The sequence below is a fragment of the Paenibacillus hamazuiensis genome (assembly GCF_023276405.1).
Classification (GTDB): Bacteria; Bacillota; Bacilli; order Paenibacillales; family NBRC-103111; genus Paenibacillus_AF; species Paenibacillus_AF hamazuiensis.
Genome location: NZ_JALRMO010000001.1, coordinates 1326445 through 1441787, shown reverse-complemented (window position 1 = coordinate 1441787; position 115343 = coordinate 1326445). Strand labels below are relative to the sequence as shown.

Below are 115343 nucleotides of genomic sequence, written 5' to 3'. Positions count from 1 at the left end.
ATCAGCAGCGAAATCAGCAGGACGATCAGGAAAAAAATAACCGACGCCGCGGAAGCGTAGCCGGCGTTGCGGAATTGAAAGCCCTGCTGGTAAATGAACAGAGCGAGCGTTCGCGTCGAATTCTCCGGCCCGCCGTTCGTCATAATAAACGGCTGGGTGAACAGCTTGACGGCCTGAATCGTCGTGATCATCAGCACGAATACGATAACGTTGTACAAGCTCGGAAGCGTAATGTAGCGCAGCTGCTGAAGTTTGCCCGCGCCGTCGATCGCCGATGCTTCGTACATGTCTCTGGAAATGCCCTGCAGCCCCGCCAGAAAGATCATCATCTGATAACCGGCCGCCTGCCAAACCGACATGAAAATAATCGAATTCATCGCCTGGCTTTTATCGCGGAGAAAAGGCTGCTTCGGAATACCGAGCGCATCCAGCAAGGAATTGATCAGCCCTTCATTCGGATTGTACAGATAAATCCACAAAATGGCGATTACCGTCATCGAGGTAACGACCGGGCTGAAGTAAGCGATCCGGAACATATTTCGGAACGGCAGCGCATTGTTTACGAGCAGCGCCAAGATGAGCGCGACGCCGCACTGGACCGGAACGACGATGACGGTGAAGTACATCGTGTTGAAGAGCGATTTATAAAACAGCTTATCCTGAAAAATATCCAGGTAGTTCCGCAGGCCGATAAACGAAATATCCTCCGGGCGCAGCAGATTGAACTTCGTAAAGCCGAGCGCGATCGCAAGCAGGAAAGGCACCAGCAAAAACACGATCAAGAGCACCACGGCCGGAAAAACAAAGGCGTAGCCGGTTAAAGATTCCTTCCGTTTGCCGCTTCTCAGGCTGGCCGCCGGCTTGCTGCCGTGCTCCGCCCGGGCAGGATGGGATACGATCTCCATGCGCTTCTCAACCCTTTCAGCCGGTGCGGCATTACTTCGCATAATTCTTTTTGTATTCCGAATCGTAAGCGTCTGCGACATTGTCCAGCGACTTCTTCACGTCGCCGCCCATCATGATGTCCGTCAGCGCTTCGGCGAATTTTTGCGTCAGCAAGGGGTACGCGGGAGTTACCGGCCGGGCGTGCGAAACGGTGGTGACCTGCTCTTTAATGATTTTTAAAGGCAATTCGTTGTATTCCGGCATTTTCTCGTACGCGCTCTTGCGGCTTGCCGGCATGCTGACCGCTTTGGCGATTCCGACGGACGATTCCGTGTTCGTCATCCATTTGACGAATTCCGCCGCCTCCTTCGGGTATTTGCTGTCGGCGCTTATCCCGATCGCCCAGCTGCCCGAAGGCGCCGTAAGCGTGCCGCCCGCTTTTTTCGGAAAATACGTGATGCCCCACTCCAGGTTTGGATAATCCTTAAAGCCCGGGATGTTCCACGGTCCTCCCAGCTTGGTTGCCGCCTTGCCCTCCTCGAATTCCGTCGGCTTCGGATCAATGTTGAAAAGCTTCTCTTTGGAAAGCTTTTGCAGAAATTGCGCCGCTTCGATCCCTTTAGGTCCGTTTACGTAACCCGAAGCCGTCTTGCCGTCCTTGCTGACGATATCGGTGCCGCCCGAAATCCACATCTGTTCAAACGCATACGTCATCCATTCGCCTTTATCGTTGATCATATTCGTTCCGAATACGCCGTCCTTGGCCGTCTTCTTCATCACATCGTACCACTCGTCCCAAGTCCAGGCTTTATCCATGCTGGTCGGCGGCTCAATGCCGTGCTCCTTCATCATCTTCTTGTTGTAGAACAGCACGACCGAAGACTCCTGCATGCCTACCGCATAAAATTTGCCCTCGTAGGTGCCCTGCTGAATAATCGACGGAACAAAATCGTTCATATCGTCTTTCGTAAAATAAGAGTCGAGCGGAACCAAAATTTTCGAGGATGCATAATTCGCCACATTCGGGCCGTCCAGGGCAATGACATCCGGGAGCGTATGGGAAGCGACCGCCGCATTCACCTTGTCCTCATAAGCGAAGGAGTTGCCCCTTGTGACCGCTTCCATCTTGACGTTGATTTTTCCTTCGTATGCCTTGTTGAAGGCTTCCACTCTGTTTTTGTAAAAGTCGTCCTCCGGCCCGCTCGCCTGCGGCCGCCAATAAGTGAGCTGCACCGCGCCTTTGGCCGATGCATCCGCATTGCCTCCCGCATCCGTTTTGCCGGCTTCGCCGCTGCACCCGGCCACTAAGGATACGCCAATTGCGACGGGAATAATCATTTTTAATTTTTTCAAAGCGATGACCCTCCTAGAAACAGGTAGTTTTTTGTTTACGCTTTCATCATAATATTCCCGCGCTTTCGTTCCCACTGTAAAAATCAACTATTGGTGGACTTCGTTACGTTTTTATCCGTATACGGCAGCACGATCGTAACCTTCGTTCCCGCTCCGGGGGCAGACTCGAGGTTTACGCCGTACTCAGCGCCGTACAAAAGTTTGATCCGTTTGTCCACATTTTCAATGCCGATCGAATGATGTCCCCGGCCGCTGCTGTTTGTATCGCGGTCTTTAAGCAGATTTTGCAAAACTTCCGGCTCTATCCCCTTGCCGTTATCGGCAACCGTGAAAATCAGCCTGTCGTTTGACCGTTTGCCGGATATCTCGATCACCCCGTCCGCTTCCCGCTCTTCCAAACCGTGAATCAGTGCGTTTTCCACAAACGGCTGCAGAAGAAATTTGGGCACATCAGCCTCGAGCAGCATCGGATCGATATCGTAACGAACCTGAAATTTTTCCTGAAACCGGAGTTTCATGATGGACACATAATTCTGCAAATAGCGGTAATCCTCGCGAAATGGCACAAGCCCGGGCCCCTTGGCGGTATAAGAAAGCATCTCCGAAAGCTCCACCAGGAAATGGCTGATGACGGGCTGTTCATTTTCGATTGCCAAATAATTAAGCGTATTTAATGTATTGTACAGAAAATGCGGGTTGAACTGAAAATTGAGCGCTTTAAGTTCCGCCTCCATCTCCTTGATCCGCACTTGATAGTTTTCGTCGATAAGCAGCTGTATTTTATCGTTCATCTGGTTGAATTTATGGATCAGCGTCACAAGCTCCCCCGAGCCGGCCGCTTCGATTTTCGAGTTGAAATGGCCTTCCCCCATCCGCTTGATGCCGATCATCAGCTTCTTGACAGGCCGTACAATGCGCCCGGATGTAATGGAGGCGAAGAAAACGGACAGCAGCATCGCCACACCCGTGGAATAGATCGTAAACGTGACCATGTTCGGAACGGTGGAGAGCAGGTTGTCGTACGGAATAAATACGGCGGACAACCAGCCCGTTGTGGCAATTTTGTCAAAACATACGACCATCTTTTTCCCGTTGATCCGCACGATTTCCGTACCGCTGCCCGCTTCTGACGCTCTGCGGGTCCACTCCCGGTCGGGCGATGATTTCGGATCTCCGCCTACATTGCCCGAGTGGGACACCACTTCGTTGCCGGGAGTGAGCACGTAGTAATAAGAGCCTTTGATCGCCAAGCTTTCCGCGAACGCCTTCTTGAGCATATCCTCCTGAAAATTGACGATCAGCACCGGCTTATCGGCATTTTCGTTTAAACATTGCAGCAAATGATTTTTGGAGGTGCACAAATTAATCAGTCTCGTTGCGGTAAACACGTATTGGTCTTTCGATTCGGCATGCCGGGAAATCGCATAATATTTTCTCAGCAGGTTGTAAGTAGGAATCCAGGTCGTACGTTCGGTAGACTGAAGACCCGCATGATAAATGTCGGAATCCGACATATTGGTTTTCGGGATCCAGAAATTCGGGTTGTCCCCGTATATATATTTGGCGGTAACCAAATTGACCGAATATAAATCTTCGGACATCGGGAAATATTTTTGCAAAATACGGGAGATGCTGCGATCGTCTTCGTAAGCGTACCCGTGGCTTTGGCTAGCCTTTTCGTTGAAAAAACGGTACAGCTCATCGTCCAGATGCATGTTGACGGCAATTTTCTCTACACTGCTGAACTTGTCGTCCAGCGACTGGTTCCCCTTCTTCACGATGCTTAAGATCGTTTGGCTTGCGTTTTCCAGCACAACCTCGGAGCTTTTGTAATAATAACCGATCCCGAGAATGCCTATGGATACGGTTATCAGCACAATGTAAGACACCAGCAGCCGGGATCGCAGCGAAAGGCTGCTCATTCTCTTGAACATAGTCCGGACACTCCTTGAACGCGAAAAGGTAAACCTATTATAACGGCATTCCGGAATGCTGGCTACCTGTTGCGCCGCAAGCTTGGGCCGGGTTCCTTTCATCATCCCCCCGTCTTCCGATTGACGGCTTCCTTCAGATAATTTCCGGTAATGGAGCCGCTGCAATCGACGATGTCCCGGGGAACGCCTTCGAACATCAGCCTTCCTCCCTCAGCGCCGGCGCCGGGGCCCAGGTCGACGATCCAGTCCGCTTGGCAAACCACCTCCATATTGTGCTCGATCACGATCACCGTATTTCCTCTGTCGGCGAGCCGGTTCAAAATGCCGATCAGCCGGTCGACATCCGACATATGAAGTCCTGTGGTCGGCTCATCCAGCACGTACACATTGCCGCTGCCTTCCAGTTCGGCCGCCAGCTTGACCCGCTGCAGTTCGCCGCCCGACAACGTGCTGAGCGGCTGACCCAAGGGCACATAACCGATCCCTGTCTCCTGCAGCCTCAAGAGCGTCTGCGTAACTTCATTTTCCTGAAAAAATAACAAAGCCTCCTCAACGGACATGGCAAGAATTTCGCTAATATTTTTGCCGCGAAGCGGATATGCGAGCACCTCATCGGTGAAACGTCTGCCGCGGCACGCTTCACACACGGACTCCACCGTGTCCATAAAGGCGAAATCGGTATAGACCTTCCCCAATCCTTTGCAAGTCTGGCAAGCTCCTTGCGAGTTAAAGCTGAACAGCGAAGGGCTGACCCCATTTTTCTTCGCAAAAAGCTCCCTGATCGCATCGAATATTCCGGTATACGTGGCTATGTTGGAACGGTTCGAAGCTCCGATCGCCCTCTGATCGATGACAATTGCTTCGGGATACCGCCTCGCAAACGATTGGTGCACCAAAGTGCTTTTGCCCGAACCCGCCACGCCGGTAATGACCGTCATCACCCCGGTCGGGATACGAACGCTGATCTCTTTCAGGTTATTGTCGTTGGCACGGTTGATCTCCAGCCAACCGGAAGGCTGCCGGACTTCGTCTTTAAAGGAAAGCGTGCGCTTCAAAAATCGGGCCGTCAACGTTTCCGCCGACAACAGACCGTGCAAGTCTCCTTCATAGACGACCGTTCCGCCTTTCGACCCGGCGCCCGGTCCGATTTCCACAATATGATCGGCAAGCCGGATTACGTCGGGGTCGTGCTCCACGATCAGAACGGTGTTTCCTTTATCCCGGAGTTCCCGCAGCAGCCGATTGATTCTGCCGACATCGTGGGGATGCAGGCCGATGCTTGGCTCGTCCAAAATATAAGCCAGATCGGTCAGGCTGTTGCCGAGCTGGCGAACCAGCTTGATCCGCTGAGACTCGCCTCCCGACAGGCTGGATGATTCGCGGTTCAAGCTTAAATACCCGAGCCCGATCTCTATCAGATGGGTAAGCTGCTTGACGATCGCATCCGTAACCATCCGTGCCTGCGGTTCGCGGATCGACCGGATAAATTCGATCAATTCGCTGATCTGCATATTCGAGCAGTCGGCAATGCTTTTTCCGTCAATTTGGCATGAGAGCACGGCTTTGTTCAGTCTTCCGCCCCGGCATGCCGGACAAGTTTCCTCGGCTGCAATCCGGTCGATCTCCTCTTTGTAACGCTCGGCGTCGCGGGAGGAGTCCTTATGCAGGAAAGTTCGCTTGATTCGGGGGACGACGCCTTCGTAGAACGAGGTCGGCGGCCAACCCTCGGTCGGATTCGGCGGCTTGAACCCCGCCTTGTACAGCAGCGTGTCCATTTCCTCTTCGGTAAACAGCTTCAGTTTTTTGTCGTTATCGAACAGGCCGGTGCAGACGTACCGTTTCCACCGTACCTCGCCGGGTCTGAACGTGGGAAACAGGATCGCCCCCTCGTTAAGCGATTTTTCCTTGTCGATCAGACGGTCGACAAGGATCGCCTTCGTTTTGCCCAAGCCTTCACAATCCGGGCACATGCCTTGCGGATTGTTGAAGGAAAATACGTCGGAATAGCCGACGAACGGGGTCCCGAACCGGGAATACAGCAGACGCAGCAAAGCATAGATGTCCGTGGCCGTCCCGACGGTCGATCTGGCGTTACCGCCGAACCGCTTCTGATTGATCACGATAGACGCCGGCAAATTTGCAATGGCATCCGCCTCGGGTTTTCCGTAATGGGGCAGCCTGTTTCGGACGAAGCTGGAATACGTTTCGTTCAGCTGCCGCTGCGATTCGGCCGCAATCGTATCGAACACGAGCGCCGATTTCCCGGAGCCGGATACGCCGGCAAATACCGTAATCCGCTTTTTCGGAATGGCGATATGAATGGCTTTCAGATTTTTTTCCCTGGCACCGCTGACTTGAATGGAATCGTATTTTTGCATGGTGCTTTTCCCTCCTCGTATCGTTTATAATGAAAATAAACTAAAACCATGACAAAACCTGTCATGGTTTGAAATACAGGAGGATTCGGATGTCGAAGGCAAAGCTTTTGTTCGATCTGATCGCATACGTCAATATGAAGCGCAGCTTTACTGCGCAGGAGGTTGCCGATGAGTTCCGAATATCCGTCCGGACCGCCCACCGGTATTTGGCGGACCTGAGCGAGATGGGCGTTCCGCTTTACACGGAAACGGGCCGAAGCGGAGGTTACCGGCTGCTGCGCAGCAGAATGCTGCCGCCGATCATGTTCGACGAAGACGAGGCATTCGCCGTTTTTTTCGCCTTTCAAGCGCTGAAGTATTATCCGTCGCTGCCGTTTGATATCAACGTGAACTCCGTCTCCGGAAAGCTTTATGCCCATCTTCCCGGCGATGCGAAGAGAAAAGTGGACCGTTTGGAGACGGTCATCTCCTTCTGGAATCAAAAAAGAACCGTCCCGTCTCCCTTTTTGAAGGAAATTATCGAGGCGGCCGCAGAACGGCAAGTATTGAAAATCGAGTACGTGTCGAAAACGAAAAATACGGAGAGAGCGGTTGCGCCGATCGGGGTATATGCTCACGACGGCTTCTGGTACATGCCCGCCATCGACCTGGAAAGCGGCGAAATTCGCCTGTTTCGGACGGACCGGATCTCGGCCTTGGAAAAAACAGGGCAAAAGCTCGAGCCGCCCATCGACCTGCCCACATGGTTGGACCGGCTTTCCCGCCAACCCCCGCAACTGCCGGTACGTCTTTATGTGGAGTTAACCAGAGAAGGCATGAGGCAGTGCCGCAGCCAGCCGTGGCTGGAGCCGCATATCGTGGCAACCGGTCCGGAACGCGGCTGTATCGATACCGTGATCGACAAAAGCGAGACGGAATTCGCGGCCATGTATTTTTTCCAGCTTGGCTCCGATGCCAAAGTGTTGGAACCGCGGGAAATCGTCGACCGGATCGGCGAGCGGGCGCAAGATCTCCTCCGTCATTACGGCTTCGATTCGAACGACTGACTGCCGTCATCAAGCTTTGATGGTACGATTTCGCGGATGCTCGGAAAGAACGGATCCCACCAAACTTTTCACAGCCGTGTGATTCGACGATAAAAGCTGCGATTTATCGTCCATCCGTTCAACGATTTCGCCTTTTTCCATAAAAGCCAGTGAATCGGAAATGGAGTAAGCCGCTTTAATGTCATGAGTAATAAAAAGATAAGAAAGGCCGAAGCTCGACTTTAATTCCTTTAATAAGCTCAATATATGCGCCTGCGTCACCATATCCAAACTGCTGACCGCCTCATCCAAAACAATCAGCTTCGGTTTAAGTGCAATCGCTCTCGCAATATTGATCCTTTGCAGCTGTCCGCCGCTGAATTGATGGGGATAATTCCTCGAATGATCCGGATTTAGCCCGACTCTTTCGAGCAGTTCCCCAATCGTTCGTTTCAGCTCCTGCGTGGATAAGATCTCATAGTTTTGCAGCGGCTCCGCGATAATTTGTTCCACCGTCATGCGAGGGTTTACAGAGGAATAGCAATCTTGAAATACGACTTGAAGATCGCGGCGAAGCCGTTTGCGGACGGCGGTGTCCGCATGGTAAAGATCGATTCCTTGAAACAGGACCTGTCCTTTCTGCGGCTTTTCCAATCCGAGGATCACTTTGCCCAGCGTGCTTTTGCCCGCTCCGCTCGTGCCGAGCAGCCCCAGACATTGTCCCGGTTCAATCGAGAGGGAAACGCCGGAAAGCACCGCCGTTTGCCGCTGCATCCGCCGGAACAAACGGGAAGGCGCATAAGCATGAGTAATGTCAACCACCTGCAGCAAGCTCACTTCGTCACCCCCTCCTTTTTTGCCTGCATCAGAATAAGCAGAAAAGCTGCCGCCCCGATGACCATACAGCCGGAAAACATGACCTCGTAAGAATACGAGTTTGCAACCAGACTTAACCCCAGAGTGCCTACCGATGTTCCGAAGTCGGCGGCGGCGATGAACAGCCCTATCCCTCTGCCTCTGAACCGTTCCGGCACGATAAACGAAACATGCGTCAGCAGAGTCGGATACAGCATCGACAAAGCAATCCCGTTGCAAACCGCTGCAAGCAGTAATAAGGGCAGGGATTCAGCTATCCGAACCAAACCTGCGGCAGTCGTCATAAGAAAAATAAGGACGGCGACGATAAGAACCGGAAAACGGCCGCCTGTCGGAATCATTTTTCGGCCGAAGAAGCGCAGTACGATAAGTACCGCCGTTTCAGTCAAAAAATACGTTCCGGCAAAAGGCAATCCGCGCTTCTCCAGATAAAGCGGAAGAAAGGCCGCTATCGTACCGATCATGGCCGAAGCCATAAGCATAATGACCGATGGAAGCAGCAGGTTCCGCTCTTTCCATCCTCTGTAAGGCTCGCTGCTGTATGGATTTGCCGCTTGTGACTGCCCATGCTTTTGAAGATCCGGTAACCGGAGGGTCATGCCGACGAAAAGTGTCGTCAAACTTAGCGCGATCAAGGCCAAAAAGATATAGGATATAGGCACTTTATCCGCAAAATAAAGTACGAGAAAAGGACCGTACGTATAGGGTAGCATCGATGATAGAGAAAAAAGCGACAGTCCTTGCCCACGCGTTTTATCCGGTAATACCCGGATGATCATGAGATGCGAGACCATGGAAAAAAAGGAAAGAATGACCCCCTGCAGCATGCGGAGCAGAGCGAACACCCAAAGCTCATGGATGAGATACATGGAGATGACGACCACATTCATCACAAGCGCTGCGGCAAATATTCGTTTCGTGCCAAGCTTGTCGACCATTTTACCGGCTGTAGGCCTTAAGAACATGGAAGTAAACATATATGCGCCCATAATCAGACCGATCTGGGCGGGGCTCGCCCCAAGCGCATGCGATTCCAGAGGAAGCAAAATCAAAAGGACATGGCTCGTGGTGTAAAATAATATCGATACAAGGTAAATCCGGATCGCCTTCGAACCAAACGGACGCTCCTGCGGAACAATAACCTGCGGCTGCACGGCATTCATGACAATACAAGCTCCTCGGCCGGCTGATGAATCGGCAGCGTCAGTCTGGCATCGAGCAGCATTTTCGTATACGCATGCTGCGGGTGATCGAACAGCTCGAAGACGTCCGCTTTCTCTACGATCCGTCCCTGCTGCATAACGGCCACCTCGTCCGCCATTTCCGATATGACCCCCAAATCGTGGGATATCAAAAGAATCGCCGTGCCGTAATCCGAGCGAATGCGCTCAAGCTGGCGAAGCACCTGCAGTTGGTTGGCCGCATCAAGCGCTGTCGTCGGCTCATCGGCGATGAGCACCGACGGCTGCAGGCACATCGCATTGGCGATCATCACCCGCTGCAGCATTCCTCCGCTCAGCTCAAACGGGTATCGCCTCATCAATGCGGCCGGATCCGGCAAATTCACATCATGCAAAGCGTCAGCCGCCAATTCGGCCGCCTGCTTTTTGCCGAATCCGGTATGCGTGCGGATCGTTTCCACAAACTGATCGCCTATTGTAAACACAGGAGAGAAGGCATTCATTGGATTTTGCATAATAAGAGCGATCTCTTTCCCGCGTATGCGCCTCATCTCTTCGGCATGAAGCCCGTTCAGCTCACGGCCGTTTAACTGGATACTGCCTTCCACAACGGTTGATTTCCGATCAAGCAGCTGCAAAATGGACAAGCTGGTGACCGATTTGCCGCTTCCGCTTTCTCCGACAAAACCGAGCACACGGCCAGGCTTCAGAGCGAACTCAACACCCTTGACAAGGGAAAGATGTCCATGCGCCGTTTTAACCTTTACGTGAAGGCAGCTTACCTGCAATACATGGCCTTGTTTATCACTCAATGCTCTCATTCCTTTTCCAAAAGTCGCTTGACGCCAAACCGTTCCGACAAAGCTTCACCCAGCAAATTGAACGAAACGACGACGAGAAGAATCATGATTCCCGGGTATAACATTAATTCCGGATTGCTGCGTATGAACGATTTTCCTTCGTGAATCATCGCCCCCCATTCCGGCGCAGGCGGCTGAATGCCAAGTCCAAGAAAGGAGAGCGCGGAAATATCCATAATCGCCCAGCCCATTTCCAGAGTTCCCATAACGACGATTGGGGGGAGCACATTGGGAATGATGTGCCGCCTAATAATTTTCCACTGCGAGGATCCGCTTATTTGGGCGGCGATGACGAAATTTTGCTCCTTTAAGCTGAGAACCATGCCCCGGAACATCCGGGCGTAATATACCCATTGTACGAGCATCATCGCCAAAACGACCTGCGGCATTCCCGGTCCGAAGATCCCGACCAATCCCAGAATGAGCACAAGATTCGGAAACGCCATCACCCCTTCGCAGAGCCGCATCAGAACATAATCGACCGGCCCGCCTTTATAGCCGGCAATGGCTCCGACGAACAGGCCGATCCCCAAAGAGGAGATGAAGATCAGAGACGCGAAACCTAATGAAATCCGGGCGCCATGCAAAAGACGGGATAAAATGCAGCGTCCCAAATGATCGGTGCCCAGCGGATAGTCCAATGAAGGCGGCTGCAGCTTTAACGTCAAATTGACCTGAATCGGATCATGCGGAGAAATCCAGGGAGCCAGGATGGTAAGAATAAAGAGAACAAGCAAAAAAACTATGCATGCCTGAGCCGTCTTCCGGCTTCTGAGGCCGGTTAGTATACTGGCGATCATAATCCGGTTCTTCCTTTGCGTGAAATTCGCGGGTCCATTGCCATCTGGAGAAGATCCACGATCAGGTTGCACACGATAAACAGACAAGCTGCAAGAAGCACATAACATTGAATGACCGGGATATCCCTGTTTAAAATCGAGTCGACAAAATAACGGCCAAAGCCTGGCCAAGAAAAGACAACCTCGACAATAATCGTGCCGGAAAGCAGCTTTCCCAGGTTCATGCCCAGGCCGGTAATCATCGGCGATATCGCGATTTTCAGCACATGTTTTCCCATGATGACCTTCTCTTTGATGCCTCTGGCTCTGGCGTACAGCACATACGGCTCCTGCATCTGCTCCAGCACGCTGGTACGCAGCAGACGGCTGTAGATTGCAATCAGCCCGAGTGCCAGCGTAAACGAAGGCAGCACCAGATGCGCCCATGTCCCTCTTCCCTGAACCGGCAACAAATCCAGCTTGACGGACAAGAAATAAACCAATAAGTACCCGAGCCAAAACTGCGGGATGGAAGCGCCGATGAAAGCAAGCAGCCGGGTAACATGGTCGATGATGCCGTTTTTATAAACCGCCGATAAAAAGCCGATCGGCACGCTGATCAGCACAGCCAATATAATGCTGCTGAAGGCAAGCTGGAGTGTTGCCGGCATCCGCTGCGCAACCTCCCGCCAAACCGGCTCCTTCGTAATATAAGACGTGCCGAAATCAAGTCGGCTTATTTTTATAAGCGAGTTCACATATTGAACAAACAGCGGGCGGTCCAGACCGAATTCATGCCTGACCTCGGCAAGCAGCTCTTCCGTCGGATGAATGTGGGCAGCCGTAAGATATACTTCCGCCGGATCGACAGGCGAAAGGTGAATCATTGCGAATGAAAGAAAGGCGGCAAAAAGAAAAATGGGAATGATGGCAAGGATCCGTTTCCCGATATAGCTTAGCAACTCATAACCTCCCTGCCGTTTACTTATTCGCCTTATCGAGTCCGAGGAACGGGTTGTCATCCCGATTGGACGGGAATACAAAGCCCTTTACATCTTTTTGATAAACAGCCGTTTTCTTAAGGTACGAGATCGGCAAAAATGTTGCCTGTTCCTGCAGCGTCTTTAAAATGGAACTGTACAGCTGTTGGCGCTTGCTCTCGTCGGTCGTGAGGAAGGCTTCGTTTATTTGCTGATCCAGCTCTTTTTTCATAGGCAGGTTCGCGAGCGACTCCGAGATCCCGTAGCTATTCGTCGCTGCGATATTGATGAAAGAGTGCGGATCGTACGGTGCCCCGTAGTTGCTCCAGAAATACAAATCAAAATCCGCCGCCCGCAAACGTTTCACATGTTCGGTAATTTCCAGGCTTTTGATGTTCAGCTTGACGCCGATAGCTCCCCATTCGGCTTGCAGCGTTTCCGCCATCGGTTTTTGAACCTGATCGGATTTTTCGTACAGCAGCTCCAGCTCCAGCGGCTTTCCGTCTTTCTCGCGAACGGTCTTGCCGGCAGGAAGCTTCCAACCCGCTTCTTCCAAGTAAGCTTTTGCTTTGTCTACATTGTATTCAAGCGGCTTTACGTCAATATTCGTGTACGGCAAGTTTTTGGATAAGATGTTATCCGCTTTCTCCTCCAGGCCTGACGTAATCCCGTCCACCATCGCTTGCTTGTTAAAACCGTGATGCAAGGCGAGACGCACCCGCAAATCCGAAAGTATATCTTTGGAGGTATTCATTAATACTTCTCTGGTTGCAATGGGTTCGGAAAGACTTGTGTCGTATTTGCCGGATGCTTTCAGCTGCTTAAACGCATCCATGCTGATAACGCCTTCTCCGTAGATCAGATCAAGCTCTTTTTTCTCAAAAGCAAGGACGCGCGTTTCGCCGTCCGGAATAACTTTGATGACCAATTTATTGATTTTCGGCTTATCTCCCCAGTAGTTCGGGTTAGGAATAAATTCCGCATATTCGTCTTTCTTATATTCCGACAGCATCCACGGTCCGGTGCCGACCGGCTTCTTCACGACCTTGGAGGTATCTCCGTCATCCGGAAACCCGGCTTCGCCGAGAAACCGCACCGGACGGACGACCGACAGCTCCTGAACGGTCGGGTAATAGGGCTGCTTCAGCGTCATTTTGAACGTATGCTCATCTACAGCCTCTGTCTTATCGAGCACATTAAGAAAACCGAGCCAGGAATGATTTTTAATATTTTTCATGATTGCATCGAAGTTCTTTTTCACAACTGCGGCATTAAAGTCCGTTCCATCGGAAAACTTGACATTTTTGCGGAGCTTGAAAGTGTATTCTTTCCCGTCTTTCGATATATCCCACGATTCCGCCAGATGAGGCTCAAGCTTGCCTCCCTCTTTATAGCTGACGAGCGGTTCATATATCATCGATTGTGCGATTAATTGCGAAGGGTTGTAAACATGAGGGTTCATCGTACCTATATCTCTTGGCCACGATACCGTGATCGTTTTATCCGTTTGCACCGATCCCGCTGCGGTGCCTTGTGCGGCATTATCTTTGGAGCAGCCTGCAAGTGCGGTTGCTATGATAAGCGCCATAATAAGCAGCGACTTGCCCTTTGAAACAAACATTTGAATGTTTTCCCCTCTCGGTCTATATTGATGATAATGATTATCACTATCGATTGAATGTTACAGGATATATTTCCATGTGTCAAGATAGTCGCCACAGGAAGGGAATTTGCAAAAATGAGGACTGCGCGTCCGTTATCCGCGGGTTTTATTCGAATCTACTTGCAGGGGCATTATTATTGGGCATGCTGCAAACGGCGGGGCCGCTCTTGTACTTGTCGGCCATTTGCAACGGTGTTGCCGTCGCCTTGATTTATCCGACGCTGCTCACCTATCTCACATTCGTTTTGTCGGAAAAGTCCCGTCATATATTGCTGGGGTTATTCATTTCCTCTTATGATCTCGGCTTTTCGCTTGGCGGATTGATGATGGGGCCGCTCGCGGAACGGTTCTCCTATTCCCTGATGTACACTTGCTGTGCTTGACTCAGCATTGCCGCTCTCGTGATCGTCATCTGGAACAAAAGCAGGATGACCGGACCGGGTAATCGAAACCGTATAAGCAACATATAAAAAGCCCTCCTGGTTATCCGGAGGGTTTATCATTAATAATATAACGGTTCGCTAATTCCGCAGCGGACATTAGTATCAAGATCGGCTCAGCAAAATTACGATCGAAATAATCGCTAACGGCAGCAGAAGAGTTGCCGCCAAAACAAACCAACTTCCCGGCCTGGCGAAATTAAGCGTCCAACCGACGCCGTATCTCTTTGCTACGAACAATGCCGGGTCGTCGACGTTGTAATAAAACACTCCGCCGCGCCAATGTCGATCGTCCTGCATGTTGAAACCGGCGGGTTCATCAAGACCTTTCTTGTTCATGTAAACGATAAAACCAAGGATGCCTCCCAGTAAAATCAAGGGCAATAGGACCGAAAAGACTTCCGCGCCCGACCATTGATACAGCATCGACGCCTGAACATAGCCGAAAAAAGCAACGATAACAAACGACAAAATGTATGAAAAGATCGACGATGCCCGCCTGGACTTCAGCTGCTGTTCGAGCGAAACTTCCGGCCGGTTCGGGTCCAGCTGCTGTTTGCTTTTACGTATAACAGTATTTATGAACGCAAACAATCCGACCAGAAACAGCTGTATGATATTGAGGCTAAAAACGATGCCGAACGATTTCGCTGAGTAACGGTCCGGCTTGCCGTCGAAGCCATAATGCGTGATGAGCGGATCGGGAATGCGATCCCACAGCAATACGGCGGCTCCGGCACATGCGGCGACAAAAAGCAATTGAAGCACGTACCAGCGATTTCGAAGCACGGCCTGCTTCTGACGGAACCTCAAATCGGCCACTCTGCGCACGTCCGCCGGGACCTTCCATTTTCGGTCCGCCTTCAGCCGGAGCGCTGAGCGGCGGCTTATGATGAAAGCGGCAAGCGCTCCGAGATGCTGAACGATAAGCCCGGCCGCCAGTACGGGAATGGGCCGGCCATCCGTTACGGCGTATACGGATGCAGCCACCGCTATGCCCAGTGCTGCCAGTAGAGCAAAAATAACGGCAAATTTTCGCCGGATTGCTCGAACCTCCGGATAATTGCGGTCGCTTTCAGGCACGTAAACACCAAACAGCAGCGCGCGGGGCCCGAGAAGCGGCAGCAACAACAGCGGCACGACCGCGATCAATTCGATCATACACATTATGAGCAAACTCCACCAGTTTGTCATTTTCAATCCCCTCCTTCATGCTTTTGGCGCTGCCTGTAGACGGCGGCGCACATCTCCACAAACTCCGCTTCCGTCATCCCGCGCACTTTCGCTTCAGCTGCGAGCGGCCTGAGCTGGCGCTTCAATTTTTCGCGGAAAGCGGCCGTTACCCCCGGCATCCCGTCCGGTTGAACGACGACCCCTTGCTTGCGGTGAACCTGCAAAAACCCTTCCTGCTTCAGCAGCTGATAAGCTTTGTTCACCGTGTGCAAATTAATGCTGAGATCGGCCGCAAGACTGCGCACGGAAGGCAGCGGATCGCCCGGCTTTAACTGTCCTGAGGCGATGCCTTCGACCAATTGGTCGGCAAGCTGCGCATAAAGCGGAATTTCCGACTGTAAGTCAAGTTCCACCAACACGATAAACCCTCCTTTCGCAGGACACCTACATTGCCTATCTGTTATACATAGTATATAACAGATACATCAAATAATGCAACATCATACAAAAAAAGCTCATAATATCGCGCGAGTGCGAATTATGAGCCAATTTTCCGGATAGAAGCTGCAGATTGGTTTTAGTTTTGCCCATACATTTTGATCATGGAACCGATTTTTAGTCTAACATAGTCTACTGCTTCCGCAGGCTCCAGTATTTTCGCCTTCTCCCCAAGCGTCCATACCAAATCCGCAAAGAAGTGCAGTTTTTGAGCGGGGATCCGGATTCGCGCCGTGCCGCCTCCGTCTTCGTGTACTTCGATATGAGGCCCGAACCAGACATTGGATTCAAATGCCCGCACCCCCTCCGGGGTCAGCTTTACGACCAACGCAATCTGCCCAAACCGGGACATATCGGGCGTAATCCAGTCGAATACGGATCTTTGATCATGAACCTCCTGATAAGCAATCGTTTCGTTCAGACAAGCGGAGGCGATTCGGTCTGCACGGAAAAGTCTGTACGTTTGGCGCAGGAAGCAAAAGGCCGGACAATACCAATAACCTTCGCTGGCACACAGTCCGACAGGTTGGATATCCCGCTCCGTTAAGCCTTCATTGGACTTGTATGCAATGGTTACGGCCCTTTTGTTCATGATCGCATGCAGCAGAGTTTGCAGGCAGGATGAGGACATGGCACGATACGGATTCCAGATCACCACTTTGTTTCTGAGCCGGTCGATTTGCTCCTTCACGTCGGCCGGCAAATAATGATAGAACTTATGAATGACGGAAGCCGCGCTCTCGTCGAAAGGAACCGAGCCGAAGTACTGCAAAGACTGGCAGGCGAAAAAAACGGCGGCCGCTTCGCTTTCGGAGAAAGCGATCGGCGGCAGCATTCTTTCATGAAGCAGCCGGTAGCCGCCGCCCCGTCCCTGCACTGCATAAATCGAGAAGCCAACTTCGCTCAATTCCTGCAAATCCCGGGTTATCGTACGCGGTGATAATCCGAACTCGTCGGCGAGTTCTCTCACCGTAACCGCTTTTTTTGCATTGATCACCATCATCAGACGAATCAGCCGCTGCGATTTCATCAAGTTCACTCCCTGCCCGCACTTTTTTTTATTTTAACAAAATAAATAAGCCAGAATGTGACTTATTTACATGGTAAAGTCTTTTTGAAAGCAACCTATCAAGTTTGGAGGATGATTGTCAATGAACGAAAATATTTCCCACATCCGAGACCGGCTGTTTGATGAAATGGAACTTGCGCTCACAACGAGCTGCGTATTGTTTGCTAAAATTCAGCCGGATCAATGGGATGTACGTCCCCACGAAAACATGCGGAGTTTAAGCGAACTGACTCAGCATCTGGCTATCGTTCCCGCCATGGAGCTGGCGATTTTGCAGGAGCGGCCCATGGAGGAGACCAGAAAAATCGCCGTTTCGGCCGTGCATTTGCGTGATGCCGATTCGTTGTCGGAAGTGATGCGCAGCGGGGTACAAGCCTTAACAAGGTATATGGCTTCCTTGGACGAAGGCGATTTTCTGTACAAAGGAACTGCCCCTTTTTTTGCCAAAAACCATCCCGTAACGCAAGTGAAATGGCTGATCGAAATTACGACCCATCTTTACCATCACCGGGGGCAGCTGTATACATATATGAAGCAGTTCGGACTGCCCGTGTCCATGCGCGACTTGTACGGTCCGGCAGCGGATTCTTGGACGCTCTAGAGTCAAACCAAGCCAAAGCGATGGCCCGCTATAAGCGGGTTCATCGCATTTTGGCGTCTGGCGGGAGGCAGATTCACCATCCGTTTAAGCAAGTTCGAGTCTGAAAATACGGTCGACCCAACCCTTATAAAAATTTTCCTCGTGGGATACGAGCAGCACGCTCCCTGTAAAGTGCTCCAAAGCGTTTTGCAGCGCCTTTTTCGTTTCCGCATCCAAGTGATTCGTCGGTTCGTCCATAATCAGAAAATTGCAAGGTGACAGCAGCAGCCTGCATAATTTCACCTTCGATTGTTCGCCGCCGCTTAAGGTGCCGATCGCTTGCGAAGCATGGCTTCCCCTCACCCCGCACAATGCCAGATGACGCCGTATTTCTTTCGTATTTAATCCGGGAAACCATTCCGAAATAATCTCGATCGGCGTCAATGCATCGTCGTCCCATGTCAATTCCTGCTCGTAATACCCGACTGCGACTTGCTCCGAAAACCGGAACGAGCCGGAAATGGCCGGAAGACGTCCGACCAGCGTATTCAGCAGGGTGGACTTTCCGATTCCATTGAAGCCCGTAATGACAAGCTTTTCTCCACCGGCAACGGAAAATTCAACTTAGGCAGCAGGGAAGAACGGTATCCGACTTCCAGATCGCGAACTGTAAGAGCATTTTGCGCAGAAAGCGGCAATTCGTGAAAACGGATCGACGGTTGATGGGTAAAAGCCGGCGGAGTCAGCCTCTCCATCCTTTCGAGCTGTTTTCTGCGCCCTTGGGCGATTTTGGAATTGACGCCGGCAATATTTTTCCGGATATATTCCTCCGTTTTTTCAATCTGTTTTTGCTGGGCCTCGTAGCGGCGGACGTACTCCTGCCGCAAGTGCTCTTTTTGCCGGAGAAAGTCCGAATATTTGCCATAATATTTTCGGATCGTTCCGAACTCGATATCGCATATGCAGGAAGAGATCTTGTCCAGAAAGTCGTAGTCGTGCGAAACGACAATAAAAGCGCCGTCAAAGTTCGTTAAGAAGACGGCCAACCATTCCACATGGTCTTTATCGAGAAAGTTGGTCGGCTCATCCAATAACAAAACGTTCGGTTTTTCGGCCAGCAGCTTCGCCAAAATTACTTTCGCCCGCTGCCCGCCGCTCAATTCATGAATGGGACGATCCATTCCAATCGCGTCAATGCCCAGACCGGCGGCAATTTTGCCGATCTGGCTTTCGACCGAGTAGAAATCCTGGTCTTCGAGCTGATCCTGATACGCCGCTGCTTGCAGCAATTGCGTCTCATCGCCGGTAACTGCGCTTTCCTCATAAAGACGGTTCATCTTCTTTTCGATTTCGTACAAATGCGCAAACGCCTTTTTGAGATATTCCGAAACGGTCAACGTACCATTTATTTCGGCATACTGGTCCAGATGGCCGATTTTCATGTTGGATTGCCAATGAACCGTGCCTTGGTCCGGAACGACTTCCCCGATCAATATTTTGATCAGCGTGCTTTTTCCGGTGCCGTTTTGACCGACAATCCCCATATGTTCGCCTTTATATAATTCGAAGGAGGCTCCTTCGTACAGTTTTTTGTCCGCAAAGCTGTGAGACAAATTTTCGACCTTAAGTAAACTCATTTGCGATTCCTCTTTTCCTGAAAAAAATTAAAAGCAGAGGGTTAAGCGTCTTGACGACGCCGGCCCTCTGCTTAGCGCAAATTCAACCGATTTCAATTGGCGTTAACCCGCCCGAAATCGAAGCACGCAAAAAAGGCCGCCGACAATGCGCTGTCGACGGCCCTTACCGCTTCGTACCGGCAAAATAGTCATATTTAAATAAGCATAGGAATCTATGCTTTTTTAAAGACTATTCAGCCGATGAATACAGGAAGCTTTATGCCCCCTGATTAGGCTCCGCACAACGCTTCATCGCGTTCGATTGTACGGAGCGAACTTTTCGCACAAGTTTAACGTACCGGATATATAGCACGTTCAGCACCCTTCCTTAATCTCATCAAATCGTAACACACGCTGTCTCTTGGGTCAATTCCCAAGGAAAAAAACGAATTAATCGAACGGTGAGCGGACTCCAGGCTATGTATAGGGAAGATCTTTTCCCTCCACTAAAGCTTTTAAATTGGCCAACGACTCATCGAAGCCCTCCATGTTAGCCGAAACTTTGGTTCCGCCGTTTTCCTTTTCTATAACAAAGGATATGAGAATTTGCTGCGCGTCTACATAAAACGAAAATTCCCGAAACGGGATGCCACCCTAAGAATAACATTTGCTCCCGATAAACATTTCTTCTTAATTGCTCAAAATCATTTTCGACGTCGGCGAATGGTCCGATGCGTTTCGCCAAAGAAGTTGCACAAAGAAGTGCGATTGCTTTAAAAAATACGTCGTGCTAAAATGAATGAACTAACCAACCGGACTTAAAAAGGGGAATCGACAGCACATGCTCCTCACTGGTCGTTCTGAAGAGTAAGCTTAACCGCATACGAAGCAAGAATCCGCACATAGGTCTCCATGGTTCTGTCCGACAGGCAGAGCTTTGATTCGTCGCGCGGCTTTCCTGCTTCTCCTCTTCAGAACATCAGAACAACAAGCAGCCCTTCGGTAAAAATGGCCGCGCCGTATTGGTGGCGTGTACCCGTGCCGAAACTCCAAGCTTCCGTGGATCTGAGTTCCATGGAAGCTTTTTTTGCTGCATAAAAAGGAGAAATCGCCATGTGCCGTTCAATTCGATTACCTTATTTTTTCTTTACCCTGCAAGGAATTTCCATGATGGGAAGCCGCATGACCTCCATTGCAATCGGTATCCGATTGTTTCATGAAACGGGTCAAGCGACTCCGCTGCTGCTTCTGCCGCTATTCAATGAACTTCCCCTTTTATTCTTCGGCAGTTGGATAGGTATAGCGGCGGACAGGTTGAAGCGCAAAACGGCCATTATCGCCGGCGATACAGGCCAAGCGGTATGTACGGCTTTGCTTGTTTTTTGTCTTGTCAGCGAACATTTCCCGCTATGGCCCATCTATGGAATCGCCGCTCTGCAAGGATTGTTTATGGCGCTGCAAAGCTCGGCAACGTCGGCGGTGATCCCGCTTATGGTGCGGGATGACGAGCTCGATCGGGTTAATTCGATGAAGGAGTTGCTCTTCCCGCTTGCGGGGGTCATCGCCCCTTCGTTGACCGGTATGCTGTACGAACCCTACGGGATTGCCGGAATCTTGGTTGTGGATCTGACCACATTCCTAATAGGAACGGGGGTCATCGCTTTTCTTCCGCTTCCCGAAATGAAGCGCGACGAGCCGCAGCAGGAAGAAAATCGCCTGTGGAGCGAGGCCGTCCAAGGCTACCGGTTCCTCTGGAAGCAGAAACCGCTGCTACACCTGTTTCTTTATTTCGGGTGGTGGAATTTTATATTAAATGGGCCGTTGGAGCTGGCCATCCCTTACTTTCTCCAACGGACGGGGGGCACCGATACGCTGTCCGTACTTCTCGCAGCCATGAATGCCGGGGCGTTAACAGGGGCCGCGGCGGCCGTATGGTGGGGGCATTTCCGATACAAAATCAGGTTCATCTTTGCCGGATCCATACTTACCTCCTCGATGTTTGTACTTCTCGGAATGAGCCGGCATACCGGAATGATGGGGGCCGCCTTGTTCCTGCTGATGCTTCCGCTCGCGATGACGGGAGCTTTGTTTCACTCCATTTTACAGCGCAAAACGCCGCTTGCCCTTCAGGGGAGGGTGTTCGCGGCCTATGGCCAGCTGTGTGCCGTGATGGCTCCCTTATCGTTTCTCGTGACGGGGCCTCTTGCGGACCGGTGGCTTGAAACGCCCCTGCCAATGGAGAAGCAGCCGTGGCTTCGCATGCTTATCGGTTATGGTGCAGGGTCCTGGATCGGCTTCATCTTTGTCGTTAGCGGTTTTTTGCTGCTAGCGGGGGCCCTCTGGACGTTATCCTCCCGTGAGGTACGTCGGCTCGATGCGGAAACTGCAGAAATAAACTCCTAAAAAACGAAATCCCGTATTGAGCGCCTCCACTTCCCGCGAAAAAGGATGTTGAAAAAACGACGCCGGCTAAATGCCGCGTCGTTTTTTGCTTCCGCGTCCCCGCTCTCGCGCATCGTTGCGATCACCGTATAACCTTGTATCCAGCATATCCGAAATGAATGGCGCCATCTTACGTCATCTTGCGCTCTTTTTTTGTAACCCTGCTAACTTATAGCGATTGGAACGAGCGAAATTTAAACTAAAAATAATATATTATACTAATTTAGTACAAATTAGTTTACTTAGTAACCATTTTGTTTTATACTTGTGATGAAAATGTAACAAGAAAGAAGGCGAACATATGACGATGAAGGATAACGGTTTTGCAGCTATTGGCAGGACGGCCGTCAAGGCCAGGTGGTGGATTGTTGCCGGCATGATCTTGTTTATTGTTTTGGGAGGCTTTTGGGGAGTAGGCGTATTCGGTTCGCTTACCGGAGGAGCGGGGTTTGACGATCCCACCAGCGAGTCATCACTTGCCGATGAATTCCTTCAGGGACCGCTCGGGCGTCAAGTAACCGATGTCGTTGTTCTATACGAACACAAGGAACTTACCGTTGACGACCCCGCTTTCAATGGGCCGATTCAGCAAGCTTTGGAAAAACTGCCTCGCGATTCAATCAGCCGTCTCGACTCTTATTGGATCAATAAGGATGAGGCATTCGTATCCAAGGACCGTCACGCGACGTATGTAGGAATACAGCTTGCCTCCGGAGATGACCGCGAACGTGTCAAGCAGTTGGGTGCGATCAAGGACGACTTGATTGTACCCGGAATGACCGTGCGGTTCGGCGGATTGACCCCGATGACCGAACAGGTTAATTCCCAGATCGGACGGGATATCGCCAGAGCGGAGACGTTGTCGATACCGATACTTCTCATTTTGCTCGTTTTCATTTTCCGCAGTGCGGTGGCGGCCGCCCTTCCCCTTATTCTCGGAGTGATGGTGGCGGTCGGCTCTCTTGTCGTCCTGCGGGGAGTGACCTTTTTCGCCGATATATCGACATTTGCCATTAATGTGGTCACCATATTGGGACTCGGACTCGCAATCGACTACGCGCTTTTTATCGTAAACCGGTTTCGAGAGGAGCTGGCTGATGGCCATACTACAGATGAGGCCGTAATAAGAACGATGGCGACAGCCGGGCGCACGGTCGCCTTCTCCGGACTGACCGTGGCCGTATCGCTCGCCTGTCTGATCGTCTTCCCTTCCCGTATCATGCTGTCGATGGGATACGCGGGCGTTGCGACCGTTTTGTTCGCGGTTCTCAGTTCGCTGTCGGTGCTGCCGGCTCTGCTGCGGATCGTCGGTAAACGGGTAAACGCTCTCCGGGTCCCCTTTCCGCGATTGCGCAGGAAACGCGCGGAAAGCTCGGAGTTTAACGAGCGGCAAGGACGGTGGTACCGGGTGGCCCGCGCCGTCATGCGCAGACCGCTGACGGCAACGGTCGGGATCGTCGTCCTGCTCGTCGCATTAGGACTGCCTTTTCTCGGTGTAAACTGGGCGCGTCCCGGAGATTGGGTTCTTCCTGTCGGAGCGGATGCCCGTATGGTCACCCAAGAAATGGCGAGCCGGTTTTCCGCCGATCCGGCCAAAATCGTTACTTCCGTCGTGGAATTTCAAGGAACAGCCGATTCTGCGCAAGCGAAAACGGCATTGCAAGATTATGTGCAAAGGTTGGCACGCATCGAAGGCGTAACCGGCGCTAAAATTACCGGCACGCATGAAAACTTGGCGCGGTTGACACTCAGCTACAAAATCGATCCGATGTCCCGGGAAGCAAGGCAAATGGTCGAGGAGCTGCGAAGAGAAACCCCTCCGCAAGGTGCTCAAGCCTTTTTCACCGGCATGCCTGCATCCAGAGTCGACATCGTCGATATGATCATTTCCAGAATGCCCTGGATGGCCTTGTTTGTCGTTGTGGTTTCGTTCGTCGTTATGTTTCTCGCCTTCGGTTCCGTCATTCTGCCCTTGAAATCCATCGTTTTAAATTTGTTGTCTCTATCGGCATCGTTTGGTGCGATCAAGCTGATCTTCCAGGACGGCTACCTTGACGAACTTTTGAATTTCGTACCGGTCGGCGCCGTGGATATCAACTTTCCCGTTCTCATCGTGGCCGTTGCTTTCGGGCTCGCTATGGATTATGAAGTGTTTCTGCTCTCCCGCATACGCGAGGAATGGGTCCGCTCGGGAGATCCCGTCGAATCGGTTGCGCTTGGCGTTCAGCGAACAGCAAAAATCATAACGAGCGCCGCTTTGCTCCTTATCGTGGTGGTCGGCGGGTTTGTACTTTCGAGCGTGACGTTAATGAAAATGATCGGCGTTGGCCTGGTGATCGCAATCGTAGTTGATGCGACCATCGTGCGTGGGCTCCTGGTACCGGCAACAATGAAGCTGCTCGGCCGAAAAGCTTAGTGGTCTCCCAAACCTCTTGCAAACTGGTGGGATAAATTCGGCTTCAAAGAACATCATAACTCATCCGATCGACCGTCGATCATATAAATTGAACGAAGGGGGATTCCCGATGAGAAAAGAAAAACAACATTTGAACCCCGTCATCCGGGCTGTTGTGGCAGATCCGGAGACACCCGGCATCTTTGTTATCGACGAAGTTGAAGCGCCCGTTGCAGCCGACTCGGAAGCGGTTGTCAAAGTGAAAACATTCTCGCTGAACGGCGGAGAAGTACGCAATGCCTTTCTCTCCGGCAAAAAACTGCGGCCAGGCTGGGATTTTGCCGGTGTCGTGGAGAAGGCGGCTGCCGACGGCTCAGGTCCTCCGCCGGGTGCAAGGGTTGTCGGACTTGTCCCTTCCGGAGCATGGTCGGAGCGCGTTGCCGCTCCTACCGCTTTCCTGACCGAGCTTCCGGACTCCGTTTCGTTTGCCGAAGCAGCCTGCCTTCCCGTTGCAGGATTAACCGCTTTATACGGCATTGAGAAAGGCGGGGCATTGCAAGGCAAATCCGTGCTAGTGACAGGCGCTTCCGGCGGAGTAGGCCGGTTCGCCTGCCAATTGGCCGTTCGAGCGGGCGCGAGCGTAACCGCGCGGATCAGAAAACCCGACACCATCGAATCCTTACGCTCTGAGGGAGTGAAAAACGTTGTAGTTGGAGACGATCCCGAACCAGCGTCTTCTTACGGTCCATTCGATCTTATTTTGGAATCGGTAGGAGGAAGTTCGCTTTCCTCCTCCTTAAGCCTGCTCGCGACCGGCGGTACATGCGTACTTTGCGGCAACGCCTCCAATCAACCGACCGTGTTCGAAGCAAGGGAATTTTATACGAAGGGAAACACTCATTTATACGGCTTATTTCTGTACGACGAACTGCGGCATCATCCGGTTTCGTCCGACCTGAGGCGGCTTGCCGAGCTTGTTGCGGAAGGCTCTCTCCGCCCGCCTATTCATCTGGAGGCTGCATGGTCGAACATTTCCGACATTGCCAGGCGTTTAATGGAGCGCAGCATATGGGGCAAAGCCGTTATGCACCTCGAATATGAAAGCCCGCAACAGGAGCGTGACGACGATGGTTCGCCAGAGGAATCTGGGTAAAGGAATTGATTAGGTACAAAAAATTAGATCCGGTGATCCCCAGCCGCCAATAACCTTGTAAAATCAAGGCTTTCGGCGGTTTTTTTTTTGCGTCTATATTCAAGCCACCGCAAATTCTTGCCCGTTCTTATTGAGCATAGCTGCCAGTTAACGTAATGGAGGCTGCCGATCGCCGGCAGCCTCATTTGTTCTGTATGAGCGATAGTGCGCTGCCAGCTGTGCTGCATTATTTCCCATTTAAATGATAGATTAGTTGCACAACGCCAGAGGAGAACGTTCTTGTATGAACCATTTTTAAATTCAACCTCTGTTTTATATCAATAAACAACGGTTTTCCTTCTCCCAAAATAACAGGATGAACAGATAATCTAAATTCATCTACAAGCCCTAAATGGATAAAAGTTGTAATAAGATTTGCTCCACCATATAGCCAGATGTCTTTACCGGGCTTATTCTTTAATTTATTTACTTCTTCAAGAATATTATCATTTATGAATATTGCTTGGTTATCAGTCCCTTTTTGCGTCCTGGAAAACACATATTTCTCTTTACTATGAAATAATTCCCAAAGTTCTTTATCATTATCCGTTTGTTCAATTTCTGGAGTAAATTGTCCCCATAAATCATAGCTTTTTCTTCCATAAAAAATAATATCAATTTGTTTTAAGAAATCAATAAACCCCATCTCAGAGTCCATTATGCACCAATCGACTTCCCCATTTCTCCCTTCAATAAAACCATCCAAAGTAACTGCTAAATCTAAAATGATTTTCCGTTTCAAGATTCGTTACTCCTTTCGTTGATCTATCTATCACTCATTATAGACCTTATATATGTCACCTTGTGTCATATTAATAACAGGAGGGGTACTTGTCAAAGTGTTGGCTCACGGGGGAAACCGGAACCGTTTCGTTTTCATCCGCCGCACGATTATGACAGAAGATGTCATAATAATACTTGTATACTGATCCGTGTATGAACTACGCGAAAAGGTGTTGACTGTATGGATCAGAATTGCATCGTCATCAAGGGCGCGAGAGAAAACAACTTGAAGGATATTACGCTTCGCATCCCGAAGCGGAAGCTGACGGTTTTCACCGGGGTATCCGGCTCCGGCAAGTCGTCGATTGTTTTTGACACGATCGGCGCCGAGGCGCAGCGGGAGCTGAACGAAACGTTCAGCGCATTCATCCGCAACCGGCTCCCGAAATTCAGCCCGCCCGAAGCGGACGCGATCGAACATTTGTCCCCCGCTATCGTCGTCGACCAGAAACGGCTCGGCGGCAACTCTCGGTCGACCGTCGGCACGATCACGGATATCTACGCGCTGCTGCGGCTTCTGTTCTCGCGCGTCGGGCAGCCATTCGTCGGCAATTCGAACGCGTTCTCATTTAACGATCCGGCCGGGATGTGCCCGGAATGCCACGGCGTTGGCAAGATTGTTTCGGCAGACGTCAGCAAGCTGTTGGACCGGACAAAGTCGCTGAATGAAGGCGGCATTGCTTTTCCGACGTTCCGCGTCGGCACGTGGTACTGGAAGTTATACGTGATGTCGAGACTTTTCGACAATGATAAGAAATTGGAAGATTACTCGGACGAAGAATGGAACTTATTACTTTACGGCATCGGCGGGAAGGAAGCGAAAATCTCGTTCGATACGCCAACCGGCCCGATGGACGCGAGCTACGAAGGTGTTGTCACGAAATTCGAACGGCTTTACATCAAGCGGGATTCGGAGGAAATGGCCGAAGCGACATTGAGCCGCGCCCAGCCGTACATGATGTTCGCCCCTTGTCCGCTCTGCCGCAGGACGCGGCTCAATCAAGCGGCGCTTAACTGCCGTATCGGCAGTTTGAACATCGCGGAGATGGCCGCCATGGAGGTCGGCGAGCTCATATATGTCGTGCGCAGCATCCGGGAGTCGGTTGCGGAGACGGTAACATCCGCGCTAGCCGAGCGGCTCCAACAACTGATCGACATCGGACTCGATTACCTTAGCCTCGACCGGGAAACGGCGTCACTGTCCGGCGGCGAATCGCAGCGAATCAAGATGGTGCGCCACCTTGGCAGCAGCCTGACCGACATGCTGTACATTTTCGACGAACCCAGCGCCGGACTGCACCCGAGGGACGTTATTCGGTTAAACCGGCTGCTCCGTCAGCTGTGCGACAAGGGAAACACGGTGATAGTCGTCGAGCACGACCGCGACGTCATCACGGCCGCCGATCATATCGTAGACGTCGGCCCACACGCCGGCGTTCACGGCGGGCGGATCGTCTATGAAGGGGACGTTGAAGGACTGCTGTATGCCGACACCTTGACGGGCCGGTACTTGCGGCACGAGCTGACGCTGCGCAAGGACGTCCGCAAGCCGACAGGCTCCTACCCGATCGTCGATGCGGCGCTTCATAACTTAAAGCGGGTATCGGTCGACATCCCGGCAGGCGTGCTGACGGTCGTGACCGGCGTAGCCGGCTCCGGCAAAAGCTCGCTGATCAACGGCGAGTTTCTGGCGCGCTATCCCGAGGCGATTGCGACGAACCAGTCGGCAGTCGGGGCGTCGGTCCGCTCGAACCCTGCGACGTATACGGGCATTATGGATGAACTGCGCAAGTTGTTCGCAAAGGCGAACTTCGTCAACGCCTCTCTGTTCAGCTTCAATTCGTCGGGGGCATGCGAGACGTGCCAGGGGCTCGGCGTCCTCTATACGGACCTCGCCTTCATGGAGGGCATCCGCACAGTCTGCGAAACGTGCGGCGGCCGCAGGTTCAAAGAGGAAGTGCTGCAATACCGGTACCGAGGCCGATCCATATCGGACGTACTGGCGTTGACGACCGAGGAGGCCCTGGCCGTATTCGACAAGCATCCGTCCATCCGCCGACGTCTGCAGGCGGTCGCGGACGTCGGGCTCGGCTACGTGACGCTCGGGCAGCCGCTGAGCACCTTGTCGGGCGGCGAGCGCCAGAGGCTGAAGCTCGCCTGTGAGCTGCACAAGGCGGGCAGCATTTACGTCATGGACGAGCCGACGACCGGCCTCCACATGTCCGATGTCGGGCTACTGCTCGACATCATGAACCGCTTGGTCGACGCCGGCAACACGGTCGTCGTCATCGAGCATCACCCGGACATAATCCGGAGTGCGGACTGGATCATCGACATGGGCCCGGAAAGCGGCGCCCGGGGCGGCATGGTCATATTCCAAGGGACACCGCAGCAGCTCGTCGAAGGGCAAGGTGCCGCGGCGCGCTCGATCACCGGCAAATATTTGCGTGGCGAGCTGCCATTTTGGCATTAGACTTGGAAACGTGATATGAGACTCGGGGAATTATCTTAGCCATAAAACAAATCAGCCCTTCAGACTGATTCTGAAGGGCTGATTTCAACTATTATGCGGTCGAGAGGACTCGAACCTCCACGGCTGTTACACCACTAGAACCTGAATCTAGCGCGTCTGCCAATTCCGCCACGACCGCAAGGACAACATGAATTATTATAATCAGTATCGCACCAAAAGTAAAGTGTACAACATACACCGAAACCAAAACTTTTTCCAGCCCGGCTGCGTCTGTATCAGTAAGATGTTTCGCGGGGAGGATTCCGGCTTGCGTATTTTCAGGTACATTTTGGTAATGTGGACATCGTTTGCCCTTCTGTTCAGCCTCTCCATCCTTGTACTGGAGCTGATGGAAGGAAGCAAAATTACAACAACCGAATATTACGGACTTCGCAACATAGGAATCGTTTTCATAGGTATGATCGGCCTTACGGCCAGCCTTATTTACCCTGCTACCTTGATGCCGCTGTCTTGGCTCCTTCGAACACGGGTAATGTCTGCTGCCGCCCGAATTACTCTGTATACCTTTTTGGGCGGCATATGCGGGGTAATCATTTTCGACTGGATGTATGACGACTACTTTGTTAAAGACTACGACTTAAAGGTCAGCAGCGCAGTGATAATCTTCAGCGCATTCGGTCTGCTTTACGCCCTGGCCGATCAGTTCTCAATTTTGCGGGCCGTTGAAAAATGATTTGTAATGCAATTGCTTAGAGTGCAATTGTGTCTTTTCTTTCGGACAAAACTGCCGAAGCAGAGAATGCCTCCTGTTTAGCGGATTGTTTGTTATCAAAATACAGGCGTCTCCGTCTGTCGTTTTCAAAAGTTATAAAAATACACAAACTGCCTACAGCTATCAAAGCAAATGAAACCACCGCAAATAAAGCTTCCATGTGTATCCCCCATGAACAATAATGATAATGAGAATTGTTATCATTATATCGCCTCAAACCTTTGGGGTCAATAAAAAAACAAACAAGTGTAGGAGCCCGTACACTTGTTTGTCTGTAATTTGATCCGTTCCGTTCATCTCTAGCCGCGCAGCAGCCGCAAGCCGTTCAAGATGACAAGGATAGTGCTTCCTTCATGCCCGATTACTCCGAGAGGAAGCGCGATACCCGTTATAAAGTTTGCCGCAATCAAACATGCAATAACCGAAACGGCAATGACCATATTTTGCTTGACAATCTTTATCGTACGTTTGCCGAGCGCTATGGCGGCAGCGATGTTTTCGATGCCGTCGTTCATGAGAACCAGATCGGCCGTTTCCAGAGCGGCATCGCTTCCCGCTCCGCCCATCGCAATGCCGACGGTCGCCATGGCTAATGCGGGCGTGTCGTTTATACCGTCACCGACCATCGCAACTTGGCCGTAAGTTCGCTTCAGCTCCTTAATATGATTGACCTTATCTTCAGGCAGCAATTCCGCGTATACCAATCCAATTCCGGCTTCTTGGGCAATCGTTTGAGCCGTTCTTTTCTGATCCCCGGTTAACATGGCGACTTCGACGCCGAGTTTCTTTATTTCGGCGATTGCCCGCTTCGCCTGCTCCCGGATCCCGTCCTGCAGCGCGATCACGCCGACAACATTATGGGAGTTGTGTAGCACCGTTACGGTTTTACCCTGCTGCTCCAGCCGGCGGATCACAGATTCCAGTTCTCCCGTCATCATCCCGCCGCCGAGCAAGGTCGGTTTTCCTATTTTCCAGCTCTCGCCTCTCCATTCCGCCTGTACTCCCCAACCCGTCAAAGCTTGGAATTCCGTCGGCCGTTCAAGCGGGATTCCTTGTTCTTTTGCTTTAAGCACGATGGCTTTGGCAAGCGGATGTTCGGACAAACTCTCGATGGACGCGGCAGCTTGCAGCATTTCGGTTTCCGTCATCCCCCCGCAGGCAATAAGATCGGTTACTTCGGGACGGCCGTTCGTCAGCGTCCCCGTCTTGTCGAAGGCTACGACTTTTACCCGGGCCAGGTTTTCGAGATGCGCCCCTCCTTTAAAGAGAAGCCCTTTTCTGGCGCTGTTGGAAATGGCGGACAGCATAGCCGGCATAATCGATGCCACCAAAGCACACGGGGAAGCGACAACGAGAAACACCATCGCTTTATACAGCGCATCTTTCCACGTCCAATCGAAAAGCAGCGGCGGAATAAGAATCAGCAAAAGTGTCATCATAATAATGGTTCTCGCATAGATGCGTTCAAAACGCTCGATGAACATTTGGGAGGCCGGCTTCTCGCTTTGCGCTTCCTGAACCAATCGAATGATTTTGGCAAACAACGTTGATTCGCTGGATTGTGTCACTTCAACGAACAGCGCTCCTTGACCGTTCAGCGTGCCTGCGAATACATCGTCCCCGGCCGTTTTGTCCACCGGAACGGATTCCCCTGTGATGGAGGCTTGATTGACGGCGGATGTTCCTTCCTTTACGGTGCCGTCAGCAGGGATGCGTTCGCCGGGTTTCACCAAAACAACGTCGCCCACCTCTATTTGTTCGATAGCGACAACGGTTTCCACCCCGTCCCGATAAAGAGTGGCCGTCTCCGGCTTCAAATCCATCAGAGAGGAAATATCCCGCCGGCTGCGATCCATCGTATAACTTTCCAAAGCTCCGCTGACTGAAAAAATGAAAATCAGCATGGCGCCTTCCGTCCAATAACCGATACTGGCAGCGCCGATAGCCGCCACTATCATCAGCAAATTAACGTCGAGATCGCGTTCCGCAACGAGCGTATGCAGGCCTTCCTTCGCTTTCACAAATCCGCCGACCACAAAGGCAAGCACGTAAACGGCGACGGACCATCCATGGGAAGCATGGCCAATCCCCCAGGCCGCAGCAAGCAAAACTCCGCTTGCCAAAGCGGCGATGCCCTCGCCGTACCGTTCCATCCAAATATATGCTTGTTTCCTGGCGGTAGAAGGATAAATAGAAGCCTGCTCATGCGCTAGACCGTCTGCAGCGCCGATAGAAGATGATTTCATTTGGAGTTCGCTCCTTCTCATTGAGAATGATTTGCATTTTTATTCCCCTTAAAACGACACATGCTGCTCCTGATAAGGAGCAGCATGCAGAACGAGAACACTCTCGCATTTGCTTTATTCAATTCATTTGTTTTGATGCAACTTTATAATAATTATTTTAATAAAGGAATCAAAAAAAGTAAAGAATGATTTTTAACTTGAAGCGGTAAAGCGTTCGACGATGCCTCGCCGTGCAAAGATATTAACGGCTGGCTTCCAGTACTTTTTTTAAACTTTCCAGATCGTATTCAATGATCTCCGCACCGGCTGCAAATTGCTCGTCTGACATAAAGGGAAGCCGGAACATCGTTAAAATCACTTCGCTTCCGGTACCGTTAGGAAAAGCCCTCATCGGAAAATAAATCTCCATACCCGGGGCAGGAACGACATAGTAATCCAGCACACCCAGCGCGTTCTTTTCCACAAATCGAATGTCCAAGCTGCCGTTTGCCGTCTTCATCGTCCATCCATGGCCCGCTTTAATAACATCTGTGCAATCTTTTACCCAAGAAGGCAGGTTTGCTCCGTCATAGACAAATGCGTACACCTCCTCCGGGTCTCGTTCAATGGAAATACCGAATGTTCGAGCAGGGGAAAAAACAGCCATTTTTACGCCTCCTTTTTTTGATTGACTCAATCAGTTGATATTAGAGTAACGCATTTTTTCGGCAGCTGTCAATTTCTTTCCGTGTGCCGCTCTTGGTTCTCCAAAAAAGCAGGGATTCGAACTCGATCTGCCACACGATCCGCTCGTCCGTGGCGAGCTCCAGAAATTTCCCCTTTGTCGAATTCGCCCCTTGAGGCGATTCAGCTCGTCTGCCAAAGATCCAACGATGACAAAACGCTGTTCAAGGAAGGCATCGATAAGGAAAAGGCGCAAAACATCATTATATGGACGATAAACGGCCTTCTCGACAGTCAGTTCCGATATGGCGATGACTTCGATGCCTATAAGTCGCATGCTGATGAATTGATAAACGGGCTTGAAGAGTATTTGCAAATTCTTCGTAAAATCCTGTATCGATAAAAGGAGCCGATTAAATATGTTCATTCATGTTGCAAACTTAAAGAAAACTTATACAACAGGCGTGGTCAGAACGGAAGTTTTAAAAGGAGTCAGCATGCAGCTTAATAAGGGGGAAATCGGCATTATTCTCGGGCCGTCCGGTTCCGGACAAAATCCACACTGATGAATATTCTCGCCCGTGACGATCAATCCGCTTTACATCGGAATCGGGTTTGTTGTTGTCATGCTTTCCTACGAGTTGTCGAAGCTGCTTAGCAAGAGAAAAGTCAATGCCGTTTCCATGAGTGAAGCCTTAAAAGCAGGAACGGAGTAGAGGAAGCGACGAAAGAACGCGGGTCATTCCGAGCATACAAAAAGGCTCATCAATCACATTTGCGTGATTAATGAGCCTTTCGTTCGTAAACGATGCGGTCGAGAGGACTCGAACCTCCACGGCTGTTACACCACTAGAACCTGAATCTAGCGCGTCTGCCAATTCCGCCACGACCGCATGAAATGAATCGCGTATTCATGATATTACCACGCTGGAACGGACAAGTCAATACCCGGTTTTCTGGACAAAGCACCCTTTTATTCGCTAAAATGAATAGGCGGGCCCATCCAAGGGACTACTAACATCAAAACACGACGGAATGAAAGTAAGGAGTGATGAACGATGCGCAAGTGGGCTATTTTGTTGACTGCCGCCATGCTGATGATCGGTGCCGGTTGCTCTGCAGCTCCAAAGCAGCAGCAGCAACAACAGGAAGTAACGATTACGAAAGCGGAATTCGACAGCATTAACCCGGATGCTTCGTACGAGGACGTGCAAAAGGCTGTCGGAGGTCCGGGGCAGATTGTTTCCGAAACCGGCGATAAAAATCTCCCCGATTATACCGTTACCTATCAGTATAAAGGCGATAAGCCGAATTCATCGGCAAAGATTACTTTCCGCGGCAACAAAATGATCAGCAAATCGCAATCCAATCTCGAATAACATTTTTTAAACATGCTAAAGATCTTCATTCGCATACGATGTGAAAGAAGGTCTTTTTATTTGAAAATAAGCCAGGCCAAAAAACCCCAAAATGGAAGCGTAAACAAAATGCCGTAAACCGTTCCTTTCAGCGCAGAGCCTTCCTTAGCCATAACTTCTCCTCCCGCTTATGTGCCTGGTTGGATTATCAGTATATGACGAACCGTTCAGAATATACATGCAGTAAGACGCAAAAACGAAAAAGGAGATGAACCGGATGATCATCGTCCAATTGCTGTTCGGCGTTTTGCTCGCCTGCATTTTGTGGGGACTGTTCAGACTGACGTTTCAGCTGCTGTTATGGGGTTTCATCGCGGCTTTTGCGCTGCTGCTCATCTTTCCCGGAGGACTTTTGCTGCTGGGGGGGATCGGTTTTGTCATGCTGTCCCTGGTGAGCACGCTTGGCCTGCTGTTTCTGATCTCCTTGTTTACGGGAGCCAGGTGAGAGCGGTCCGGTTAGCCTTCGCGGTAAGCCTTGAGCGCCTGAAAAGCCAATTCCTGAAGCTGCTCCGGGCTTTTCTGCGCGGGAACGTCAAACAGATGAGTCGCGTCAAGCGGGTCCTGCCTGCGGTCTGCAGGCAGCATCACGACCTCGCCTTTCCACTGTCCGTCCGGCTGCTTTTTAGCAATGACTACATGAAATTCATCCAAAGGAATGTAATTCATTAACCTCACCTCTTCCCTTAGGATATCCCGCAGCCGCGGATCAAATACCGAGCCCTTCCGTGCTCCTCGGCTCGCTGTAAGGCTGGTACCGGTAGCTCCTTTTCAGCTTTACCATATTTTTATTCCGCTTGCGGATAACCACATGCTCGTCATCCCAAGCCACGACAATCCCCCGCACATCGTTGTCCGGGTTTGCATCGCGAATAACCCGAAGCAGCGTTCCGTCCAGCCGGTATTGATCCAATTGTTCATCGCTAATCATTTTTCCAAACCTCCTTATCGCTGATTAAAAAAAGACCCGGCTTCCGGTGATCCGGTCTGCGCAGGTCCCTATATGACAGTTGATTATTCAGCCGACATGTTCCTTGGAATCGTTCGTTTCAAACCAGTAATCGAGCACTCTGCTGGACATGACGCGTTTCTTGATATACTCCGTTTGCTGGGCGGAAAATTGCCCCTCCCACTCCACGTTCAATTGGTCACAGAGCTTTACGATCGTCAAGAGTTCGGACCACGCCACGTACCTTTTGTACCAAAAAAATTGAGGATGCTCAATCATATAAGGATAAAGGTCGTCGAACTCGGTATGTTTGCAATCCAGGGCACGTTCGAAATGGGTCTTCGCCTCAGACAGCTTTGTCAACAGGAAATCAGCCGGAATTACAGTCTCACCCATAGTTATGCCTCCTCTCTCACTTAAGGTACATTATAAAGGAAAAACGTTTGAGAGGGAAGGTACTTCAATTTTGAAAATAATTCTTCATTTTCATTATTCGAACATGATTTGCCCGTTCTCCATCGAGGCGATTTTAACGAGGGACTCCACTTCAATGCCTGCCTCGCGAATGGAGCGACCGCCGGATTGGAACGACTTTTCCACAGCGATGCCCATCCCGGCTACGACTGCCCCGGCCCGGCGAATGACGCGAATTAATCCTCTTGCCGCATCCCCGTTGGCAATCATATCGTCAATGATCAATACCCGTTCTCCCTCTTTCAAAAACTCCTTGGATACCACGATATCGGTTACGATCCCTTTGGTAAAAGAAGGAACGCGCTCGCTCCAGTTTTCCTCGTCGGTTGTCAGCGTCTTTTTGCGGCGCGCAAATACGAGCGGCACCTTCAGCTGAAGTGCGGTTGCGAATGCGATCGGAATACCCGACGACTCAATCGTAATCACTTTATCGATTCCGGCCTCCCCGAACCGGGAGGCAAATGCTTTGCCCATCTCCATCGTCAGCTCCGGATCGACCTGGTGATTCAGGATCGCATCAAGCTTGATCACGTCCTTGGACAACAGGACGCCGACTTCCAATATTTTTTTCTTCAATAAGTCCATACGTTACCTCCACCGACATACTTGCAGTTAAACTTATCATACCGCAAAAGTGAGTTTCAAGTACTATCTTTGCAAAACATTTGAAAAGAAGCGCAACTTTTTTAAAGGAAATGATGTCTATAATAGTAAAGCGTATGAAAAATGTACCTTGGCCATGAAATTCGCTTTCAGAAAATAAAAACGGCCCGTTTTCATAAAATTCGGCTGAAAATCCCCCATTTTCGCCCTTTGTCGCGAGGCGCTGCACAGAGTATGATTAGTGATGTTGCCAATGAAAGTAAATCCATGAAAGCAAGCCCATGAAAGCAAGCCCATGAAAGGATGATTGCCCGTGAATTATAAATATCGTTTCATTTCGGTAGCCGCTATTCCTTTCATCCTTATGATGCTCATCACCGGGTGCAAACAAACGGAATCGGCGGAACGGGCTGCGGGAGCCGTAAATACACCCGAGCCGATAACCGTCGTCCCGGCCCATCAAGATATAACGCCTGCAGTTCAGGCACCTTCTGCGGTTAATGCGGCGCAGCTTGCCGGCCAACCGGAGGAAGCCCATCCCGGAGACAAGGTGACGTTGTCGAGTGCAGAGCAAAGCGGAGCCGCACAGGAGAAGACGGCGGAGCCTAACAAACCGGCTTCCTCCCCAGCACCCACTCCCAAGCCGAAGGTGGAGGTACAGGAATCGTACAGCCAAGCCAAGCCGTCGCTGATGGGCCTTACGATGAAAACTTCTCCCGAGACGGTCATCGCCAAATTCGGCGAGCCGAAGGAGCAATTTACGATGGATGACGATACCGACCCGCTTACGGTGTTCGATTACACCGATTTTACGGTCGGCTTTAATAAACAAAAGCAGCTTCAGTTCGTCGACGTGCGCAGCGCGGAAGTCGACCCCGGACTGAACGGTCTCACGCTCGGCCAAACCGTAGAAGACGCCTACAATGCGTTAGGCAAGCCGGATTCCAACACAAGTTACGTGTTATCGTACAAATCGGAAGGCACGGTGCTCAAGCTGGATGTCGACCCCAAGTCGGGACAAATCACTTCGATCAAGCTGTTCTCCGGCAAATAAACGCTTCCGACCCGGCAAAAATAAAAGCTCCTTTCGCGCGTTACGCGGAGAGGAGCTTTTATTTTGTTACGAGACTTTGTTACGAGACCGCTTTTTTTCTACGGCGAATGTACCAATAAACGACGATGCCCAGTATAACAAGCAAAACGGCAATGCTTATGCCCATATATTTATGGATCAAGTTCAGCAGGGCCGGCGCGTTTTCCCCGATCAGGTGACCGAGTGTCAAAAAGCTGAACACCCAGATCAGCGCCCCTGTTCCGGCATAAAGCAAATAACGCCAAAAGCCGACGCCGCTGACTCCCGCCAAATAACAGGTGAAATGGCGAACCCCCGGCACGTAATATCCGAAAGCGACGGTCCACAGACCGTATTTATGAAACCAGCCCTCCGCTTTCTCCAGGCGGCTCGGTGAGAGCTTCACCCATTTGCCAACACGGTAAAGCACCGGCTTCCCCACTTTTCGGCCGAGCGTGTAGCTGACGATCATTCCGGTCATCGCTCCGAGATAACATACGACAAATGACATGGAATAGGAAAGAACCCCCATCGAGGCTAACGACCCCACGGTCGTCATCAAAATCTCGTCGGGCACCGGTAAACCGACAATTCCCAGCGCGAGCAGCCCGAATAGAGCGACATATCCGTATTGCGCGATCATATCCAATAGTTGTTCCTGCACGCCCACACGCTCCGTATTGAAAAATATTGCTATCCTATTCTAGCAGAAAAATGATCAATTGGCGAACAAGAGGGTCCCGACCCCTAAGTCCCCTTTGAAGGGGCCCCGGGATTCGAAGCCGGCTTTGCTCCAAAGCACTCAAGGCGCTCGGCTCGGGCAATGTTATCAGGTTAACGCTTTCGATGGATCGAGGTCCATATCTGATAGGACTTGCTTCTAAAAATAAGCAGCTTATTAAAATAGCGGAATACACGTTCGCTATTCTCGAAAAAATAGCTGCATCGGAAAAATAAAGGAACTGGGATGCGCTAAATCAATGGAAAATGGCATTTTGTATCGGACGAACAGGCAAATAGAGCACCTGAGTTCCGCTAATTTCCAAAAATATCTGAAAAGGATCGATTTAGCGCACCATAGTTCCGTTATGGTCGCGCTGAACTTGACAACTTTGCGCTCGGGTGCCCCGGACCCGCTCAAGCTCTACCATTCGCGAACATTACTATAAGAAAAGCCCCCGCCTCGATTGCTCCTATCCCCCGCCATAGTCCGTTCATTTCCAGTTAATTGACTTCTCCTATCTCAAGAAAGCAAAACAAAGGCATGCCGGGCTTGCTGCGTACATACCTTGTACTAAACAGGTTGTACAAAGGCGGAGGCGCGGTATTTATGAAAAAAATAGCCACTATCCTGCAAATCAGCTTTACGTATACCGGGACCGTCGTCGGGGCCGGGTTCGCGACGGGACAGGAAATCGTCCAGTTTTTCACCAAATACGGTTGGATGGCTACGTTTACGATCGCCGTCGCAAGCACCTTGTTCGTATGGCTCGGCATCAAGCTGATGCTGCTGGCAAGCCAGGTCGGCGCCAAATCGTATGAAGATATGAATGCGTATTTGTTCGGCCCGAAGCTGAGCAATTGGATCAGCCTGTTTACGATGGTCGTTTTGTTCGGAGTCACAACGGTGATGCTGGCCGGAGGCGGTTCGGTTTTTGCCGAACAGCTTCACGGGTCCTATCAGACGGGGCTCATCGTAACGGTCATCCTCGCCTATGTCGTTCTGACCCGCGGCATGAAGGCGATTTTGACTGTTAATTCGATCGTGGTGCCGATGATGCTGTTTTTCAGCGGCGTCATCGTTTGGCATACGTGGGATTCCCCCAGTTCGGGGAACTGGCTCCGGATGACGTCCGACTATCCGCTGGAAACGATCTGGGCCGCACCGTTCCTGTATTCGGCGTTTAATCTGGCGATGGCTCAAGCCGTGCTCGTCCCGCTCGGAGCCCAGACTAAGGATCGCTCAGTCCTGTTTTGGGGCGGCATTTGGGGCGGGGTCGGCATCGGGATTATGCTGCTGGCCGGCCATTTTGCACTGTCCGCGCATATGCCCGGCATCGCCCAGTTCGACATTCCGATGGGCGGCATCATTGAGCGGCTCGGCGGGGTTTTGCAGGCGATGTTTATCCTGGTCATTTACGGAGAAATTTTTACGACGTTCGTCGGCGATATTTACGGGCTGTCGCTGCAAATCGAGCAGCGCTTCTCCATCCCGAACCGTGCGGTTATTGCCGCGGTGCTCGCACTAAGCTATGTAGTCAGCCAATTCGGCTTCAAAACGCTGCTTTCCACGCTGTACCCGCTATTCGGGCTGGTCAGCATCGCCTGGATGGTTATGATGATTTGGCGCACGCAAGCTCCCGGAACGAACCATTGATAATACTAACGCAAGGCGAACCACCATAAACAACATGCCCAGAAACGTAAAGACGAAGCCGCACAGCAAGTAACCGTAATGATACAGCGGGTAACTTTCGCGGTCCCGTATGACCGCAAGCGCATCGGTAAACAAAAACAACGACCCGATCAGAAATAATATGATCAGAGCATAATCGAACGAGGTCCATTTGAGCAGCACCGGCGGCTCGTAGGCGGAAGTTTCGGGCTGCTTCCTATGCTGAAGGTAAAGCCATGCCATGAAAACGGCGGCACCGGTGACGAACAAACCGATGAGGCCGCCGAATAAAGCCAATAAAAAATTCATGAGTTCCTCCTATGCCGTTCTGATGAGAATATAAACCAACGTTAGACAAACGAAAAAGCTGACCGCCGGCAGCGTCCACAGCACGTAGGGCAGCAAGCGTTCAGATACCGTCGGAACAGGACGAAACAAATAACGATTCAAAAACAAATGGACGGTTTCAATCCGCGTGCGCGGGAGCTCATCGGGCTTCCCACGCCCCTGCTCGGTCCCGTCCTGCGATTCATGGCGAATTTTCCCCCGCTTCCAGCCGACCTGATAAGTAATTTCGCGGTTCGGTTTTTTTTCCGTATCCACGGACGGACCTCCGTTTCATGAAGATTTTGGCTCTTATCTTCATAGTAGTCCATCTGCGCCGGACTGGCAATGGCAAGCTTATTCAGAGGCAGCCAGATTGGCGCGCTAAACGGGCCGAGAGCGGCTTTTTCCGCCTTTCCGGCGGCGACGCTGCGCGATTGCTCGGCTGAGAGCCGGTTTTTCCGGCTCTCAGCTCGCTCGGTAGCCGACTTCGGCGCGCTAAGCGGGCCGAGAGCGGGTTTTTCCGCCTTTCCGGCGCCGGCGCTGCGCGGTTCCTCGGCTGAGAGCCGGTTTTTCCGGCTCTCGGCTCGCTCGGTAGCCGATTTCAGTGCGCTTTGCAGGCCGAGAGCGGCTTTTTCCGCCTTTCCGGCGTCGGCGCTGCGCGGTTCCGCGGCTGAGAGCCGGTTTTTCCGGCTCTCAGCTCGCTCGGTAGCCGACTTCGGCGCGCTAAGCGGGCCGAGAGCGGGTTTTTCCGCCTTTCCGGCGCCGGCGCTGCGCGGTTCCGCGGCTGAGAGCCGGTTTTTCCGGCTCTCGGCTCGCTCGGTAGCCGATTTCGGCGCGCTAAGCGGGCCGAGAGCGGCTTTTTCCGTCTTTCCGGCGTCGGCAGTGCGCGATTGCTCGGCCGAGAGCCGGTTTTTCCGGCTCTCAGCTCGCTCGGTAGCCGATTTCGGCGCGCTTTGCAGGCCGAGAGCGGCTTTTTCCGCCTTTCCGGCGTCGGCGGTGCGCGGTTCCGCGGCTGAGAGCCGGTTTTTCCGGCTCTCGGCTCGCTCGGTAGCCGACTTCGGCACGCTTAGCAGGCCGAGAGAGGGTTTTTCTGCCTTTCCGGCGCCGGCGGTGCGCGATTGCTCGGCTGAGAGCCGGCTTTTCCGGCTCTCAGCTCGCTCGGTAGCCGATTTCGGCGCGCTAAGCAGGCCGAGAGAAGGTTTTTCCGCCTTTCCGGCGGCGGCGCTGCGCGGTTGCTCGGCCGAGAGCCGGTTTTTCCGCCTCTCGGCTCGCCTGGATGCCGATTTCGGCGCGCTATGCAGGCCGAGAGCGGCTTTTTCCGCCTTTCCGGCGCCGGCGCTGCGCGGTTCCGCGGCTGAGAGCCGGTTTTTCCGCCTCTCGGCTCGCACGGTTGCTGGTTCCGGCGCACTAAGCAGGCCGAGAGCGGCTTTTTCCGCCTTTCCGGAGTCGGCGGTGCGCGATTCCTCGGCCGAGAGCCGGTTTTTCCGCCTCTCGGCTCGCCTGGATGCCGATTTCGGCGCGCTATGCAGGCCGAGAGCGGCTTTTTCCCTACCGCTCGATCGTATTGCTCGCAGGAAGCCCTTCCCGATATAGCTATATTTTGTAGTATAATGGTTTAAATAAAAGCACTTCCAACTCCGACGAAAGAAAGGCGGTCATTCGGATGAGCAACGAACACGTGCAAATGTCGCCCAAAGTCGCGATTATAACCGGCGGCGCTCAAGGGATCGGAAGAGCCGTCGCGCTGCGGTTCGCATCCTCCGGCTACAAAGTATCCGTCGCCGATGTCGATAAAGAGGCCGGACTGGAGCTGGTGAAGCTTATAGGCAAGGCCGGCGGTGAAGCGATGTTCCTGAAGGTCGACGTTGCCGAGCAGCAGGAAGTGGAGCGCTGGATTCGGGTTACCGTGCAGGAGCTCGGACGCATCGACGTGTTGGTCAACAACGCCGGAATCGGCAAAAACGGCCCCGTGCTCGAGCTGCCGCTCGAGGCGTTTGATAGGGTTATCGGCGTCAACCTGCGAGGCACGTTCATCTGCTCCCAGCTCGCCGCCCGGGAAATGCGCAAGCTCGGCAAAGGGGCGATCGTCAACATCGCTTCAACGAGAGCGCTTATGTCCGAGCCGAATACGGAAGCTTATTCCGCTTCGAAAGGCGGAATTTTGGCGCTCACTCACGCGATGGCGGTAAGCTTGGGGGGGTTCGGCATACGAGTTAACGCGATCAGCCCCGGCTGGATAGAAACAGGCGACTGGCAAAAATCTTCGAGAGCGTCCGTACCGGTTCACAGCGAGCGCGATAAGCTGCAGCACCCTGTCGGGAGAGTCGGCAAACCGGACGATATTGCCGCGGCGTGTCTTTATTTGGCCGAGGACAGCGCTTCGTTCATCACCGGGCAAAATCTCGTCATCGACGGTGGCATGACCGTGAAAATGATTTATGAATGACATCATGGGAGAGTAGGGGTACATTCATCATGTGGTTACTTTACGCATCGGCATCGGCGGTCTGCTTTGGCCTCCGAGGCATTTTATACCAGTGGACGTCGAAAAAACCGATCGATCGCAACATGCTGCTTTTAGGGGTATATGTATCGGGCACGCTGGTTGCGCTCATCGCAAACGGTTTTATCCGCCAGCCCTGGACCACGGGCGCCTGGATCGGCATCTTGATGGGGCTGTTTTCGTTTGCCTCCAACGCCTCGATGTATAAAGGCTTTGCCGTCGGCAAAGCCTCACTTGTTGCGATATTGACCGCGCTTCCTCCGGTTGTCGTGGTCGGTATCGCCTTTTTGCTGTGGGGAGAAAAATTGAATGCGTGGCAGACGTTCTCCTTCGCGGTGATCGTCGCCGGCATCTTGATGGTAAGGTATTCGAACGACATTTCGCTGAAAAATTTGCAAGGCGCGCATTGGGGCATCCTCGCGATGCTCATGTTCGGTTTCACCGACTTGGCGTCCAAACAATCGACGCTGCTTGGCGGACAAACGCTGCCGACGCTGACGGTCATGTATGCGACCGGATCGCTATTGTTTCTGCTGTCGGGCGCGGCCGCGCGGATGCGGGAGCGCCAACGAGGCACACGACATGCTTCCGATGCTAAAGCACGGGCCGAAACGGCAGCGGGCCGTGAAGCCGTCGCTTCAAAAACCGCCCCGGAAACACTGACTCCGGTACCGGCGCCGCAATGGCCCCTTGTGCGCACGCTGCTGTGGGGAATGGTCGTCGGACTGACCAACATTTCCGGCATGATGCTCGTGCTTCCCGCCTTCCGTCTCGGGGTGACCGGCCTTGTTTCGGCCGTGATTGCCGCCAATGTGCTGCTTATTTTGCTGTACGCGCGCTTCGTGCTGAAAGAAAAATTCAGCCGCCTCGAAATCGGCGGCATGGTGCTCGCCATCGCCGGCATACTGATATTACGGGTAACCGGCTAGCCCTGCCCCTCAAGCTCGATCACATGCAATCCCGGAACGATCCGCTGCGCTTCCTCCCTCATGTGATCATGGCACGTAAACAGCAGAACCTGGTGGTCGCGGGAAATTTCGCTTAAGAGCGTCAGGCTTCGGCTCATCCGCTCCTTGTCGAAATTGACCAAAATATCGTCCAATATAAGCGGAAGCCGCACATGATTGGCATATTCGTCCACCAAGGCGAACCTCATCGCCAAAAACAGCTGCTCCGCCGTCCCCCGGCTCAGCTCCGACGTTTCCAGCATGCCACCTTCGCTTCGTTCCGCCAAAAGCCGCTGCTCCTCGAACGGAGCGACGACGCGAACATACCTGCCCCCGGTCAATCGGCTGAAATAAGCCGATGCCCGCTGCAGCACAGCCGGCTGCCGTTCCTTCTCGTACACCCGCTTGGCGCCGGCAAACAGCTGAGAGCAAACCGACAGCGTTGCCCAGCGGGAAACCAGCTGCAGCAGCTCCGCTTTCTGCTCCTCGAATTGCTGCAGCTTGCGTCCATGGTCCGCATCGTTCTTCAGCCTTTCGATTTCATGCAAAAGCCGCCCCCGGCGGTCTCTTGCCGCATCAAGCTCAGCTTCCAGCTCGGCAAGCTGCCTCTCGGCCTGACCGATCGCCAGCCGCAATTCCGCTTCATCCGAACGCATCAGCAGGTCGATCAGACGATTCGCGCCATCCTCCGTCCGCCAGCCGGCGAACATCGCTTCCAGCTGCCGTTTCTCCTGCAGCAGCCGCTCTCGCTCCTCCTGCTCTTTGGCGATGACGCGCAGCTGCTCGGCGTTCGCCGCACCGGCCTGCTCCAGCAGCCGGCCGAGACGGTGCTCCACGCGCTGCAGCTGCTCCTGAAGCAGCGCGGACTGCTCGTCCGCCTCGCGAAGCTGCGCTTCGAGCAGCCGCCGGGCCGCGAGCGTTTGCTCCGCCGCTTCGGCCCGCTCCTGCCAGCGCTTCAGCGCGAGCACCGGCTCCTCAAGCGCCGCCGGGCCGAGCAGCCGCGCAGCGTCCTCCGCGAAGCGGCTGCGCTCGGCCGCCAGCGCCGCGAGCCGCGCGGCCGCTTTGTCGCGGCGCCGCGCGATGTGGCCCGCCTGCTCGGCGAGCTGCGCCGCCTCCAGCGCGGCCTCGGGCGTGCAGCCGGCTGCGAGCCCGGCTGCGGCGAGCCACTCGCGCCAGCGGCTGCACAGCTCGCCGGCGGCCGTCTCGCGCTGGCGGCGCTGCGCTTCCGCGGCGCGCTGCCGCTCGCGGAGCTGCTGCTCTCGCTCATGCAGCTCCGCGAGCCGGCCGGCGAGCCGCCGTACCTCGGCGGCGGCTTCCTCATGCTGCTGAAGCGCCTGCTGCAGCAGCTCAAGCCACGCTCCCGCCGGCTCGGGATCCTCCCCGAGCGGTAGGAGCGCAGCGCTTGCGGCGGCCGCCTCGGGCATGGCGGGCAGCATGCGAAGCTGCTGCCCGAAGCGTTCGCGCAGCTCCGCCTCCCGGCGGCGAAGCTGCGAATCGGCGCCGCCGTCGCCGGAGGCGGCGGGCATGCGCCCGCGGCGCGGGCGGGCCGGGCCGCGCAGCCACGGCACCGCGGCGCTGGCCGCGGCAACGGCGAGCGCCGCGAAGCCGAGCGCAGCCTCAAGCGCGCGGCCCGCCGCGAGCAGCGCCGCCGGCACGGCGAGCGCTAGCAGAGCGAGCGTGACGGCGAGGCGGCGCGCCGAAGCCGCCGCCTCGCGGCGCAGCCGCTCGTCCGCTTCGCGCAGCGCCTCCTGCCCGGCCCGCTCTGCGGCTTCGCGCTCTTCGGCGTAGCGCCGCTCCTGCTGCGCCTGCCGCCAATCGGCAGCCAGCCGGCTGAGCGAGGGCAGCTCGCGCTTCCATGCCTGCGCCGCCGCTTCGTCGAAAGCGGCGAGCGGACCGGCGTACCGCTGCCTGAAGTCGCGCAGCCGCTCCGCCTGCTTCGCGCTGGCGGCCGCCGCCTCCTGGACGTCCCGCAGAAGCGCCGCGGCTTCCGCCTCCGCAGCGGCGTTCTGCTCCGCCAGCCGGGCGAAGGCAGCCTGAAAGCCGCGCAGCTGTTCGCGGGCCGCGACGGTTTGCGGGAAAGCGGCCAAAGCCGCTTCATTCCACGAAGGGTCGATGCGGCTCAAAAGCTGCTCCAGCTCGACCTGATCGCGCTCCAGCTCCGTTTGCAGCTGGATGATATCGCGCTGCATCTCATCGTAATAACCGGCCCGGCTGAGCAAATGCCTTAGCCGCTCCTCCGCTTCCTGCGGCAAACGATCCGGAACTGCAGTCTCCTGCAGCTCCTTCTCCCACGTCTGCCGTTTGAGACCGATGCGATCCAGATCCGTCAGAAGCCGTTCCCGTTCGCCTTCCAGCTGCTCCAGCCTGTGGGCCGCCTCCTCCGGGAAGGCGTCCCGCTCCGGCAGTTCCTCCAGCCTCGCGCGCACAATCTGCAGCCGCTGCCACGGATCGAGCAGACGAAGTCCGCTGCGCAGCAGCTGGAGCAGCCGCTCGAGATCGCCTCTGCGGCTCGCGAGTCCGGCGATATGACCGTCGCCGTCGGCCAGCTTGCTCCGCAGGCTGTCATATTGCATCGCCGCTTCCATGCTCGCGCGCAGCTCCGCTTCGATCTCGCTCAGCCGCGCAGCCGCCTGATTCAGCGGCTGTGCCTTGCCGCGCGGCTTATAAAGCTGCTCCATTTGTCCGGCGAGCCGTTTCTCCGCCTCGCGAATCCGGCTCACGCCGGCCCCGAGCCCGGCGCTGTATAGATAACTTCCGACTTCGTCCGTTTGCAGCGTCCGCAGCTCCTGCAGCTCGGTCAGACCGAAGGCGAACACGCTGCGGAACAGCTCCGGCGTAACGCCGCCGAGCAATTCGGCGAGTTCTTTGTCTCCTCCGCCCGTCCCATCATCGTAGGTGAGCTTCACCGCACCGGCGGCCGGCACTCTTCCTTTGGCGCCGGCCGTCCGTTCGACGCGCACTCTTCGGCCGGCTTCGTCCAGCATCATCAAAGCGCCTTCTCCGCCTTGGCCGCGGGAAGCAAAGCCGAACAAAACGGCGCGTATAAACTGCATCAAGGTGCTTTTTCCCGCCTCGTTATGTCCGTACACGAGCGTAAACGAAGCATCCGTCTGCAGCCGGACATCGCGCAAGCCGCCGTATTGGCGCAAATCGACGCCAGTCAGCCTCATCCTCCGCCCTCCTTAACAGTCCGCCGCAAAACCGGCAATGCCGGCTTATGGCAGCATCTCTTCTCCATATGCCTCAACCCGCTTCCTCGTCCGCGAGCAGGTCGATCGCAAGCTGCTCCGCCGATTTGTGCCATTCCTCGCGCTCACATGACGAAATTCCGGCGAGCAGCTTGCGAAGTGCCGAATGGCCCATCAGCGGAGCGAGCGCTTCGCCGTATAAAGCTTCCAGTGCGGCCGGTTCCTGCGCCGAAGCTCTCGATAAACGAAGCAAATCTCCAAGAAAGCTGGCCTGCTCCATAAGATGGTCCGCGTCGATATCCGCTCCGGTTTTGTCGACAACCGATTCGATCCAGACGAACGGGAAATGCGGCGAGCTCTCCGCTGCATTCGCTTCCTTCGCGCGCAGCAGACCTGTGAGCTCGTCCAGGTAAAAGCGTTCATGCAGCAAGCCGTGCAGCGGCCCCCTGCCCGCCAGCTCCAGCCTGGCAACGGCAGCTCTTCCGTCCGAAGCTTCGCGCAGCCGCTCCGTTTCATCCTCCAGCAGCTCCTTGAGCTGCTGCTCCGTTTCCAGTCCGGCGATGGAAAGCCGGACATCGTACCATCTCACCGAATCGAGCGGATGGAATGCGAGCCTCGACTCGCCCCGCTCATCGACATCGACAAGGTAGCAGCCCTTTTCTCCGCACTCCCGAATATGTCTGCCTTGAATGTTTCCGGGGTATACGATAAGCGGTTTTTCATCCCGGATCACCTGCCTCGTATGTACATGGCCAAGGGCCCAATAATCGATCGGCTTGTCCGCCAGCTCCCGCGACCGGCAAGGGGCGTAATTGTCGTGGGCAGGATCTCCGTCCACATTGGCGTGAAGCAGGCCGATCCGGTACTGTGCGGTATCCGACGGGTCGAAGCGCGCCGCCAAATTGTCGGTAACGGACGCCGAGCCGTAGGAGACGCCATAGACATACGCTATGGTACCCCGGTCCTTTGTCACGACGGGAAAACCCTCCACCGCATCGGCTCCGAAAAACTTTACCGACTGCGGGTATGCAAGCTTGGCTGCTCTCCCGTCCAGCGGATCGTGATTTCCATGCACGACAAAGGCGGGTATGCCCGCCCCCGCCCATGTTTCCAACGCTTGTTGAAAGCGGATTTGCGCGCGCAGCGAACGATCGGCTGCGTCATAAACGTCCCCGGCGATGACGACGAAATCCGCACGCTCTTCCATCGCCAGCCTGACCAGCCTATCCAGCGCGGCGAAGGTCGATTCGCGCATCCGCTCGCGGATCGCCGCGGGAAGCCCGGACAGCCCGCGAAACGGACTGTCCAGATGCAAATCCGCGACATGAATGAAACGAAACGGCTTCATGTCGTTCATTCCTTCCGATAAGAACGGTATACCGCTCTCAGCTGCTGGATGACGCGCGAGAGCGAATACGTGTTTTTCGCTTTATCCCAGGCAACCCGGGCCAAGTTGTAGCGGTACTGCGGGTCGATGATCACTTTTTCCAGAGCGCCGGCCAGCGCCTGAACGTCGTCGACAGGCACGAGCAGCCCGTTTTTGCCGTGTTCGATTTGCTCCGGAATCCCCCCTACCTGCGTCCCGATCACGGTTAATCCGCACAGCGCGGCTTCTGCGAATACGGAGCCGAACGCCTCGGCCCGGGAAGGCAGCACAAACACGTCGAAGAACGGCATGAAATCTTCCGGATGGAGCATATAACCGTAAAAAATGATTTCCTCGTAGATGTTCAGATCCATCGCCATATCTTCCAGCTCCTGGCGAATCGGACCGTCTCCGATCAGATGGAGCACGAACGAATGCCCGCGCTGCTTCAGCTCCGCGCACGCCTGAAGCAATATGTCGAGCCCTTTCGCCGGGACGAGGCGGCATACGGTAATCAGCTGCGGAATTTTATTTTCGTGCGGAACGGGACGAAATCTTTTCTCGTCGAAGCCGTTCGGAATGACGCCGACCCGCTCCGGTTCCTGGATATAATCGGATAAATAATGCTTGAATGAATTGGAAACGGTGATCAGTTGATCGAGCCGGTCTTCCAGCTCGCGGTAAATCGACGTTAAAAACGCGTGCTCCGGACCGTTTTCCTTGATCTTTCCGTTCAATATGAGCTCGCGCTCATAACTGGAGTGAATCGTCATGATGACCGGCGTATCCGGAAAAAGCTGCTTCATCACCAGTGCGGCGATCGGATGATGCGCATGAATGAGATCGTACGTTTTATGGAGCCGCAGCTTCGTCCACCAAACGTAATCCTTGTACGTTTGAATGTATTTGTCGACGACGGGGTTCCCAGCATAACGCTGCCAGTCGAATGTGGAAAATGCGACTTCTTCGGTTCCTTTTTGCCTTACGCGTTTGGGCAAGGAAAAAAGCTCCATACTCCAGCCTCTTTTGTTGAACCTGTCTAAAATATAGGGAACCATGGAGGAAACGCCCCCCGGTTGCTCCGGCGGAAAAAATAATGCTTGCAGTATGTTCATGGTACCCCTCCCGAGATGTTCCGTTCATTTTCAAGTCCGAAGTCTTCTGCCCAGCATGAACGGCTCGATTCTATTTTACCTGCTAAAGGCTCCCGCGAAAAGAGAACAAGGCGAAGCATCCGGAAAAGAACTTCCGCAAATCTTGCATATTTTTACCGGTTAGTCCCTGCGATTCATTGCCAAAATGGCCCGGCGCACAGTATCATTACATATATATGCTTTACGGCGTTAACTATTTATTTTTCTCACGGGGGCTTCCATGACATTTACCGAGCTGCTGTTTGGTCCTCAAGGCTCTGTGCTATCGTATACGATCATCCTGACGATCCTCGTGCTGATGCTCGTCATCTCGCTGCGCCTGCTGCTCAGCCGCAGAAAAAAAGCTTATTTATCCATGATGCTTTCCGTCATTGCCCTGATTGTCCAGTATGTTTTAATGCTTCGTTCCCCCGGTGCGGCTGACCTCGGACTGGAAGATTACAGTCTGCTGCTTCTGAAGATCTGTTCGTTTTTGCTGCTGAACTTGGGCGTTTTTCAGCTGTATAACGCGACAAGGCTGCGTCACCATCTGCTGTTTTATTCGTTTTTGCTCATTACGGTTGCGGTTTCGTCCACCTATTTTCTCACCGAAGGCCTCGTAGAGGCGACCGGCTTTCAGCTTGTGCTGCTGCAGCGTTTATGGATGGAACTGTATTTGTATGTGCTTATCTTTTTAAGCTTCACGATGATTACGCCGAAAATCGGACAAGCCGGCAAATACCAGGCCGGTCTGACGATATATTTTTGCGGCCATACGGCGCATATGGTCAATACATATATGTTTCTGGGCAAGCAGCCCTTTTACACGGCGCTGGAAAACATGCTGCCCATCGCGTTTTATATCATTCTGTTTTTGCTGCTGTTCGATCGGGTGATCGAACTGATGCAGGCGATTTATACGTCGTCCATTACGGACGGGCTGACGCGACTTTATAACCGCAAATACTTCGATAACCGGGTGAATCAATGCGTGCTCAGGCAGGAGCCGGTATCGGTCATTTTCAGCGATATCGACAATTTCAAAAAGCTGAACGATACGAAAGGCCATGATATGGGCGACAAGGTGCTGAAGCACGTGGCCGAAATTATGAAAGAGGAAGCGGAAGAATACGGCATTTGCGGCCGGTACGGCGGCGAAGAGATGCTTGTGCTGATTACGGACGGCGACGTCGATCCCGGCGAGCTCGCCGAACGCATCCGCAGCCGGGTTGAGGCGGAAACGATTGCAACGGTCAGCGTCGGCTACAGCAGCTACAAGAAGGGCATGACCGCTCACGATTTGGTCAAGCAGGCCGACGAGGCCATGTACAGCGCGAAACAGACCGGCAAAAACAAAGTCGTCAAATTCGGCAAATCGATGCCGAAGGCGGCGCTTTAGCGGCATTTCTCATTTCACAACGACACCAAAGGGAGTTCATATGCGCATGCGCAAAGCACCGGCTATTTTCAGCTTATTGATTTCATGTTCCATTGCGGTCACGACGTTCCCCGTTTCGGCGCAGGCCGCGGATCCTCCGATCGCCGTGAAGATTGACGGGCAGCTGCAGAGCTACGAACAGCCTCCCCTTATTTTGCAAGGCTCAACGCTCGTACCGATGCGCCCCATCTTCGAAGCGCTCGGAGCGAACGTCATTTGGGACGATAAGGCAAAGGCGGCCATCGCAACCAAATACGGCCAAAAGATGGTCATACCGATCGGCAGCAAGACGGCGCTCGTGAACGGGCAAACGCAAACGCTCGAGCAGGAGGCTACGATCGTAGACAATTTCACGATGGTGCCGGCAAGATTCATCAGCGAATCGCTTGGCGCCCAGGTGCAGTGGGACGCTTCCACCCGCACCGTTTCGATCGTCACACCGGCCAGCGTGCAGCCGCAATCGGTTCCTTCGATCGAAGAGATGCTGGCGCCTTCATTTACGGAGCTGCCCAAGCTATCGCCCCCAAGCATTCCGCCGAAACCGCAAAAGGCCGAGTCGGTACCTCACGTCTTCAAGATGAAACGCGAGTGGAAAACGTTCAACACGAAATATTTCCAAATCTATTACTACGGAAACGAAAACGATATCTTTACGTTGTCCCAGCATTTCGACCCGCTGTATGAGCAGCTTTCCGAACGGTTCGGCAACAAATTGACGTTTCTCGTCCCTGTATATTTTTTGAGTCCGGCCGATTATGTAGGTGCGATCGAGCCGGACTGGTCCTCTGCTTCGTGGAGCCCGAAGGAGCAAGAGATGTTCATCCGTACCCCGGACAAGAAGGAATCGCTGGAAGATCTGATCATTACGTTCAAGCATGAGCTCACCCACGCTTTGACGGTATCCAGCCTCGAATCGAGGCGCAGCCAAATACCGACCTGGTTTGCCGAAGGTGCGGCTACATATTATGAGCAGGAAGCTCCGTATTACGAAATTTATCGCCATCAAATTATTTATGACGCTTATAAAAAACGGACCCTGCTGCCGTGGAAACAGTTCGAAACCAGCAACAAAAACTGGAAAAAGGAAGATTTAAGCAAAATTTACGCCCAAGCCCAGTCTATCTACGGATACCTCGTGGAAACGTATGGGGAAGCAAAAATAAACGGCTTGTTTTTCTCCGTCCGCCCGTTTGCGGAAGAGCTCACGCGCATTACAGGCAAATCGAAAGCCCGTCTTGAGAACGATTGGAACATTTGGCTGGCCGGCAAAATGTCTCAGGATGCGGTATATCCCGGCATTCTGTATTACGGCGAAGGCACGCGTTATGTCGGAGAGATCAGACACGGCACGTCAAACGGCAATGGCAAGCTGTTCCGCAGCTATAAGCTCGAGTACGCCGGCGAATTCAAGGAAAGCCAATTCGACGGAACCGGCATTTACAACTATTCAACCGGCGGCAAATACGAGGGGCAGTTCGTCATGGGCAAGATGACGGGGAAAGGCCGAATGTACGATAAGGACGGCAGGCTGTTTTATGAAGGAGAGCTGAAGGACGGCCATTACTCCGGGATCGGAATCGCTTATTTCAAAGACGGAACCCGGTACGAAGGCGAATTCGAGAACGACAAGCCGTCAGGAGCGGGCAAGCTGTACGACAGCAGCGGCAAGATCATCCGCGAATATTCCCGATAATTTTTGTATGTGCAGGTATATTCCTCAAAATGCCGGGGAAAATAACCCTACATTGGCAGACAAAAGCCAATGAACACATACATCAGGAGGGATTCAGGTATGGGAAGAGGTCAAAGTCGTTCCAGCAATCAACTGGTGGTTCAGCAAGCATCGTCTGCATTGGAGCAATTGAAGTTTGAAGTAGCACAGGAACTCGGCATCCAGGTTCCTCAGGACGGTTACTACGGCTTCATGGCTACTCGTGACACAGGTGCAATCGGTGGCCACATCACTCGCCGTCTGGTACAAATCGCCGAACAGCAATTGGCTCAACGGTTCTAATGAACAACAACCGATCTGAACAAAATCAAGGTTCCTTTCTCGAAGAGACGGCGGAATCCGTAACCAACATGGCGCAATCGACGGCAGACTTCGTGCAAAACGCATGGAAAAACACCGCCGAAGCCGTCGGGAATGCCGCCGAACAAGCTAAGGATGCCGTGCAAAATTTTACAAATGACGCAATGAACAATAAAGAAAATGAAAACCGTTAGGCGAAAAAGTCCCTACTGGCATTGAAGCCGGTAGGGACTTGCCGTTGTTTTCGCTGCTCCGCCGGACCCGTCCTTCCATCGGTTTAATTACTGTGCCGACGGCAACCGGTTTCTCTTCGTTTCAGTCGAGTTCAAGCTCGCGGTGCTGATGCAGTCCCGGTAAGAGTACGGCTGCCCGCTGCCGTCATAACCGTAGATCACGCCGACAGCCGCCGAAATCGTAAACGAATGGAAAGTTTTCGGCGCCGATAACCGTTCGATCATGCCCTGAATCTCCTGGTGGCTTCTTTGTGTAATAATGACGAACTCGTCGCCGCCGTAACGGCACACGTAGTCTTGATCCTCTGCAACCTCCTTGAGCAGGCCGGAGAAATGGATCAGCAGATCGTCGCCGGTCGCATGACCGTACTTCTTGTTCACAGTGCCAAAATCGTTCAAATCGATGAACAGCAGATAAAACGGGATTCCTTGACCGACCAGATATTCATGGATGTACTCTATGTATTTGGAACGGTACAGATTAGTCAAAGGATCGATATAATTGCCGATCGTGCTTTTTAATGTCTCTCTGGTGATAAGGCCTTCCACTTTATTGCCTTCTTTTACGATGAGCCGTTCCACTTTATGCTGCTCCATCGTATGCAGTGCATTGCCGATGAACTCCGATTTGGAAACGGCGATCGGATCAGGTGTCATCGCATCGGCAACGATTCGATTCGGGTGGGCCGAACGAATGTCCTTCGATGTAATGATCCCTATGACTTCTCCTTCGTCGACGACGACAAGCGAGCCGATTCCCAGCTCGTTCATAAGATCTGCCGCATATCTTACGCTTTTTCCGGAAGAGATGCTGCATACTTGATTCGACATGACCTCCTCCACCTTCACTGAAGCTCCACCTCTCGCTGCAGGGAGACCGTGATTTTCATCTCCGCCCTTAATACCATCGATTCGTTAATGAGCCTGTCCGCTTCCTCCAAAATAATTTCCAGCAGCAGCTGCTTATCGAGCATCTCGAGCAAAGAATTGCGTATTAATACCCCTTCAACCTTGGGATGATCGATCTTCAAAATCGAGAACTGATCGGGAGATAACGCTTCAGCCATTCTTCTGACCGCCTCCGGCCCGATCGGCGCTCTTTTGCCGATGATCAGCAAATCCTGCATCGGCGGCATCTCAAATTCCGTCATCTTCATGGTTAAGCTTGCTCTGCGAGTATAATTCAATTGATTCCCCATCATAAACTTCCTTTACAAGTTAGGATTAATAATTATGAGTTCTTCCAACGGCAGCGGCTTGGAAAATAAATAGCCCTGCCCGTATACTACGCCCATTTGTTCCAATATGTGAAATTGCGCTTCGTTTTCGATCCCTTCGACAATCAATTTGGAGGAGCCGCCGCCGCAAAAGTCGACCAGCGCCCGAATAATACGCTGCTTGTTTGATGAGTGCTCTATGCCGTTTGTGAAATATTTGGACAGCTTGATATAATCAGGTTCAAAGTCGACGAGCTGCTTCAAGGAAATCGCTCCTTCCCCGACATCGTCGAAAGCTATCAAGATCGCTTTTTTATGTAAAAGCTTCAAAATGCCCCGGTCCAGCAGCTCGTTCCAATTGCCGAACTCCTCGATCGCTTCGTTAATTTCAAATACAATATCCAGATCGGTTCTGGATTTTTGAAGGACCAACTCTTCCAAAAACGAATGAAATTGTTCATGAAGCAGCGTCGACGGATATATATTAACAAACAGCTGTTTTTTATGGTTTCCCGGCATCAATTGATTGCACCGGCCGACGGCCTGCAGAACGGATTTCGTGTCCAAATCGAATAGACCGTCTTCCCGTCGCGCTTTCTCAAACAACTGCTCCGGATTGCCTATACCGCTTCTGATCAGAGCCTCGAATCCCAGTATTTTCCGGTCTCCCATATGGACGATAGGCTGATAGGCATGAGAAAAAGAACAACTTGTTTTTACTGAAGGCATTGTCAATATTCCTTTCTTCCTAACTAAGGATTCATATTGATGCGGTCTATTTCTAAATTTTCCTAACAATATACTAATTTTATATGATATTCCTGTCTAAATCTACCTTTCACTACGCATACATCGACAAATATTTGACAATTGCCGGGTTTTCAGACCAAATATGACAAAATTCTACGAATTTCGCCTAGTTCCTAATGACTAAAGGAAGATGGGGCCGATTTGAGGCAGATGAGGTTTTCGGAGTCCGGATAAACAATTAAGCCGCAGCCTCCGGTGGCGGAGCTGCGGCTTTCGGTTATGCGTATTCGACGATGATATGGCTCAGCGAGCCGTATTGGTAGCTTTGATGAAGCAGCGTCGCTTGCTTCTTGCGGTCTCCGCTCCCCATGGCAATGAACAAAGGCAGAAAGTGCTCGTAATCCGGCGTCGCTTCTTTGGCGTATGGAGCAAGACGAGCATAATCGAACAGCTCCGCCGTGTTCCACACCTCCATCCGCCCGATCAACCAATCGTCAAACTCCTTGGCCCACTCGTCCACCCGCTCAGGATCCCGCAAATTCATCATGCGGAAATTATGAACGGTCGCCCCGCTGCCGATGATCACGATATTGCGGTCCTTCAAGGAGGAAAGCGCCGCGCCGATTTTATATTGCTGATCCGGAGGCAAGGTCGGATTTACCGAAACATTGATCACCGGAATATCGGCTTTCGGGAACATATGGCGCAAAATGACCCATGCGCCGTGGTCGAGTCCCCGGGACGTATTCGCGGCGGCGTCCAAACCGGCCGACCGGAAAAGCTCGATCATTTCTCTGGCAAGATCGACCGAGCCGCGCGCGTTATATTTGAGCGTATACATCTCGTCCGGAAAACCGCCGAAATCATAGATCGTTTCATACACATCGTGCGTGGAAGTGACCGTCACCGGTCTTGCGATCCAATGCGCGGAAAAAACGATCACCGCTTCGGGCGAGCCGAGCCGATCTCCAAGCCGCTTCAATTCGCGCGTGTACTCGTTGTCTTGTATGGCGAGCATGGGGCTGCCGTGAGCTATAAAAAACGATTTTGCCATCGCTAGTCATCCCCTTTTCATAAGAAATGTTATAGACTAACTTTTTGTTAGTCACACTTGAAATATACCACCATGCGGGTTGACCGTCAACATAAATATTTATGAAACAAAATATAAATTTATAAAGCAAATATAAACAAAAAGATATGCTACCGTTTCGTCAGCTGAATCGTTTCCTCCTTATCATTCCATTTCATGCGTAAAGTAAAACCTGCCTCCTCCTTATAAGGCGCATCGAGATTAGACTTTCCGCCTATCTTTAAACTTGTCGATTGCGGTTTGCTTTCGCCCTTGGCTCGGAAATTATGACTGCTTTCAAACGAGTAACTGACCGTGTCAATGTTTTGGCCGGCATCGCCAATATAACGGATGACATACGACTTTTCGTTGGCGGAAGGATGAATGGAGCATTCAACACTCCATGACATGCTTTCTCCACTGTATTCTACCGCCTTGGAACAACCTAACAAACCGAACAAACCAAGTACGCTGCAAATGAAAAAGCCAGCTGCCCACTTTCTCATTACTACCCTCCTCTAATCGAATGAAGTTTTCTTGCGTTTATTTCCACGTATCCCATAATAGACCTCAGATCTTAACAAAATGGAAGCATAGTTCCTAAAGTTTTCTTAATTTCAGCATGAAAATACAAAAAAAGCAGGTTGAGCCTCCTTCGCCCGCCTGCAGTTTGATCACGTATCAATTTTTCCCTCGATGATTGTCGCTGTAGCTGACGATCAGGATCGCCGCGGGTTCGTCTCCAATGTTTTGCACCCAATGCGGCACGAAGGCGTACCACGAAAACGTATCTCCTTCCTCGACCGTACACTCGTCTTCCCCTTGGCCGACGAGCAGCTTTCCTTTTAACACGTAGTGTATTTCGATGCCCTCATGTTCGTTCACCGTTCTATCCAACGGGTTGCCCGGCGGAATTTCACTGATGTACATCCGCATGCCGCCGATTTCGCCGAGATGCTCGATTTTATGCTTATCACGAAACATGCTGAACGTCCGCTCATTTCGGCGCACCACGTTCATTCTCTCCTCATGCTTGAGCAGCAAATAAGCCATCGGTACGCCGAGATAACCTGCAATCGATTCCAGCGTCGCGAGGGACGGGGACGTCTTGTTATTTTCCACGAGGCTCAAAAAGCCTTGAGACAGCCCGGTTCCTTCGCACAATTGCCCTATCGTGATGCCCCGTTTTTGTCTAATCGTCCGAATCGTCGTTCCAATATCCATAGGTTGTCGTTCTCCATATAAGTTGTGATATGTATCAATCATACCAGAAAAAAAACTTGAGCCAAAGCGAGTATATCGCGGCTATTTCTGCTATGATGAAAGAAACGATCATTTCGGCTCATGGGCCCGTCTATTCAAGCCGGAACAGCTCGTCGACCTGTTTTTCCAAAATATCGCTCAGCTTTTTGGCGGTGGACGGGCCTACGGATTTGACGGAACGTTCAAGCAGGCTGATGTACGAGTGGCTTAAGCCCGAAAGCCTGGCCAAATCGCGCTGGGACAACCCTTTCCAAACTCTCGCTTTCACGAATTCCTGCGTTTTCGCTTTAATCCTCACAATCTACCGCCCCCAAACCTTCAAGTTATTTCCATTATATCCACTAGAATTTACTTTTGCAACTATTTTTGTTTACATTTGTATGAAAAATATTCAATGATTAATCGATTGATCGATTTACCGTTTACTGGTATTATATCTTTGTTAACATTTGTTTACTTTTGATGGCAGGAGTCCTATGAATATGGATTTTTACGGAAAATTGCGAGATATGCGCAAGCTGAAAGGATATACGATCCGCGAGCTTTCGGACAGGTCGGGTGTGTCGGCGGCCTATATTTCCCAGCTTGAAAACGGCAACCGCGGCGTCCCTTCTCCCGAAGTGCTCCAGAAGCTGTCGGAGGGGCTGAACACTCCGTATGACGAATTGATGCGGCTGGCAGGTTATCTGGACAGGGACCGCGAGGCGGACGGTAACGACGGGGTTGCAAAAACACCGGTCAATTTACGAAGATTTTTGCGGGAGAACGATCTCGTGTTTGACGGGATCGAGTTGACCGAGCAGGATAAAGAATGGATCGAGCGGATATTGACGGCCTTGTTCTGGAAAGACAAGCAGCGGCATCTGCAAACGGAAAAGCCCGACGCCTACTCCTGAGGAGAGATGCCGGGCTATTTTTAACGGCTTGCCTCTGAAAAAAATATATCACGCGTAGGGGATCGGATCGGTCAGCCCCGCTTCGGCAAAACCTTTGAGCCGCAGACGACAGCTGTCGCAAACGCCACACGCTTGCTCCCTGCCGTTGTAACACGAGGTCGTCAAGTGATACGGCACGCCGAGCCGGCTCCCTTCGCGGATAATATCCGCCTTGGTCATGTTGATGAGCGGCGTGGCGATGCGAATAGGTCCGCCTTCGACGCCGACCTTGGTCGCCAGAGCGATTGTCTCCTCCACTTTGCGGATAAATTCCGGACGGCAGTCCGGGTAACCGCTGTAGTCGAGCGCGTTGACGCCGATATAAATCGCCTCGGAGCCGGTCACTTCCGCGTAAGACGTGGCGATCGACAAAAAGAGCAGGTTGCGCCCCGGCACATAAGTGACCGGAATTTCCCCTTCGGCGGGCTCCCCGCCCGTCGTGTCCGGCACCTCGATGCGGTCGTCGGTCAGCGCGCTGCCGCCAAAATCTCGCAGAAAGCCGAGCGTTATCATTTTATGGCGATGCGAAACGCCGTAATATTCCGCGACTTGCTTTGCGTTTTCGATCTCTCCGCGATGCCTCTGTCCATAATCGAACGTAATCGGGTATAAGTCGAAGCCTTCCGCCTTCGCCATTCCCATGCACGTTGTGCTGTCCAGTCCGCCGCTCAAAATAACGACGGCTTTTTTTGCTGTCATATATACAAACCGCCTCTCCTTGAAAAATTACACGCCGCGCATGGCCGGGTCCCAGATGATCTTATGCAGCTGCATGTTCAGCTTCACGTGGGACAAGCCGCGGGACAACATCAGCTCGACCAGCCTTGCCGGCGGCATCGTTTCCCAAACCGGGCTGAACAGCGGCAGCGCCTTGGTCGGAAATTCGTCCAGGACGCGGCACGCCGTTTCAAAATCGGTTTCGCTGCCGATCACGAATTTCAGCTCGTCCTGCCGGCGCAGCAAAGATAAGTTGCTTGTGATCATTTTGTCCATTTCCCCGGAATCCGGCAGCTTGAAGTCCATAATATACCGCACCTTGGGCGATTGTATGGCCGCCAAAAACGGAGCCAAATCGATGGCTCCGTTCGTCTCGATGTGAATATCGGTCAGACGTTCGATGCGGGCCAGTTCCTCCACCAGTGCCTGCGAGCGTTCCCCGTACAGCAGCGGCTCCCCGCCGGTAAGACACAGATGCGTCGATCGGTACTTCATCACCTCATCGACGATTTCTCCTATGGAAAGCACCATCTCCGCTTCTTCCGGAGGGTAGCTGTACTTCGTATCGCACCAGGTGCATCGCAGATTGCAGCCGAACAGCCGCACGAAGACGGTCGGAAACCCGGCCCGCGTGCCTTCGCCCTCTACCGTTTCAAAAATTTCCACCATCGGCAGCCTGATCTCTTTCGGCATTTTCTCTATCATCGGGCTTCTGAAATCCTCCCATCCCCAAATTATCCCTATATTATAGCACGCCGGGGCATTTTCCTACAATGCGAACCGCTCCTTCAACTGACGGCAATTCAGGCAATAACCGGCAGGCTCGTAAATCGCGAATCGTTCATTTATAATATAGAAACTGGAAACGGAATGATTGCGAAAAAAGGAGTTTACGCGATGCAGCAGCTGCCTGAAGCTTATAGGAACCAAATGAAAACGATGCTGGGCGACGAATACCCGGAGTTTATCGAAAGTTATAACGCCCCGCGCACGCAGGGCCTCAGGCTGAATCCGCTCAAGCTGCCGGCGGGGGAGCCGTTTGCGGAAACCGTGAAGGCGCAGTTCCGGCTGGAGCCGGTTCCCTGGTGCGATACCGGCTATTATTATGAGGGCGACCTGCGGCCCGGCAAACATCCGTTTCATGCCGCAGGCCTTTATTACATCCAGGAGCCGTCCGCCATGTCTTCGGTTGAGCTGCTGGGGCCGGAGCCCGGCGATGTCGTGCTCGATCTGGCTGCCGCGCCGGGCGGCAAGTCGACGCAGATCGCCGGCAAGCTGCGCGGCGAAGGACTGCTTGTCGCCAACGAGATTCATCCCGCGCGGGCTAAAATATTATCCGAAAATATCGAGCGGATGGGGGTCGCGAATGCGGTGGTCACCTGCGAGCCCCCGGACCGGCTGGCCGCGAAGTTTCCGCAGTTTTTCGATAAGATCATGCTCGATGCGCCTTGTTCGGGCGAAGGAATGTTCCGCAAAGACCCGGACGCGATTGCCGAATGGTCTCCGGCGCATGTCGCCATGTGCGCGTCCCGGCAAGCGGACATTTTGCGCGAGGCGGCGCGTATGCTGAAGCCGGGCGGCACGCTGGCTTACTCGACGTGCACGTTCAACCGCGAGGAAAACGAGCGGGTGCTGGACGCCTTCGTGAGCGAGCACCCGATGTTCGAGGTGGCGCGCACGGAGCGGATTTGGCCTCACCGGGACCGCGGTGAGGGCCATTTCGTCGCGGTGCTGCGCCACCGCGGAGAGGCCGGCGGCGGCTCAGCAGCTGCCGCCGCCGGCAAAGCAGCCGCCGGGGGCCGCGGGCCCCGGCGCGACCCGGCCGCCGGCGCGCTGCGCGATGCGCTGGCGCTGTGGGAGCCGCTCCGGCGCGAAGCGGCGCCGGAGCTGGAGCTGGCCGCCGGAGAGCCGCTGCTCTTCGGCGACCAGCTGTACTGGCTGCCCGTCCCGGCGGGCAGCGCATTCGGCCAGGCCCGGCTTGCGGGCCTGAAGGTGCTGCGCCCCGGCCTCCATTTGGCCGGGGTGAAGAAGGGCCGCGCGGAGCCGGCGCACGCGCTGGCGCTGGCCCTGCCGCGGCGCGAGGACTCGCGCGGCGTCTGGTCCGTGGCCGCCGGCTCGGCGGAGGCGGCCGCTTATTTGCGCGGCGAGACGCTCGCCGCGGCGGATGTCCACGGCTGGCTTGCCGTCGCCGTGGACGGCTTCCCGCTCGGCTGGGGCAAAGCCAGCGGCGGGCAGATCAAAAATCACTACCCGAAAGGCCTGCGCTGGATGACGTGAAGCTCCCGAAAAAACATGAAAAGCGCCGTTCTCGTCCCAGGAGGAGAACGGCGTTTTTCGCCTGGATGCCCTTAATGAATATGCTCCGACTCGAACAAAATTTCCTCAATCGGTTCATTGCGGTGCAGCAGCGTCAAGTTGATCGTCTCATATTCCTTCTCCTTGTCCAGCTCACGCATGAGCAAGGTGGCAATTTGTTCCCTGTCGTCCTCGCTGCCCGGTTCGCGGAAATCGATAAAGCCGGTCAATTGGCGCTGACTGATATCGATTGTCGCGGTCCCGATCGGAAGCCCGCCGCGGGATTGCTGGTAAATTTCATAGGTCAGCATATCCCCGTCGTCTCTGGCGAGCACAACGGTATATTCATCTTCGGCCGCCTTCCACCGCTCCCCGGCAGCGTTATCGCCGGCTTCCCAAGCCGCATCGACTTCGTCCAGCAAATCTTCATGGGCGAGTTCGATCGTTTCCACGATATCATCTTCGTACATCATATTGATAACGAACGTATCGACTTCATTTTCGTCAAAATCCGATACGATCAAATCCGCCACATGTTCGATACCGTCCTCGTCCGGCTCGACCATCCAGCGGACCGTCCCCATAACGTCCCGGTCGTCGATCGTGAAAAAAGCTTCGGCCAACCAGTTTTGGTCTCGGTCATATACGTGATATTCCACGCTGTTATGGTTTTCGCCAACGGCGACAAGCTCGTAGTAAACCGCTTCGTCCGCGGCGGGCCCGGCTTTGCGCTTTGGCAGGTTTACCGTCCTTCTGTGAACGGCCATGCTCACCTCGTCTTGCCCGGCATAATCCGGGTCTGCCAGTCCCGAATCGTCTATCCACTCCGTATCGAAGTCGCGGTCGTCTTCCGTATCGTAATACTCGTTATCCCCGACCGAAATCGCTCCGTATTCGTTTTTGTCGGCAATAATTCGGTCATACGGGCTATGTGTGACGACGACATCGCATTCCAGCGCGCCAAGCGCATCGACAAGCGATTGGACGTAATCCTGCAAGACTTCGACCACCTGTTCCTTGTCCCGCGCATGAAGACTCGCATCTTCCAGTTGGATGGCGCCGGATATGCGGTCCGCCTCCCGGTACACAAGCGTGATCGTCCCTACAAAACGGTCCTTCCATAAAATGTCGCTAACTTCACCGCCCGATGTTTTCAAATCGGGCCTAATCACACAATAGGTCATACGATCTCGCCTCCAAAAGGAAATGGTGGGTAATCATACGGCGCAAAGTCCGTTTGTTTCTAGATTGCCCTTCCTTCGCCCAAAATATATGGGCACAGGCATCTGTCCAATCCAATCGGATAGGTAAACATATAGTAAAGTAGACCGATGTACGCAGTATATTCGCCGGCATGGAAAACAAATCCCCGAAAGCTGCGGTATCGGTTCGAAAATAACGACCAAAAAGGAGGAATTTACGATGTCTGCACTTTACGGCGGTCTCTACGCAACTACGGGTATCATTCTTGTATTATTCATCCTGCTGGTTATCGTTTCCCGCGCATTTGTCATTTAATGATCCCGTACCTCGAATAATTTCCGATACGAGAACGAATCCCCCTAAAGTGAAGTGAACCTTTGCAGCCTATTCCAACTACTTTTGGGGGAACTCCGGTTACCCACAATAATTAGCCATGCATAATTTCTTGAGCAGCAAAAAAAGGTTAGTGCGAGAGCGCTAACCTTTTTTTGCATGCTCCGATTATTTTTTCCCTTCATGATCTTGAAGCAATCCGGCCAGCTCCGCCTCCGTCAGCTCCCGATACTGTCCGGCCGCCAAATATTCGTCAAGCAGCAAACTGCCCATGGACATTCGCTTCAAGAAAACGACTTTTTTTCCGACAGCCTGAAACATTCGCTTGACTTGATGAAATTTGCCTTCCATGATGGTCAGCTCGATTTTCGAAGGCTTCCCTAAAGCCGGATCTCCTGCCGCCAAAATAACCAGCTTCGCCGGCATCGTCTCGTAGCCGTCGTCCAGCGTGACACCGGCTGCAAATGCGCGGATATCGCTTTCATCCACGATGCCTTCCACTTCGGCGTAATACGTCTTCGGGACGTGTTTTCGCGGAGAAAGCAGGTTATGGGCCAGCTTGCCGTCATTCGTAAGCAGCAGAAGCCCTTCGGTATCCTTGTCGAGACGACCGACCGGAAACGGCTGAAAATGCCGGTATTCGTCGTCCAGCAAATCAAGCACCGTACGGTCGCGCGTATCCTCCGTCGCCGATACGACCCCTTGCGGTTTGTTGAGCATTATATAGATGAACTCCCGGTAAACGACCCGTTCTCCATGAACCGTAATCACATCCTGCCCGGGGTCCACCTGCAATCCGCTATCCTTGACGGCTTTGCCTCCTACGGCGACCGCCCCTATCTTCACAAGCTTTTTAATTTCGCTGCGGGTGCCGAAGCCGGCATGCGCCAGCAGCTTATCCAAACGCTGCGTTGTTTTCATAGCTCAAGTCCACCTCCATCCGGGCGGATATTCGTTTTTTAAGATGTCCTGCACCCATTTGCCCCATCCCGCAGTAAACCCGTCTATACAGACGAGACAGTGCCCTTTGGCCGTCAGTCCGTCTGCGTATTCAATCCGTTCCTGGGGCAGCTCGAGCGTTTCACCCTTCAGGTAACGGATCGCTTCGGCCGAATCCGAGGAAAGCGAAACGGTTCGCGCAAATTCCGCCGGTTTCAGCCCCATCGCCAGCGCGTGCGACGGCTCGAAACGCTGTTTATGTATCGCTCCCAAATACCAGCCCGGCCGGATCACACGAATACCGCTCAAATCCGGCAAGTCCGGAGGAGCGGCGTACAGATGATCGCCGAATGCGGCGATGCGCCCGGGTACCGGCAACCGCACGTGTTCGCGCCAAAAAGCATACATCGGTTCCATATCCGGCCCGGTTTTCCGTTTTGGCTCCGGTGCGGTTTTACGGGTTGCTTTGCCGCGGGTAACCGATTTACCGTCCGGACGAATCCCGGCGGTCGCCCTGTCAGCTCGGACGTATAACCTTTCCGGCTCGGCGGGTCGCGCCTCATTATAACTTTCGTCCTTGGGCGAAGAAGTTTTTCTTAAGGCCGCCACAAAGTGTCCTTCGCCTCTCAGGTGATGCGGCCACAAGCGAGCCGTGCCGGCTGCCGCTTGAATCGACGATGCGGACAACCGCTCCGCCGGCGCCCCGGTAAGCTGACCGTTCTGCTCCGCCAAACCCGCCAGCCAGTCCGGACGTCCCCGCTGCAAGCCATGCTCCGGCGGGATCGGTTCGACGGCAAAATGCGGATGACCGTCTATAAATTCTGCAATAATCGCTTCATTTTCCTCCGGAGAAAACGTGCATGTGGAATAGACAAGCCGCCCGCCCGGCTTCAGCATCGAGGCTGCCTGGGCGATCAGCTCGCGCTGCATCGAAGCGTATCTGCGCACATCGTCCGGTTCCCACTCCTTGGCCATGTCCTCTTCTTTGCGAAACATGCCTTCCCCCGAACATGGAGCATCCACCAATATTTTGTCGAAATAACCGGCGAAAGGGCCGGTCAGCTTTTCCGGCTGTTCATTCAGCACCACCGCATTGCGCACTCCCGCCAGCTCCAAATTTTTCACCAACGCCTTGACGCGATCCGGGTGAATGTCATTCACGACGAGAACGCCTTGACCCTCGAGCTTGGCGGCAATTTGCGTCGATTTGCCGCCCGGGGCGGCGCACAGGTCGAGAACGCGGTCGCCCGGTTGCACACCCAGCAGCTCCGCAGGCGCCATCGCGCTCGGCTCCTGAATGTAGTACAAGCCGGCATGATAGTAGGGATGCTTGCCAGGCCGGTCCTTTTCCTCATAGTAAAACCCCGTTTCCGTCCACGGAATCGGGGTAAGCTCAAACGGACTAAGTTTCAGAAACTCGGCCGCCTGCACCTTTAGTGTATTTACGCGCAAGCCGTACCAGCGCGGGTCGTCATACGACGCAAGAAAACCGGCGAACTCCGGCCCCAGCAATCGTTTCATTTTTTCCACAAAAGGAGCCGGCAAATGATTTACCATTCTGATCCTACCTTCGTCATCCATTATGTTTCTTCTTCAGCTGCAGCATTTTTCCCATGAAACTACATAATCTGAAAGAAATAAATTTTGTCCCCGTCCGGCAGCGATTGGTACCTTGTCAGCCAGCGGCCGCTTAACCATGCGAATTTGCGGTTGTCCCAATTGTATTTTTTGTAGCTTAACGCAGATACCACCAAATCCGGTCTCGTGAAAGAGCTGATAAAAACCCGCTTGCTCGGCTCATCCTCGTAGATAACCGTATCCTCCTCAGGCATCAGGTTAACCTCCTGCGTATTCCACCGGGTCATATAATAAGTGCCGTCCGGCATATTGATAAATGCCTGGACTTTGCCGCTGTCCGCATAAGCGTCCACCGTCGTTTGGGCAAAGGCGATGTCTTTGCGGTCCCAGCCGTCCGGCACATCGTTTTTTATGAGTTCGGTCATTTTACCGGTATTCATATCGCCAAGCAGCCAGCCTGTCGTTTTTTTGTACAGCCGTCCGCCGCTGCTTTCGGAAACCGTATATTTGTGCAAAATGACGGCATTTTTCTCCTCGGCGTATCCGCCGTATTCGAGATATTCTTTGCTGCCCGTCCCAAGTATGAACCGCTTCAGCGGAGCGCCTCCCGTATCCGTCAGCTGCACGCCTTGCGGCAAAAGCATCGTTCGCTTGTCCCCCTGGACCAAATGCGCAGGACTGCGGTCATTCGTAAAGTTATAATACACCATTTTCCCTTTCGCCGCCAAACCGGGTTCGATCCAGCCGGGCTCTGCGGCGAAAGGTTTTTTCGTTTCCCCGCTGTTAAGCTGGATCAGGACGCCGTCCGCAGCATAGGGACGGGACGAAGCATAGGCGATTCCCGCCTGATCGGACACCCAAAAAGCGCCGTTTGCCCCGCCTGCCGCGGCGAGTGTTTGCGGATTTCCTCCGGCTTTCAGATCGTAGAAAAAAACCGCATTTTGCCCGTCGCGGATATATACTTTATTTTTATCCGGCGAAAGCCAAGCGCTTTGAATCGCCGGTTTGCCTGCATCGTTTGTTTTCAATTGGCCGAACTTCAAAAGCGGTTTCACCATATTGTTTTGCATCTGATAGATGCCGATAAAATACGTCAAATCTTCTCCGTCGTTGCGGACGCTTGTAAATACAAAATCATCGCTGCTGAGAAAACCTGCGATTTTGGTGGCATCCGCCGCCGCTTGCCGCCAGGGGCCATAAACGAGCGCCAGCGCCTCATGGGAAAACGACTGCGTATGAGGATCGGCGACGAGCGAATCGAGCTCGGTCCACTCCTTGCCGTCCGCACTCTCGGTTCGCTGAACGATGCAAACGGATTTCGTGCCGTCCGGCGTCGCTTTCTGGTCGATTACGCGAGCACCTTTTACGGCAATCTGCCAGCCTTTCGGGATTTTACCGGGCACCACGTTTAATGCGGGAAAATCGAAAGCCGGTAACTTGTCGCTTTGCGCCTTATAGTTATCCCGCACGTTATAATCCGCTTCCGAGTTAAGGAGGCGCACGTCCTCGTCTTTTTTGGCAGCGGCCGTCGCCCCCTGCTGCGCCACTTCATGAATGACGGCAAAAAAACCGGCCAACAGAAAAAAAGCGGCTGCGTATACGATGTAAGGATTTATCTTTTTGCGTAATATTTGCAATGATTTCCGCCCCTTTTTCTAGTTCAAATCAGGCCGCCGTCATGTACAATTCCACAAGGATTGTTGAAAATCCTTCAAATTTTACGCAACGGAAAACAGGAATCGGATGCCAGAAGAGCGAATATATTGTAAATTCATATTCCAACGGAAGAGAGGATCTTGATGAAAAAGCTTGTTATTTATTTATCCGTTATCGTCGTTCTGTTCGGGGCACTCTATATCGTCAACCAGCAATCGAACAAGGCCAAGTATGGCGATGCCCGGAACAACGTCTACGGCATACCGCCCGAGAAGCTGAATCCGGAAACTTTAAAGCAGCTGAACGATCCGAACTATCAAAATATCATTTTGCCGGACGAGCTTAACAAAAAGCTGAGCAACAAAGAGGATTTCTTCCTCTACTATTTCGCATCCACCTGCCCCCACTGCAAAAAGACGACTCCGGTGCTGGCCCCGCTCGCGAAAGACCTTGGCGTCGACGTCAAGCAGTTCAATCTCGAGGAATTTAAAAACGGCTGGCAGCAGTACAACATCCAATACACGCCCACGCTCATTTATTATAAGGGCGGCCAGGAAGTGGAGCGTATCGAAGGCGGCATCTCCGAACCCGGACAGCCGGGCAATACGGCGGACACTTTTAAGGCGTTTTTGATGAAATATAAAAAGTAAGGGGGAGCGGCTCCCCCCTGCCCCTCGGTCGTCACCCCCTAAATCCCCCTAAAGGGGGACCCCAGGCGCTCAGGCGCCCTGGACCCGCCCGCAGTACGGGAGTGCTCGCTTCTAGTTCGCGTATGTCGGGAATGGAATTTTTGCTCTTAGGCAAAAATTTGCATTCCCGACACGCTGTACGTTGGACGTGGTGTCCAAAATAAAACCAGAGCGCAAACAGGCGCTCTGGTTTTGCTGCTTAAGCCCTCAATGCTCTTCTTCCGCCTGCGGCGGATGAAGGCGCAGCTCTTCAACGAGCTGCGCAAGATCAGGGTCGACGATCTCGATGTCGAGATCGTAAGGATCGAAAGGATGCGACGCCAGCCGGTGCAGCTTCGCGAGATAATCCCGGCTGTCCGCGAGCAGCTTGCCGAGCCGAATGCCGTGGGTCACGTCGGGGTATGCCTGCAGTTTGTCCACCGCCGCGGTAAACAGCTTGACGGAGCCGTTCGGATTGCCGTTGAGATGGTGGTACAAGCCGACCGCAACCTGCAGCAAACCTTGATACAGCGGATTGCGGCCTTCCTCCAGCCAAAGCTCCTCCATCACTTCATGACACTCGAAATAATCTCTTTCAATATTGAAATAATATACAAACAGCACATACAGCCGGTCGTAGATCATGGCTCGATTCCTCTCTCGCAGATCAGTAACGCGGGCAGGTTACTCTTTTTCCTTTTTCGCCCGGGCCACCGCCTGCTCGATTTCTTTCGACAGCTCCTTCAAATGCCAGCCGTCCTCCATCTCCCACAGCTCGTTAAACCGCAGTTGAAATTGGGCCGCTTCCCTTACCCGATGGTAGAAATAAAGCTCCTGAATGCCGTTCAGCACACGATTTACGATGTTCGATTTATCTTCAAACAGCTTCTGCGCTTCCATAATTTCGTCGCGGATGCTGCTCATTTCCTGATCCAGCTTATAGGCTGCCTCTGCGGCGCGGCTCAGCCGGCTTCGTACGTCCTCCGGGAGCGCCTCCTTATACTTATAGTTCAGCGAGTGCTCGATCGTCGCCCAAAAATTCATCGCCAGCGTGCGGATTTGCACCTCCGCCAGCACTCTCTTCATGCCTAGCGCCGTTTGTACCGGGTACTCGACGATGATGTGGTAGCTGCGGTAACCGCTCGGCTTTTTATTGCGCACGTAGTCCTTTTCGTACTGCACGGTCATGTCCTCGCGAGCGCGGATAAGTTCGGCGATCCGCTCGATATCTTCGACGAACTGGCACATGATGCGGATGCCTGCGATGTCCTCGATGCCTTTTTCCAGCTGATCCATAGGGACATTCAGCCGTTTCGCCTTTTCCAGAACGCTCGATATTTTTTTCACGCGGCCGGTCACGAATTCGATCGGTGCGTATTCCTCCCTGCTTTTCAGCTCGGTGCGCAGCGTCTTGAACTTGACCTTTAGCTCCTCCACCGCCTGCTCATATGGCATTAAAAAACGTCTCCAATCCCGTCCATCCATGGAATTTCCTCCTTCAATTGCCCCGATGTGCCGCTCCTATAGCTTGCGAGATGTGGGTGTACCCGTCCCGGCGCATAAGCTCTCTCAAGCCATTGTTGATGCTTTGCAGGAGACCCGGGCCTTCATAAATGAGTGCCGTATACACTTCGACCAGACTGGCTCCGGCCCGTATTTTTTCATATGCGTCCTGCGCGGAAAAAATCCCTCCCGACCCGATGATCGGCAATTTTCCTTGCGTCGCTTTGTATATTTGATAAATAAGCCGCGTGGAGCGTTCGGTGAGCGGTCGTCCGCTTAGCCCCCCGGTTTCGCCTTTGTTCGGGTGTGTGAGCCCTTCCCGGCTGATCGTCGTATTCGATGCAATAACCCCGGAGACCCCGCTATTTTGAATCGTATGGATCGTATAAGCGACTTCGTCGTCGTTCAAATCCGGTGCGATCTTCACCAAAATCGGCTTTGCCGCCGCCGAGTGCTTCGCCTGCTGGGCAGCCATCTCCTCCGTTACGGCGGCCAGCAGACGGGACAAGTCGTCGCCATGCTGCAAGTTCCGCAAATCCGGCGTATTCGGCGAGCTGATATTGACCACGAAAAAATCGCCATATTCATAGAGCGCGCGAATGCACGCACGGTAATCGTCCTCCGCCTTTTCATTAGGCGTCGTTTTATTTTTGCCGATGTTGATGGCAAGCGGGATGCGGCGTTTTCCGGTCTGGCGCAGGTTTTCCACCATCCCGTCGATACCGACATTGTTGAAGCCCATCCGGTTGATCAGCGCCAGATCGGGAGGAAGGCGGAACAGCCTGGGCAGCTCATTGCCTGCCTGCGGCTTTGGCGTCACCGTGCCGACCTCCATAAAGCCGAAGCCGATGCTAGAAAATCCGGTCACCGCTTTGGCATTTTTATCAAGCCCTGCCGCCAGTCCGATCGGGTTCGGAAAATGTATGCCCCATAGCTCCATGGCGAGTTCCTTCGACTCAGCAACTCCGTACATTCCGCGAAGCAGTGCCATCGCCCCCGGGATGCGGGCCGCCGTGCTCAAGCCGTCGATCGTCAAATGGTGCGCCTTCTCGGGGTCCATGCGAAACAGCACCGGCTTCGCGATAGTTTTATACAACATCTTGTCCACTCCTCTGTCCTAAAACCACTTCTGTCTATGAAATCCCTAACTGTCAGTTTAGCTGTTTCCGGTTCAAAAATAAAGTGGCAATCTGCCCTGCAAAAGGAAAAGAGGAGTGCTCTCACTCCCCCTGCCCATAACGTCCGCAATATGTTAATATGAAAATATATTCGCAAGAGAGGTGTTCATAGGTGCAGCAAAAACGGAAGCCGGCTCCGCTTAAAACCAAACAAAAAGAAGAATTGAACAAAAAGCTGCTTATCGGTCTGGCCGCGGGATTTGCCGTTGTCGTCATCGCCATGGCCGTACTCCTGATCGTTCAGCAGTAAGCCACGAAACGTTTGGAAAGCGCTTCAATCCAGCCACTTGTATACTTTTCCAGGGTTTGTCTCTTCGCTAAACAGCGGCATCTGAAACGGGGTGCCGCTTCTTTCAATGTCAGGGGGCAGCAGCCCTTTGCCGATCGTCACTTTGGTGCCGAGCGGCACCATGTCGAACAGCTCCTCCACATCCTGCTGCAGCATGCGGATGCAGCCGTGGGATTCGTCCTTGCCGATGCTGGCCGGCTTGTTGGTGCCATGAATCGCATAAAGCGTATCCCCGAGCGTCATCCCGCGGCTGCCGAACTCGCCATTCGATTTGCCGTTCGGATTTCTTACCTTCTCCGAAATTACAAATTCCGCTTCCGGCGTCTTCGCCCCTCCCAGTCCTACCGGATAGCTGCGGAGAATAATGCTGCCGCTGACCAGCGCCAAACGGTGCGCCGTCTTGTCGATGACGATTTGCAGCGGTTCCGTAAGCGGTTTGGCGAACGTTTGCTGCGTTTTCGGGACGGCTGCGGAGTCCGCGGCCGGCGCTGTCGCGAGCTTCACCGCCTCCGATCCGAGCAAATCTTTTTCCTTCCGATATTTTTCTTCCATATAAGGAGTTACCCCCGGCAGCAAGTTGTCCGGGTACGGCCTGCTCAGCTCCGGAAGATCCGCAGGAAGCCTGCCGTTGATGCGGTAAAAAGCAGCCAGCGCTGAGCGCAATATGAGCTCCTGCTCCTGCTGAGCCGCCCATGGTGCAAAAATAGCGAGCGGCTTCACCGGTTCCGTGGGCTGACAGTCGCAGCTTGCCGCATCATGGTATTCGATTTGCAGCTGTGCGGAATCGGCTTTCCCTTCGACGGAAAGCAGCACCTGAGGTTTTTTCAGCCACCAAATCCATTTATTATCGGGGCTCGGTTGTCCTTGCACCAGGATCGAATAGTTGGTCAGCTTCTCTTTGACAATGATTTCCTGCAGCGCCGCGCCTACGTTTTCTTTCGTTTTTTCCTTGGCGATATAATATACTTTCGTTTGCTGCACTTCTGCCGGAGGGATGCTTGCCGGCATGCTCTCTCCTTCCCGTTCGTAAGCCGGAGACGGTATGTAAAAAAGCAGCAGCGCCGCCAGCATCACAAAAATGATTCGTCTCGTCCAAGGCAAGAAACCTTTACGCCGCATTTGCTTTTGCTGCAAAGGGTCGTCCTTGCTCTCTTCCTCAATGACCGGGGCCGCCTGCTCCTCAAACGCTTCGTACACTTCTCCGGCCTTCGTAAAACAGTATAGCGCCTTGCCCTGTTTTCCCTGTGCGGCATACTCCCTTCCGAGCAAGTACCAGGCCATTTTATTGTCGGGATGCTCCTTGACGTATCTTTTCAAATAAAGGGGATCATTGTCCGGATGATGCTTGAAAAATTCGCGCAACTGCTCCTCGTGATCCTTCGTTTTCACGGATGTATCACTTCTTTCGCCAATTCGGTGTTTACTCCCTAATATCGGTTTTTTTATCCATATTTTGTAGATGAAAAAAGGCACTCCGCCCGGAATAGGGCGAAGTGCCTATATATATTCAACCAAGCTGCAGCGCCGCATAAAGCAAAATCAGGTGAAACGTTTGATCGTAAACGACTTTGAGCCACCACGTTTTCGGATCGGTGCACCGCGTAACCCGCTTGTACCACCAAGCGATAAACGATCCTCGGTCGAGTACGATATGCCCCGCGAATACGAGCAAAATCCCGTATACCGAAAGCGGCTGATCGAGCAAAGCGAACGAAGCTGCGGCGATCGCAATCGTGTATACGGCACTATGCACGAGCAGCGGAAGCCACCGCTTCTGCTTGTTGAAGGCCATCCACTCGTTTTGCAGCAAAAAATCGCCGATCAAATGCGCAAGCAATAATATATCGAAAGAATTGATCCCTTTCACTCGTTCACCTCGCTGTAAACGGAACTTGATGACGAAATCATGAACCGCCTCTCCTTCATGACACTTTCAAACGCGTCGACCACCCGAGGGTCAAAATGTGTTCCCTTGCAGCGGACCAACTCTTTGATGCCTTCCTGAAAGCTGCGGCCTTTTGCATATGGCCGGTCGGTCGTCATTGCGTCAAACGCGTCCGCAACCGCGACAATTCTCGCATAAAACGGGATTCTGTCGCCGACCAGCCGTTCCGGATACCCCGACCCGTCCATCTTCTCGTGGTGATACTTGGCTACCTCCGTAGCCTGGATCATTCTTCCCTCAGGCTCCATCTTCGAAAGAATCCGCGCACCGATGACCGTATGCGAGGCCATGACGGCAAACTCTTCCTCATTCAAACTGTCTGCCTTCAGCAGAATTCGATCCGGCACGCCGATTTTGCCGATATCGTGCATTAACGCGGCCCTGTGAAAATGCTTGCACTCCTCTTCGTCAACGCCCAGCTTTCTGGCTATCCATAAGGAATAAAGCGCGACTCTGGAGGAATGGCCCGCCGTATACGGATCCCGGGAGTCGAGCGCCAATACGAGGGACTGGATCACATTGATCGAGAAAGGGTGATCGGTCAGAGACGCTTTATTCAGTTCGTGGGTAGACTCGACCAGCAACGTGAGTTCTCTGTTTTTCGCTTCCAGCTGCCTTATTCTCTCATGTAGCTCCTGCACGTCGGACACCGGGTTCCCCCCAAACTTTGCTGTTTTAGCTATTATCATAAACGAAACGGCCTGCCCTGTGAAGAAAACTGAGTTTCCTTCGTACAGAACAGGCCGGGCGCGTTATTCTTTCACAAACGTTTTGCCGCGAAGGATAGCCGTTCTCGTTTCATTATTCCATTGAACGTCGAGCCCGATCTCTTCCGCAAAAAACCGGACAGGCACGTAGGTGCGGTCCTGTTTAATATAAGGAGCAACATCGGTTGCCTTGAAGATATCGTCCTTGCCGGCTTCCTTCCGCTTGATGCCGGTCTTATCGATGTACAGCTCGATGGTGACATTGCCCTTGGAAAGCTGAACGCTTCGGCCTTCATCGCTGTAAGTCACCTTATACCCGAGGGTTTCGGTAATCGCCCGGACCGGTACCATCGTGCGGTCGTTTACGATTTCCGGCTGGGCATCGAATTCGATCCACTTGGAGCCGTATGCAACTTTGACGCTGTCGTCCTTCGGCAGATTGGCCGGCAAACTGTACAGATCAAGGCGGCGGACTTTATTGTTATACGCGTCGGCGACGAAGATGTTGCCATCGGCCGATACGGCTACGTCCGTCGGATTTTTGAATTCGGCGTATCGGTCGATGCCGTCGGTTTCTCCGGACTTCCTCAGCGCGGAACCGGCAAGCGTCGTCACCTTGCCTCCGTATAAATAGCGGATCGAATGATTCAAGCTGTCCGCTATGACCAGGCCGCCCTCCGAGGTAAGCGCAATGCCCATCGGAAAATTAAACAGCGCTTCCGAAGCGTTGCCGTCGGCAAAATCGCCGGTAGCATATAATTCGGACTTTTCGTAAAGGGAGCTCTTGTTTTCCGCCATGCTGGCACCGGCCACCGTCGTGACTTGCCCTTGAGCGAAATCGATATAACGGATCCGTTGATTGCCCGAATCGCTTACATACAAATTCCCCTTGCTGTCGATCGCCAGTCCCGACGGCTCGTTAAACAAGGCGGAGGCGAGATTCCCGTCCTTGTAATCCCCTGCGGGGACATACTGTCCCGGAGCCACTTGAACGACGCGCTCCGACTGACCGTTCAGCGTCGTAACTTTTCCCGCCGGACTTATGCTGCGGATCAAATGATTTAAGGAATCCGCTACATAGACGGTGCCGTCCGCGGCTACCGCAACGTCCATTGGATGATAAAATGTAGCTTCAGCACCCGAACCGTCTTTATTCCCTTGAACGCCGTTGCCGGCAATCGTCGTTACATCGCCGGACACGCTGATTTTACGAATCGCATTGTTAGCCGCATCGGCTACATAAATATTGCCGCTCGCGTCAGCAGCGAGTCCCGCCGGCTCCTGGAAAACGGATTTGTCGGCTTTTCCGTCCATCCTGCCGCCGACCGGAAACCCTTTGCCGTCTTTTTGGATGATCACTCCGGCAAAGTTCGATACATCGCCTCCGGATACTTTCCGGAGCAGGTGGTTTTTCATATCGGATACGATCAACGATCCGTCGCTTAAAGCTAATAGACCGGCCGTATTGCGGAACGATGAAAACAGACGTACCGTGTTGAACGATCCGAAGTCTCCTACTCCCGCGTAAGTAGAGACGTCCGTTAAGATCTGACCTTCTCCTCCGGTAACGCCTTTGGAAATGTCGGCTCCCCATGCGGCGTTACCGCCGATTAATGCTGCTGCCATCACCGAAGTGACGAACACTGTGCCCAGTTTTTTCATATGGCTCTCCTTAAATTAACCGTTATTTACAGGAACGGAAATTTCAATCGGATCTTTGGACTCCTTAACGACATTGCCATCTTTGTCCACGATTTTATAATAAATCAGCTTGACCGGTATGGCTGCCGTATCGCTCGATTTGATGGCAAGCGGAATGGTAACCAACTGCTTCTCGCCTTTGACTTCGATATTTTGGCTCGGCGCTCCGCCCGTCAGCTCATAATTGGTGGCCGCGTAAATAAGCTCGGTTTCCGTTTTAGCTGTGTTTGTATGTTCCGTTAATGTTTCCGCGCTTTGGGACAAGCCGAACACATTTGTGGAAACCTTGGCAACCGTACCGCTTCCCTCGTATTTCAGCTTATCGGAGTAAAGCAGATGCGCTTCAATGGCGTACAGCTGCTTAGAACCCGTGAAATCTTTCAACGATAAAATAACGTTCGCCGTCGATCCTTGCACGGTTCCCGGCTTAAACAGCAGGCTTGGCTCCGAAACAGTGTTTCCAGACGCCACCGTTATGGCCGGGATTGGGACGGTCTCGCTCGCTGCGCTGCCGATATAGGCACGCGCGGTCAAATTGTACGTTCCCGGGTTCAAGCTTCCCAGCGAAATGACGACCTCCGTATCTCCGGCTCCTGTGCCTCTTCCCATTTCGGTTTCATTATTATAAATTATAACGGTTGCTCCGGACTGGGCCTTCACAGTCACCGAAACCGGATTGTTAACCGTTACGGGTTGCGTCGGACTTACTATCGTAGGCGCATTCGGAGCGGTATTCTCAGATACCACCGTAATGGCCGGAATCGTTACGCTGGAACTTCCGTCGCTTCCCGAGAAGGCACGCGCGGTAAAATTATATGTACCGGGAGCCAGGTTGCCGAGCAAGATTTCTGTCGGCGTGCCACCGTTCCCCGTACCGCTGGCGATTTCGGTTCCGTTGTTATAAATTCGGATGGTTGACCCTGCCTTTGCCGTCAACGCTACCTTAACCGGATTCGTCACCGTGGCAGGTCCGGTTGGACTTGTTACGACCGGAGGATTCGGTTTGTTGTTAGATCCTCCGCTGCTGCCGCTGCTATTACTTCCTCCGCCGCCATTGCCGTTATTCGAAGGTGTGCCCGTCTGCTGCTGAGCTTTCTCCGCCGCCTTCTGATTATTTTGTTTTTCGACCGCTTTATTCGTCTCTTCCAGCTTTTGGCGATCTTGAAGAATTTGCTGCAACAGGCTTGCTAAATTTTGCTGTGCTTCAATTAAACGCCGCTGCTCTTCCGCTGCCGGATCGTTATTTTGCGCTTGAATCGATTTCAGCAGCTCATCTCGAAGCCTTTGCTCCTCCGGATCTATTCCGGCGGAATTGTCAAGCCCGGTTCTTTCGAGGTCAATCTTTCTGTTCGGATCCGGAATGGTTTTGTTCGTATCGGTGATGACCTGCTCTTGGATTTTTTTCTCGTCAATCGCCTGTTTCGCGATCGCATTGATGAAATTGTTCAGGTTGCCCTCAACCTTCGACAAGTCCTCCGTTGACTTCAGTCTCAGGATGGAGTTGTCATCCTTGAATTCCGTTCCTTGCCCGAGCAATTGCTTCTGCTTATCGATAAATTGGCTGTTTTCCAGATCGATGGAAGGCTTATCCTTAATCAGAGCCTCGAGTACCTTAGGAGAAGCTTGTTTGACGATCTCCGCCGGATTAATCAGCGACACCTTCAGTCTCAAATCCGGTACTTCCGTCCTGGAATCGAGGTTGATCTGCTGGGCCGGGTACAAGTAGACCACTTTATTTTCCTGGATCGATTTTTTCGTTTCTTCGTTTTCCGTTGCGGTAACCGACGAGACGCGAATGAAGCCGCCGAAAACCGCTGCCGTAGTCTCGCCGGTTATCGGAGAAACACCCGCGTAATAATGGGTGCCGCGGACGCCCATCACCGCTGTCGGCGTTTCGACCTCGAACTCGTCCTCCGAGCTTACAAGGCTTTTCACTTTCACCCACATCGAGCCGGCCCACATTTTGAATTTGGAAGTAGAGCCATCTCCCTGGTTCGCCAAATCGGAAATGTAAAAATCAGAGTTTTCGCCGAGCGTAATCTCGTCCTGACGGTCCGATACACGAAGCACAACGGAAGAGCCTGCGCCGGTAGATATGTAATCGCCTTGATTCAAGCTCATGTCCACATAAGCGGAATAGGACTTGGAGCCGCCGGCTTTTTTCACGGTAACGGTTCCGTTCACTTCGGCAACGATCGCCGCCCTTGCCGACGATTTTGCCTGGACCGGCTTGGCCAAAACCGACGATAATAGCCCGAAAATGAGCGAAAACACTAAAATCATTGCCAAAAAGGACCTGCCGTTCATTCGTAAAGCCATGTAATTCCCCACTATAAATCTCCTCTCGCTACTAAGACTTTTTGCCTATCCCTCTCGTACAGCATTCAACTTCATTTTAAGGGGCCGAGTGCAAATTGACAATGATTCTTTCGGCGTTTTTGATATTTTTGTAGACTTATGTAATGAATTTCACAAAATGAGCCCTCCCCCGGCAATGGGAAAGAGGGCCGATATCACTAGGACGCGTGGCCGGATGCATTCTCCCTGCGTTCTGCAGCATCGGAAGGTGCGCCTTTCAGGCCGGTCACTTCAAACAGTTTAAGCGGAACGCTTTTTCCTTTCATCAGCTTTTCTCCGGCAAAATTGTACTCAAAATAATCTTTCGTCAGTTCGTAAGTGACTTCGGAAACCAAAATTTGATTCGGGCTCGTATTGGACTCGATCCGCGCAGCGGTGTTGACATTGTCGCCGATCGCCGTATAGTCTACGCGCAAGTACGAACCGATATTGCCGACGACCACTTCGCCGGTGTTGATCCCGATACCGACGCTGATCGTCACTCCGTATTTCTCCAAAACGTCGGCGCGCACTTTCTCCATCCCCTTCTGGATATCGTATGCGGTTTTTACCGCGTAATAAGGATGGTTCGGAACGTCCAGCGGAGCATTATACAAAATCATCGCGGCATCCCCGATAAATTTGTCGATCGTCCCGTGGTTAACCAGCGCTCTTTCGGTGATCAAGTCGAACATCATGTTCAGGAATCCGACGACTTCTTCCGGCTTCAGTTTCTCGGACAAGGGCGTAAACCCGCGCACGTCGAGGAACAAAATCGTCAGCTCCTTGCTGATGCCGCCGAGCTTGATTTCCTGGTCGCTGCTGGCAATCTCCTTGACCAGGTCAGGGGATATATAGCGGCCGAACTGTTTCGTAATGTAGTTTTTTTGCTTTGTCTCAAAGTAAGTTTTCATCGCGATATTGCCCAAATAAGTAACCAGTCCGCATGTCACGACACCGACCATATCCACCACGGTGGAAGAAGATTTAAAGATGAAAAATTGCAATACGAGCAGACCGACCGTCGTGGCCAGCGTCAAGACGACGCTGGCAATCGCCTTGAGCCTCCATGTGAGGAATCCGATAACGGCAATCACGATAACGGCCAGCAGCAAAGGAATCCAGCTGTTTGCAAACGTCACCTTATCCCCTTTTAAAATTTGGCTGGCGATGTTGGCGTGGGCGTAAACCATATGTATACGTTTCTCAATCGGCGTAGTCCCCTCGTCGGAGCCCGGAGCCGTGTATCCGATAAAGACGATCCGGTCTTTAAAGGCGCTTTCGGGCACTCCGCCGTTCAATACTTTAATGAATGGAATCGTTTCGAAATCGTATTCGCTCGCTTCCCAGTTGATCGCGATTTCCGACTTTGGATGATTCGGCAGTGTAGGCAGCTCCAGATACGGCTTAATGTCAGCGCCGGCCAATTCCGCGGCTTTGAGGCCCATGGTGAGAAATATGCCGTCCGGCGTGTTGATTTGCAGCCAGTTATTCCGAACTATGCCGTCGTTGTCAAAGGTTGCGTTGATGTGCGCTTTCTGAGCCGACTTTGCAAAGATCGGAATCGGGTGTACGATGCTATCCGCCGTGACGAGTTCGCCCTTTTTCACCTTGGTTGAACGGGAAAGATCTCCTTCCAGATCGGCATGGGACGGGATAATGATGTTCTTGTACTTCGCAAGCTCGTCGGCCAGCGCTTTATCGCTCTCCGGTTTGTTGCTTTCCGTGTAAAGCTCAATATCGAAGGCGATTACTTTGGCTCCCGCTTTTTCCAGCAAATTGATAAGCTGCGCGTACACCTTGCGATCCCACGGGTAAGGTCCGACCGCTTTGATCGAATCGGTATCGATTCCGACCACGACGATGTCTTCGTGCGGTTCGTGCGACATCGTGTTTTTCATGTTGAAGTCGTAAACCGCGTTCGATAAAACCCCCAATGCCCCAGAAGCAAACAGTATAAGACAAATGAAGACGACCAGCACGTTCCCCGCGGCAATCACGGTCGATTTTTTGACGGCGGATTTCATATAAGCCCCCTTGATCAAACTGTAGATTCGTTAAATATATTAACATAAAATGCATGCTTGTAATGTAAAGAATTTTCCGTCCCCCTAAATCCCCCCCACCGGGGGGACCCCAGGCGCTCGGCGCCCTGGACCCGCCCGCTGTGCGTGACTGCTCGCTTCTAATTTGCGTCTGCCCGGCATGGATTTTTGGGCTGCGCACCAAAATTCCGATGCCGGGCACGCTTTACTTTTGGAGCGGTCCCGGGGGAGTTCTTGCGTGCCTTGGGCTCGCGTTTGTCTGCCACGGTTTTGCTGGCGCAAAACCTGCGGCGGACACGCTTCACTTTTGGAGTGGTGCCGGCGCAGTCAGCAGCGCCCGACATTAAAAAAGCCTTCTCCCGATCAGGGAAAAGGCTTGTCATTTCTATAATTATAAATTACTTGCCGAACGGAGCGTCTGCGACTTTAATGGAGTCGGTCGGGCAGCCGTCTTGAGCGTCCTGCAGATCATCGTAAAGATCTTCCGGAATTTCGGTGTTGCCTGTGTTGCCGTCTCCGTCGTAAATAACTTCCGCCAAACCTTCATCGTCGTAGTCGTAAATGTCCGGAGCGGTTGCACCGCAGGCGCCGCAAGCGATGCAGGTTTCTTTATCCACCCAAGTGTATTTTGCCATCTCTAAAATTCCTCCCTCAATTATAACCTCATACTAAAATATAATATAAAACGGTGGAAAGTTCAAATAAAAAACTGCTTCTGCCGACCTACTACATTGTTTCCTTGCGGGCTGCAATCCATTCGGCAATGCCGGCGGCATCGTCCAAATGAAAAACGGGAACTCCCGGATCCATGATGGGAACAGCGGAAACGATCGCTTCCGGCAATTCAGGTAAATGCTCCAAAATGGCTGCATGCTCCGGGAGACGAATGACGGCTACTTTCGGATGCCGCTCCGTTTTAAATCCTTCCACCATCACGACGTCATAATGGGACATGCCTTGAATCGCATCCGGCAGGATCACGCGTCGCCGTTCCATTTTCACGTAGCCGTTCGGGGAGAGTGCCATGACACCTGCCGCCCCCGCTTCGATATAACGGCTCGTATCGGTTCCTTCGGCTTCCTTGTAATGGCCATGACCGTCGTGTTTGATCACCGCCACCGATTTGCCGCGGGCCTGAATGAGCGGAATAAGCTTCGCGATCAGCGTTGTCTTGCCGCTGCCCGAAAATCCGGCAAATCCGATGACGATGGTCATAGCGATTCCTCCTAAAGGTATTGCGTCTAATCGTCACTCAAAGGCCGCTGCTTCAGATGGTCCATCTGCAGCGACGTACCGCGGGCCCGATGGTCGCGGATAAGCGTCGACGGGTCGTCGCCCAGCATTCCGGCCGTCAGAATCGCATGCTCTCCGAATTTATCGCGGATGGCGTCCATCGCTTGCGTAAGCCGTTCCTTCACAGGCTCTTTCTCGTAGCTGAACAAATCGAGCTGAATGGCCGCCTCTTCCTTGGCCTGAAGATTTTGCAGCGTTATGCCAAGCAGCCTAACGGGCTTCGGAAGCTGCCAGTGCCGCTTAAACAACGCGCACGCTTGTTTGTAAATGTCGTCCATCTGTTCGGTCGGACGTTCCAAAGTAACGGAACGCGTGATCGTTTTCATATCCGGATCGCGTATCGTGATCTGCACCGTTTCCGCTACCAGCTTTTGCCTGCGGAGCCGCCTGGCCACCTGGTCGGCCAAGTTGAGAAATACCCGCTGCACATCGTCCCATTCCGTATAGTTGTAGGGCAGGGTCGTCGTATGGCCGATTGATTTGCTCTGCTCATGCTCGGGATTGACCGGCGAATGGTCTTCGCCGTTCGCCGCCTGCTTCAGCCAATGTCCAAGCACGCCAAAAGCTTCGACCAGCTTCGTTTCATCCGCCCCGGCCAATTGTCCGAGCGTATGTATGCGCATGCGCGCCAGTTTGTCGGCGGTCTTTTTGCCGATACCGAATAAATGCGAACAGGGCTTATCCCACAATATCGCAGGAACGTCCCTTTTGCGCAGCACGGTCAAGCCGTTCGGTTTTTTCATATCCGACGCCATCTTCGCCAGCAGTTTGTTCGGGGCAACGCCGATCGAGCATGGCAGCCCCAGCTCTTCGCGCACCCTCGTTTGAATCGTCTGGGCGATTTCGAGCGGGGTGCCGAATTGCTTGGAACCGGTTATATCCACGTAACACTCGTCGATGGACATCGTTTCGACCAGCGGCGAATAGTCGTAGGCAATTTTCATAAACCGCCGGGAAAACTGCCGATAAAGCTCAAAATCCGGCTTGATCAGAATGAGTCCCGGACAAAGCTTGAGCGCTTCGCGCACCTGCATGCCGGTGCGCACTCCTTTGCCGCGGGCGGCATAGGAGCACGTCACGATGATGCCCTTGCGCTGCTCGACGCTGCCGGAAACGGCGATCGCCTTTCCTTTATATTTCTCCGGTTCGACCGCTTCATGCACCGAGCAGTAAAAGGCGTTCATGTCGATATGCAGAATGACTCTGCCCGACTTGGGATAGCTGTCACTGACCGGCTTCATATTCCGCCCGAACGGTTGTGTAAATACCGCCTCTGACGTTAAACTTTCCGATAACTTGAAGTTTTTTCGGCTGAATGAACTGCACGAAATCTTTCAAAATCCGATTCGTGACGTCTTCATGAAAATGCCCTTCATCGCGGAAGCTCCACAAATACAGCTTCAGAGATTTCAGCTCGACAATGGACGGACCAGGAATATATTTAAACGAAATGGTGGCAAAATCCGGCTGGCCGGTCACCGGGCATAGCGCCGTAAATTCCGGACATTCGATCTCCACCTCGTAATCGCGATCCGGATGCGGATTCGGCACGGGTTGCATCGTTTTTGACGGTTTCGTAGACATGTTGTACACCTCCAATAATATAAATAGAATATGTTTGAACCAATACCAGCATACAATCGTTGCCGCGTCCGGTCAAGGTCTGCGCATCGCTGCAAATTCGCGAAAAACATATCAATACGCTATACGGTTATGATATAATAAGAAATTATCGCTTTGTTCTTAAGCTTGCGGAATCAGGAGGACATTTCATGGCAAAAACGGTAAAAATTTTCGACACCACGTTAAGAGACGGCACGCAAGGCGAAGGCATCAGCCTTTCCGTGGAAGACAAGCTGAAAATCGCTCAAAAGCTCGATGCGCTGGGCGTTACATATATTGAAGGCGGTTGGCCGGGGAGCAACAACAAAGACATCGAGTTTTTCACCCGGGCCAAGGACCTGAAGCTGTCCCATGCTAAAATTACGGCGTTCGGCAGCACGCGGAGAAAAGATACGCTTCCGGAGGAAGACGCCAACTTGAACCGCATCCTGGAAGTAGGCGTCTCGGTGGCTACGATCTTCGGCAAGTCCTGGGACTTCCACGTTCACAAGGCCATTCAAACGACTCTTGAAGAAAACTTGGCGATGATTTACGATTCGGTCAAATATTTGAAAAGCAAAGGGCTTGAAGTCATTTATGACGGGGAGCACTTTTTCGACGGGTATAAAAACAATCCGGAATACGCGCTGCAAACGATCAAAAAAGCCGAGGAGGCCGGCGCCGATTGGATCGTATTGTGCGATACGAACGGCGGTACGATGCCGCACGAAATTTCGGACATCGTCGCGCGCGTCTGCAAGGAAATCACCCGCTGCCCGATCGGCATTCACGCGCATAACGACTGCGAGCTCGGCGTGGCCAACAGCATAGCCGCCGTTATGGCCGGCGCCACCCAGGTGCAGGGCACGATCAACGGCTACGGCGAGCGCTGCGGCAATGCCAACCTTTGTTCGATCATCCCTAACCTTCAACTGAAGCTGAAGTACGATGTGATCAGCGAGGAGCAGATGCAAAGCTTGACGAGCATCGCCCGCTACGTCAGCGAAATCGCCAATACGCATATGCCGGTCAACCAACCGTTCGTAGGCAGCGCGGCGTTCGCACACAAGGGCGGCATTCACGTTTCCGCCATTTTGCGCAACTCCAGCACGTATGAGCATATTCAGCCTGAGCTTGTAGGCAACAAGCAGCGCGTGCTTGTATCCGAGCTCGCCGGCCAAAGCAACCTCGTGTTTAAAGCGCAGGAGCTCGGCCTCGATTTCAGCAACGACAATGCGAATACGAAACTTCTTATTGAAAAGATCAAGAAGATGGAGCATGAGGGCTACCAATTCGAAGGCGCCGACGCCTCTTTGGAGCTGCTTATCCGTGACGCCTACGGCAAAACCGAGGAAGTCTTTACGCTCGAATCTTTTAAAATTCTCGTGGAAAAAAGCGCGAACAATCCGGTCGTATCGGAAGCAATCGTCAAGGTTAAAGTTCACGGCGAGACTGTATACAATGCCGCCGAAGGCAACGGCCCGGTCAACGCGCTCGATAACGCGCTCCGCAAATGCCTTCTGCAGTTTTACCCTGCGATCGAGCAAATTCATCTGTCGGACTACAAGGTCCGCGTACTTGACGAAAAAGACGCCACCGCGGCGAAGGTTCGCGTGCTGATCGAGTCCACCGACTTCAACAACTCCTGGAATACCGTCGGCGTTTCGGGGAACGTCATCGAAGCGAGCTGGGAAGCGCTGGCGGACAGCATCCGGTATGCGCTGCTGGGGAAACAAAGGCTCGCTCCCGCCGAGGAGCATAAGGAACGGCTTGGGCTGCTTAACCATTAATGGGAGGTACCCCCTAAATCGTGGGAGGCACCCCCTAATTCCCCCTTATAGGGGGACCCCAGGCGCTCAGGCGCCCTGGACCCGCCCGTACGGAGAGACTGCTCGCTGCTAGTTCGCGTTTGCCCGGCATAGATTTATTGCTTTTGGCAATAAATCCTATGCCGGACACGCTGCACTTTTGGAGCGGTGCCTTTGGTGGGGGGATGTGCTTCTTGCCCGCGTTTGTCAGACACAGGTTTGCTCTGCGCAAACCTGTGTCTGACACGCTTCACTACGTTGAGATACGACTACAAAAGCTGCATACCTTCGAGTACCGACTCGGAGTGCGCAGCTTTTTACTGCTCTTTACTGCCTTTATAGCATTCCTGCCTTCTCACCCTATTCACTTTACCCCTTCAACAAAAGGTCCAGCTTCTTTTCCCACAGATCCGGAGGCATGACATGGACTACTTCTCTGATTATGCCTTTTTTGTCGATCAGGAAGCTGGTCGGGACAAACAATACCCGGTATTGGCCGGAAACGGAGCCGTCCATGTCAAGAAGAACCGGCATGTTGAACCCGTATTGCTGAGCAAACTGCCTGGCATTTTTCAAGGTATCTCCCTTGGTTATATTGACGGCGTAGAAATCGATGTCTTTTTGGTAGCGTTCCGACAGCTTTTTCAGGTCGGGGGCTTCCTCGTGACAAGGACCGCACCAGGAGGCCCAAAAATTGAGCACCAGCGGTTTTTCGCGCGGGCCCCTAAGCCCGTATTCGGCGCCGTCCAGCGCTTTCAAATGAAATGCAGGAGCCGCTTTCCTGATGCCTTGTGCTGCCGGTTCGTCCGTCTCGTAAGCGGCGGCATCGGCTGGGAAAGCCCCTATATGCCGGTAAACGGCAAACCCGGCTAAGCCAAGCGCCATCAAGCTTATGATCAGAAAACGTCTGCTCATACTCATCTCCCTTTTGCCATTCGGCACATTTTCACTTCCTCCTAGTATCGCCCAAAAAGGATAAAATCCTACCTCTGCGGCATGGAATAAGTCGGGTGTATGAGCTATCCAACGCACGGGCACATTATGCTTACATTGTGCTTACGTGCTACTACTACACCGGAGGAGTGCCGCGGACCGATGCAGAAAACCAAAAAGAACTGGAACATCGTTTTTGAAAGCGACATGGAGCGGGAAGTTGTCTTCGAACCTTCAGCCGCGAAAAAAACAAAGGAAACAGGAAAAGCCGAAACCAAGGGCCGCATTTGGGAATTTATCGCGCTCGCTACCATTCCGCTTGTACTTGTTCTGGGCAATTCCATGTTAGTGCCGATTTTGCCCGATATGGAACAAAAGATGGGTATTTCCAAATTTCAAAGCAGTCTCGTTATTACATTATTTTCCGTAACGGCGGGACTGGTCATTCCGGTTGCAGGTTATTTGTCCGACCGCTTCGGTCGAAAAGCCATCATCATTCCTGCGCTTATTATTTACGGTTCGGCGGGCGTTTTGGCCGGTTTCGGGGCTATTTGGAACTCTTACACGATCGTTATCGTCGCAAGGGCGATTCAGGGGTTGGGAGCTGCCGGAACGGCTCCGATCGCCATGGCGCTGGCGGGAGATTTGTACAGCGGTGGCACGGAGAGCAAAGCATTGGGGCTGACCGAAGCATCCAACGGAACGGGTAAAGTGGTAAGCCCGATTTTGGGTTCGCTGCTCGCCTTAATCGTGTGGTATGCGGCATTTTTCGCATTTCCGATCTTTTGTCTCATCTCCATTCTGGCCACGATATTTCTGCTGAAGGAACCGAAAAAAGACAGCAAACCGCCCGAACTCGGCAAGTACTTGCATACGATCGGCGGAATCCTGAAGAAAAAAGGTCGCTGGCTGATCACCTCTTTTTTTGCCGGATCGATCGCTTTGTTCGTTTTGTTTGGAGTTTTGTTTTATTTGTCGCAAATATTGGAAAAGCCGCCTTTTAATATCGATGGAGTGCAAAAAGGGCTCGTGCTGGCCATTCCGCTGCTCGGAATGGTGGTCACCTCGTATACGACCGGTGCGCTGATCAAGAAAAACGGAACCTTGATGCGGTGGCTGATGAATATCGGGCTTTTCATGATGACGGCGGCGCTTGCGCTGTGCATTTGGTTCAACCGGCAAAACCTGTATTTGTTTATCGGTCTGCTCACCGTCAGCAGCATCGGAACCGGCCTCGTGCTGCCTTGTCTGAATACGATGATCACCGGCTCCGTACAAAAGCAGCAGCGCGGCATGATCACTTCCATTTACAGCAGCCTGCGCTTTTTGGGAGTGGCTTTCGGACCTCCGATTTTCAGCTTTCTTATGGACAAATCGGATCAAATGGTTTTCATTACGGTATCGGCTTTGGCACTGCTGACGCTGGCGTCGGTGTTTTTCTTGATTAAGCCGGAGGGCAAAATCAGCTAACCAACTCAAAAAAGGCAGTGCACATAAGTGCATTGCCTTTAGTCGTACTTACGTATAAGCTATTTGGTAAAGCGTGTCCGGCACCAATTCGGCGAGAGCCGAATCGTGCCGAACAAACGCGAGGTCGAGGCACGAAGTCGCTCCCAGCATCACCACTCTAAAAATAAAGCGTGTCTGGCATAGGATTTTTTTACCCGAAGGCAAAAAATCCATGCCAGACAAACGCGACCTAGAAGCAAGCATGAACTCCCGGCGGGCGGGTCCAGGGCGCCTGAGCGCCTTAAGGGCTTTGCGTAGCAAAGCCGGCTTCGGAAGCCTGGGGTCCCCCGGTGGGGGGATTTAGGGGGGACTTCTCCGATTTGGGGGGCTTCAGGGGCAATCAATGATGGCTCAAATGCGAGTATAAATCACCAAGGGTTGCGATGTCCCGGGATTGAATTTCAATCATAAACTTCGACCATAGGCGGGCTGTCATGACCGCATCTTCAAGTGCATGATGGCGCTGCGTTATTTTTATGCCGTATAACTCCAGCAAATAGTCAAGGTCATAGCTTTTCAGGTTAGGTTTCAACCATTTGGCAATCATCATCGTATCGAGGATGCGGTGCGACAGCTGGACACGCGACGTTTTCCATAAGGCGGAATTCAGAAAATGCTTGTCATGCCCGGTCCCGTGAGCGACCAATATTTTATTCTGGACGAACTCCAAAAAGCCGCGAAGCGCGTGAATAAGCTCCGGAGCATCTTCCGCCATCCGGTTGGTAATGCCGGTCAGCTTCTCGATCTCGGGCGGAATGTTCCGTTTCGGGTTGACCAGGCTGTAAAATTGCCGGTCTTCCTTAAGATCCCCGCCATGCACCTCCACAGCGCCGAACGAAATGATTTCATCCCCGTTGTACGGGGAAAAGCCGGTCGTTTCCAAATCGAAAACGACCAGCTCCACGCTGTCCAGAGGAATGTCGTATAATGAATTTTTTCGCTGCTCCTTCATGATAGACCGAATGAAAGCCATCTGCTGGGCGTTTTGCGCGTCAAACATGGAAGCGATCGCAGGTGTCAGCCCGCCCATTTTGTACAAGTGCAAAAACCGGCCCGCAGGCCGCATGTCTTTCATAATTCCCCACCCCGTATAAAGATGCCGAAATAATCTACACCGTATCCGAAAATATCCAACCTTTTTCTATCTGAAAACGCACCGCTACCCTTTTTGAAGCTTGACCTTGTTCTGCACATACTTCTGCAAATCTTTGCCGATCCGCAGGCAAAATTTAAGCTGATTGGTCCGTTCCTTCGTCAGCATGTCTGCGGGCAGCTTGCCGCGGGTTGTATATTGGCCGTCCTGAATTTGGAACGGCGTTTCCGCGCGCAATTTCATCACAAGGGACAGCGCCTCCAGCCAGTCATGGCCCAGCTCTTCCTCCACATGATTGTCCGCGATCAGCCGTTCGATCCGTTCCTGGGTGGAGGTGCAGCGGATTCCCGCCTCCACGGCCAAAAGCCGAACTCCGTTCACTATCGGGATATATGCGCCATATTTGATATCGACTCCGCCCGCATCCTCGCCGTACCGCTCCTTGATCAATTGGCCGAAAACGCCGAGCGAAATTTTATGGTGCAGCGTATTTTGCAGCATATGGTACAGAAGCTCGCGGTGCTCTTCGACATATTCGTAAAAGTCGTCCTTCAGCTTCTCAGCGAGCATTTCGCTGCCATATACGCAGCGCATATCGGCCATGATGAGCAAATAACGGACATGCTCCCAATTCGGTTCCACGAGCCATTCGCGCAGCATGCTGCGGTAAGCGCTGAGCGGTTTCCTCCATTGAGGATTGGCGCAAATAACGTCCCCGCTGCAAGGCGGATAGCCGACAATTGCCATGCCCCACTCAATGCAGTCGACCAGCTCTTTAAAATAGGAAGAAACTTGCTCGACGTCGCGTTCCTCCGGATCATCAAATAAAATCCCGTTATCCTGATCGCTCCACAGCGTTTGTTCCTTGCGCCCGCCGCTGCCGTAGAGGATAAACGAGTAGGGCACCGGAGGTTCCCCTTTTCCCTGCTCGTTCATCTCCTGTTCCGAAATATGAACGATACGGCTTATCATCGCATCATGGATTTCGTTCAAACGTTTATTCTCGTCCAAGGAATGAGGAAAAAGGAGATCCTTATGGAAGTCCTCGTGAATGCGGTCACGAATCTCACGCAGTTCCTCAAACCTTTCTGCTTGAAATATTCGTTCCAACATCCGTTCCATCGAGAGTCGTTCCATACGGGAATCCCCTTTGCCCTTTTTGCCTCATTATACTACAACGCTTGTGTACCTTGTGCCAATTTCTTCATTTGCTCCGGATAACCGTAGGAACCGTGCTCGGAAAGGTCGAGACCGACGATTTCTTCTTCCTCCGTTACGCGAAGACCGACCGTGACTTTAATGAGTGCCAAAATAATATAAGAAAGAACAAGTACGAAGACGAATGCGCCGAACACGCCGAGAGCTTGCACGCCCAATTGCTCGAACCCGCCGCCGTAGAACAAACCCGCTTTACCGACGCCCACTTTCCCGGCAAGCTCCGGAGTGGCGAACAAACCGGTGGAAAGCGTGCCCCAAATACCGGCGATACCGTGAACGGAAAAAGCATAAACCGGATCGTCAACCCCTGCTTTTTCAAACCATTGAGCCGTAAAGAAAGTAACGATGCCGGAGATTGCCCCGATGATGATAGCGGCGCCCGGAGTTACGAATGCGCAAGCTGCCGTGATGGCGACAAGAGCCGCGAGAACGCCGTTAAGCATGCTGGGAATATCCGCCTTGCCGAAGTACATCCAGGACACGGTCAGTGCGGCTACCGCGCCGGCTGCTGCCGCCAGGTTCGTTGTCAACGCGATGTAACCGAAGAAGCCGTCGTTCATAGCGCTGAGCGTACTGCCTGGGTTAAAGCCGAACCAGCCGATCCAGAGAATGATAACGCCAAGTACGGAGTACACTTGGTTATGACCGGGAATCAAATTAGGCGTCTTGTCTTTATTGAATTTACCGATACGCGGTTTCAGCAAAAGTGTAGCAACCAAAGCCGCCGTTGCGCCTTGCAAGTGAACGACCGTCGAACCGGCAAAGTCCTGCATGCCGAGTTTGGACAACCAGCCGCCGCCCCATACCCAGTGAGCTACGATAGGATAGATAATGACCGAGAACAAAGTACCGAAGATGAAGTAAACCGCAAGCTTGCCTCTTTCTGCAAATCCGCCCCAAGCGATCGCCAGCGATACGCCCGCAAATGCCAGTTGGAACAGGAACTTGATGCTGATCGGCACATCGGAAGCGCTGAGGGAAGAAAAGGCCGCTTGCGCTTGCTCTTCCGTACCGTCTACGAAAAATCCTGTCGTACCGAAGAAACCGTTGCCGCCGTCGTCACCGAAGGCGAAGCCGAAACCGATGGCCCAGAAGGCGATGGCACAGATGCCGAACGTCAAAACCGTTTTACCGGCGACGTGACCGGCGTTTTTCATTCGAGTCGACCCTGCTTCGAGCAGCGCAAACCCCGCCTGCATGAAAATGACGAGAATAGCTGCCAGCATGACCCACACGGCGTCAATTGCGCTTTGCAGCTGTTCCGGCTTCGGAGCGTCCGCCGCGAAAGCAAGCGCGGTTGGGAACAACGCCGAGACAATACCGAGACTTAACAAGAACTTCTTCAACATTGCGACCACATCCTTAATGTAAGTTTTTATAACATTATGTGAAATTCTTAATGTCATTATATACACCTTCTACGGGTTTGACAATATGTTTTTGCGCAAAAAAACAAAAAAAACGAAAAATAACCTCACATTTAACATTCATAATTCGGATTTTTCCGCATTTTTTCATAGAGTAGTCAACAAAGATAACACAGAAAATCGATTGCAGGCATAAAAACCGGGCGATTATACCCCGTCAAAAGCATAACGTTTGACTGTATGGTTTGAATTCAGTATCATAAAATTGGTAGATAGGAGTGTATTTATATATAAAGAAGCGAGGTGAATTCCGGGATGGAGGCAAAACTGTACCGTATTGGCGAATTATCCAGATTATCCGAAGTCAGCCCGAGGACGATCGACTATTACACCAAGCTTGGACTTATCGAACCGGAAGCAAGATCGGGCACCAATTATCGTTTGTACAGCGATGAAACCTTAACCCGCCTGAAACGTATTGAAATAATGAAAAGGGAGAAGTATACCTTAGAGGAAATTAGACAAAGCCTGGCTACATGGAGCAAAGTCAGCCACGACGAATTTATGGCAAGTAAACTTACATCCTTGCAAATTCATCTTCAGAAGCTGGAGAAGGAAGCCAAGGAAATCAGCCCGCTCTTGGAACAACTCAAGCCGGCCCAGGCCAAACGTTTCCACAAGCTGCTGACCCCGCAGACGGCGGCTTGCATCGAGGCTTTGCTGTTACTTCTAGGTAAAGGTCCCTTAGGATAAAATTGAAACGGAGGAAAAGCATATGTTTTTTCATCCCCTGGACATCCCGATCTTAATTGCCTTCGGCCTTTCCCTATGGGCGTCTTTCCGGGTAAGAGGAACGTTTAACAAATGGGCGCAAGTGCCGGTCGGTTCCGGCATGACCGGTTACGAAGCGGCACGCCACATGCTCGACGCAAACGGACTGTACGACGTGCCGATCGAGCCGGTGCAAGGCCATCTCAGCGATCACTACGATCCGATCCACCGCGTAGTCAGACTTTCCGAACCGGTATATTACGAAAGCTCAATTGCTGCCGTTTCGGTAGCATGCCACGAGGTCGGCCACGCAATTCAGCATAAAGTGCATTATCCGATGCTCGTCATGCGACATAACATGTTCCCAGTCGTCAACTTCACATCCGGCATAGCGCCGCTGATGATATTGGCCGGTCTTATTTTCCAGCAGTTCAACTTCCTGCTCGGTCTCGGCATCATCTTCTTCTCCGCGGCCGTGCTGTTCCAGCTCGTGACGCTGCCTGTTGAGTTTAACGCCAGCAACCGGGCCCGCGATTTGATGGTCGCCGAAGGCTACATCAGCAACATCGAGGAACGGGGAGTCGCCAAGGTTCTTAACGCCGCAGCGCTCACTTATGTGGCTGCAGCCCTCATCTCCGTGCTGGAGCTCGTCAAGTACATCATGATTTTCAATAACCGCAATGAAGAGTAATAAAACCTGGGCCTAGAAACAAATCCCCTCGGATCCACAAAAATTAACGTCGCGTAATTTTCTAAACATCAAAAAAAACAGGAGCCGTATCCGTAAGTCAGTCGACTTAGGTACAGCCCCTGTTTTTTTATTTAGTTTGCAAAAAATGAAACGCCTTCTCCAGAGAGCGGGCCTCCTCCGGCTTACCTCCCGAGGTCACCCAGATCAATTCGGATTCCCCCCGCTCCTTGATCGCACCGGCTTCCCCCAGCACCTGCTGCAGACGTTTGATTGTGCCGAAGCTGCCGTCCATCACTTCGACATGACCTGGGATCAGCTTGCGAAAGTGTTCGCGGTAAAACGGAAAATGCGTGCAGCCAAGCACGAGAGATCCGTACTGCCGCATGTCGTAAGGGGCCAGCTTTTGCTCCAAATAAGGCAAAATAACCTCATCGTCAAATTGCAGCTCCTCGCAAAACTGAACCAGCTCCGGCAGCGGCAGCGAGTCGACGAGGTGCTCCTCGTCCACCTTGGCCACCAGCTCCTGAAACTTCGCTTCGCGCAGCGTCAGCGGCGTAGCGGTAACGAGCACCCGTTTGTGGGCGCTTGCCGCTTTGGCCACTGCAGGTTTGACCGCCGGCTCCATCCCGACGATCGGAAAACCGTAAGCCGCACGCAGATCCTCCACCGCAATGCTCGTCGCCGTGTTGCAGGCAATGACGAGCGCCTTGATATCATAAGCGAGCAGCGTCTCCACCGCCCGGAAAATATACTGTTTAACCTCTTCCTTCGGTTTGGTGCCGTACGGCACATGCAGCGTATCCGCGAAATAAACGAACCTCTCGTGAGGCAGCCGGTCCATCGCTTCCTTCAGCACTGTCAAACCGCCAAGGCCGGAGTCCAAAAAAGCAATTCGCATATCATCACCTTACATGTATTGTTCGTTCAGCCACGAGGCCGCCGTATCCTGAAGCTCCCGATGCAAGGAGATGGGAACGCCGATCGCCCGGAACAGCCCGATCGCATTATCATAACCTCTTTCGATATGCTCCACACCTGTAATCGTCGTGATTCCTTCCGCCGCCATGCCGGCGAGAATGAGCGATGTTCCCGCGCGCACATCGGTCGCATGCACCCGCGTACCTTGCAGTGGGCGGCCTCCCTTAATAAACGCGCTTTCCTTTCGCAGCTCGATGTCAGCCCCCATTTTGACCAGTTGATGAACATGATTGAACCGCTTCGGAAACACCTTGTCGGTGACGATGCTTTTCCCGGGAGCTTGCGTCAGCAAAGAGGTAACGGGCTGCTGCAGATCGGTGGCAAATCCCGGATACATCCCGGTTCTGACCCGCGTCGCCCGCAGCTTCCCTTGGCCGTAGGCCGTAATGCTCATTTCCCCCGATTCAATATGCAGGCCGATTTCCTTCAGCTTCGCGATGCACGAAGCGAGATGCTCGGGAATGACGTCCAGAACCGTCACACGTCCTCCGGCTATGCCAGGAGCCATAAGGAACGCTCCGGCGATCAGCCGGTCCGGTATGACCTGATACCGCGCCCCTCGCAAATAAGGCACGCCGTCGATGCGGATCGTTTCCGTTCCCGCACCGGAAATTTTCGCTCCCATCTGGTTCAAAAAATTAGCGGTATCGACGACTTCCGGGTCACGCGCCGCCCCCCGCAAATACGTGCGGCCGCGCGCTTTAACGGCAGCCAGCATGCTGTTGATCGTTCCTCCGGACGTAATCGTATCGAAATAAATGTCGGCGCCGGCAAGCTCATTCGCTTCCACAACATAGTAGTCGCCGTGGAAGCTGAACTTTGCTCCGAGAGCGCTAAGCGCCTTGACGTGCTGGTCGATCGGGCGTGAGACGAAATCGTCCCCGCCGGGAAATCCGACCGTCACCTTGCCGAACTTGGCGAGCAAGGCGCCGACAAAGTAATAGGAAGCCCGGTAAGACGACGCTTTGCCGGGATCGATCGTCGAGCTGTGAATGTATCGCGGATCGATAAAGATGTCACCGGAAGGTTCGCGGCGCATGCTGAGGCCGATATCTTTGCCGATTTGCTGAATGACCCGGAAATCGTATATATCGGGAATGCCTTCCAGCACAATGGCGGAGTCTGCCAGGCACGTCGCCGCCAGCAAGGCGAGCGAGCTGTTTTTGGAGCCCGGAATACGCACGGAACCGTCCAGCGGCCCGGTTTGTTCGACCTGGATATATGCTGCGTTCATCACGTTTTCCTCAGTCCTTTTCCAAAATATAACCGCTGCCGCGCACGGCGCTGATAATAAAGGAATGCTTGCCGTATTTTTTGCGAATACGGTACACCAATGCGTTCAGCTCGTCGATGCTGACATCGGGCACGCCGTCCGGACCGGGGCTGCGCTCCGGCCATACCGTTTTCTTGAGCTCTTCAATGGAAACAAGATGATTGGCGTTATCGTGCAAAACTTTCATCAGGCTGCATTCCTTTTCCGACATCGCAATGCGTTTGCCGTCGATGATGCATTCCCGTTTCTCCCAATGAATGACGACAGGCTGTTCGAGCGCATGCAGCTGCTGCGTATTCATGATCGGTTCGAACTCCAGCGTCTGATCGGCGAAAATATAAGAAAAATGAATGACGATCATGCCTCTGGCCAGCTTGATGATATCCGACGACTGCAGCACGTACGGCGTATGCGGATCGATCCGATCCCCGTTGATCTCCGTGCCGTGGCGGCTGCCGAGATCGTACAGCACCGCGCGTTCGTTTTCCCTGCGAATCATAAAATGCTTGCGCGAAATAAACGCGTTGGTAAACGAAACATCCGGCGAGACGTCGCCGGCCGATCGGCCGACCACCGTTTCCTCGGCCGACAAATTAATGCATGTGCCCGGGCGAAAAGGTTCACCGCGGATCAAATATAAACAAGCGAACGTATCCACGTTATCCCTCCAAACCGTTACCTCCTCATAATACCTCATCCTAACGATTTGGAAAATACATGGCCGGTAACAAACGGCTGACAGCACGCTGACGCGTTATTTTTTGGAATGAAAGAAATTGAGCAAAAAGCTCTGGAACACCTCGGCCACAAGCGGGAGCTTCTCCCCTTTGCGATGAATCAGCCCGATGCTCCGCGTCACCTGCGGTTCGATGACCCGCACCTTGGCCGGCTGGAGCTGGCTGATCTCCGTCAGCGCCATATCCGGCAGCAGGCTGACGCCCATTCCGGCAGCCACCAGTCCGCGGATCGTATCGGTTTCCTCCCCTTCGAAGCCGATTTTCGGCACAAAGCCGGCCTGCGCGCAGGCGTCAAGCACGATCGCCCGCAGCGAATACTCTTCGCTGAACATAACAAACGGTTCGTCCTTCAGCTGAATGAGCCGAATAACATCTTCCCCTGCCAAAACATGGCCTTCCGGAAGAATCGCATACATCTCTTCCTGCAGCAGCAGTTCGCCGGAGACATGCTCATGATTTTCCGGAAACGGCGAAATAAAAGCGAGATCGATTTCGCCTTTGACGACGTCGCGAATCAAGCTGTTAAATGTACCCTGACGCAGCCGGAACTTGACGTTGGGGTGATCCCTGCGGAAGGAGGCCACCACCGTCGGCAGCAAATGGATGCCCAGGCTGTGCGGGAAGCCGATGCGAATTTCCCCGGCCTCGGGATCGAGAAATTCGTGAATTTCGCTCACCGCCCGCTCCAGCGAAGCGAGCACCTCCTCCATCCGGCTTAAAAAAAGCCGCCCCACCGGGGTAAGCTGCAGATTGCGCCCTTTTTGCACAAAAAGCTGCACGCCAAGCTCCTGCTCCAGCTGGTGAATTTGCCGGCTGATGGCCGACTGGGCGATGTGCAGCTCCTCGGCCGCCTGGGTCACATGCTGCTTTTTCGCTACCGTTACAAAATATTGAAGCTGTCGCAATTCCAATGTTTATGCCTCCAACCGGCTATTTAGATGCGGGATTTCATGATTCGAAACAGCAGGAGTCCGGCTGCAAATCCGCCCAAATGCCCGATGAAATTGATTTGCGGCATCACCAGCGAATAAACGACGCCGAGGCCGACTACTGTATAAATCGTTTTTCGGGACGCTTCGTCCAAAAGATGTCTGCGGAACACACCGAGGTAGATAAACGCGGCGTAAATGCCATAGATCGCCCCGGAAGCTCCCGCAGACATATGAACATCGGACGATAGCAGCGCGCTCGCCGCATTGCCCGCAAATCCGCATCCCAGATAAAAAACCAGATACTGCGTTTTGCCAAGCAACCTTTCCAGAGGCGGCGCAAATACGAAGATGGAAAAGCAGTTGAACAGCAGATGATCGAAGCCAATATGCAAAAAACACGCGGCGATGTAGCGCCAATAGTCGGAAATGTAAGGCGCTTCATTAACCATCGCGCCGAATTTCAGCAGCGTCGCCTGATTCTGCGAGCCTCCCTGCAGGGCCATCGCGATAAACAATCCTATATTTATGCATAAAATCAGTACGGTGATTGGGTAAAGCCGCAAATATTGCTTGAAATTTTCATACCGCAAAAACAACATGAAGCCATTCTCCTTCACCCGAACGTATTGATTGGACAAGTTCCTTTTCAACAGTTTATAATAAGTTGTGGTGAAATACCAATCATTCCTAATCTCAAGGAGGATAATCAATCATGGCGCAAGAGCGTACAGGTGTTGCTACATTAAAAGGTAATCCGATCACACTGGTAGGTCCCGAGCTGAAAGCGGGCGACAAAGCTCCTGACTTCAAGCTGAACAAAAACCTCACAGAGCAAGTATCTTTGTCCGACTATGCCGGCAAAGTGAAGCTGATCAGCGTCGTTCCGTCCTTGGATACCGGCGTGTGTGACGCGCAAACCCGCCGCTTTAACGAAGAGGCTGCCAAGCTTGGCGAGAACGTCGTTATTTTGACGGTCAGCGTGGACCTGCCTTTCGCTCAATCCCGCTGGTGCGGCGCGGCCGGCGTAGATAAAGTCATCACGCTGTCCGACTATAAAGACCGCAACTTCGGTCAATCCTACGGCGTACTGATCAAAGAACTTCAACTGGACATGAGATCCATCTTCGTACTCGATGCGAACGATACGATTCAATACGTGGAATATTTGAAGGAAATGACGGAACATCCGAATTACGAAGCGGCTGTCGAAGCTGTGAAGAAACTCGTGTAACGTCATACATAATACAAAGTCCCAAATTACGACAAAAACAGCGAGGCAAGAGACATCTTCCTCGCTGTTTTTTTAATTATTATCTTTGTATTGGGCGAGCTTTTTGTCGAGCTGGTTATAAATCTCCAGTATCGTGCGGTAATTGGAACCGAGATCCCCGAGCGAGCCGCGGGAGGCGGAATAAATGTCGACAGCGGTTTTCACCGGGTTGACGGAGATGATCGTGACGGTAATGTCCTGCGTTCTCCCTGTAATCGTGCGTTTCTCCAGGACGATTTCCCCGACGTTTTTCACTTCGTGCAGCAGCTTGTAACCCCTCATCTTTTTGAAAGTGCTGACCACTTCGTCCCAAACCTGGTCTCTTGAAAGCTTGTAATTGCGGGTTTTTAGAGCCGGATCTTTAGCTTTCTCGCCGGTCGTTTCATGACTGCGGATCAAGCCGATCAAGATTCTTTTAAGCAAAAGGCTGTTCCCCCCTCAAAGAAGTAAACCACAAATCGGCATTTCTACACTATGTCTTATCTTACCACTCTTTCCATGGAAGAGAAAGAGGAAAACGAGAATCGAGCCGATTTTTCTAATGAACACGCAGACTCGCCGTTTTACTTGAACAGCCGGAATAAATAGCCGATCAGCGAGAGCACCACGCTGACGAGAATACACGTGACGACGGGAAAATAAAACTTGACGTTTTCTTTCTCCACCACGATATCTCCCGGCAAACGTCCGAGCGGCAGGTAACGGCCGACCACCTGCCAAAGCAGTCCGGCAATGATTAGTATAGCCCCGCCCACGATTAATATCTTGGAAACGGAATTCATCTTCAGCGCCTCCTCAGAAAAAGAAATCGAAACTATTTACAGGAGCCGGGAGGATTTTCACCTTCGGCTTCGAATATATTATACAAGGTTCTTAGTATAATTATTAAACTAAGTTTGGCGTTAATAAAAAACGAGGTGAGACCGTGACTTATTTTTTAGGCATTGATTTGGGCACGTCCGCGGTGAAATGTATTTTAGTGGATCAGGAAGGAAAAGTCAAAGCCGCGCACAGCGTGGAGTATCCGCTGCTGCAGCCGCAGCCGGGCTGGGCCGAGCAGCATCCGGAGGATTGGTGGAACGGCACGGCCGGCTGCATTGCGGAACTGCTTCGGCATGCAGGCGTCTCAGGCGCTGAAGTAAAGGGCATCGGGCTATCCGGGCAAATGCACGGCTCTGTGTTTCTGGACCGCTCGCTGCAGGTCGTCCGCCCTGCTCTGCTCTGGTGCGACCAGCGTACCGCTGCGGAATGCGAATGGATCGAAGCGGCCGTCGGCAAGGAGCGCCTCGGCGAGCTGACCGGCAACAAGGCGCTGACCGGGTTTACCGCACCGAAGGTGATTTGGCTTCGCAATCACGAACCCGAGCGCTACGCGCAGGTGGCGCACCTGATGCTGCCGAAGGATTACGTCCGGCTGAAGCTGACCGGCGCCTTCGGCATGGACATGGCTGATGCGAGCGGCACGCTGCTGCTCGACGTTGCCGGCCGTCGCTGGTCGACCGAAGTCGTGGAGCGGCTCGGCATTCCGATGGAGTGGCTGCCTCCACTCTACGAGAGCAACGAGATCGCCGGCCGGCTGCTGCCGGAAGCGGCGGCTTTGACCGGTCTCGCCGCAGGGACGCCGGTGGTCGCCGGTGGCGGCGACCAGGCGTGTGGCGCCGTCGGCGTCGGCGTCGTGAGGCAGGGCGTCGCGTCCGTCGCCCTGGGAACTTCCGGCGTCGTCTTCGTGCACGACGACAGCTACCAGCCGGAGCCGGAATGCCGGCTCCATGCGTTTTGCCATGGCGTGCCGGGCAAATGGCACCGGATGGGCGTCATGCTCGCGGCGGGCGGCTCGTTCCAATGGTGGCGGAACCATTTTGCCGGCGAGGAGATGGAGAAAGCCCGTCAGGAAGGCCGCGACGTTTACGAATATTTGACCGCGCTCGCCGAAACCGCGCCGCTCGGCAGCGAAGGGCTGCTGTTCCTGCCGTATCTGTCCGGCGAACGGACGCCTCATCCCGATCCGAAGGCGCGCGGCGGCTTCATCGGACTGAGCCTGCGCCACGACAAAGCGCATTTGACGCGCGCCGTGCTCGAAGGCATCACCTTCGGGCTGCGCGACTCGCTTGAGCTGGTGAAAGCGTCGGGCGCACCGATCACGGAGCTGCGCGTCAACGGCGGCGGCGCCCGCAGCCCGTTTTGGCGGCAAATGATCGCCGACATCTTCGGCTACCCGGTGGTGACGGTTAACTCCACCGACGGCCCGGCTTACGGCGCCGCGGTGATGGCCGCCTCCGGCGTGCTCGGCCGCAGCATCGAGGAGCTGTGCGAGCGATGGATCGCGGTCGAAAGCCGCGTCGAACCGGATCCGGCAAGGCAGGCACAGTACGAGAAGATCTACGCGGTATACCGCAGTCTGTACGGCACGCTCAAAGATACGTTCCATCAGCTCACCGATCTCGTGCAGGAGCAGGCGTGATCGAAAGCAAAAAGCAGGCCGTCGGCCTGCTTTTTCCATTTAAAACTGCTTCTGATTTGCGGAGTTCCAATCCGCCAGGAACCGCTCGATGCCGGAATCGGTCAGTGGATGCTTGACCATGCCTTGAATGACCTTGAACGGCACCGTCGCAATATGCGCACCTGCGAGCGCCGCCTCGATGACGTGCGACGAGTGGCGCACGCTGGCCGAAATGATTTCCGACTGAATATTATGTATGCTGAAAATGTCGCTGATTTCTTTAATCAGGTTCATGCCGATCATGTTGATGTCGTCCAAACGGCCAATGAACGGCGAAACGTAGGTCGCACCGGCTCTGGCTGCGAGCAACGCCTGTGGGGAACTGAAGATGAGCGTCACGTTCGTTTTGATGCCCATCTCGGTAAACTGCTTCGTCGCTTTCAGCCCATCCTCGGTCATCGGCACCTTGATGACGACGCTGTCGCCCAGTTCGGCGAGCTTTTTGCCCTGTTCGACCATCTCGTCCGCCTTCAGGCTGACGACTTCGGCGCTGATCGGGATGTTGCCGACGATGGACACAATCTCGCGGATCGTCTCAAAAAAATCACGGCCTTCTTTGGCAATGAGCGACGGGTTCGTCGTAATGCCCGAGATGACGCCCATTTCAAACGCTTTTCGAATTTCTTCCACGTTAGCTGTGTCGATAAACAGTTTCATCGCTTTTTTCCACACTCCTTCTAAATAATAAGGCGCATTATTATGCCTTTTTCATTATATAGAATAACACATTGGCGGAAAAAAACACAAAAAAACCCGCATATGCCGTCCGATTTTGCGTTTCAAACCCGCTCTCGCAGGTGGGTGTCCGCACCAGCGCTTTTGAAGTCCCTTTTCGAGGGCATGTCAGCCACGCTGAAATATTGGTCTCCCTAGAAACAGTCATTGGTTCAAAACAACATTAAAACCGAAACGAACATCGCAGGATTTTGTTGTGTCTATATTATAGTAGGTTCGACGCGGAAAGTAAACAGCCGACTATTACTTTTTTCGCGCGCTTTTTCCACCGCATTCATATTATGGCCGCGGATCTTCTTTTTCATTCGGTTTCCCGGCAGCATCCGGGTTATTTGCTTCGCGCAAGGCCGCTTGGTCTTCGGATGCACCGCTTTCATCCTCCGAATCCTGCTGGCTCGCCTCAGCCTCTTCCTCCGCCCATTTCTGCTGTTTTTCCTGAATTTTTACGAAAATGAAATGAAAGTTCCAGAAGGAGACGACGGCGATCAGCGAACCCATGAAAAACGGGATCAGAAACGTAAATTGAAAAAAGCTGAAATATAGGATGGCCCCGTTGGCGACCAAAATAAATATCGACCGGATCGGATTGCCGATCGAAATCAGCACCGAGTTTTTAATGATTTGCAGAAGCTTCATATGCAAATGAACGATGATCGAAAAGAAATGAAACAGCGAGACGGTCAGCACTACGGTTAAAGAAAGAACCAGAAATTTCAAAATACCGAGCGATGACGACTGCGTACCGTAAAATTTGAAGTTCGTATATAAAACGGCGCCGATCAGCACATAAATGATGCCTCCCAGCATGCTTTGGACATAATTTTCCTTATACGTACGGAAAAACGTCTTGAACAGCGGAGCGTCCTCTTCCCCGGTCAGCCATTTGCGGGCAACGCCGAACATCGCGGTCGTCGCCGGAAACAGGGTAAACGGCGAGACGATGGCCGCAAGCATCAGTGTCGACAAAAACTGATTGACGTCCTGAGCCTGAAGCATGACAAGCATCAGCAAAAATACAGGAATCGAACAAATAACCCATAACACATTGATGACAGAAAGCCGCATAATCCACTCGGATATACGGTAAAACCCTCCCATGACGCCTTTAAACTCCAAAATGACAACCTCCTACAAGTTACGTATGCCGGGACATGAACGAATCCGGACAAGCCGTGAAGCTAACGTTTTCATTATAGCCTATTTTCCCGTGAATAGGTAGCTGTACAGACCAAACCGTGTACAGGACATAGGATATATTACCCCCCCGGTTAAAACAATCATATAGGTTACAGGTAAAGGAGGTTATTTTTCATGTCTTGCTTCGGTACTGGCGGTTTCGGTTTCGGTTTCACCACCATCGGCGTAGTTCTCGTTCTCTATATTTTGTTGGTAATCGTTCTCCGGGCTTTCGTCATATAATAACTTCCTCCATTTTACTATGCAAAAAGGTGAAGCTCTTCAGCTTCACCTTCTTTTTTTGTTCAAACGTTATATTAGCTGCGGACGAGATGGTCGTCGCGTTCTTCCGAGCGGGAGAAATTCCGGCCTTCGGAGTTTCTCGGGCGGGATTTGTATTCGCGATCCCCTCCGCTGCGGTTATCGCGGCTGCCGTATTCGCGGCCGTCCTTGCGAGGGTAGCGGGAACCGCCGGAGCCGCCGCGATCGCGGTCTCCATAGCCGCCGCCTCGGCGTTGTCCCTGGCCTTGGGAGCCGTAGCCACCGGACATTTTGCGGCCGGAGCTGCGTACGTCGAAGCGGCGTTTCTTCGCGCGAAGCGGTTCTTCCGGAGTCAGTTCCACCTCGACCTCTTTTTTGTCGCCGCCGGTCAGCAGTTTGAATGCGGCTGCCAGCAGGTGAACCGAATCGTATTGTTCCAGCAATTGGATCGCAATGCCTTTATATTCGTTATGCTCGTCTTTTTGCACGATGTCCAGCACGCGCTCTGCCGTAATCTTTTGCTTGCCTTCGATCGCTTCGGCAAGGCTTGGCATCGGCTTGCGGGCAATTTTATGGCGCGTAATTTTCTCGATGAAGTACAGATGGTCGATCTCTCTCGGCGAAACGAACGTCCAAGCTGTCCCTTCTTTGCCCGCCCGGCCCGTACGGCCGATTCGGTGCACATAACTTTCGGGATCCTGCGGCAGGTCGAAATTGATTACGTGGGATACGCCCGAAACGTCAAGACCTCTTGCCGCTACGTCGGTAGCAACGAGCACATCGATGCTGCCGTCGCGGAATTTGCGCATTACGTTATCGCGTTGGTTTTGCGACAAGTCGCCATGAAGTCCTTCCGCGGAGTATCCGCGCTTTTGCAGCGCTTCGGCGAGCTCGTCAACCCGGCGCTTCGTGCGGCCGAAGATAATCGCAAGATCCGGAGATTCCATATCCAGCAGACGGCAGAGCGTCTCGAACTTTTGTCTTTCATGAACTTCGATATAAGCTTGATCGATCAGCGGAGCGCTGATTTGCTTCGGAATAACGGACACATGCTCGGGATTGCTCAAAAACTGGTCGGCCAGCTTGCGGATGTTCGCAGGCATTGTTGCCGAGAACAGCATCGTTTGGCGATCGGTCGGGCAAAGCTTGAGGATCGACTGGATATCTTCCAGAAAGCCCATGTCGAGCATTTCGTCGGCTTCATCCAAAATAACGTTCTTCACGTCGTCGAGTTTGATCGTTTTGCGGTTTATATGATCGAGCAAGCGGCCCGGCGTGCCGATAATGATTTGCGGCTTTTTGCGCAGTGCGCGGATTTGCTTTACGATGTCTTGTCCGCCGTAAATCGCAAGCGAGCGGATGCCTTTAAAACGGCCAAGCTTTTCGATTTCTTCGGCTACCTGAATGGCGAGCTCGCGTGTCGGACACATAATGAGTGCAACAATGCGTTCTTCTTTAACGTCGATTCTGTTCACCAGCGGGATGCCGAATGCGGCTGTTTTGCCCGTACCGGTTTGCGCCTGACCGATCAGATCGCGCCCTTCCATGGCGATCGGAATCGCTTTTTCCTGAATCGGTGTCGATTCTTCAAAGCCCATTTCCGTAATGGCGCGCAATACTTTCGGCTCGAGGCCAAATTCACTAAATGTTTTCAAATGATGTCAATCTCCTTTTTCTTTTGGGTTCTTTTTATTTATACCCTTAAGTCCGACTCCTATTTAATATCTACAAAGTGTTCTCGCGTCCGCATTGATAATACCGAACAGATGTAAAGGACAGCCGGTGGCCGGCGTCATAAAGCCGTACTTAAGAATATCTTTATTATTATACCACAAAGCAGAATCATAATTCCATTCATTTCTATGCCGTTTTTGCTTTTTTTCGTGAAATCGAAACCGCCGCTTTGAAATATCGTATATAATAAGTGTATGTTCCGGCAAGCATCTTGAATCATTCACGATAGAGGAGTGGGCCTCATGTCCATTTTTAAAAGAGTCAGCGATATTTGGAAAAGCAACAAAGCCGAGCCGCCGGCAAGAGAGGCGAATCCGTTCGAGGAAACGGCCGTCGGGGATATTGTCAACGTCGATCTTGAGGAATATGTCGTTTCCGGAAAGGCGGTCTACTTTGACCGGGGCTTCGCTCCCCACCGGTTTGCTTATTATCTAAGAAACGGGAAGCATATTTCATGTCTTCTCATTGAAAAAGGACGGACGTACGAATGTTTTCTGTGCGAATTTGTCGAAGGGTCGCTGGACGATCCGAACGATGTTCCAACCAGACTCGACGTCGGCGGCGAGATGACATACGAACTGGAGCATTACCGTACGGATATGGTCCGCTCAGAAGGGAACACCGATTTCCGCAGCAATGACGAGGTTATGGTATGGAGATATTTTGGAGCGGAGGACAAATATTTCTTTCTGCAATGGCAGGACGGCAAATATGTAGCCATGGAAGCGACCCGGACGCCGGCGGGCCTGATTAAATTCATGAAATCGGCCAAATAGTCAGGGGTGAACATCATTGAAGAAATGGACATCATGGATCATATATCTCCTTGTTTTCGCATTAATGGCAGGCTGCGCGGACGCAGGGTCTTATATTAAGGACAACTACCCGCTTGTCAGCGTCGACGGCAAAGGGAAAAACACGGCGAAAGTGTACGTGGCCGAAGGCAAAGACGTGCCTACGACGGCCAAGGAAATTGCCGCCGAAGACAAACCGCAGGAGATCAGCAAGGAATCTGCGGACCAGATGTTTCTCGTTTACCAGGATAAAATCATCAATATTCGCAAAGACCCGAATAACGAAAGCGATTCGCTCGTCGAAGTGGATACGGTCGAGTATGCGAAAGAGCATTACGACTCTTCGTTCCTTCAGGGGTACATTACGGCAACTCTGCTGCAATCGCTGTTCGGCGGCGGGTGGTTCAACAGCCGCGGTTCGAGCGATTACAGAGGGTACACCCCGCCGCCGACTTATACGCAGCGGCCGCAAACGCCTCCCGCCGCGAGCAAGCAGGGTACGACACCTCCGACGACATCGGACCGCAAGGGCAGCTTCGGCGGCGGGACGGCCGGAGGCGGCACAAGCACAACGCCTTCGGGCAGCGTGCGGCGCAACGACGGATCAACGCCTACTTATAAGAAACCGACTACCGGCTCCAGCAAACCAAGCACCGGTTCAAGATCCGGCTCGTTTACGAAAAGAAAATAATCAAATGCTATGCAGCTTCCTGCGGGTGCCGTCCCGGACGACAGGAAGCTGCATTTTTTTTCTACCTGCTGCATTTGCCGACTTTTTGCAATCCATACTAAGTGGCAGGAGGTGATTTTTCCTTGAAAATGCTCGGCGGACTTCTCATTATCGCCGCAGGCTCATTGTTCGTAGCTGCCGGCTTCAACCTGTTTTTGGTCCCTCATCAGCTGCTCAGCGGCGGCATATCCGGCATCTCGATGATCATCGGATATTTGACCGGATGGAACATCGGTTTTTTGCTTCTGCTTAGCAACGTGCCTATCATGATTTGGGGATTATGGGCGATCGGACGCAAATTTGTCGTATTAAGTACGGTTTCGGTCATTTTAACATCTTGGTTTTTGCAGTTCATTCCTGCGTTCCGCTTCATTCAGGATCCGATCCTTACCGCCGTCGCCGGCGGTGTGATGATCGGCATCGGCACCGGCATCTCGATGCGCGCCGGCGGCTCGACGGGAGGCTTCGACGTCGTCGGCTCGATTTTGACGAGGGACCGCGATTTTCCTCTCGGCACGTTATTGTTCGGCCTGAACGGCCTGGTTATCCTGGCCTTGGGATATTTTAAAAGAGATTGGGATTTGGCGCTCGGATCGATGCTGTCGATATATATGACGGGCAAAGTGATCGATACGATCCACACGAGGCATTTGAAGGTGACGGTGTTCATCATTACCAAACAAAAGCAGCTGCTGCTGGACCGGCTCCTGCTCATTCAACGCGGGGTTACCGCCATCCAATCCGAAGGGGCATATACGCAGCAGCAGCAAGACATGCTGATGACCGTCACAACCCGCTACGAGCTGGCGGAGCTGAAATCCATCGTGCGCCGCACCGACCCCCATGCCTTCGTCAATATCGTGGAAACGGTCGGGGTGATGGGACGTTTTCGACGGGATAAGACCAAATAATTTTCCCATACATATTTTTTTAGAATGTGATATAATGAAATAGTAATTTCATGCAATACCTATACGGCTTTATCTGGATTTCGAGTTTCTTTCTTTTCCAATTCTTCATAATTCGAGTGAAGTTGATGAGTGGAAGGGGGATGCGTATGGAAACCGTAAAGTTGTCCGACATTGTAATGAAATTAACACCCGAGCTGTATTCTTCCCTAACGCGAGTGGAGCTTGACTCTTACATCGTGCTAAGAAACGGCTTATCCGCCCTGTTGGCGGAGGATGTGCTTGAAATTATTCAGTACAGCATTTCCGAGCATAATAAAGACGCTCTTCTGCATTAAGGAAAGCGGCTGTTCCGGTGAAACGGACGGCCGCTTTTTTAACTGTTTTGTAATATTTAATCTATATAGTATGATAATAACGTGATATGATAAGAATACGCGAGTTTTACTTTATGTTGGAGGTGTCATGAACATGGGTGCGCTGTCTCCATGGCATATCATATTGATCGCGCTTGTCGCTCTGCTCTTGTTCGGTCCTAACAAGCTGCCGGAGCTCGGACGCGGATTCGGCAAAATGTTTCGCGAGTTCAAAGATGCGACCAGCGGCAACGGAGGTTCGTCCGACGATGCTCCCCCCCGCAAGGAAGTCGGGCCTTCCGCTTCCGAAGCGCACAAGGATGCCGTCGCCGGCGACTCCGCGCCGAATGCCCCGAAGCATTAAGCGGTACATCCGAAAAAAACCATTCGACCGTCAACCGGTGCGAATGGTTTTTTTATTGCGCTGGTAAGCATGCGTGGCGAAAAACATGACGGCCGCAAGCAGCGCCATCGCCGCTCCCGCCGAATACATATGCTCGCCGCCCCAGTGATCTTTGATCATTCCGCCCAACGTTCCCCCGGTCACGCCGGCGAGGCCGAGGAAAACGGCGGATAGTATCGATTGACCGGTTGAACGCAGCTCCTCCGGCACCATCCGCACCGCGTACTGGACGGCGACGAGCCAAAATACGGCGAACGTGACCATGTGCGACGCCTGAAGCAGCATCACGACAAGCGGGTCCTGCACCGAGTAATAGAGCAGCCAGCGTACCGTGTAAATAAGCCCGACGATGCCCAGCATCGCCAGCTCGTGAAAGCGATGCATATACCGTCCGAGCAAGGCGAACGTCGGAATCTCGCTGAGCGAAGCAAGCGCCCAGGCCGTGCCGAGCATCGTGTCGGTTGCGCCGAGGTCCTTCAGGTAAAGCGCCGCGAGCCCGTCGTTCATCCGGTGCGGCACCATCAGCACGAACACCATGAACAGAAACCAGAGGAACGGGCCGTTTCGCAGTACGCTCCCAAGCGCCCTGAACGTCAGGCGTGGTCCTCCCCCTTTTTCATCCTTCAAAAACAGCACCAGCACAAGCGGCAGGAGCCAGATACCCCAGTACAGATAGGGGATGTTTTGCACGCCGCCCATCCGCACCAGGATGTAACCCGAGCTGACGGCGACAATCGTAAAGCCGATCGACCCGAACATGCGCACCGAACCGTACGATACACCTGCTTCCAGGGAGGACTTGATCGTGATGCTGTCCAGCAGCGGCACCGCCGGCAGAAGAAAGAAATACAGCAGCAGCATGAACAGAAAGGCGGACGAAAAACCGTTCGTTAAAAAAACGCCTGCACTGGAGAGCAAACTGAGCGCCCACAAAGCGAATATGATCGTCTTCAGCGTTCTGTAGCGATCGCTCAAATACCCCCAAAGCGGCTGGGCGAAAATCGCGATAAACGGACCGAACATCATAAGCAGGCCGATCTGTGAAGTCGAATACCCTTTTCCTTCGAAATAAATCGGCAAAAACGGCGTCAGCACCGCACTTGTAGCGTAATAGAGCAAGTTCAGGCCGCGCAATAACAGCAGTTGTTTATTCATATCCGGACCTCATCTTCCGCAAAAAATCACATCCTCTATCCTATCGCAAATCTATAAAATTGAGAAGCGCTTTCTGCACGATTACTCTTTTTACAAAACCCGCGTCATTTGGACAAAATGCTCCAAATTTCCCTGTCCGTCCTGGCCGCCTTGTCATATAATGAATGGTAGACTTATAGACTGAGACCTAGGAGCCTGAAGACATGGACTTATTGCTTGCATCTTTGCTAATGATTTGGGGCGGCATTTCCGCGGATCACCCGGATATGACGTTCGAACAGCTCGCCCAGGCCGCCGTCGATTCGGGCAAACCCGCAATCGTTCAAGCGGCGGATCCGAACGCGCCGAAGCCGGATCGATTGACTCCCGTAAACAAAACGGATCCGCAGAAGGATGCGCCCAAAATCAAAGGCGTCTATGCGACAGCCCACAGCGCCGGAGGCGCAAGGCTGAATACGCTCGTCAAGCTGATGGACGATACGGAGCTGAATGCGATGGTCATCGACATCAAGGACGATTGGGGGTATATTACTTACAAAACCGGCAATCCGGAGCTTGAAGCCATGGAGACAACCCAGAAAATCATCCCCGATATGCCGAAGCTGATGGATACGTTAAAGGAGCATGAAATTTATCCGATCGCCCGGATTGTCGTGTTCAAAGATACGGTGCTGGCCAAAAAAAGGCCGGATTTGTCTTATCTGAACCCGGACGGTTCGCTCTGGAGCAACGGAAAAAAGGACAGCTTCGTCAACCCGTACAAAAAAGAAGTATGGGACTACAACATCGCCGTCGCCAAAGAAGCGGTCAAAGCCGGCTTTAAAGAAATTCAGTTCGATTATGTCCGGTTCCCGGAAGGATTCGAAACCCGCGCCGACTCGCTGCAGTACTTCAAAGACGAACGTACCCGCATCGAAGCGGTCGCCGAATTCGTCAAGTATGCCCGCGAACAGCTAAGCCCGCTCGGTGTACGCGTATCGGTGGACATTTTCGGTTATGCCGCCTCGGTTCCCGCCGCCGAAGGGATCGGCCAGGATTTCGATAAAATATCGCAAAACGTCGACGTGATTTGCCCGATGATTTATCCAAGCCATTACACGACAGGATGGTTCGGGGCCAAAGTGCCCGATGCGGCGCCTTACCAAACGATTGACGGTGCGATGAAAGATACGCACAAGAAGCTGGAGACGATCGGATCGCTCAAGCCGATCATCCGGCCGTGGATTCAGGATTTTACCGCCACTTGGGTGCCCGGCCATATTTCGTACGGCAAACATGAAGTCGAAGAGCAGATCAAAGCGTTGAAGGATAACGGGGTTGACGAGTTTTTGCTGTGGAACGCCGGCAACTCGTATACGGCGGGGGTTGAGTATAAGTAAGCGCTAGGTCACCCCCTAAATCCCCCTCCAGGGGGACCCCAGGCGCCCCAAGCGCCCTGGACCCGCCCGTAAGAGCGAATGCTCGCTTCTAGATCGCGTTTGTCGGGGCATGGCGCTTTCCCTTCGGGTAAATCGCCTATGTCCCGACACGCTTTACTGTTGGTGTGAAGATGCAGGAAGCGGATGCATGCCTCTGGCCCGCGTTTGTCCGGCACGATTCGACTGATGCCGAATTGGTGCCGGACACGCTCTACTGTTACCCAAGAGTTGCGTTACCTTAATAATCTATGCTTCCAAACGCGCAAAAAGCCGCTCCTCGGGGTCAATTGACCCTGGAGCGGCTTTTTTTACTTGGAGACGGTAACCTGGACCGAAGCGTTAGCTTCGTTGCCGGCTTCGTCCGCTGCGGTATACGTGATCGTATAGACGCGTCCGCTGCCTTTGCCCGAACGTTCGGCGCGAAGAAGGAACGAAGTGTCGTTTTGACCGAAATTCGCGTCCTGTATATCGCCCGCCGTATCTCCGTCGCCTTGCCCGTTATCCGGTTCGTTCGACGCGATGGACGCCAGCTTGAGCGAAGCGATACGCGAGCCGGTGCCGTCGGCCTGAAGCGTTACTTGAATCGGCACCAGCTTATGGTTGGGCTGTCCGAGATCGGGCTTATCCGCCGTCACCTTGAGCTTGGGCGCCTCTTTATCGATCCAGGAAACCGAAGCGGTGGCCGTTCCCAAGTTGCCGCCCGCGTCGACAAATTCAAAGGTGAAGCTGCCGTTGCCGGTAAACGTGTAGCTGGCGGAGCCGCCGTTGTTCAGAACGGTAACCGGCTCGCTCGGCGTCATCGCAGCGATGACATTTTGGTTCGTCGGTCCGTACGTGCTGTATGTGACGGTAGCGGTCGGGGGCACATCGACCGTGACGACGACATCGTACGTTTTCGTTGCGCCGGTTTCCGCCGTGACATCGATGCGAATCGAGTTGTCGCCCGTAGCCAGAGTGATCGGGCCGTACGGCATGCCGCTGGCGGTCTCGGCGCCGTTTATGCGCATACGCGCATGGGTAGCGGCGGCTGCGGCTTTGACCATGACCGGCGCCGGATTGCCTTTGACGACGAGCTTATAACTTGTCGTATCCGCGCTGAAGGCCGGAGACAGCCCTGTTAGCACGCTGCCCGAGGAATCGGTGATCTCCAGCGAGCTCAAATCGGCATTCGCGGACGGCCACCCTTCCGCAATTTGCGCCGCATCGCTTTTCGCATAATTGATGCCGGTGCTTGTCACCGTATTGCTCCGCAAAATAATGCCGGTTCCGGCGGCAATTTGGATCCCGTTCGCATTGCCGACGATCGAATTTCCTTCAATCAGAACGTCCAGCGGGTCGCCTTCCCCGATGTTGCCGGCATTTTTATCGCCCGGATCATGCTCCAGCAAAATCCCCCAATAATTCGCGGCCGTATTATTCCGAATGATATTATTCCGAACAATCGTTCGTGGTCCGTTCAAAATGTTGATCCCCGCACCGTTCACAACGGTCGTGCTGTTTTCGATGATATTGCGCTCGATGACCGTGTCCGGCGTTCCCATCGATACATTGATGCCTTCGCGGGAATTGACGATGCGGTTGTCGTGAATGTAATTTTTCGGGCCGCTCGCGCTGTGATTGCTTGGAGCGGTTCCGCCCGTATTGCCGAGTCCGACGCCGCCTCCGGTAAGGATGTCCGCGATCTCGTTGCCGTAAATTTCGTTCAGATACTCAAGTTCTCCGTGAAGGTCGATCGCATCGAGCTTCGTGCCGCGGAATGTATTGTTTCGGATCACATTGTTGTGTGCCACGTTTTGAATCAGCGCACCGTGGCGGATATACGGCCCCTCGAACGTATTGTTTTCCGCAAGGTTCCACTTGGTGTCATTATCGAAGCCGAGCCGGTCGATCTTCGGCATTCCCTGGAACGAAATGCCGTAGCCCGAACCGCCGGGGCCGACGTCCGTCGCATTGCGGAACACGCTGCCGCGGATGACGATGTCGTGGCTGTTATCGGCGCGAATGCCCATGCGGGTATATTTTTCCACGGCGACGTTGTCAACCGTAATGTTATAAGACGGAGCCTCCCCGTAATTGGCCAAAATGATATGGCTGTCGGGCCCGCCCGCCTGAGGATTGTTCGCTTTCGTATCGGTCGGATACGTACCGTTCCAGGTCGAGGTGAATGTCATATCCGATAATTTCAAATCATGCTGCGCCGCCGACTTGAACGTCGTGCTGTTTTTCGTTTTGTTCAGGCTCGTCTTGACGATGGTGCCGTCTCTGGATTCGCCGCGAACGTTCACTCCCGTCTTCAAAGAGACGTTGATCAAGCCGTCCGGAGAATAATTCAAATTGTAGGTCCCGTTTGGCAAAAACACTTCGTCGCCCGGCCGGGCGGCATTGATCGCCGCCTGCAGCGCCTGTGTATCGTCATTATTGTTATCACCCGGGTCTGCTCCAAACTGAAGCACATTCAGCGTTTGGCCGGTTACCGGATGCGGAGTGTGCACCGGATGCGGCGAGCCGTCCGGATTCGTCATCCCCGGCGCGGTAAACGGCACGGTGCCCGGCGGCGGTCCCGGCACATAATACGGGATAACCGCCACCGGCGTATCTCCCGATGCAAACGGAGGATAGACGTGTACTTCGGTCAAGCTGAAAAAGCTCGAGCCGTCCGAATTTCCGTGCCCGACAAGACGCACGTAACGCGCGTCGGTATCCGGGATGTCAAACGCCGTCATCGCGGTCGTCCTTACCGGATTCGTGCCGGAAAACGCCGTCACCCAATTTACGGCATCGGCGGAAGTTTGGATTTCAAAGCTTGTCGACCTAACATCCCCTTTATAAAAAGCGATTCCCAAATAACCGATATGCATCGTATCGTCCAAATCGAACATGATCCACGATCCGTCTCCGGAGGCGGACCAGCGGGTGTACAGATTGTTATCGATCGTGCCTGTCTCGACGTTGCCGTCGCTGCCGCTTGCCGTAACGCCGACCGCCTGCAGCGGCTGGATCGGAGCCGCAAGGGTCTTTCCGGCCAGCGTAAGCCCGCTGCTGTAATTGCCTGCGGCATCCCCCGCTTCAACTTTGAATTCGTAAGCCGTATCCGCTGTCAGGCCGGTAACGTTATACGCGGCAGCGGATTCCAGCTGTGCGAGGAGCTCCCCGTTTTTATACAGACGGTAATTCGCAACACCGTTCTCGTCGGCAGCCTGCGGCCACGTCAGCGTAATGAAGTCCGTGCCGATATTGGCGGCGGAAAGCTTTCCGACCGCAGGCCAAACCGGTGGCTGCGTATCCTGGGTAGGATCGACGACCCGCTTTGCCACAAGTGACGGTTCCGGGTTGCTGCCCGTCGCTTCCTTCGAATAAAGATTAAAACTCACTCCGGTAGCGGCGGTGTCCCCGATCATAAATGTGACGAAGCCGCTGCCGACACGGCTGCGGACATAATCCGTCACGTCGATCGTGTACAAGCCGGGAGCCGACCCGTTCGGAGCAACCACCTTGAACTTGCCGACCGGGACCGCCTGCGTCCAATCGGTCAACGGAGCCGTGTTCCAGGTAATCGTTTTTTCGGACCACGACGCATTGTCCAGACCGAGTACGCTGACCTCGACGTTGGTGTTGCTCGTGCCCATTTTCGCGCCGATATTCAGATAGAACTTGTACTCGGGATTGCTCACCGCGCTTAGATCGAATTTGTAGTAAGCGTACTTTTTCGTATTGTTCGAGGCGCTGACGCTGAACAGCCCCGAAGTCGTTCCATTGGTGCTGCTGTCGATATTGACGTTTGGCTTGCTGCTGTCAATAACCGCATCATCGGTGACGGCGGCGACTCCGGCGTCCGTCTCATAGGCGTAAGCCGGAACGGCAAACACGAGAAGCTGGACAATGAGCATCGCCGACATCAATGCGGCGAGCCTGTTACGAACGGCATCATACATCACGGCATCTTCCCCCAAGCGGAATCATTTTGTAAGCGCATACACTTTTCAGTATAAAATGTTCCAAATGATGCCGTGATAGGCTTATTTTAGGTTCGCTTGTGAAAACTGTAGGCCGAGCCAGCAAAATATTGGGTTCGAAACATTGCCAGACGTTTCCTAAGCAATAATAAAGCTGCCCGCCGCGCACTGTTTCGCGCCGCGGGCAGCCGCCTCCCGAACGTTTTAATCCATTTCGTAGATCGATCCGGTTTTGCTGGCGTACAGCTCGGCGTATACTTTTTCCGCGTAACCGTCCGTCATTCCGGAAATGTAATCGGCGATGAAACGGTGCCATGGCCATTTGCCTTTTTGCTGCTCGTGCTCCTCGATCCAGTCGGGCGGTACGATGCGGCGTCCGGTTTCTTCCTCAATAAAGCTGTCCCAAAGCCGCTGAAGCATGATCTCGCTCCGCTTTTGCAGCCGCTGCACGCGGAAGTCTTTGATCATCGTCACCCAGGCGAGCTTTTTCAAAATTTCCATCGTGCGCAGCAGCTCAATGTCATGCTGGCCGTCCCGCACGAACGTTACCTTTTTCCAGCCGGTCACCGGATCGTCGATAATCCCTACCCGTCCGGCAAACAGTCCGACCCAGCGGGCCTTCATTTCCCTGCGCGTCCGGGACGCCTCCTGATGGCATGAAGCGTAAATTTGCTCCCATTGCTGCAAATATTCGGCGAGCACGCGCCGGACCATCTCTTCGATATTGACCTGCTCCCATCCGACTGCGTAGTTACCCCGATCTTCGACAATTTCCTGGACCAGATGGGCGACGAGCCTGCGATCCTCGAAAAACGTGCGGTTCATCTGGATTTTGCCGGCGCGGATGCCGTCCTCGATATCGTGTGTGGAATAAGCGATGTCGTCGCATAGGTCCATAAGCTGGGCTTCCAGCGTCGGACACCCCTGCGGCATGTTCCACAGGTCGCGTAAATAACCGATGCCCTCCCATTCGGAGGCATACACGCCTTTAATCCGTCCCGGCTCCTCGAGGGAATACGGGTATTTATTGATCGCGAGCAGCGTAGCCGCCGTCAGATCGAGGCCGAAGCCGCTGTCTGCGCGCTTTTCCAGAAACATTAAAATGCGAAAGTTTTGCGCATTGCCTTCGTAGGCGAAGCCATGCGACTGAAGCAGACTGTTCAGCACCTCTTCGCCTTTATGCCCAAACGGAGGATGACCCAAATCATGGGCAAGCGCCGCGCATTCGACCACCGCCGGATCGAGAATGAGCCCCGGATGCTCCCGTTTCGCGAGAAACGGATACGAACCGTTCATCCGACGCGCCACCTCCCTCGCGATCTGCGATACTTCGAGAGAATGCGTAAGCCGCGTCCGGTAATAATCGCCCGAACCGGCGCCGAACACCTGCGATTTTCCTTGCAGTCTGCGAAAAGCCGGCGATTGGATCAAACGGGCGTAATCCTTTTCGTACTCGTCCCGTTCCTCGCTTGTTTTATGAAGAGTAGAGTCATGCAGTCGATTTTTCCTTAAATCCATTCGCTTCATCCTTTGTACGTCGAAAGTAATCGTTATCTAATTCCTTCCCATTCCTCGTAAAAACATGCCAAATATTGCTCCAGCTGGCGGTGCCGCCCTTCGGCGAGCCGCTTCGCGTAATCGGTGTTCATCAGATCTTTCAATTTGAGCAGCTTCTCGTAAAAATGATTGATCGCCGTGCCGCCGGTGCTGCGGTATTCGTCCTTCGTCATTCGTTCGCGCGCCTCGATGCCGGGCACATGGATCGGCCGGCCCTTCGCCCCGGTGTACGCAAATACACGGGCGATGCCGACTGCGCCGATCGCATCGAGCCGGTCCGCATCCTGCACGACGCGCCCTTCCAGCGTCCGCATCGGCGGACGGCCGCCGCCCTTGAACGACATCGAGGAAATAATCCCAATGACATGGTCGGCCGAGGCGGCATCGACTCTGTGCGCATCCAGCCAGCGGCGTACGGCGCGCAAACCCTCCGCTTCATCGCCGCACAGCTTCTCGTCGGCGATGTCGTGCAGCAGCGCCGCCAGGCGGCACACGAACACGTCTGCTCCTTCGGCATTCGCAATCGTCTCCGCAAGCCGGTCCACGCGGTATATGTGCCACCAGTCGTGACCGCTCGCATCGTTCTCCAGCGTCTCGCGCGCGTAACGCGCGGCGGCCTCCAGCACGGCCTGCCGGCGATCGTCCAACAACGCCTCGTCAGCCATATTGAGATACCTCTTTTGCATGTGTATGTGATAAGTTCGGAATTTGCCAATCGATTATCGGTCTGCCCAGTTCCGACAAGTATCGGTTAACCCGCGAAAACGGGCGGCTGCCGAAAAATCCGCGGTGAGCGGACAGCGGGCTCGGATGCGGCGATTTGATCATTTTATGATGCGGAGAAGTAATGAGCTGCTGCTTCTGCTGTGCATGGCTCCCCCATAACACAAAGATAACGGGCTTATCGCGCTCGTTAAGATGGGCGATGACCCGATCGGTAAACGTCTCCCAGCCTTTGCCTTTATGCGAGTTCGGCGTCGCTTCCCGCACGGTCAGCACCGTGTTCAGCAGCAAAACGCCCTGCTCGGCCCATCTCACCAAATAGCCGTTGTCCGGGATGTAGCACCCCAGGTCGTCGTGCAATTCCTTAAACATGTTTTGCAGCGAGGGCGGCGCCGGCACTCCCGGCTTGACCGAGAAGCTGAGACCGTGCGCCTGTCCCGGCCCGTGATACGGATCTTGTCCGAGGATGACAACGGATACGTCGGCATAAGGGGTATAATGAAGCGCATTAAAAATATCGTGCATATCCGGGTAAATCGTCCGCGTCCGGTATTCTTGCGCCAAAAACCGGCGAAGCTCCAAATAATACGGCTTTTGAAATTCGGCCTCGAGCAGCGGAGCCCAATCGTTTTTCAATATGGCCATCGTCCTAACCCTCCAAATATACGAAAAAAAAGAGGACGCCCTCGTCCTCCCGGCATTCGTTTCGAAATCAAATCTTCACGTCGAAATTGCCGCCCAAATACGGTTGTACGCTCTGCTGCATGAGCTGGATCATCTGCTGACCCTGCGTTTCGGCCTGA

The 115343-nt window shown here is 53.1% G+C and carries 112 protein-coding genes, 2 tRNA genes, 1 other RNA gene and 1 pseudogene (2 of these 116 only partly in view); 39 read left to right on the top strand and 77 right to left on the bottom strand.

The window, feature by feature from the left end:
- From MYS68_RS06165 to MYS68_RS06150, 4 genes are all read right to left on the bottom strand, one after another.
- On the bottom strand, positions 1–905 hold the 5' portion of the coding sequence (locus MYS68_RS06165; RefSeq protein ID WP_248924986.1) for a carbohydrate ABC transporter permease. The gene continues 25 nt to the left of window position 1, outside the view; the window shows 905 of its 930 coding nt (coding positions 1–905); the start codon lies at positions 903–905; the stop codon falls past the left edge of the window.
- 31 nt (positions 906–936) lie between these two features.
- Positions 937–2238 carry an ABC transporter substrate-binding protein gene (locus tag MYS68_RS06160; RefSeq protein ID WP_248924985.1) on the bottom strand — a complete coding sequence of 434 codons (1302 nt, stop codon included), beginning with the start codon at positions 2236–2238 and terminating at the stop codon, positions 937–939.
- 83 nt (positions 2239–2321) lie between these two features.
- Positions 2322–4172 (bottom strand): cache domain-containing sensor histidine kinase, encoded by a 1851-nt coding sequence (locus MYS68_RS06155; protein WP_248924984.1) that lies wholly within the window; start codon positions 4170–4172, stop codon positions 2322–2324.
- 101 nt (positions 4173–4273) lie between these two features.
- Positions 4274–6550 (bottom strand): ATP-binding cassette domain-containing protein, encoded by a 2277-nt coding sequence (locus tag MYS68_RS06150; RefSeq protein WP_248924983.1) that lies wholly within the window; start codon positions 6548–6550, stop codon positions 4274–4276.
- An 89-nt stretch (positions 6551–6639) separates the two neighbouring features.
- Between MYS68_RS06150 and MYS68_RS06145 the strand changes: the two genes are divergently transcribed.
- Positions 6640–7596, top strand: coding sequence for a helix-turn-helix transcriptional regulator (locus MYS68_RS06145; protein ID WP_248924982.1), 957 nt, complete (start codon positions 6640–6642; stop codon positions 7594–7596).
- A gap of 9 nt (positions 7597–7605) precedes the next feature.
- On the opposite strand, the gene nikE is transcribed toward MYS68_RS06145, so the two are convergent.
- The 6 genes from nikE to nikA are packed head-to-tail and all read right to left on the bottom strand — an operon-like array spanning position 7606 to position 13872.
- On the bottom strand, positions 7606–8412 hold the full coding sequence (gene nikE / locus MYS68_RS06140; protein WP_248924981.1) for a nickel import ATP-binding protein NikE: 807 nt from the start codon (positions 8410–8412) through the stop codon (positions 7606–7608).
- Positions 8409–9614, bottom strand: coding sequence for a staphylopine family metallophore export MFS transporter CntE (cntE, locus tag MYS68_RS06135; protein ID WP_248924980.1), 1206 nt, complete (start codon positions 9612–9614; stop codon positions 8409–8411). Before cntE ends, nikE begins: the two co-directional genes overlap by 4 nt.
- Positions 9611–10453 (bottom strand): nickel import ATP-binding protein NikD, encoded by an 843-nt coding sequence (nikD, locus tag MYS68_RS06130; RefSeq protein WP_420852095.1) that lies wholly within the window; start codon positions 10451–10453, stop codon positions 9611–9613. The genes cntE and nikD overlap by 4 nt, the downstream gene beginning before the upstream one ends.
- Entirely contained in the window at positions 10450–11292 is an 843-nt protein-coding gene (gene nikC, locus MYS68_RS06125) for a nickel ABC transporter permease subunit NikC (protein ID WP_248924978.1), read from the bottom strand. Before nikC ends, nikD begins: the two co-directional genes overlap by 4 nt.
- Positions 11289–12233 (bottom strand): nickel ABC transporter permease subunit NikB, encoded by a 945-nt coding sequence (gene nikB / locus MYS68_RS06120; RefSeq protein ID WP_248924977.1) that lies wholly within the window; start codon positions 12231–12233, stop codon positions 11289–11291. The genes nikC and nikB overlap by 4 nt, the downstream gene beginning before the upstream one ends.
- Positions 12234–12252: 19 nt before the next feature.
- The gene (gene nikA, locus MYS68_RS06115; protein ID WP_248924976.1) at positions 12253–13872 is read right to left on the bottom strand and encodes a nickel ABC transporter substrate-binding protein; all 1620 of its coding nucleotides are present in this window, start codon (positions 13870–13872) and stop codon (positions 12253–12255) included.
- Between the two features lie 179 nt (positions 13873–14051).
- Here nikA and MYS68_RS06110 point away from each other — a divergent pair, with 179 nt between their 5' ends.
- Positions 14052–14297, top strand: coding sequence for a hypothetical protein (locus MYS68_RS06110; RefSeq protein ID WP_248924975.1), 246 nt, complete (start codon positions 14052–14054; stop codon positions 14295–14297).
- Between the two features lie 162 nt (positions 14298–14459).
- On the opposite strand, the gene MYS68_RS06105 is transcribed toward MYS68_RS06110, so the two are convergent.
- The 3 genes from MYS68_RS06105 to MYS68_RS06095 form a co-directional block, all read right to left on the bottom strand.
- Entirely contained in the window at positions 14460–15548 is a 1089-nt protein-coding gene (locus MYS68_RS06105) for a DUF1648 domain-containing protein (protein WP_248924974.1), read from the bottom strand.
- Between the two features lie 2 nt (positions 15549–15550).
- The gene (locus tag MYS68_RS06100; protein ID WP_248924973.1) at positions 15551–15946 is read right to left on the bottom strand and encodes a GntR family transcriptional regulator; all 396 of its coding nucleotides are present in this window, start codon (positions 15944–15946) and stop codon (positions 15551–15553) included.
- A 158-nt stretch (positions 15947–16104) separates the two neighbouring features.
- A complete protein-coding gene (locus tag MYS68_RS06095; RefSeq protein ID WP_248924972.1) occupies positions 16105–17055 on the bottom strand; it encodes a helix-turn-helix transcriptional regulator in 951 nt (316 codons plus the stop codon).
- A gap of 121 nt (positions 17056–17176) precedes the next feature.
- Here MYS68_RS06095 and MYS68_RS06090 point away from each other — a divergent pair, with 121 nt between their 5' ends.
- The gene (locus MYS68_RS06090; protein WP_248924971.1) at positions 17177–17695 is read left to right on the top strand and encodes a DinB family protein; all 519 of its coding nucleotides are present in this window, start codon (positions 17177–17179) and stop codon (positions 17693–17695) included.
- An 84-nt stretch (positions 17696–17779) separates the two neighbouring features.
- On the opposite strand, the pseudogene MYS68_RS06085 reads toward MYS68_RS06090, so the two are convergent.
- Positions 17780–19311 (bottom strand): annotated as a pseudogene (locus MYS68_RS06085) (ABC-F family ATP-binding cassette domain-containing protein).
- 1092 nt (positions 19312–20403) lie between these two features.
- Here MYS68_RS06085 and MYS68_RS06080 point away from each other — a divergent pair.
- From MYS68_RS06080 to MYS68_RS06070, 3 genes are all read left to right on the top strand, one after another.
- Positions 20404–21693 (top strand): MFS transporter, encoded by a 1290-nt coding sequence (locus MYS68_RS06080; protein WP_248924970.1) that lies wholly within the window; start codon positions 20404–20406, stop codon positions 21691–21693.
- Between the two features lie 340 nt (positions 21694–22033).
- Positions 22034–24148, top strand: coding sequence for an MMPL family transporter (locus MYS68_RS06075; RefSeq protein WP_248924969.1), 2115 nt, complete (start codon positions 22034–22036; stop codon positions 24146–24148).
- 109 nt (positions 24149–24257) lie between these two features.
- Positions 24258–25280 (top strand): zinc-binding dehydrogenase, encoded by a 1023-nt coding sequence (locus tag MYS68_RS06070; protein WP_248924968.1) that lies wholly within the window; start codon positions 24258–24260, stop codon positions 25278–25280.
- A 226-nt stretch (positions 25281–25506) separates the two neighbouring features.
- Here MYS68_RS06070 and MYS68_RS06065 read toward each other — a convergent pair whose 3' ends face one another.
- Complete coding sequence (locus MYS68_RS06065) at positions 25507–26061, bottom strand: dihydrofolate reductase family protein (protein WP_248924967.1); 555 nt, start codon at positions 26059–26061, stop codon at positions 25507–25509.
- A gap of 222 nt (positions 26062–26283) precedes the next feature.
- Between MYS68_RS06065 and MYS68_RS06060 the strand changes: the two genes are divergently transcribed.
- On the top strand, positions 26284–28575 hold the full coding sequence (locus tag MYS68_RS06060; protein ID WP_248924966.1) for an ATP-binding cassette domain-containing protein: 2292 nt from the start codon (positions 26284–26286) through the stop codon (positions 28573–28575).
- 94 nt (positions 28576–28669) lie between these two features.
- On the opposite strand, the gene MYS68_RS06055 is transcribed toward MYS68_RS06060, so the two are convergent.
- A tRNA-Leu gene (locus MYS68_RS06055) sits at positions 28670–28753 on the bottom strand.
- A gap of 129 nt (positions 28754–28882) precedes the next feature.
- On the opposite strand from MYS68_RS06055, the gene MYS68_RS06050 reads away from it, so the two are divergent.
- Positions 28883–29308, top strand: coding sequence for a hypothetical protein (locus MYS68_RS06050; protein WP_248924965.1), 426 nt, complete (start codon positions 28883–28885; stop codon positions 29306–29308).
- Positions 29309–29324: 16 nt separating this feature from the next.
- Here MYS68_RS06050 and MYS68_RS06045 read toward each other — a convergent pair whose 3' ends face one another.
- From MYS68_RS06045 to MYS68_RS06035, 3 genes are all read right to left on the bottom strand, one after another.
- Positions 29325–29507, bottom strand: coding sequence for a hypothetical protein (locus MYS68_RS06045; RefSeq protein WP_248924964.1), 183 nt, complete (start codon positions 29505–29507; stop codon positions 29325–29327).
- A 139-nt stretch (positions 29508–29646) separates the two neighbouring features.
- Entirely contained in the window at positions 29647–31593 is a 1947-nt protein-coding gene (locus MYS68_RS06040) for a heavy metal translocating P-type ATPase (protein WP_248924963.1), read from the bottom strand.
- 241 nt (positions 31594–31834) lie between these two features.
- On the bottom strand, positions 31835–32239 hold the full coding sequence (locus tag MYS68_RS06035) for an SRPBCC family protein (RefSeq protein ID WP_248924962.1): 405 nt from the start codon (positions 32237–32239) through the stop codon (positions 31835–31837).
- A gap of 174 nt (positions 32240–32413) precedes the next feature.
- Between MYS68_RS06035 and MYS68_RS06030 the strand changes: the two genes are divergently transcribed.
- Positions 32414–32659: a hypothetical protein gene (locus tag MYS68_RS06030; RefSeq protein WP_248924961.1), complete on the top strand. Its 246-nt coding sequence runs from the start codon at positions 32414–32416 to the stop codon at positions 32657–32659.
- 16 nt (positions 32660–32675) lie between these two features.
- Positions 32676–32822: a hypothetical protein gene (locus tag MYS68_RS06025; protein WP_248924960.1), complete on the top strand. Its 147-nt coding sequence runs from the start codon at positions 32676–32678 to the stop codon at positions 32820–32822.
- Between the two features lie 243 nt (positions 32823–33065).
- Here MYS68_RS06025 and MYS68_RS06020 read toward each other — a convergent pair.
- A tRNA-Leu gene (locus tag MYS68_RS06020) sits at positions 33066–33149 on the bottom strand.
- Positions 33150–33314: 165 nt separating this feature from the next.
- Here MYS68_RS06020 and MYS68_RS06015 point away from each other — a divergent pair.
- Positions 33315–33635 carry a DUF3862 domain-containing protein gene (locus MYS68_RS06015; RefSeq protein WP_248924959.1) on the top strand — a complete coding sequence of 107 codons (321 nt, stop codon included), beginning with the start codon at positions 33315–33317 and terminating at the stop codon, positions 33633–33635.
- A gap of 256 nt (positions 33636–33891) precedes the next feature.
- Entirely contained in the window at positions 33892–34119 is a 228-nt protein-coding gene (locus MYS68_RS06010; RefSeq protein WP_248924958.1) for a hypothetical protein, read from the top strand.
- An 11-nt stretch (positions 34120–34130) separates the two neighbouring features.
- Here MYS68_RS06010 and MYS68_RS06005 read toward each other — a convergent pair whose 3' ends face one another.
- From MYS68_RS06005 to MYS68_RS05990, 4 genes are all read right to left on the bottom strand, one after another.
- Positions 34131–34340: a hypothetical protein gene (locus MYS68_RS06005; RefSeq protein ID WP_248924957.1), complete on the bottom strand. Its 210-nt coding sequence runs from the start codon at positions 34338–34340 to the stop codon at positions 34131–34133.
- Positions 34341–34380: 40 nt separating this feature from the next.
- Entirely contained in the window at positions 34381–34602 is a 222-nt protein-coding gene (locus MYS68_RS06000; protein ID WP_248924956.1) for a hypothetical protein, read from the bottom strand.
- A gap of 87 nt (positions 34603–34689) precedes the next feature.
- Positions 34690–35016: a hypothetical protein gene (locus tag MYS68_RS05995; protein WP_248924955.1), complete on the bottom strand. Its 327-nt coding sequence runs from the start codon at positions 35014–35016 to the stop codon at positions 34690–34692.
- 93 nt (positions 35017–35109) lie between these two features.
- Entirely contained in the window at positions 35110–35679 is a 570-nt protein-coding gene (locus MYS68_RS05990) for a xanthine phosphoribosyltransferase (protein ID WP_248924954.1), read from the bottom strand.
- A 331-nt stretch (positions 35680–36010) separates the two neighbouring features.
- Here MYS68_RS05990 and MYS68_RS05985 point away from each other — a divergent pair, with 331 nt between their 5' ends.
- Positions 36011–36751 carry a DUF4309 domain-containing protein gene (locus MYS68_RS05985; protein WP_248924953.1) on the top strand — a complete coding sequence of 247 codons (741 nt, stop codon included), beginning with the start codon at positions 36011–36013 and terminating at the stop codon, positions 36749–36751.
- A 79-nt stretch (positions 36752–36830) separates the two neighbouring features.
- Here the strand turns inward: MYS68_RS05985 and MYS68_RS05980 are convergent, their stop codons facing one another.
- The gene (locus MYS68_RS05980; protein ID WP_275983759.1) at positions 36831–37412 is read right to left on the bottom strand and encodes a DedA family protein; all 582 of its coding nucleotides are present in this window, start codon (positions 37410–37412) and stop codon (positions 36831–36833) included.
- Between the two features lie 687 nt (positions 37413–38099).
- Between MYS68_RS05980 and MYS68_RS05975 the strand changes: the two genes are divergently transcribed.
- Positions 38100–39146, top strand: coding sequence for a YkvI family membrane protein (locus MYS68_RS05975; protein WP_248924951.1), 1047 nt, complete (start codon positions 38100–38102; stop codon positions 39144–39146).
- On the opposite strand, the gene MYS68_RS05970 is transcribed toward MYS68_RS05975, so the two are convergent.
- Positions 39072–39473 (bottom strand): hypothetical protein, encoded by a 402-nt coding sequence (locus MYS68_RS05970; RefSeq protein WP_248924950.1) that lies wholly within the window; start codon positions 39471–39473, stop codon positions 39072–39074. The genes MYS68_RS05975 and MYS68_RS05970 overlap by 75 nt on opposite strands.
- A 9-nt stretch (positions 39474–39482) precedes the next feature.
- Positions 39483–39767, bottom strand: a complete 285-nt coding sequence (locus tag MYS68_RS05965) for a hypothetical protein (protein ID WP_248924949.1) — start codon at positions 39765–39767, stop codon at positions 39483–39485.
- 69 nt (positions 39768–39836) lie between these two features.
- On the opposite strand from MYS68_RS05965, the gene MYS68_RS05960 reads away from it, so the two are divergent.
- The 3 genes from MYS68_RS05960 (at position 39837) to MYS68_RS05950 (ending at position 42923) form a co-directional block, all read left to right on the top strand.
- Positions 39837–41084, top strand: coding sequence for a hypothetical protein (locus MYS68_RS05960; RefSeq protein WP_248924948.1), 1248 nt, complete (start codon positions 39837–39839; stop codon positions 41082–41084).
- Positions 41085–41154: 70 nt separating this feature from the next.
- On the top strand, positions 41155–41937 hold the full coding sequence (locus tag MYS68_RS05955) for a glucose 1-dehydrogenase (RefSeq protein ID WP_248924947.1): 783 nt from the start codon (positions 41155–41157) through the stop codon (positions 41935–41937).
- 29 nt (positions 41938–41966) lie between these two features.
- Positions 41967–42923: a DMT family transporter gene (locus MYS68_RS05950; protein ID WP_248924946.1), complete on the top strand. Its 957-nt coding sequence runs from the start codon at positions 41967–41969 to the stop codon at positions 42921–42923.
- Here MYS68_RS05950 and MYS68_RS05945 read toward each other — a convergent pair.
- The 3 genes from MYS68_RS05945 to MYS68_RS05935 form a co-directional block, all read right to left on the bottom strand.
- On the bottom strand, positions 42920–46111 hold the full coding sequence (locus MYS68_RS05945) for an AAA family ATPase (protein WP_248924945.1): 3192 nt from the start codon (positions 46109–46111) through the stop codon (positions 42920–42922). The two genes, MYS68_RS05950 and MYS68_RS05945, sit on opposite strands and share 4 nt — an antisense overlap.
- Positions 46112–46184: 73 nt before the next feature.
- Positions 46185–47477, bottom strand: a complete 1293-nt coding sequence (locus MYS68_RS05940; RefSeq protein ID WP_248924944.1) for a metallophosphoesterase family protein — start codon at positions 47475–47477, stop codon at positions 46185–46187.
- A gap of 5 nt (positions 47478–47482) precedes the next feature.
- A complete protein-coding gene (locus tag MYS68_RS05935; RefSeq protein WP_248924943.1) occupies positions 47483–48610 on the bottom strand; it encodes a glycosyltransferase family 4 protein in 1128 nt (375 codons plus the stop codon).
- Positions 48611–48869: 259 nt separating this feature from the next.
- On the opposite strand from MYS68_RS05935, the gene MYS68_RS05930 reads away from it, so the two are divergent.
- The 4 genes from MYS68_RS05930 (at position 48870) to MYS68_RS05915 (ending at position 52292) form a co-directional block, all read left to right on the top strand.
- A complete protein-coding gene (locus MYS68_RS05930) occupies positions 48870–50027 on the top strand; it encodes a GGDEF domain-containing protein (protein ID WP_248924942.1) in 1158 nt (385 codons plus the stop codon).
- A gap of 46 nt (positions 50028–50073) precedes the next feature.
- On the top strand, positions 50074–51759 hold the full coding sequence (locus MYS68_RS05925; RefSeq protein WP_248924941.1) for a stalk domain-containing protein: 1686 nt from the start codon (positions 50074–50076) through the stop codon (positions 51757–51759).
- Positions 51760–51858: 99 nt separating this feature from the next.
- Positions 51859–52080: an alpha/beta-type small acid-soluble spore protein gene (locus tag MYS68_RS05920; RefSeq protein WP_248924940.1), complete on the top strand. Its 222-nt coding sequence runs from the start codon at positions 51859–51861 to the stop codon at positions 52078–52080.
- Positions 52080–52292 carry a hypothetical protein gene (locus MYS68_RS05915; protein ID WP_248924939.1) on the top strand — a complete coding sequence of 71 codons (213 nt, stop codon included), beginning with the start codon at positions 52080–52082 and terminating at the stop codon, positions 52290–52292. Before MYS68_RS05920 ends, MYS68_RS05915 begins: the two co-directional genes overlap by 1 nt.
- A gap of 87 nt (positions 52293–52379) precedes the next feature.
- On the opposite strand, the gene MYS68_RS05910 is transcribed toward MYS68_RS05915, so the two are convergent.
- The 7 genes from MYS68_RS05910 to MYS68_RS05880 form a co-directional block, all read right to left on the bottom strand.
- Positions 52380–53162, bottom strand: coding sequence for a GGDEF domain-containing protein (locus MYS68_RS05910; RefSeq protein ID WP_248924938.1), 783 nt, complete (start codon positions 53160–53162; stop codon positions 52380–52382).
- A 14-nt stretch (positions 53163–53176) separates the two neighbouring features.
- A complete protein-coding gene (locus MYS68_RS05905) occupies positions 53177–53488 on the bottom strand; it encodes a hypothetical protein (RefSeq protein ID WP_248924937.1) in 312 nt (103 codons plus the stop codon).
- Positions 53489–53542: 54 nt separating this feature from the next.
- Entirely contained in the window at positions 53543–54277 is a 735-nt protein-coding gene (locus MYS68_RS05900; RefSeq protein ID WP_248924936.1) for an EAL domain-containing protein, read from the bottom strand.
- 298 nt (positions 54278–54575) lie between these two features.
- Complete coding sequence (locus tag MYS68_RS05895; protein ID WP_248924935.1) at positions 54576–55352, bottom strand: DODA-type extradiol aromatic ring-opening family dioxygenase; 777 nt, start codon at positions 55350–55352, stop codon at positions 54576–54578.
- A 149-nt stretch (positions 55353–55501) separates the two neighbouring features.
- Positions 55502–55876, bottom strand: a complete 375-nt coding sequence (locus tag MYS68_RS05890) for a hypothetical protein (RefSeq protein ID WP_248924934.1) — start codon at positions 55874–55876, stop codon at positions 55502–55504.
- 175 nt (positions 55877–56051) lie between these two features.
- Positions 56052–56594: a helix-turn-helix domain-containing protein gene (locus MYS68_RS05885; RefSeq protein WP_248924933.1), complete on the bottom strand. Its 543-nt coding sequence runs from the start codon at positions 56592–56594 to the stop codon at positions 56052–56054.
- Between the two features lie 130 nt (positions 56595–56724).
- On the bottom strand, positions 56725–56931 hold the full coding sequence (locus MYS68_RS05880) for a helix-turn-helix transcriptional regulator (RefSeq protein WP_248924932.1): 207 nt from the start codon (positions 56929–56931) through the stop codon (positions 56725–56727).
- 184 nt (positions 56932–57115) lie between these two features.
- On the opposite strand from MYS68_RS05880, the gene MYS68_RS05875 reads away from it, so the two are divergent.
- The gene (locus MYS68_RS05875) at positions 57116–57529 is read left to right on the top strand and encodes a helix-turn-helix domain-containing protein (RefSeq protein WP_248924931.1); all 414 of its coding nucleotides are present in this window, start codon (positions 57116–57118) and stop codon (positions 57527–57529) included.
- A 48-nt stretch (positions 57530–57577) separates the two neighbouring features.
- On the opposite strand, the gene queC is transcribed toward MYS68_RS05875, so the two are convergent.
- On the bottom strand, positions 57578–58267 hold the full coding sequence (gene queC, locus MYS68_RS05870) for a 7-cyano-7-deazaguanine synthase QueC (RefSeq protein WP_248924930.1): 690 nt from the start codon (positions 58265–58267) through the stop codon (positions 57578–57580).
- A 27-nt stretch (positions 58268–58294) separates the two neighbouring features.
- On the bottom strand, positions 58295–58990 hold the full coding sequence (locus MYS68_RS05865) for a 7-carboxy-7-deazaguanine synthase QueE (protein ID WP_248924929.1): 696 nt from the start codon (positions 58988–58990) through the stop codon (positions 58295–58297).
- A 192-nt stretch (positions 58991–59182) separates the two neighbouring features.
- On the opposite strand from MYS68_RS05865, the gene MYS68_RS05860 reads away from it, so the two are divergent.
- On the top strand, positions 59183–60562 hold the full coding sequence (locus tag MYS68_RS05860; protein WP_248924928.1) for an RsmB/NOP family class I SAM-dependent RNA methyltransferase: 1380 nt from the start codon (positions 59183–59185) through the stop codon (positions 60560–60562).
- Between the two features lie 71 nt (positions 60563–60633).
- On the opposite strand, the gene MYS68_RS05855 is transcribed toward MYS68_RS05860, so the two are convergent.
- Positions 60634–61764: a hypothetical protein gene (locus MYS68_RS05855; protein WP_248924927.1), complete on the bottom strand. Its 1131-nt coding sequence runs from the start codon at positions 61762–61764 to the stop codon at positions 60634–60636.
- 238 nt (positions 61765–62002) lie between these two features.
- On the opposite strand from MYS68_RS05855, the gene MYS68_RS05850 reads away from it, so the two are divergent.
- A complete protein-coding gene (locus MYS68_RS05850) occupies positions 62003–62098 on the top strand; it encodes a YjcZ family sporulation protein (RefSeq protein ID WP_248924926.1) in 96 nt (31 codons plus the stop codon).
- 186 nt (positions 62099–62284) lie between these two features.
- Here the strand turns inward: MYS68_RS05850 and MYS68_RS05845 are convergent, their stop codons facing one another.
- The 3 genes from MYS68_RS05845 to MYS68_RS05835 all read right to left on the bottom strand — a co-directional run bounded on the left by MYS68_RS05845 (position 62285) and on the right by MYS68_RS05835 (position 66270).
- Positions 62285–63037, bottom strand: a complete 753-nt coding sequence (locus MYS68_RS05845) for a pseudouridine synthase (protein WP_248924925.1) — start codon at positions 63035–63037, stop codon at positions 62285–62287.
- A gap of 3 nt (positions 63038–63040) precedes the next feature.
- Entirely contained in the window at positions 63041–64612 is a 1572-nt protein-coding gene (locus tag MYS68_RS05840) for an RsmB/NOP family class I SAM-dependent RNA methyltransferase (RefSeq protein WP_248924924.1), read from the bottom strand.
- 62 nt (positions 64613–64674) lie between these two features.
- Positions 64675–66270 carry a hypothetical protein gene (locus MYS68_RS05835; protein ID WP_248924923.1) on the bottom strand — a complete coding sequence of 532 codons (1596 nt, stop codon included), beginning with the start codon at positions 66268–66270 and terminating at the stop codon, positions 64675–64677.
- A gap of 162 nt (positions 66271–66432) precedes the next feature.
- Here MYS68_RS05835 and MYS68_RS05830 point away from each other — a divergent pair, with 162 nt between their 5' ends.
- The gene (locus MYS68_RS05830; RefSeq protein WP_248924922.1) at positions 66433–66939 is read left to right on the top strand and encodes a thioredoxin family protein; all 507 of its coding nucleotides are present in this window, start codon (positions 66433–66435) and stop codon (positions 66937–66939) included.
- Between the two features lie 246 nt (positions 66940–67185).
- Here the strand turns inward: MYS68_RS05830 and MYS68_RS05825 are convergent, their stop codons facing one another.
- Genes MYS68_RS05825 through MYS68_RS05815 form a run of 3 tightly spaced genes read right to left on the bottom strand, consistent with a single transcriptional unit; the run spans position 67186 to position 69559 of the window.
- Positions 67186–67602: a DUF309 domain-containing protein gene (locus MYS68_RS05825; RefSeq protein ID WP_248924921.1), complete on the bottom strand. Its 417-nt coding sequence runs from the start codon at positions 67600–67602 to the stop codon at positions 67186–67188.
- A 39-nt stretch (positions 67603–67641) separates the two neighbouring features.
- Positions 67642–68442, bottom strand: coding sequence for a GTP diphosphokinase (yjbM, locus tag MYS68_RS05820; RefSeq protein WP_248924920.1), 801 nt, complete (start codon positions 68440–68442; stop codon positions 67642–67644).
- Between the two features lie 13 nt (positions 68443–68455).
- Positions 68456–69559: a quinone-dependent dihydroorotate dehydrogenase gene (locus MYS68_RS05815; RefSeq protein WP_248924919.1), complete on the bottom strand. Its 1104-nt coding sequence runs from the start codon at positions 69557–69559 to the stop codon at positions 68456–68458.
- 191 nt (positions 69560–69750) lie between these two features.
- On the opposite strand from MYS68_RS05815, the gene MYS68_RS05810 reads away from it, so the two are divergent.
- On the top strand, positions 69751–69888 hold the full coding sequence (locus MYS68_RS05810) for a hypothetical protein (protein WP_248924918.1): 138 nt from the start codon (positions 69751–69753) through the stop codon (positions 69886–69888).
- A 24-nt stretch (positions 69889–69912) separates the two neighbouring features.
- Here MYS68_RS05810 and MYS68_RS38470 read toward each other — a convergent pair whose 3' ends face one another.
- The 10 genes from MYS68_RS38470 to queF form a co-directional block, all read right to left on the bottom strand.
- Positions 69913–71316 carry a L,D-transpeptidase family protein gene (locus MYS68_RS38470; protein ID WP_338043552.1) on the bottom strand — a complete coding sequence of 468 codons (1404 nt, stop codon included), beginning with the start codon at positions 71314–71316 and terminating at the stop codon, positions 69913–69915.
- Positions 71317–71434: 118 nt separating this feature from the next.
- On the bottom strand, positions 71435–71794 hold the full coding sequence (locus MYS68_RS05800) for a DUF3307 domain-containing protein (protein WP_248924917.1): 360 nt from the start codon (positions 71792–71794) through the stop codon (positions 71435–71437).
- A complete protein-coding gene (locus MYS68_RS05795) occupies positions 71791–72522 on the bottom strand; it encodes an HD-GYP domain-containing protein (protein WP_248924916.1) in 732 nt (243 codons plus the stop codon). The genes MYS68_RS05800 and MYS68_RS05795 overlap by 4 nt, the downstream gene beginning before the upstream one ends.
- A 102-nt stretch (positions 72523–72624) precedes the next feature.
- The gene (locus tag MYS68_RS05790; protein ID WP_248924915.1) at positions 72625–74241 is read right to left on the bottom strand and encodes a stalk domain-containing protein; all 1617 of its coding nucleotides are present in this window, start codon (positions 74239–74241) and stop codon (positions 72625–72627) included.
- 15 nt (positions 74242–74256) lie between these two features.
- A complete protein-coding gene (locus MYS68_RS05785; protein WP_248924914.1) occupies positions 74257–76611 on the bottom strand; it encodes a FecR family protein in 2355 nt (784 codons plus the stop codon).
- Positions 76612–76796: 185 nt separating this feature from the next.
- Entirely contained in the window at positions 76797–78644 is a 1848-nt protein-coding gene (locus MYS68_RS05780; protein ID WP_248924913.1) for a CHASE2 domain-containing protein, read from the bottom strand.
- A gap of 416 nt (positions 78645–79060) precedes the next feature.
- Positions 79061–79297 carry a ferredoxin gene (locus tag MYS68_RS05775; protein WP_248924912.1) on the bottom strand — a complete coding sequence of 79 codons (237 nt, stop codon included), beginning with the start codon at positions 79295–79297 and terminating at the stop codon, positions 79061–79063.
- Between the two features lie 91 nt (positions 79298–79388).
- Positions 79389–79877: a molybdopterin-guanine dinucleotide biosynthesis protein B gene (gene mobB / locus MYS68_RS05770; protein WP_248924911.1), complete on the bottom strand. Its 489-nt coding sequence runs from the start codon at positions 79875–79877 to the stop codon at positions 79389–79391.
- Positions 79878–79903: 26 nt separating this feature from the next.
- Positions 79904–81196, bottom strand: a complete 1293-nt coding sequence (locus MYS68_RS05765; protein ID WP_248924910.1) for a DNA polymerase IV — start codon at positions 81194–81196, stop codon at positions 79904–79906.
- Entirely contained in the window at positions 81180–81539 is a 360-nt protein-coding gene (queF, locus tag MYS68_RS05760) for a preQ(1) synthase (RefSeq protein WP_248924909.1), read from the bottom strand. Before queF ends, MYS68_RS05765 begins: the two co-directional genes overlap by 17 nt.
- Before the next feature lie 188 nt (positions 81540–81727).
- On the opposite strand from queF, the gene cimA reads away from it, so the two are divergent.
- Positions 81728–83347, top strand: coding sequence for a citramalate synthase (gene cimA, locus MYS68_RS05755; RefSeq protein WP_248924908.1), 1620 nt, complete (start codon positions 81728–81730; stop codon positions 83345–83347).
- A gap of 387 nt (positions 83348–83734) precedes the next feature.
- Here the strand turns inward: cimA and MYS68_RS05750 are convergent, their stop codons facing one another.
- Positions 83735–84280, bottom strand: a complete 546-nt coding sequence (locus MYS68_RS05750) for a TlpA family protein disulfide reductase (protein WP_248924907.1) — start codon at positions 84278–84280, stop codon at positions 83735–83737.
- A gap of 180 nt (positions 84281–84460) precedes the next feature.
- Here MYS68_RS05750 and MYS68_RS05745 point away from each other — a divergent pair, with 180 nt between their 5' ends.
- Positions 84461–85768 (top strand): MFS transporter, encoded by a 1308-nt coding sequence (locus tag MYS68_RS05745; RefSeq protein ID WP_248924906.1) that lies wholly within the window; start codon positions 84461–84463, stop codon positions 85766–85768.
- 379 nt (positions 85769–86147) lie between these two features.
- On the opposite strand, the gene MYS68_RS05740 is transcribed toward MYS68_RS05745, so the two are convergent.
- The 3 genes from MYS68_RS05740 to MYS68_RS05730 form a co-directional block, all read right to left on the bottom strand.
- Positions 86148–86882, bottom strand: a complete 735-nt coding sequence (locus MYS68_RS05740; RefSeq protein WP_248924905.1) for an exonuclease domain-containing protein — start codon at positions 86880–86882, stop codon at positions 86148–86150.
- An 84-nt stretch (positions 86883–86966) separates the two neighbouring features.
- Entirely contained in the window at positions 86967–88037 is a 1071-nt protein-coding gene (locus MYS68_RS05735; protein ID WP_248924904.1) for a DUF294 nucleotidyltransferase-like domain-containing protein, read from the bottom strand.
- 35 nt (positions 88038–88072) lie between these two features.
- A complete protein-coding gene (locus tag MYS68_RS05730) occupies positions 88073–89467 on the bottom strand; it encodes an ammonium transporter (RefSeq protein ID WP_248924903.1) in 1395 nt (464 codons plus the stop codon).
- Positions 89468–89800: 333 nt separating this feature from the next.
- Here MYS68_RS05730 and MYS68_RS05725 point away from each other — a divergent pair, with 333 nt between their 5' ends.
- On the top strand, positions 89801–90238 hold the full coding sequence (locus tag MYS68_RS05725; protein WP_248924902.1) for a MerR family transcriptional regulator: 438 nt from the start codon (positions 89801–89803) through the stop codon (positions 90236–90238).
- Positions 90239–90260: 22 nt separating this feature from the next.
- Positions 90261–90947: a zinc metallopeptidase gene (locus MYS68_RS05720; RefSeq protein WP_248924901.1), complete on the top strand. Its 687-nt coding sequence runs from the start codon at positions 90261–90263 to the stop codon at positions 90945–90947.
- Between the two features lie 127 nt (positions 90948–91074).
- Here the strand turns inward: MYS68_RS05720 and murI are convergent, their stop codons facing one another.
- The 5 genes from murI to MYS68_RS05695 form a co-directional block, all read right to left on the bottom strand.
- Positions 91075–91845 (bottom strand): glutamate racemase, encoded by a 771-nt coding sequence (gene murI, locus MYS68_RS05715; protein ID WP_248924900.1) that lies wholly within the window; start codon positions 91843–91845, stop codon positions 91075–91077.
- Between the two features lie 9 nt (positions 91846–91854).
- Positions 91855–93159 carry a UDP-N-acetylglucosamine 1-carboxyvinyltransferase gene (murA, locus tag MYS68_RS05710; RefSeq protein WP_248924899.1) on the bottom strand — a complete coding sequence of 435 codons (1305 nt, stop codon included), beginning with the start codon at positions 93157–93159 and terminating at the stop codon, positions 91855–91857.
- Positions 93160–93169: 10 nt separating this feature from the next.
- Complete coding sequence (locus MYS68_RS05705) at positions 93170–93856, bottom strand: FHA domain-containing protein (RefSeq protein ID WP_248924898.1); 687 nt, start codon at positions 93854–93856, stop codon at positions 93170–93172.
- Between the two features lie 96 nt (positions 93857–93952).
- Positions 93953–94846, bottom strand: a complete 894-nt coding sequence (gene gltC / locus MYS68_RS05700) for a glutamate biosynthesis transcriptional regulator GltC (protein WP_248924897.1) — start codon at positions 94844–94846, stop codon at positions 93953–93955.
- A 23-nt stretch (positions 94847–94869) separates the two neighbouring features.
- Positions 94870–95466: a rhomboid family intramembrane serine protease gene (locus MYS68_RS05695; protein ID WP_248924896.1), complete on the bottom strand. Its 597-nt coding sequence runs from the start codon at positions 95464–95466 to the stop codon at positions 94870–94872.
- 113 nt (positions 95467–95579) lie between these two features.
- Between MYS68_RS05695 and tpx the strand changes: the two genes are divergently transcribed.
- Entirely contained in the window at positions 95580–96098 is a 519-nt protein-coding gene (gene tpx / locus MYS68_RS05690; protein WP_248924895.1) for a thiol peroxidase, read from the top strand.
- Between the two features lie 72 nt (positions 96099–96170).
- On the opposite strand, the gene MYS68_RS05685 is transcribed toward tpx, so the two are convergent.
- Together MYS68_RS05685 and MYS68_RS05680 are read right to left on the bottom strand one after the other, a co-directional pair.
- A complete protein-coding gene (locus MYS68_RS05685; protein ID WP_248924894.1) occupies positions 96171–96560 on the bottom strand; it encodes a DUF1499 domain-containing protein in 390 nt (129 codons plus the stop codon).
- A 140-nt stretch (positions 96561–96700) separates the two neighbouring features.
- Positions 96701–96919 (bottom strand): DUF2905 domain-containing protein, encoded by a 219-nt coding sequence (locus MYS68_RS05680; protein WP_248924893.1) that lies wholly within the window; start codon positions 96917–96919, stop codon positions 96701–96703.
- Between the two features lie 143 nt (positions 96920–97062).
- Here MYS68_RS05680 and xylB point away from each other — a divergent pair, with 143 nt between their 5' ends.
- Complete coding sequence (gene xylB / locus MYS68_RS05675) at positions 97063–98598, top strand: xylulokinase (RefSeq protein ID WP_248924892.1); 1536 nt, start codon at positions 97063–97065, stop codon at positions 98596–98598.
- Positions 98599–98637: 39 nt separating this feature from the next.
- Here xylB and fsa read toward each other — a convergent pair whose 3' ends face one another.
- The 3 genes from fsa to MYS68_RS05660 form a co-directional block, all read right to left on the bottom strand.
- Positions 98638–99294, bottom strand: a complete 657-nt coding sequence (fsa, locus tag MYS68_RS05670; protein WP_248924891.1) for a fructose-6-phosphate aldolase — start codon at positions 99292–99294, stop codon at positions 98638–98640.
- 89 nt (positions 99295–99383) lie between these two features.
- Positions 99384–99565, bottom strand: a non-coding RNA gene (gene ssrS, locus MYS68_RS05665) — 6S RNA.
- An 86-nt stretch (positions 99566–99651) separates the two neighbouring features.
- The gene (locus MYS68_RS05660; protein ID WP_248924890.1) at positions 99652–100488 is read right to left on the bottom strand and encodes a YesL family protein; all 837 of its coding nucleotides are present in this window, start codon (positions 100486–100488) and stop codon (positions 99652–99654) included.
- 195 nt (positions 100489–100683) lie between these two features.
- Between MYS68_RS05660 and MYS68_RS05655 the strand changes: the two genes are divergently transcribed.
- A complete protein-coding gene (locus MYS68_RS05655; RefSeq protein ID WP_248924889.1) occupies positions 100684–100791 on the top strand; it encodes a sporulation protein YjcZ in 108 nt (35 codons plus the stop codon).
- Between the two features lie 74 nt (positions 100792–100865).
- On the opposite strand, the gene cshA is transcribed toward MYS68_RS05655, so the two are convergent.
- Entirely contained in the window at positions 100866–102464 is a 1599-nt protein-coding gene (gene cshA, locus MYS68_RS05650) for a degradosome RNA helicase CshA (protein WP_248924888.1), read from the bottom strand.
- 321 nt (positions 102465–102785) lie between these two features.
- Here cshA and MYS68_RS05645 point away from each other — a divergent pair, with 321 nt between their 5' ends.
- The 5 genes from MYS68_RS05645 (at position 102786) to tatA (ending at position 105695) form a co-directional block, all read left to right on the top strand.
- A complete protein-coding gene (locus MYS68_RS05645) occupies positions 102786–103319 on the top strand; it encodes a DUF4178 domain-containing protein (protein ID WP_248924887.1) in 534 nt (177 codons plus the stop codon).
- A gap of 16 nt (positions 103320–103335) precedes the next feature.
- Positions 103336–104028, top strand: a complete 693-nt coding sequence (locus MYS68_RS05640) for a DUF4247 domain-containing protein (RefSeq protein ID WP_248924886.1) — start codon at positions 103336–103338, stop codon at positions 104026–104028.
- Between the two features lie 128 nt (positions 104029–104156).
- Positions 104157–104978 (top strand): YitT family protein, encoded by an 822-nt coding sequence (locus MYS68_RS05635; RefSeq protein WP_248930828.1) that lies wholly within the window; start codon positions 104157–104159, stop codon positions 104976–104978.
- A gap of 140 nt (positions 104979–105118) precedes the next feature.
- The gene (locus MYS68_RS05630) at positions 105119–105313 is read left to right on the top strand and encodes a hypothetical protein (protein ID WP_248924885.1); all 195 of its coding nucleotides are present in this window, start codon (positions 105119–105121) and stop codon (positions 105311–105313) included.
- A gap of 127 nt (positions 105314–105440) precedes the next feature.
- A complete protein-coding gene (tatA, locus tag MYS68_RS05625; protein WP_420852094.1) occupies positions 105441–105695 on the top strand; it encodes a twin-arginine translocase TatA/TatE family subunit in 255 nt (84 codons plus the stop codon).
- A 30-nt stretch (positions 105696–105725) separates the two neighbouring features.
- On the opposite strand, the gene MYS68_RS05620 is transcribed toward tatA, so the two are convergent.
- On the bottom strand, positions 105726–106889 hold the full coding sequence (locus MYS68_RS05620; protein ID WP_248924884.1) for an MFS transporter: 1164 nt from the start codon (positions 106887–106889) through the stop codon (positions 105726–105728).
- A gap of 203 nt (positions 106890–107092) precedes the next feature.
- Here MYS68_RS05620 and MYS68_RS05615 point away from each other — a divergent pair, with 203 nt between their 5' ends.
- Positions 107093–108268: a putative glycoside hydrolase gene (locus tag MYS68_RS05615; RefSeq protein WP_248924883.1), complete on the top strand. Its 1176-nt coding sequence runs from the start codon at positions 107093–107095 to the stop codon at positions 108266–108268.
- Positions 108269–108615: 347 nt separating this feature from the next.
- Here the strand turns inward: MYS68_RS05615 and MYS68_RS05610 are convergent, their stop codons facing one another.
- The 5 genes from MYS68_RS05610 to MYS68_RS05590 all read right to left on the bottom strand — a co-directional run.
- The gene (locus MYS68_RS05610) at positions 108616–112239 is read right to left on the bottom strand and encodes a CBM96 family carbohydrate-binding protein (protein ID WP_248930826.1); all 3624 of its coding nucleotides are present in this window, start codon (positions 112237–112239) and stop codon (positions 108616–108618) included.
- 225 nt (positions 112240–112464) lie between these two features.
- A complete protein-coding gene (locus tag MYS68_RS05605; RefSeq protein WP_248924882.1) occupies positions 112465–113778 on the bottom strand; it encodes a deoxyguanosinetriphosphate triphosphohydrolase family protein in 1314 nt (437 codons plus the stop codon).
- A gap of 32 nt (positions 113779–113810) precedes the next feature.
- Complete coding sequence (locus tag MYS68_RS05600; RefSeq protein ID WP_248924881.1) at positions 113811–114482, bottom strand: HD domain-containing protein; 672 nt, start codon at positions 114480–114482, stop codon at positions 113811–113813.
- Positions 114475–115185: a uracil-DNA glycosylase gene (locus MYS68_RS05595; RefSeq protein ID WP_248924880.1), complete on the bottom strand. Its 711-nt coding sequence runs from the start codon at positions 115183–115185 to the stop codon at positions 114475–114477. The genes MYS68_RS05600 and MYS68_RS05595 overlap by 8 nt, the downstream gene beginning before the upstream one ends.
- Positions 115186–115252: 67 nt before the next feature.
- On the bottom strand, positions 115253–115343 hold the 3' portion of the coding sequence (locus MYS68_RS05590) for a YjfB family protein (RefSeq protein ID WP_248924879.1). 86 nt of this gene lie beyond the right edge of the window; only the last 91 of its 177 coding nucleotides appear in the window; its start codon lies off the right edge, out of view; the stop codon is at positions 115253–115255.

What these genes read in the sequence shown, in the direction of transcription:
- MYS68_RS06155 (WP_248924984.1), bottom strand. Translation starts at nt 4,172, where the DNA reads ATGTTCAAGAGAATGAGCAGCCTTTCGCTGCGATCCCGGCTGCTGGTG.
- MYS68_RS06150 (WP_248924983.1), bottom strand. Translation starts at nt 6,550, where the DNA reads ATGCAAAAATACGATTCCATTCAAGTCAGCGGTGCCAGGGAAAAAAAT.
- MYS68_RS06145 (WP_248924982.1), top strand. Translation starts at nt 6,640, where the DNA reads ATGTCGAAGGCAAAGCTTTTGTTCGATCTGATCGCATACGTCAATATG.
- cntE (WP_248924980.1), bottom strand. Translation starts at nt 9,614, where the DNA reads ATGAATGCCGTGCAGCCGCAGGTTATTGTTCCGCAGGAGCGTCCGTTT.
- nikD (WP_420852095.1), bottom strand. Translation starts at nt 10,453, where the DNA reads ATGAGAGCATTGAGTGATAAACAAGGCCATGTATTGCAGGTAAGCTGC.
- nikC (WP_248924978.1), bottom strand. Translation starts at nt 11,292, where the DNA reads ATGATCGCCAGTATACTAACCGGCCTCAGAAGCCGGAAGACGGCTCAG.
- nikA (WP_248924976.1), bottom strand. Translation starts at nt 13,872, where the DNA reads ATGTTTGTTTCAAAGGGCAAGTCGCTGCTTATTATGGCGCTTATCATA.
- MYS68_RS06105 (WP_248924974.1), bottom strand. Translation starts at nt 15,548, where the DNA reads ATGACAAACTGGTGGAGTTTGCTCATAATGTGTATGATCGAATTGATC.
- MYS68_RS06095 (WP_248924972.1), bottom strand. Translation starts at nt 17,055, where the DNA reads ATGAAATCGCAGCGGCTGATTCGTCTGATGATGGTGATCAATGCAAAA.
- MYS68_RS06090 (WP_248924971.1), top strand. Translation starts at nt 17,177, where the DNA reads ATGAACGAAAATATTTCCCACATCCGAGACCGGCTGTTTGATGAAATG.
- MYS68_RS06080 (WP_248924970.1), top strand. Translation starts at nt 20,404, where the DNA reads ATGTGCCGTTCAATTCGATTACCTTATTTTTTCTTTACCCTGCAAGGA.
- MYS68_RS06075 (WP_248924969.1), top strand. Translation starts at nt 22,034, where the DNA reads ATGACGATGAAGGATAACGGTTTTGCAGCTATTGGCAGGACGGCCGTC.
- MYS68_RS06070 (WP_248924968.1), top strand. Translation starts at nt 24,258, where the DNA reads ATGAGAAAAGAAAAACAACATTTGAACCCCGTCATCCGGGCTGTTGTG.
- MYS68_RS06060 (WP_248924966.1), top strand. Translation starts at nt 26,284, where the DNA reads ATGGATCAGAATTGCATCGTCATCAAGGGCGCGAGAGAAAACAACTTG.
- MYS68_RS06045 (WP_248924964.1), bottom strand. Translation starts at nt 29,507, where the DNA reads ATGGAAGCTTTATTTGCGGTGGTTTCATTTGCTTTGATAGCTGTAGGC.
- MYS68_RS06040 (WP_248924963.1), bottom strand. Translation starts at nt 31,593, where the DNA reads ATGAAATCATCTTCTATCGGCGCTGCAGACGGTCTAGCGCATGAGCAG.
- MYS68_RS06035 (WP_248924962.1), bottom strand. Translation starts at nt 32,239, where the DNA reads ATGGCTGTTTTTTCCCCTGCTCGAACATTCGGTATTTCCATTGAACGA.
- MYS68_RS06025 (WP_248924960.1), top strand. Translation starts at nt 32,676, where the DNA reads ATGTTCATTCATGTTGCAAACTTAAAGAAAACTTATACAACAGGCGTG.
- MYS68_RS06015 (WP_248924959.1), top strand. Translation starts at nt 33,315, where the DNA reads ATGCGCAAGTGGGCTATTTTGTTGACTGCCGCCATGCTGATGATCGGT.
- MYS68_RS06010 (WP_248924958.1), top strand. Translation starts at nt 33,892, where the DNA reads ATGATCATCGTCCAATTGCTGTTCGGCGTTTTGCTCGCCTGCATTTTG.
- MYS68_RS06005 (WP_248924957.1), bottom strand. Translation starts at nt 34,340, where the DNA reads ATGAATTACATTCCTTTGGATGAATTTCATGTAGTCATTGCTAAAAAG.
- MYS68_RS06000 (WP_248924956.1), bottom strand. Translation starts at nt 34,602, where the DNA reads ATGATTAGCGATGAACAATTGGATCAATACCGGCTGGACGGAACGCTG.
- MYS68_RS05995 (WP_248924955.1), bottom strand. Translation starts at nt 35,016, where the DNA reads ATGGGTGAGACTGTAATTCCGGCTGATTTCCTGTTGACAAAGCTGTCT.
- MYS68_RS05990 (WP_248924954.1), bottom strand. Translation starts at nt 35,679, where the DNA reads ATGGACTTATTGAAGAAAAAAATATTGGAAGTCGGCGTCCTGTTGTCC.
- MYS68_RS05980 (WP_275983759.1), bottom strand. Translation starts at nt 37,412, where the DNA reads ATGATCGCGCAATACGGATATGTCGCTCTATTCGGGCTGCTCGCGCTG.
- MYS68_RS05975 (WP_248924951.1), top strand. Translation starts at nt 38,100, where the DNA reads ATGAAAAAAATAGCCACTATCCTGCAAATCAGCTTTACGTATACCGGG.
- MYS68_RS05970 (WP_248924950.1), bottom strand. Translation starts at nt 39,473, where the DNA reads ATGAATTTTTTATTGGCTTTATTCGGCGGCCTCATCGGTTTGTTCGTC.
- MYS68_RS05960 (WP_248924948.1), top strand. Translation starts at nt 39,837, where the DNA reads ATGGCAAGCTTATTCAGAGGCAGCCAGATTGGCGCGCTAAACGGGCCG.
- MYS68_RS05955 (WP_248924947.1), top strand. Translation starts at nt 41,155, where the DNA reads ATGAGCAACGAACACGTGCAAATGTCGCCCAAAGTCGCGATTATAACC.
- MYS68_RS05950 (WP_248924946.1), top strand. Translation starts at nt 41,967, where the DNA reads ATGTGGTTACTTTACGCATCGGCATCGGCGGTCTGCTTTGGCCTCCGA.
- MYS68_RS05945 (WP_248924945.1), bottom strand. Translation starts at nt 46,111, where the DNA reads ATGAGGCTGACTGGCGTCGATTTGCGCCAATACGGCGGCTTGCGCGAT.
- MYS68_RS05940 (WP_248924944.1), bottom strand. Translation starts at nt 47,477, where the DNA reads ATGAAGCCGTTTCGTTTCATTCATGTCGCGGATTTGCATCTGGACAGT.
- MYS68_RS05935 (WP_248924943.1), bottom strand. Translation starts at nt 48,610, where the DNA reads ATGAACATACTGCAAGCATTATTTTTTCCGCCGGAGCAACCGGGGGGC.
- MYS68_RS05930 (WP_248924942.1), top strand. Translation starts at nt 48,870, where the DNA reads ATGACATTTACCGAGCTGCTGTTTGGTCCTCAAGGCTCTGTGCTATCG.
- MYS68_RS05925 (WP_248924941.1), top strand. Translation starts at nt 50,074, where the DNA reads ATGCGCAAAGCACCGGCTATTTTCAGCTTATTGATTTCATGTTCCATT.
- MYS68_RS05920 (WP_248924940.1), top strand. Translation starts at nt 51,859, where the DNA reads ATGGGAAGAGGTCAAAGTCGTTCCAGCAATCAACTGGTGGTTCAGCAA.
- MYS68_RS05915 (WP_248924939.1), top strand. Translation starts at nt 52,080, where the DNA reads ATGAACAACAACCGATCTGAACAAAATCAAGGTTCCTTTCTCGAAGAG.
- MYS68_RS05910 (WP_248924938.1), bottom strand. Translation starts at nt 53,162, where the DNA reads ATGTCGAATCAAGTATGCAGCATCTCTTCCGGAAAAAGCGTAAGATAT.
- MYS68_RS05905 (WP_248924937.1), bottom strand. Translation starts at nt 53,488, where the DNA reads ATGAAGATGACGGAATTTGAGATGCCGCCGATGCAGGATTTGCTGATC.
- MYS68_RS05900 (WP_248924936.1), bottom strand. Translation starts at nt 54,277, where the DNA reads ATGCCTTCAGTAAAAACAAGTTGTTCTTTTTCTCATGCCTATCAGCCT.
- MYS68_RS05895 (WP_248924935.1), bottom strand. Translation starts at nt 55,352, where the DNA reads ATGGCAAAATCGTTTTTTATAGCTCACGGCAGCCCCATGCTCGCCATA.
- MYS68_RS05890 (WP_248924934.1), bottom strand. Translation starts at nt 55,876, where the DNA reads ATGAGAAAGTGGGCAGCTGGCTTTTTCATTTGCAGCGTACTTGGTTTG.
- MYS68_RS05885 (WP_248924933.1), bottom strand. Translation starts at nt 56,594, where the DNA reads ATGGATATTGGAACGACGATTCGGACGATTAGACAAAAACGGGGCATC.
- MYS68_RS05875 (WP_248924931.1), top strand. Translation starts at nt 57,116, where the DNA reads ATGGATTTTTACGGAAAATTGCGAGATATGCGCAAGCTGAAAGGATAT.
- queC (WP_248924930.1), bottom strand. Translation starts at nt 58,267, where the DNA reads ATGACAGCAAAAAAAGCCGTCGTTATTTTGAGCGGCGGACTGGACAGC.
- MYS68_RS05865 (WP_248924929.1), bottom strand. Translation starts at nt 58,990, where the DNA reads ATGATAGAGAAAATGCCGAAAGAGATCAGGCTGCCGATGGTGGAAATT.
- MYS68_RS05860 (WP_248924928.1), top strand. Translation starts at nt 59,183, where the DNA reads ATGCAGCAGCTGCCTGAAGCTTATAGGAACCAAATGAAAACGATGCTG.
- MYS68_RS05855 (WP_248924927.1), bottom strand. Translation starts at nt 61,764, where the DNA reads ATGACCTATTGTGTGATTAGGCCCGATTTGAAAACATCGGGCGGTGAA.
- MYS68_RS05850 (WP_248924926.1), top strand. Translation starts at nt 62,003, where the DNA reads ATGTCTGCACTTTACGGCGGTCTCTACGCAACTACGGGTATCATTCTT.
- MYS68_RS05845 (WP_248924925.1), bottom strand. Translation starts at nt 63,037, where the DNA reads ATGAAAACAACGCAGCGTTTGGATAAGCTGCTGGCGCATGCCGGCTTC.
- MYS68_RS05840 (WP_248924924.1), bottom strand. Translation starts at nt 64,612, where the DNA reads ATGGTAAATCATTTGCCGGCTCCTTTTGTGGAAAAAATGAAACGATTG.
- MYS68_RS05830 (WP_248924922.1), top strand. Translation starts at nt 66,433, where the DNA reads ATGAAAAAGCTTGTTATTTATTTATCCGTTATCGTCGTTCTGTTCGGG.
- MYS68_RS05825 (WP_248924921.1), bottom strand. Translation starts at nt 67,602, where the DNA reads ATGATCTACGACCGGCTGTATGTGCTGTTTGTATATTATTTCAATATT.
- yjbM (WP_248924920.1), bottom strand. Translation starts at nt 68,442, where the DNA reads ATGGATGGACGGGATTGGAGACGTTTTTTAATGCCATATGAGCAGGCG.
- MYS68_RS05815 (WP_248924919.1), bottom strand. Translation starts at nt 69,559, where the DNA reads ATGTTGTATAAAACTATCGCGAAGCCGGTGCTGTTTCGCATGGACCCC.
- MYS68_RS05790 (WP_248924915.1), bottom strand. Translation starts at nt 74,241, where the DNA reads ATGAAAAAACTGGGCACAGTGTTCGTCACTTCGGTGATGGCAGCAGCA.
- MYS68_RS05780 (WP_248924913.1), bottom strand. Translation starts at nt 78,644, where the DNA reads ATGAAATCCGCCGTCAAAAAATCGACCGTGATTGCCGCGGGGAACGTG.
- MYS68_RS05775 (WP_248924912.1), bottom strand. Translation starts at nt 79,297, where the DNA reads ATGGCAAAATACACTTGGGTGGATAAAGAAACCTGCATCGCTTGCGGC.
- mobB (WP_248924911.1), bottom strand. Translation starts at nt 79,877, where the DNA reads ATGACCATCGTCATCGGATTTGCCGGATTTTCGGGCAGCGGCAAGACA.
- MYS68_RS05765 (WP_248924910.1), bottom strand. Translation starts at nt 81,196, where the DNA reads ATGAAGCCGGTCAGTGACAGCTATCCCAAGTCGGGCAGAGTCATTCTG.
- queF (WP_248924909.1), bottom strand. Translation starts at nt 81,539, where the DNA reads ATGTCTACGAAACCGTCAAAAACGATGCAACCCGTGCCGAATCCGCAT.
- cimA (WP_248924908.1), top strand. Translation starts at nt 81,728, where the DNA reads ATGGCAAAAACGGTAAAAATTTTCGACACCACGTTAAGAGACGGCACG.
- MYS68_RS05750 (WP_248924907.1), bottom strand. Translation starts at nt 84,280, where the DNA reads ATGAGCAGACGTTTTCTGATCATAAGCTTGATGGCGCTTGGCTTAGCC.
- MYS68_RS05745 (WP_248924906.1), top strand. Translation starts at nt 84,461, where the DNA reads ATGCAGAAAACCAAAAAGAACTGGAACATCGTTTTTGAAAGCGACATG.
- MYS68_RS05740 (WP_248924905.1), bottom strand. Translation starts at nt 86,882, where the DNA reads ATGAAAGACATGCGGCCTGCGGGCCGGTTTTTGCACTTGTACAAAATG.
- MYS68_RS05735 (WP_248924904.1), bottom strand. Translation starts at nt 88,037, where the DNA reads ATGGAACGACTCTCGATGGAACGGATGTTGGAACGAATATTTCAAGCA.
- MYS68_RS05730 (WP_248924903.1), bottom strand. Translation starts at nt 89,467, where the DNA reads ATGTTGAAGAAGTTCTTGTTAAGTCTCGGTATTGTCTCGGCGTTGTTC.
- MYS68_RS05725 (WP_248924902.1), top strand. Translation starts at nt 89,801, where the DNA reads ATGGAGGCAAAACTGTACCGTATTGGCGAATTATCCAGATTATCCGAA.
- MYS68_RS05720 (WP_248924901.1), top strand. Translation starts at nt 90,261, where the DNA reads ATGTTTTTTCATCCCCTGGACATCCCGATCTTAATTGCCTTCGGCCTT.
- murI (WP_248924900.1), bottom strand. Translation starts at nt 91,845, where the DNA reads ATGCGAATTGCTTTTTTGGACTCCGGCCTTGGCGGTTTGACAGTGCTG.
- murA (WP_248924899.1), bottom strand. Translation starts at nt 93,159, where the DNA reads ATGAACGCAGCATATATCCAGGTCGAACAAACCGGGCCGCTGGACGGT.
- MYS68_RS05695 (WP_248924896.1), bottom strand. Translation starts at nt 95,466, where the DNA reads ATGTTGTTTTTGCGGTATGAAAATTTCAAGCAATATTTGCGGCTTTAC.
- tpx (WP_248924895.1), top strand. Translation starts at nt 95,580, where the DNA reads ATGGCGCAAGAGCGTACAGGTGTTGCTACATTAAAAGGTAATCCGATC.
- MYS68_RS05680 (WP_248924893.1), bottom strand. Translation starts at nt 96,919, where the DNA reads ATGAATTCCGTTTCCAAGATATTAATCGTGGGCGGGGCTATACTAATC.
- fsa (WP_248924891.1), bottom strand. Translation starts at nt 99,294, where the DNA reads ATGAAACTGTTTATCGACACAGCTAACGTGGAAGAAATTCGAAAAGCG.
- MYS68_RS05655 (WP_248924889.1), top strand. Translation starts at nt 100,684, where the DNA reads ATGTCTTGCTTCGGTACTGGCGGTTTCGGTTTCGGTTTCACCACCATC.
- MYS68_RS05645 (WP_248924887.1), top strand. Translation starts at nt 102,786, where the DNA reads ATGTCCATTTTTAAAAGAGTCAGCGATATTTGGAAAAGCAACAAAGCC.
- MYS68_RS05635 (WP_248930828.1), top strand. Translation starts at nt 104,157, where the DNA reads ATGCTCGGCGGACTTCTCATTATCGCCGCAGGCTCATTGTTCGTAGCT.
- MYS68_RS05630 (WP_248924885.1), top strand. Translation starts at nt 105,119, where the DNA reads ATGCGTATGGAAACCGTAAAGTTGTCCGACATTGTAATGAAATTAACA.
- tatA (WP_420852094.1), top strand. Translation starts at nt 105,441, where the DNA reads ATGAACATGGGTGCGCTGTCTCCATGGCATATCATATTGATCGCGCTT.
- MYS68_RS05620 (WP_248924884.1), bottom strand. Translation starts at nt 106,889, where the DNA reads ATGAATAAACAACTGCTGTTATTGCGCGGCCTGAACTTGCTCTATTAC.
- MYS68_RS05615 (WP_248924883.1), top strand. Translation starts at nt 107,093, where the DNA reads ATGGACTTATTGCTTGCATCTTTGCTAATGATTTGGGGCGGCATTTCC.
- MYS68_RS05610 (WP_248930826.1), bottom strand. Translation starts at nt 112,239, where the DNA reads ATGTATGATGCCGTTCGTAACAGGCTCGCCGCATTGATGTCGGCGATG.
- MYS68_RS05605 (WP_248924882.1), bottom strand. Translation starts at nt 113,778, where the DNA reads ATGGATTTAAGGAAAAATCGACTGCATGACTCTACTCTTCATAAAACA.
- MYS68_RS05600 (WP_248924881.1), bottom strand. Translation starts at nt 114,482, where the DNA reads ATGGCTGACGAGGCGTTGTTGGACGATCGCCGGCAGGCCGTGCTGGAG.
- MYS68_RS05595 (WP_248924880.1), bottom strand. Translation starts at nt 115,185, where the DNA reads ATGGCCATATTGAAAAACGATTGGGCTCCGCTGCTCGAGGCCGAATTT.